Annotated in this window: 74 protein-coding genes (1 of these 74 only partly in view); 49 read left to right on the top strand and 25 right to left on the bottom strand. The window is 71.6% G+C overall.

Annotation, left to right across the window (positions count from 1 at the left end; all coding sequences use genetic code 11):
- Nucleotides 1-48: 48 nt before the first annotated feature.
- Nucleotides 49-450, bottom strand: a complete 402-nt coding sequence (locus QC385_RS11905) for a DUF2795 domain-containing protein (protein WP_059420087.1) — start codon at nt 448-450, stop codon at nt 49-51.
- 159 nt (nt 451-609) lie between these two features.
- Here QC385_RS11905 and QC385_RS11900 point away from each other — a divergent pair, with 159 nt between their 5' ends.
- The 10 genes from QC385_RS11900 to QC385_RS11855 all read left to right on the top strand — a co-directional run bounded on the left by QC385_RS11900 (nt 610) and on the right by QC385_RS11855 (nt 21,732).
- Nucleotides 610-765 carry a hypothetical protein gene (locus tag QC385_RS11900; protein ID WP_279541233.1) on the top strand — a complete coding sequence of 52 codons (156 nt, stop codon included), beginning with the start codon at nt 610-612 and terminating at the stop codon, nt 763-765.
- A 341-nt stretch (nt 766-1,106) separates the two neighbouring features.
- Nucleotides 1,107-2,057, top strand: a complete 951-nt coding sequence (locus tag QC385_RS11895; protein WP_443032887.1) for a 3-oxoacyl-ACP synthase — start codon at nt 1,107-1,109, stop codon at nt 2,055-2,057.
- Nucleotides 2,054-2,323, top strand: coding sequence for an acyl carrier protein (locus QC385_RS11890; protein WP_279541231.1), 270 nt, complete (start codon nt 2,054-2,056; stop codon nt 2,321-2,323). The genes QC385_RS11895 and QC385_RS11890 overlap by 4 nt, the downstream gene beginning before the upstream one ends.
- A 37-nt stretch (nt 2,324-2,360) precedes the next feature.
- The gene (locus QC385_RS11885) at nt 2,361-3,545 is read left to right on the top strand and encodes an acyl-CoA dehydrogenase family protein (protein WP_279541230.1); all 1,185 of its coding nucleotides are present in this window, start codon (nt 2,361-2,363) and stop codon (nt 3,543-3,545) included.
- The gene (locus tag QC385_RS11880) at nt 3,542-4,591 is read left to right on the top strand and encodes an HAD-IIIC family phosphatase (RefSeq protein WP_279541229.1); all 1,050 of its coding nucleotides are present in this window, start codon (nt 3,542-3,544) and stop codon (nt 4,589-4,591) included. The genes QC385_RS11885 and QC385_RS11880 overlap by 4 nt, the downstream gene beginning before the upstream one ends.
- Nucleotides 4,592-4,614: 23 nt before the next feature.
- Nucleotides 4,615-6,510 carry a non-ribosomal peptide synthetase gene (locus tag QC385_RS11875; protein ID WP_279541228.1) on the top strand — a complete coding sequence of 632 codons (1,896 nt, stop codon included), beginning with the start codon at nt 4,615-4,617 and terminating at the stop codon, nt 6,508-6,510.
- Between the two features lie 22 nt (nt 6,511-6,532).
- Complete coding sequence (locus tag QC385_RS11870) at nt 6,533-11,854, top strand: condensation domain-containing protein (protein ID WP_279541227.1); 5,322 nt, start codon at nt 6,533-6,535, stop codon at nt 11,852-11,854.
- Nucleotides 11,855-11,886: 32 nt separating this feature from the next.
- Nucleotides 11,887-12,834 (top strand): 3-hydroxyacyl-CoA dehydrogenase family protein, encoded by a 948-nt coding sequence (locus QC385_RS11865; protein WP_279541226.1) that lies wholly within the window; start codon nt 11,887-11,889, stop codon nt 12,832-12,834.
- Nucleotides 12,827-17,026 carry an amino acid adenylation domain-containing protein gene (locus tag QC385_RS11860; protein ID WP_279541225.1) on the top strand — a complete coding sequence of 1,400 codons (4,200 nt, stop codon included), beginning with the start codon at nt 12,827-12,829 and terminating at the stop codon, nt 17,024-17,026. Before QC385_RS11865 ends, QC385_RS11860 begins: the two co-directional genes overlap by 8 nt.
- Before the next feature lie 41 nt (nt 17,027-17,067).
- On the top strand, nt 17,068-21,732 hold the full coding sequence (locus tag QC385_RS11855; RefSeq protein WP_279541224.1) for a non-ribosomal peptide synthetase: 4,665 nt from the start codon (nt 17,068-17,070) through the stop codon (nt 21,730-21,732).
- A gap of 41 nt (nt 21,733-21,773) precedes the next feature.
- On the opposite strand, the gene QC385_RS11850 is transcribed toward QC385_RS11855, so the two are convergent.
- Complete coding sequence (locus QC385_RS11850) at nt 21,774-23,567, bottom strand: thiamine pyrophosphate-requiring protein (protein WP_279541223.1); 1,794 nt, start codon at nt 23,565-23,567, stop codon at nt 21,774-21,776.
- A gap of 242 nt (nt 23,568-23,809) precedes the next feature.
- Here QC385_RS11850 and QC385_RS11845 point away from each other — a divergent pair, with 242 nt between their 5' ends.
- From QC385_RS11845 to QC385_RS11830, 4 genes are all read left to right on the top strand, one after another.
- Nucleotides 23,810-24,604 carry an RNA polymerase sigma factor SigF gene (locus QC385_RS11845; protein WP_279541222.1) on the top strand — a complete coding sequence of 265 codons (795 nt, stop codon included), beginning with the start codon at nt 23,810-23,812 and terminating at the stop codon, nt 24,602-24,604.
- Between the two features lie 223 nt (nt 24,605-24,827).
- Nucleotides 24,828-25,520 (top strand): hypothetical protein, encoded by a 693-nt coding sequence (locus QC385_RS11840; protein WP_279541221.1) that lies wholly within the window; start codon nt 24,828-24,830, stop codon nt 25,518-25,520.
- 175 nt (nt 25,521-25,695) lie between these two features.
- A complete protein-coding gene (locus QC385_RS11835) occupies nt 25,696-26,943 on the top strand; it encodes an aminotransferase class I/II-fold pyridoxal phosphate-dependent enzyme (RefSeq protein WP_279541220.1) in 1,248 nt (415 codons plus the stop codon).
- Nucleotides 26,940-28,001 carry an MBL fold metallo-hydrolase gene (locus QC385_RS11830; protein ID WP_279541219.1) on the top strand — a complete coding sequence of 354 codons (1,062 nt, stop codon included), beginning with the start codon at nt 26,940-26,942 and terminating at the stop codon, nt 27,999-28,001. Before QC385_RS11835 ends, QC385_RS11830 begins: the two co-directional genes overlap by 4 nt.
- Here the strand turns inward: QC385_RS11830 and QC385_RS11825 are convergent.
- Both QC385_RS11825 and QC385_RS11820 read right to left on the bottom strand, forming a co-directional pair.
- Nucleotides 27,978-28,604 carry a DedA family protein gene (locus QC385_RS11825; protein WP_279541255.1) on the bottom strand — a complete coding sequence of 209 codons (627 nt, stop codon included), beginning with the start codon at nt 28,602-28,604 and terminating at the stop codon, nt 27,978-27,980. The two genes, QC385_RS11830 and QC385_RS11825, sit on opposite strands and share 24 nt — an antisense overlap.
- Before the next feature lie 50 nt (nt 28,605-28,654).
- A complete protein-coding gene (locus QC385_RS11820) occupies nt 28,655-29,428 on the bottom strand; it encodes an MBL fold metallo-hydrolase (protein ID WP_279541217.1) in 774 nt (257 codons plus the stop codon).
- Nucleotides 29,429-29,510: 82 nt separating this feature from the next.
- On the opposite strand from QC385_RS11820, the gene QC385_RS11815 reads away from it, so the two are divergent.
- The 7 genes from QC385_RS11815 to dnaK all read left to right on the top strand — a co-directional run bounded on the left by QC385_RS11815 (nt 29,511) and on the right by dnaK (nt 38,359).
- Entirely contained in the window at nt 29,511-29,912 is a 402-nt protein-coding gene (locus QC385_RS11815) for a hypothetical protein (RefSeq protein WP_279541216.1), read from the top strand.
- A 97-nt stretch (nt 29,913-30,009) separates the two neighbouring features.
- Nucleotides 30,010-32,082, top strand: coding sequence for a phage holin family protein (locus tag QC385_RS11810; RefSeq protein ID WP_279541215.1), 2,073 nt, complete (start codon nt 30,010-30,012; stop codon nt 32,080-32,082).
- An 80-nt stretch (nt 32,083-32,162) separates the two neighbouring features.
- Nucleotides 32,163-33,224: an ATP-binding protein gene (locus tag QC385_RS11805; RefSeq protein ID WP_279541214.1), complete on the top strand. Its 1,062-nt coding sequence runs from the start codon at nt 32,163-32,165 to the stop codon at nt 33,222-33,224.
- A gap of 68 nt (nt 33,225-33,292) precedes the next feature.
- Nucleotides 33,293-35,023, top strand: coding sequence for a vWA domain-containing protein (locus QC385_RS11800; RefSeq protein WP_443032886.1), 1,731 nt, complete (start codon nt 33,293-33,295; stop codon nt 35,021-35,023).
- 69 nt (nt 35,024-35,092) lie between these two features.
- Nucleotides 35,093-35,521: an OsmC family peroxiredoxin gene (locus tag QC385_RS11795; protein ID WP_037668927.1), complete on the top strand. Its 429-nt coding sequence runs from the start codon at nt 35,093-35,095 to the stop codon at nt 35,519-35,521.
- A 162-nt stretch (nt 35,522-35,683) separates the two neighbouring features.
- The gene (locus tag QC385_RS11790; protein ID WP_279541212.1) at nt 35,684-36,424 is read left to right on the top strand and encodes a glycerophosphodiester phosphodiesterase family protein; all 741 of its coding nucleotides are present in this window, start codon (nt 35,684-35,686) and stop codon (nt 36,422-36,424) included.
- Nucleotides 36,425-36,484: 60 nt separating this feature from the next.
- Nucleotides 36,485-38,359 carry a molecular chaperone DnaK gene (dnaK, locus tag QC385_RS11785; RefSeq protein ID WP_279541211.1) on the top strand — a complete coding sequence of 625 codons (1,875 nt, stop codon included), beginning with the start codon at nt 36,485-36,487 and terminating at the stop codon, nt 38,357-38,359.
- 6 nt (nt 38,360-38,365) lie between these two features.
- Here the strand turns inward: dnaK and QC385_RS11780 are convergent, their stop codons facing one another.
- The gene (locus QC385_RS11780) at nt 38,366-38,848 is read right to left on the bottom strand and encodes a nitrate reductase molybdenum cofactor assembly chaperone (protein WP_279541210.1); all 483 of its coding nucleotides are present in this window, start codon (nt 38,846-38,848) and stop codon (nt 38,366-38,368) included.
- 119 nt (nt 38,849-38,967) lie between these two features.
- Entirely contained in the window at nt 38,968-39,831 is an 864-nt protein-coding gene (locus QC385_RS11775) for a helix-turn-helix domain-containing protein (RefSeq protein WP_279541209.1), read from the bottom strand.
- 241 nt (nt 39,832-40,072) lie between these two features.
- Here QC385_RS11775 and QC385_RS11770 point away from each other — a divergent pair, with 241 nt between their 5' ends.
- Nucleotides 40,073-40,498: a hypothetical protein gene (locus QC385_RS11770; RefSeq protein ID WP_279541208.1), complete on the top strand. Its 426-nt coding sequence runs from the start codon at nt 40,073-40,075 to the stop codon at nt 40,496-40,498.
- Here the strand turns inward: QC385_RS11770 and QC385_RS11765 are convergent.
- The gene (locus tag QC385_RS11765) at nt 40,480-41,286 is read right to left on the bottom strand and encodes a helix-turn-helix domain-containing protein (RefSeq protein WP_279541207.1); all 807 of its coding nucleotides are present in this window, start codon (nt 41,284-41,286) and stop codon (nt 40,480-40,482) included. The two genes, QC385_RS11770 and QC385_RS11765, sit on opposite strands and share 19 nt — an antisense overlap.
- Before the next feature lie 128 nt (nt 41,287-41,414).
- Between QC385_RS11765 and QC385_RS11760 the strand changes: the two genes are divergently transcribed.
- Both QC385_RS11760 and QC385_RS11755 read left to right on the top strand, forming a co-directional pair.
- A complete protein-coding gene (locus QC385_RS11760; RefSeq protein ID WP_059421762.1) occupies nt 41,415-41,720 on the top strand; it encodes a 4a-hydroxytetrahydrobiopterin dehydratase in 306 nt (101 codons plus the stop codon).
- 4 nt (nt 41,721-41,724) lie between these two features.
- Nucleotides 41,725-42,486 (top strand): class I SAM-dependent methyltransferase, encoded by a 762-nt coding sequence (locus tag QC385_RS11755; protein ID WP_279541206.1) that lies wholly within the window; start codon nt 41,725-41,727, stop codon nt 42,484-42,486.
- On the opposite strand, the gene QC385_RS11750 is transcribed toward QC385_RS11755, so the two are convergent.
- Both QC385_RS11750 and QC385_RS11745 read right to left on the bottom strand, forming a co-directional pair.
- The gene (locus QC385_RS11750) at nt 42,437-42,931 is read right to left on the bottom strand and encodes a hypothetical protein (protein WP_279541205.1); all 495 of its coding nucleotides are present in this window, start codon (nt 42,929-42,931) and stop codon (nt 42,437-42,439) included. The genes QC385_RS11755 and QC385_RS11750 overlap by 50 nt on opposite strands.
- The gene (locus tag QC385_RS11745) at nt 42,928-43,407 is read right to left on the bottom strand and encodes a hypothetical protein (RefSeq protein WP_279541204.1); all 480 of its coding nucleotides are present in this window, start codon (nt 43,405-43,407) and stop codon (nt 42,928-42,930) included. The genes QC385_RS11750 and QC385_RS11745 overlap by 4 nt, the downstream gene beginning before the upstream one ends.
- Nucleotides 43,408-43,446: 39 nt before the next feature.
- Here QC385_RS11745 and QC385_RS11740 point away from each other — a divergent pair, with 39 nt between their 5' ends.
- Nucleotides 43,447-44,415, top strand: a complete 969-nt coding sequence (locus tag QC385_RS11740) for a helix-turn-helix transcriptional regulator (protein WP_279541203.1) — start codon at nt 43,447-43,449, stop codon at nt 44,413-44,415.
- 38 nt (nt 44,416-44,453) lie between these two features.
- Nucleotides 44,454-46,328, top strand: a complete 1,875-nt coding sequence (locus QC385_RS11735) for a rhamnogalacturonan lyase (RefSeq protein ID WP_279541202.1) — start codon at nt 44,454-44,456, stop codon at nt 46,326-46,328.
- 49 nt (nt 46,329-46,377) lie between these two features.
- Here QC385_RS11735 and QC385_RS11730 read toward each other — a convergent pair whose 3' ends face one another.
- Nucleotides 46,378-49,026: a cellulose binding domain-containing protein gene (locus QC385_RS11730; RefSeq protein WP_279541201.1), complete on the bottom strand. Its 2,649-nt coding sequence runs from the start codon at nt 49,024-49,026 to the stop codon at nt 46,378-46,380.
- A gap of 205 nt (nt 49,027-49,231) precedes the next feature.
- A complete protein-coding gene (locus QC385_RS11725; protein ID WP_279541200.1) occupies nt 49,232-52,150 on the bottom strand; it encodes a glycoside hydrolase family 48 protein in 2,919 nt (972 codons plus the stop codon).
- A gap of 401 nt (nt 52,151-52,551) precedes the next feature.
- On the opposite strand from QC385_RS11725, the gene QC385_RS11720 reads away from it, so the two are divergent.
- On the top strand, nt 52,552-54,273 hold the full coding sequence (locus tag QC385_RS11720) for a glycoside hydrolase family 6 protein (protein ID WP_279541199.1): 1,722 nt from the start codon (nt 52,552-52,554) through the stop codon (nt 54,271-54,273).
- Between the two features lie 137 nt (nt 54,274-54,410).
- On the top strand, nt 54,411-55,316 hold the full coding sequence (locus QC385_RS11715; protein ID WP_279541198.1) for a class I SAM-dependent methyltransferase: 906 nt from the start codon (nt 54,411-54,413) through the stop codon (nt 55,314-55,316).
- Between the two features lie 59 nt (nt 55,317-55,375).
- Here the strand turns inward: QC385_RS11715 and QC385_RS11710 are convergent, their stop codons facing one another.
- The 3 genes from QC385_RS11710 to QC385_RS11700 all read right to left on the bottom strand — a co-directional run bounded on the left by QC385_RS11710 (nt 55,376) and on the right by QC385_RS11700 (nt 59,309).
- Entirely contained in the window at nt 55,376-56,251 is an 876-nt protein-coding gene (locus QC385_RS11710) for an aldo/keto reductase (protein ID WP_279541197.1), read from the bottom strand.
- 74 nt (nt 56,252-56,325) lie between these two features.
- Nucleotides 56,326-58,152, bottom strand: coding sequence for an AMP-dependent synthetase/ligase (locus QC385_RS11705; protein WP_279541196.1), 1,827 nt, complete (start codon nt 58,150-58,152; stop codon nt 56,326-56,328).
- Nucleotides 58,153-58,376: 224 nt separating this feature from the next.
- The gene (locus QC385_RS11700) at nt 58,377-59,309 is read right to left on the bottom strand and encodes a LysR substrate-binding domain-containing protein (RefSeq protein WP_279541195.1); all 933 of its coding nucleotides are present in this window, start codon (nt 59,307-59,309) and stop codon (nt 58,377-58,379) included.
- 188 nt (nt 59,310-59,497) lie between these two features.
- Here QC385_RS11700 and QC385_RS11695 point away from each other — a divergent pair, with 188 nt between their 5' ends.
- Nucleotides 59,498-60,511, top strand: a complete 1,014-nt coding sequence (locus QC385_RS11695; protein ID WP_279541254.1) for a bile acid:sodium symporter family protein — start codon at nt 59,498-59,500, stop codon at nt 60,509-60,511.
- Here QC385_RS11695 and QC385_RS11690 read toward each other — a convergent pair.
- The 3 genes from QC385_RS11690 to QC385_RS11680 form a co-directional block, all read right to left on the bottom strand.
- Nucleotides 60,447-61,685 (bottom strand): DUF4185 domain-containing protein, encoded by a 1,239-nt coding sequence (locus tag QC385_RS11690; protein ID WP_279541194.1) that lies wholly within the window; start codon nt 61,683-61,685, stop codon nt 60,447-60,449. The two genes, QC385_RS11695 and QC385_RS11690, sit on opposite strands and share 65 nt — an antisense overlap.
- A gap of 11 nt (nt 61,686-61,696) precedes the next feature.
- On the bottom strand, nt 61,697-63,568 hold the full coding sequence (locus QC385_RS11685) for a sialidase family protein (RefSeq protein WP_279541193.1): 1,872 nt from the start codon (nt 63,566-63,568) through the stop codon (nt 61,697-61,699).
- Nucleotides 63,569-63,739: 171 nt separating this feature from the next.
- A complete protein-coding gene (locus tag QC385_RS11680) occupies nt 63,740-64,657 on the bottom strand; it encodes a quinone oxidoreductase family protein (RefSeq protein WP_279541192.1) in 918 nt (305 codons plus the stop codon).
- A gap of 104 nt (nt 64,658-64,761) precedes the next feature.
- Between QC385_RS11680 and QC385_RS11675 the strand changes: the two genes are divergently transcribed.
- Nucleotides 64,762-65,199 carry a MarR family winged helix-turn-helix transcriptional regulator gene (locus tag QC385_RS11675; RefSeq protein WP_279541191.1) on the top strand — a complete coding sequence of 146 codons (438 nt, stop codon included), beginning with the start codon at nt 64,762-64,764 and terminating at the stop codon, nt 65,197-65,199.
- Between the two features lie 99 nt (nt 65,200-65,298).
- Here QC385_RS11675 and fdhD read toward each other — a convergent pair whose 3' ends face one another.
- From fdhD to QC385_RS11650, 5 genes are read right to left on the bottom strand one after another with little or no spacing between them, the layout of a single operon-like run.
- Nucleotides 65,299-66,147 carry a formate dehydrogenase accessory sulfurtransferase FdhD gene (gene fdhD / locus QC385_RS11670; RefSeq protein WP_279541190.1) on the bottom strand — a complete coding sequence of 283 codons (849 nt, stop codon included), beginning with the start codon at nt 66,145-66,147 and terminating at the stop codon, nt 65,299-65,301.
- A 7-nt stretch (nt 66,148-66,154) separates the two neighbouring features.
- A complete protein-coding gene (locus QC385_RS11665; protein WP_279541189.1) occupies nt 66,155-67,015 on the bottom strand; it encodes a 2Fe-2S iron-sulfur cluster-binding protein in 861 nt (286 codons plus the stop codon).
- A complete protein-coding gene (locus tag QC385_RS11660; RefSeq protein ID WP_279541188.1) occupies nt 67,012-68,835 on the bottom strand; it encodes an NAD(P)H-dependent oxidoreductase subunit E in 1,824 nt (607 codons plus the stop codon). Before QC385_RS11660 ends, QC385_RS11665 begins: the two co-directional genes overlap by 4 nt.
- Nucleotides 68,836-68,840: 5 nt before the next feature.
- Nucleotides 68,841-70,766, bottom strand: coding sequence for a molybdopterin oxidoreductase family protein (locus QC385_RS11655; protein WP_279541187.1), 1,926 nt, complete (start codon nt 70,764-70,766; stop codon nt 68,841-68,843).
- The gene (locus QC385_RS11650; RefSeq protein ID WP_279541186.1) at nt 70,763-71,734 is read right to left on the bottom strand and encodes a 2-dehydropantoate 2-reductase; all 972 of its coding nucleotides are present in this window, start codon (nt 71,732-71,734) and stop codon (nt 70,763-70,765) included. Before QC385_RS11650 ends, QC385_RS11655 begins: the two co-directional genes overlap by 4 nt.
- Nucleotides 71,735-71,957: 223 nt before the next feature.
- Here QC385_RS11650 and QC385_RS11645 point away from each other — a divergent pair, with 223 nt between their 5' ends.
- The 19 genes from QC385_RS11645 (at nt 71,958) to QC385_RS11555 (ending at nt 95,876) form a co-directional block, all read left to right on the top strand.
- Nucleotides 71,958-73,289: an OFA family MFS transporter gene (locus QC385_RS11645; protein WP_279541185.1), complete on the top strand. Its 1,332-nt coding sequence runs from the start codon at nt 71,958-71,960 to the stop codon at nt 73,287-73,289.
- Nucleotides 73,258-73,398: an MFS transporter small subunit gene (locus tag QC385_RS11640; RefSeq protein ID WP_010045941.1), complete on the top strand. Its 141-nt coding sequence runs from the start codon at nt 73,258-73,260 to the stop codon at nt 73,396-73,398. Before QC385_RS11645 ends, QC385_RS11640 begins: the two co-directional genes overlap by 32 nt.
- 211 nt (nt 73,399-73,609) lie before the next feature.
- Nucleotides 73,610-74,548, top strand: coding sequence for a beta-ketoacyl-ACP synthase III (locus tag QC385_RS11635; RefSeq protein WP_279541184.1), 939 nt, complete (start codon nt 73,610-73,612; stop codon nt 74,546-74,548).
- Nucleotides 74,549-74,695: 147 nt separating this feature from the next.
- Nucleotides 74,696-75,373, top strand: a complete 678-nt coding sequence (locus QC385_RS11630; RefSeq protein ID WP_279541183.1) for a GntR family transcriptional regulator — start codon at nt 74,696-74,698, stop codon at nt 75,371-75,373.
- A gap of 396 nt (nt 75,374-75,769) precedes the next feature.
- On the top strand, nt 75,770-76,951 hold the full coding sequence (locus QC385_RS11625; RefSeq protein WP_279541182.1) for an ROK family transcriptional regulator: 1,182 nt from the start codon (nt 75,770-75,772) through the stop codon (nt 76,949-76,951).
- Nucleotides 76,952-77,090: 139 nt separating this feature from the next.
- Nucleotides 77,091-78,608, top strand: coding sequence for a sugar ABC transporter ATP-binding protein (locus QC385_RS11620; RefSeq protein WP_279541181.1), 1,518 nt, complete (start codon nt 77,091-77,093; stop codon nt 78,606-78,608).
- The gene (locus tag QC385_RS11615; protein WP_279541180.1) at nt 78,605-79,624 is read left to right on the top strand and encodes an ABC transporter permease; all 1,020 of its coding nucleotides are present in this window, start codon (nt 78,605-78,607) and stop codon (nt 79,622-79,624) included. Before QC385_RS11620 ends, QC385_RS11615 begins: the two co-directional genes overlap by 4 nt.
- Before the next feature lie 17 nt (nt 79,625-79,641).
- Nucleotides 79,642-80,688, top strand: a complete 1,047-nt coding sequence (locus QC385_RS11610; RefSeq protein WP_279541179.1) for a substrate-binding domain-containing protein — start codon at nt 79,642-79,644, stop codon at nt 80,686-80,688.
- 59 nt (nt 80,689-80,747) lie between these two features.
- Entirely contained in the window at nt 80,748-81,959 is a 1,212-nt protein-coding gene (locus QC385_RS11605) for a Gfo/Idh/MocA family protein (protein ID WP_279541253.1), read from the top strand.
- 14 nt (nt 81,960-81,973) lie between these two features.
- Nucleotides 81,974-82,972 (top strand): sugar phosphate isomerase/epimerase family protein, encoded by a 999-nt coding sequence (locus tag QC385_RS11600; RefSeq protein ID WP_279541178.1) that lies wholly within the window; start codon nt 81,974-81,976, stop codon nt 82,970-82,972.
- Between the two features lie 264 nt (nt 82,973-83,236).
- Entirely contained in the window at nt 83,237-86,959 is a 3,723-nt protein-coding gene (locus QC385_RS11595; RefSeq protein ID WP_279541177.1) for a ThuA domain-containing protein, read from the top strand.
- 80 nt (nt 86,960-87,039) lie between these two features.
- Entirely contained in the window at nt 87,040-88,293 is a 1,254-nt protein-coding gene (locus QC385_RS11590) for an inositol-3-phosphate synthase (protein WP_279541176.1), read from the top strand.
- An 89-nt stretch (nt 88,294-88,382) separates the two neighbouring features.
- Nucleotides 88,383-89,339 carry an SCO3242 family prenyltransferase gene (locus QC385_RS11585; protein WP_279541252.1) on the top strand — a complete coding sequence of 319 codons (957 nt, stop codon included), beginning with the start codon at nt 88,383-88,385 and terminating at the stop codon, nt 89,337-89,339.
- A complete protein-coding gene (locus QC385_RS11580; protein WP_279541175.1) occupies nt 89,336-90,331 on the top strand; it encodes a sugar phosphate isomerase/epimerase family protein in 996 nt (331 codons plus the stop codon). Before QC385_RS11585 ends, QC385_RS11580 begins: the two co-directional genes overlap by 4 nt.
- 176 nt (nt 90,332-90,507) lie before the next feature.
- On the top strand, nt 90,508-91,230 hold the full coding sequence (locus QC385_RS11575) for an EboA domain-containing protein (RefSeq protein ID WP_279541251.1): 723 nt from the start codon (nt 90,508-90,510) through the stop codon (nt 91,228-91,230).
- Nucleotides 91,230-92,150 (top strand): TatD family hydrolase, encoded by a 921-nt coding sequence (locus QC385_RS11570; RefSeq protein WP_279541174.1) that lies wholly within the window; start codon nt 91,230-91,232, stop codon nt 92,148-92,150. The genes QC385_RS11575 and QC385_RS11570 overlap by 1 nt, the downstream gene beginning before the upstream one ends.
- Nucleotides 92,151-92,153: 3 nt before the next feature.
- Entirely contained in the window at nt 92,154-93,323 is a 1,170-nt protein-coding gene (gene eboE, locus QC385_RS11565) for a metabolite traffic protein EboE (protein ID WP_279541173.1), read from the top strand.
- Nucleotides 93,320-94,771 carry a nucleotide pyrophosphatase/phosphodiesterase family protein gene (locus QC385_RS11560; protein ID WP_279541172.1) on the top strand — a complete coding sequence of 484 codons (1,452 nt, stop codon included), beginning with the start codon at nt 93,320-93,322 and terminating at the stop codon, nt 94,769-94,771. Before eboE ends, QC385_RS11560 begins: the two co-directional genes overlap by 4 nt.
- 46 nt (nt 94,772-94,817) lie before the next feature.
- A complete protein-coding gene (locus QC385_RS11555) occupies nt 94,818-95,876 on the top strand; it encodes a sugar phosphate isomerase/epimerase family protein (protein ID WP_279541171.1) in 1,059 nt (352 codons plus the stop codon).
- Nucleotides 95,877-96,024: 148 nt separating this feature from the next.
- Here the strand turns inward: QC385_RS11555 and QC385_RS11550 are convergent, their stop codons facing one another.
- The 3 genes from QC385_RS11550 to frc all read right to left on the bottom strand — a co-directional run.
- Nucleotides 96,025-97,413: an OFA family MFS transporter gene (locus QC385_RS11550; RefSeq protein WP_279541170.1), complete on the bottom strand. Its 1,389-nt coding sequence runs from the start codon at nt 97,411-97,413 to the stop codon at nt 96,025-96,027.
- A gap of 122 nt (nt 97,414-97,535) precedes the next feature.
- Entirely contained in the window at nt 97,536-99,680 is a 2,145-nt protein-coding gene (locus QC385_RS11545; RefSeq protein WP_279541169.1) for an acetate--CoA ligase family protein, read from the bottom strand.
- Nucleotides 99,681-99,684: 4 nt separating this feature from the next.
- Nucleotides 99,685-100,852: the 3' portion of a formyl-CoA transferase gene (gene frc / locus QC385_RS11540; protein WP_279541168.1), read on the bottom strand. The gene runs 74 nt beyond the window's last position; 1,168 of the gene's 1,242 nt are visible here — the last part of the coding sequence; its start codon lies beyond the right edge, outside the window; it ends in the stop codon at nt 99,685-99,687.

Genomic DNA, 100,852 nt, shown 5'->3' with positions numbered 1-100,852 from the left:
GGGCACCGCGGGCGGGCCGACCCGCCCGCGGTGCCCCCGGTGCGGTCCCTACGCGTACTCCTCCGGTCCGGTCTCCCGGGCCCGGATCAGGGCCTGGGCCAGCTCCTGGACATTGCCGTAGCGCTCCTGGCGCGGCAGCCGCTCCAGGGCCTCGACGAGGGCGTCGGGCGCCTGGTGGCCGCGCAGCTCGCGGGCCAGGTCGCGCGCGCTCGCGGGGAACACCCGGCGGCCCAGGATCCGGGCCAGCTCCAGACGCACCGACTCCAGGGACGTCGGCGCACGGCTCGGCGTCACCGGCCCGTACGCGACCTCGGGGTCGTCCTCGGCGGCCGGCTCGGGGTCGTGCCACTCCTCACTGCGGGTGGGGTGCCCGGACCTGAGCAGCCCCTGGAGTTCGTGCTTCATCTCGTCGTCCCGGTGGACGCTCAGCCGGTCGCTGCCTCGCTGCATGTCTCCCTCCAGACGGTCGGGGGTTCGCACCGCGTACCCGAACACCGGGAGCCGACACGGCTTCGCCGCCCCGGATCGGTGCCGTCCGTACTGGTTTGCGCCACGGCCTGCGGGAGACCCGGATCACACCCCCCACACCTCTCTGGGGAAGGACACGCCATGGCGATGCTCGCTGTGCTCATTCCGCTGCTCATGCTCGGAGTGGTGCTGGTGCTGGGCCGTTACGAGGAACTGCTGCTGCCGCAGGACGACACCGACCGGGGCGAACCGGCCGGCGTGCCCCACGCGGCCGCGACTGTCGGGCGAGGGAAATGAGTTCAGTCGGCGGGGCCGTGACTCAGTAGGCGGGGCCGTGACCTGAGGGCTGGACTCGTTTCCGCGCAGCTGTGGCCGGCGTCTTGCGCATCGATCTGTTTCCGTGCGCCAACGCCGCGCTACGGACCGTGACGCCGGGTGCTGTCAGCGGCGTGTCAGTTCGGCGTCAGTCGCTCTCGGGAGGATCACGGACGTCCCGGCGGATATGGCCAACGCGGTCGCTATCGCAGAGATCGGCTGACAGCCCGGACATCCGCCGTAGACGAGGGGGAACGACCGTGTCCCAGCAGGCCCTCCAGCATGGCGCAGCACCCGTCGCCATCCGCAGCGCCGCCTGGTATATGCCCGAGCACACTCTGCCGATCACCGATGTACGGACGCTCGACGAGACCGAGCGCGCCACACGCGACACTCTGGGCATCGACACGGTCCGGGCGGACGACCAGCTGAGTTCCGTCACTCTCTCAGAACGCGCCGCGCGCCTGGCGCTCGAACAAGCGGGGCTCGACGCCCGGGACCTCGGCGCCCTGGTGATGGTGGAGTCGCGGGTCCAGGAGACGTTCCTCAGCTCCGAGGCGACCAGGCTCCAGCACCGACTCGGCGCCGGCAACGCCACCACGTTCTCGATCGGCGGGCTCGGCTGTGTCTCGATCACCCCGGCCCTGCTGACGGCCCGCGGACTGCTGGCCGCGGACCCGGCCCTGGACCATGTCCTGGTCGTGCACGGCAGCAAGCCGGCCGCCGCCACGCGCTACCGCCACCCCGTCACAGTGAACGGCGACGGCGGGCAGGCACTGCTGCTGTCCCGCAGCGGGCCGATACGGGTACTCGACATCGCGCAGCTGACCAACGGGCGCTACTGGGACCTCTTCCACGTCGACTACCGGGACCGCCCCACCGCTCAGTGGCGCGAACAGTGCACGGAGCCCAGGACCTACTCCTTCCGCCTGGCCATGGAGACCCGCAACCGCCTCTCCGCGATGCTGGACGACCTGCTGCGGCGCAACGGAATCGGCCGGGGGGACGTCGCCGGCTTCGTCAGCCAGAACCTGTCCGCCGGGAGCTTCACCTTCCTCGAGGACTCCCTGGACATCGAACTGCTGCCGGCGTGCCGGGAGAACCTCCGGCAGTACGGACATCTCGGTCCCAATGACGTCTTCCTCAATCTCCGCACAGCACTCGATCGCAAAGAGCTGGCCCCCGGCGACCTTGCGGTCCTGATCAACGTGAGCCCGGTGGCTGCCTGGAGTCTGCTGCTGGTCGAGGCAGGTTCACAGGAGAAGACGGCATGAACGACATCACGTCGCAGATCACCGGCTTTCTGAGCGCGGCTCTTCGTCGGCAGGTGGAGCCGGACGACGACTACTTCGCACAGGGCCTCGCCGACTCACTGTTCGCACTGGAGCTGGTGACCTTCATCGAGAGCCGCTTCGCCCTCACCGTCCAGGTCGAGGACCTGGATCTGGACCGCTTCAGCACCGCCAACCGCATCACGGAGTTCGTCCGGTGCAAGACCGGAGCGCCCGAGCCGGGAGAGGCACATGCCGAGGGTTCCTGAAAGCGGCCCCGACGCTGCGACGACGGGGCCGCCGCCCGTGGAGCCCGTGGACCTGTCCCGGGTCGCGGCCGATCTGGCGGCCGGCGCACACGACCGCGCTGCTTGCTGGGACCAGAACGACGGACTGCCCGATTCGGTGCGCAAAGAGGTCGCCGCGTCGGGACTGCTCGCCGCGGACCTGCCCGAGCGGTACGGGGGCGCCGGTCTCCATCCGCTGAAACTCGGGGAGATCACCGCACGGATCGGTGCTGAGTGCAGCGCCCTGCGCGGACTGCTGACCGTACAAGGCATGGTCGCGGCGGCGTTGCTGCGCTGGGGCACCGAGGCACAGCGGGCCGACTGGCTGCCCAGGCTGGCCGGCGGCGAGCTGACCGCCGGCTTCGCCGCGACCGAGCAGGGCGCCGGCAGCGCGCTGGGGTCGGTGGAAACCCGTATCGAGGCGTCGGGGCGGTCGGACCAGCAGGAACTGGTCGTGAGCGGCCGCAAGAGGTGGGTCACCTTCGGTGCGGTCGCCGACGTGTTCCTGGTCCTCGGCAAGTACGAGGGAAAGCCGGCCGCCGTGCTCGTGGACGCGGACCGCGCCGGTGTCGAGCGGGAGCCCGTGAACGGCCAGCTCGGCATGCGGGGCGCCCGGATCGCCCATCTGTCCTTCGACGGCGTGCGGGTGCCCCGGCGGCAGCTCGTCGCCCCTCCCGGCCTGGGGCTCTCCCACGTCGCCGGCACCGCGCTCGACCACGGCCGGTTCACGGTCGCCTGGGGATGCGTGGGCATGGCGGAGGCGTGCGTCGAGGACGCTGCCACCCACGCCGCGGTCCGCCGGCAGGGCGACATCCCCCTGGGCGACCACCAGTCGGTCCGGTCACTGCTGGCCAGGGCGGCGGTGGACGCCGCCGGGGCCCGGCAACTCGCCCGTGCGGCTGCGGAGGCACGGGCCTCGGGCCCGGGTCACGGGGTGTCGGAGACGCTCATGGCCAAGTACGCAGCGGCTTCCGCGGCGGCGGCGGGCAGCCGCGCCGCCGTACAGGTGCTCGGCTCGGCCGGCTGCGCGCCCGACAGCAGGGCGGGCCGTCACTTCCGGGACGCCAAGGTCATGGAGATCATCGAAGGAGCGCAGGAAGTGTCCGAACTTCACATAGCCGAGCGGTTGTTGCGCCGCTTCGGTGATGCGGCGCGCGGCACGGACCGCCCCGTCGGGTCCCGCCTTCCCGGACAGTCGCCGTGACGGCGGCAGCGGGCGCGCCCACCGTCAAGTGCCTGGTGTGGGACCTGGACGACACCCTGTGGGACGGGGTGGTGCTGGAGGGCGACGATCCCGCCCCCTTCCCTTCGGCGCTGAAGACCCTGGCCGAGCTGGACCGTCGCGGCATCCTGCACGCCGCCGCCAGCCGGGGCGAACGCGGCGTCACGCAGCGCCATCTGGCTAAACGCCGACTGGCCGACTGGTTCTGCGCGACAGAGGTGGGCTGGGGCACCAAGTCCGCCGCGGTGCGCCGGATCGCGAAGGCCCTCAACATCGGTCTGGACACCGTCGCGTTCGTCGACAACGACCCGGTGGAACGGGCGGAGGTCGCGAGCGAACTCCCCATGGTCCGCTGCTATCCGGCGACGGAGGTCGAACAGCTCCCGAAGTACCGGGAGTTCCGGCCCGAGCACATCACCGCGGAGGCCGCCGGGCGACGCCGGCTCTACCAGGCCGAGTGGCAACGCCAGGAGGCCGAAGAGCAGTTCACCGAAGGACGCCAGGCGTTCCTCGACTCGCTCGACCTGGTCATGGAGCTGCGCCCGGCCACCGAGGAAGACCTGTCCCGGGCCAGCGAGCTGACCGTCCGCACGCACCAGCTCAACAGCACAGGACTGACTTACGGCATCGACGAACTGCGCCGGTTGAGCTCCTCACCGGACCATCGGGTGCTGCTGGCCACGCTCCGTGACCGCTTCGGTGACTACGGGATCATCGGCCTGGCCGTCACCGAACTCGCCGGGCGGGACTCGGTCCTGCGGCTGATGCTGATGTCCTGCCGAGTCGCCTCGCGCGGTGCGGGGAGCGTGCTGCTGCACCATCTGACCCGGCAGGCCCTGGCGGACGGCCGGCGCCCCGTCGCGCACTTCATCCCGACCGAGGCCAACCGGAACATGCTGGTCACGATGCGCTTCGCCGGCTATGAGGCGACGGTCACCGACGAAGACCACCTCGTGCTCACCGTGGACCCGGAGCGCCCGCTGCCCAAGGCCCCCGGCCACACGCGCGTGATCGCCGGTGCCGCGTGAACGGCACAGGAAGCGAGGCTGCGATGCCCCGACGTCCCGGTGGCACCGATGAGTTCGTCCCCGCAGGCGCCCCGGTGGAGGTACGGCCGGTGTGGGCCGCCTTCCGAAGCCAGGTGCTCAGGGCGCCCGAGGCGACCGCGCTCATCATCGGCGGGGTCTCGCTGACGTACCGCGAGCTGGACCATGCCTCGGCCGGTCTTGCGCGGCTGCTGTGGCGGCACGGGCTGCGGCCGGGGCGGGTCGTCTGCGTCCGGACGCAGCAGAGCGCCCTGTCCGTGGTCGCCATGCTCGCCGCACTCCGCACCGGTGCCACCTGGGCGGTCCTGGAACCGGACCTGCCCGTCGGCAGGTTCGAGGCGCTGTGCCGGGACGTCGACTGCGCAGTTGTGCTGAGCGAGGGCGGCGACGCCGTGCCGGCCTCCGCGCTCGCGGCGATGCCCGCCGCGCCGACGGTCGTGGACGCGGCGGACCTCCGCCTGACGCGGCTCGTCGAGGCGGGCCGGGAGCTGCCCACCGACCCGTACCCGCCGGTCCCTGAGCAGAGCCCCGCCTACGTCGCCTACACCTCGGGATCCACCGGTGTGCCCAAGGGCGTGATGGTCAGCCGGGGCCAGCTCGCGGCGTCCATCAGCTGCCGGGGGCCGGTGTACGGCACCGAGCACTCCGTCTTCCTGATCGCGCTGCGGCTGTCCTTCGACGGGATTCTCGGCGGAATGTTCTGGTCGCTCACCGACGGTCACACGCTGGTGCTTCCCGACCCCCGACAGCTCATGCGGGTAGCGGAGTTCACCCGGCTGGCCAGGGAACAGCGTGTGACACACCTGTTCAATATTCCCTCCTACTACCGGGCGGTGCTCCAGGATCCCGGCGGCCTGCCCGACACACTGCGGCTGGTGGTCGTGGGGGGTGAGGCGTGCACCCCCCAGCTGGTGGGCGCGCACAACGAGCGACTGCCACGGACCCGGTTCGTCAACGAGTACGGGCCCACCGAGACGACCATCGCCTGCACGGTGGAGATCGATCCGGACCCGACCCGGGACCGTGTCCCCATCGGGCGGCCCTGGCCGGGGGCGCAGACCCTGGTACTGGACGAGCGGCTGCGTGAAGTCCCGGCGGGGGAGCGGGGCGAGCTCTACGTCGGCGGCTCCCTGGTGGCACTCGGCTACGCGAACCAGCCGGCTCGTACGGCCGAACGATTCGTCGCGGACCCGTACGGGCGGCCGGGCGGGCGCCTCTACCGCACCGGGGACATCGCCAGCGTCGATGAGCGGGGCGCGCTGCACTACCACGGCAGAACGGACGACCAGGCCAAGATCCGCGGCACGAGGATCGAACTCGGCGAGATCGAAAGCGTGCTGGAGCGCCATGCGGGCGTGCAGCAGGCTGTGGTGCTCTGCGAGCCTGCCGGGCAGGACGAGCCGCAGGTGATCGCCTTCGTACTGCCGACGCCCGGCGGCGGGCCGCCGGACGCCTCGAAGCTGCGCGAACACTGCCGGGGCCGGCTGATGGAGCAGGCCACACCGACCCTGTTCGTACCGGTCGACCACATGCCGCTCGACCGGAGCACCAAGGTGGACCGGGCCGCGCTCCGCACGCTGATCCCGGCAGACCGGCAGGCATCCGGGGGCACCGCGGGCGGGGACTGGAGCGGGCACCGGCTCGCCGTCGGCCGGATCTGGGCGGAGGTCCTCGGGCACTCCGGCTCGGACCCGGACGACAACTTCTTCGCCGTCGGCGGGAGTTCGCTCAAGGTCATCGACCTGCACGACCGGCTGGACAAGCGATGGCCCGAGGCGCTGCGGGTGGGCGAGCTGTTCGACTACATCACCATCGCCACCCAGGCCCAGCTCATCGCCGAGCGCCTGGGCGAGCGCACGCAAGACGACGATCACGCCCCACCGGCCACATACGAGCTCTGACACACGTGAACGGAGAGGTGACATGAGCGGTACGGGCGTGACTCACGGCAGACCGGCCGTCGCGGTGATCGGCATCGCCACGAGATTCCCGCAGGCGGATTCCCTCGCCGCCTTCCGGGCGAACCTGCGGGCGGGGAGGGACTCGGTGCGTCCGATCCCTCCGGAGCGGATCCGGAGTACCGGGCTCGATCCCCGGCACGACTATCCGGAGCAGGGTTACCTCGAGCGGATCGACCTCTTCGACCACGAGCACTTCGGGATGTCCCGTCGCGAGGCGGAGGTGACAGACCCGCAGCACCGGCTGGCACTCCAGCTCACCCAGGAAGCGCTGGAGAACGCCGGATACGCCCCGTCCGGGCTCCGGGACAGCCGGACAGCGGTGATCTTCAGCTCGCCGAACAACGGCTACGCACCTCTGGTGCGCGAACAGGGCACGCTCAGCATGAGCGGAAACATCCCCTGTGCCCTGCCCGCCAGGATCTCGCACGTCTTCGGTTTCACCGGCCCCTGTTACGGCGTGGACACCGGCTGCAACGGCTCACTCGTCGCCGTCCACCAGGCATGCCGTGAACTCGGCGACGGCGACGCGGACCACGCCGTCGTGGGCGGCGTGAGCCTGCGCCACGTCGTGCCGCCGGCGGCCACGATGGCCGACTTTCCCGGTATCAGCTCGCCCACCGCCCGGTCCCGCGCGTTCGACCGGGCCGCGGACGGTGCGGGCGCCGGCGAGGGCGGCGGGGTAGTGCTCCTCACCACGCTGGAACGGGCGGTGGCGGAGGGCTCGTTCATCCACGCCGTGATCCGCGGCAGCGCCGTGGCGCACAACGGCCGGCACTCCGCGACCATCAGCACTCCGAGTGCCCGCTCGCAGGCCCAGGCCATCACCAAGGCGTGGCGCAACGCCTCGCTGGACCCGGCGACCGCCGGATACATCGAGACACACGGTTCGGGCACCCGGCTCGGCGACGCGGTCGAGGCCGAGGGCCTGGCCCTCGCCCGTCCCGACGGCGACCGTACGGTGAAGGTGGGCTCGGTCAAGACCAACATCGGGCACCTGGACCACGCCGCGGGAATCGCCGGGCTGGTCAAGGCGGTACTCAGCGTGCGCCACGGCGAGCTGTACCCTTCGCTGCACTTCGAGGAGCCCGCCGACGAGGTCGACCTCGAAGGTGCCCGCCTCGAGGTCGTCACCTCGCTCGAGCAGTGGGACGACGAGACGCGCCGGGCGGGCGTGAGCTCGTTCAGCCTCGGCGGCGTCAACGCGCACTGCGTGGTGGAGCAGCCCCCGGTGACCGCCCCGGTACGCCCCGCGGTCAGCGCCCCGCAGCTGATCGCGGTGTCCGCCCGCAGCCGGGCGGACCTGCTCGCACAGTGCGAGCTGCTGTCGCTCGAACTGCGTCACACCGCCCATTCGCTGGCCGACGTCGCGCGGACGCTGAACGAGGGAAGGGACCACGACCCCTACCGTGCGTCCGTGGTCGCCCGGGACACCTCCGAGCTCGCGGCACGCCTGGCCGCCGAGGTCACCTGGCGTCGGCTCGAGGAGGGGGAGGCGGACCAGGCGGCTGCCACCGGCTCACCGGCCGCACCTCGGGTGGTCTTCCTGCTCTCCGCGGACGCCACACCCTACGAGCCCCGCGATCAGCTGCCCGACCAGCTGCCGGACGAGTTGCCCGCACCGGCCGACCGCGCCGCGATGGTCGGCGGGCAGCTCGCGACGTACCACCGGCTGGTCCGGGCCGGCGTCTCGCCGGACGGGCTGATGAGTTCGGGGATCTCCCGCTACACCGCTCGGTACCTGCGGGGTGATCTCGGCGCAGAGGACACCGCCACGCTGCGGCGAGCGCACAGCGGGCAGGACCCGGCGGTGGCGGGGGACCCGCTGCGGGTGGAGCAGCTCCACGCGGCGGCGGACGAGCAGCTCTCCGACGGCCCCGTGGTGTTCGTGGAGCTGGCTTCCCGTGGCGAGATCAGCGACCGGTTGACGGTCCACCTCCACGACCGCGCGGACGCCCGCGTGCTCTGTCTCCAGCCCGGCGCCGTCGACGCCGACGCCGCCGTACTGGAGCTGCTGGGCAGGTTGTACGAGGAGGGCGTCGACCTGGACTGGCCGGTGCTTCGGGCCCATCCGTCGGCGCGCCGGGTTCCGCTGCCGGGACATCCGTTCACCGGCGTTCGCTGCTGGGCCAGGCCACTGGGTGAGGTGCTGCCCTTCGAGGAAGTACTCCGCCGGCCCACTGCTCCGGCACCCGTTCCTGCTCCGGTGCCTGCACCTGCACCTGCCGCCGCGGAACCGGTCCGCGCACTCGGCGAGCAAGGGACCGAAGAATCCCGGGCCGTAGTGGACTGGCTGCGGGACACACTCGTCGAGCTGCTGCACGCGGATGAGGTCCCGGCCGACGCGGACTACTTCTCCATCGGCGGCAACTCCGTCATCGCTCTCCAGCTCGTGGAGCGGGTGCGAGTGCGGCACGGGGTCCGGCTCAAGCTGGTGGACATCTACGACCACCCCGTCGTCGGCTCGCTCGCGCAGGCCATTCACGACCGGGCGCCGCACGCGCCCACGCCCGAATCGCCGAGCGCCGCCGACGCGCCGACGGCCCCCGTAGTCCCCGAGATGCCCGACTCCCAGTTGCCGCCGATCGTCCCGGGCGGCGAGCCGGTGCTGTCGTACGGGCAGGAGCGCATGTGGTTCCACCACCAGCTCGATCCGACGACCACGCTCTACAACCTCCCCGGAGCCACCCGCTACCGAGGCCCCTTGGACGTCGAGCGGTTCAGGCTCGCCTGGGAGGACCTGGCGCGGCGCCACGAGGTGCTGCGGTCCAATTTCGTCGAGGCCGACGGCAGGCCCGAGCTCGTGATCCGGCCCGAACTGGGCGACTTCTTCACGTACCTGGACCTCCGGGGCGAGGACGCCCCGGAGGCCGCGGCGGGTGCGGTCATCAGCGCCGCCACCCGCTTCGTCTTCGACCTCGCCGACGAACCGCTCATACGGGTGACCGTCGTGCGGCTCGGGGAAGACGACCACATCGTCTGCTGGTGCATGCACCATGCGGTGAACGATGGCTGGGCTCCGCAGATCCACATGCGGGATCTGCTGAAGTTCTACACGGCCCGCCTGGAGGACCGTGCCCCCGACGTCGAGCCGCTGCCGGTGCAATACGCGGACTACGCGCGTTGGCAGCGCGAGCTGATGGCCGACTCCCGCCTCGACGGTGAACTGAGCTACTGGCGTGAACGGCTCAGCGACCCGCCCACGCTGGAGCTCCCCACCGACCGGCCGCGCCCCAGCCGGAGAGACTTCGCGGGTGCGACCCACGGGTTCACCATTCCGGGCTCACTGGTGCATCGGCTGCGCGACGTGGGCGCCCAGGAGACGGCCACCCTGTTCATGGTGCTGCTCACCGCGCTCAACGTGCTGCTCGCACGCTGGTCCGGTCAGCGGGACATCGTCGTCGGCACCCCGACCATCGGTCGCAGCCGGCCCGAACTGTGGGATCTGCTCGGCTTCTTCAACAACACCGTCGCGCTGCGCTCGGACCTGTCGGGCGACCCGAGCTTCCGCGAGCTGCTGCGCCAGGTGCGCGGGGTGGTGCTCGGCGCCCTCGACCACCAGGAGATCCCGTTCGACAAGGTCGTGCGCGAGGTCGCGGTCGACCGTGATCCGAGCCGTAACCCGCTCTTCGACGTGATGTACGTGCACCAGACGCTGCCACCGGCCGCCGCCGTCGGCGAGATCGCCGTCGGACCGGCGCACGACCCGGAGATCCTCACGCATCTCCCCGGGCTTCCCCCCGGCACGGCCAAGTTCGACATCTCGATGGTCGTCGGCGAGCTGGCGGGCCAGGACGACATCGTGGTCATGATGGAGTACGCGACGCAGCTCTTCGACGCCGACACGATCTCCGCCATGTCCGAGGCGTTCCTGGAGCTCCTGCACGCCGTCGCGGACAACGAGAACACGACCTACGGCGACCTCCCCGCCGGTTCTCCTCCGGCGAGCGGACCGGTCGCGGACGTACCGGACACGCCGCCTGCCCCGTTGGTCCCGGTCGCCACCCCCGTCGTCAGCTGCCTCGAGCTGCGCGGCGAGGTGCGGCTCCCCGAGCTGCGCGCGGCGCTGGAGGAACTGGCGGAGCGGCACGAGGTGTTGCGTGCCAGGACCGCCGAAGCCGTGGGGCACGGCTCGTTGCTCGGCGACGGCTGCTTCACCACCGCGGACGTCTCCGGCGAGAGCGCGCCCCTGTTCGCGGCCAGGGAGATCGCGCAGGCCGAGGCCGCACTCGTACTCGATCCGGCATCGGGTCACCGGCTCCACGCGCTCCTCGCGACGACGGGCCCGGATGAGCACGTCCTGCTGGTGACCACCCACCGGCAGGCTTACGACGGTGGTCAGCCGGAGGTGTTCTTCCGGGACCTGCTCGCGCTGTACGGCGCCCGCGTGGACGGACGCCGGGCCGAGCTTCCCGCGCTGTCCGGCGAGCACACCGAGGCCTGGTCAGGCCCCCATAGGGAGGACCAACTCGCCTACTGGAGAGGGGCACTGACGGGACTGGCCGATGGCGCGCCGCCGCTGGACCGGGCCCGGCCTGCCCAGGGGACCCACGCCACCGGCACCCTCGGGTCCCGGATTCCCGACGACCTCGCCCACGCGGTGGGCCGTTCCGGGACCAGGGAGAGCGTGCTGGCGGCCCTCACCGCCCTGCTCGTCCGGCACACGGAGGCGGACGAGGCGCTCATCGGACTGACCGGCACGGCGCTTCCCCTCGCGGCGACCCGCACCCGGGTGGGCCCCTTCGCCCGGAGCCTGCCGCTGCGTCTGGACCTGTCCGACGACCCGTCCTTCGAGAAGCTCACCGACCGGGTACGGCGCGCCATCACCGGCGCGGAACAGCACCGGGATGTGCCGCTCGCCGACATCGCGCGCGCGGCCGGACTGCCCGACGAGCCCGGCAGGGCACCGCTGTTCGATGTGGCGTACTCCTACCAGGCGCTGCCGGCGGCACTCGGCTCGGCAGCCGGGGTGGAGGCGGCCCCCGTACGGTGGCCCGGCACGGACGCGGGACGGCTCACCCTGCCGCCCGGCCGCAGCGAGCCGGACCTGTCCTGGTCCGTCGTCGAAGGGCCGGCGCGGGACGAGCTGTCCGTCTCGTTGGACTACCGCACCGAGCTCTTCGACCGGTCGAGTGCCCGGGCCCTCGTCGAAGGACTGATCGCCATGCTGCGTGCGGCCACCCGCGCCCCCGGTGCACCGCTGTCCGGCCTGTGGCCCCTCCGCACGACGACCAGCGCGAGCACACCTGCGGAGCCGGCCGCGGCACGGCCCGCGCACACCGACTGACGCGGCCCGGCCGACGAAGGAGACCTGCAACAGTGGGCGATCAGACACACGTTCAACAGGCCGCGCAGACCGTTCCGGCCGGGTCACTGGTGGGCGTCGTCGGCGCGGGCACGATGGGGGTCGGTGTGGCGCAGTGCTTCGCCGAAGCCGGCCATCCCGTGGTCGTCGTCGACAACGACCCCGGGGCGCTGGCCTCGGGGCCGGCACGGCTGCGCGCCGGGATCAGGACGGCCACGCTGCTGCGCCGGAGGTCCCGGCAGGCGCAGACGGGCGCGACCGCATCCCGCACCGAGTCCCTCGTGACCTGGTCCGCCGAGCTCGCCGACATGGCGGCCGCGCCCCTGGTGGTGGAGTGCGCCCGGGAGGACGAGGACATCAAGGAGAAGATCCTCCGCGAGCTGGACCGGATCTGCGGGGCCGAGACGATCTTCGCTTCCAACACCTCATGCATCCCGGTCAGTCGCCTCGGGTCCTTCACCGCCCGCCCCGACCGGGTCATCGGCACCCACTTCATGAACCCGGCGCCGCTCAAGGACGCGGTGGAGGTCATCCGCGCGCCGGAGACCAGCGATCTCACCCTGGAGCGCACGGAAGGCTTCCTCGCCCGCGTCGGAAAGCACGCCCTCGTGGTGCGCGACGCCCCCGGCTTCGTGACGAACCGGGTGCTGATGCTGACGCTCAACGAAGCGGCAGCCGTACTGGGCGAGGGAACCGCCGACGCCGAGACCGTGGACCGCGTTTTCCAGGACTGCTTCGGTCACCCCATGGGGCCGTTGCGCACGGCCGACCTCATCGGTCTCGACACCATCGCCGACTCGCTGGAGGTGCTGCGCCGGCATACCGGCGAGGACCGCTTCCGGCCCTGCTCCCTGCTGGCCCGTCTCGTCGCCGAAGGCAACGTGGGACGCAAGTCGGGCCGTGGCTTCTACCCGTACTCGTCGCAGCACCTCGTCGCCCGGGGAGGCACCGACCATGGCTGACCGCCAGGGCCCGCCCACTGACATGCCCGCCGCCGGACAGGACGCCTGGCGTGCCGTACGACACTCCGGTTCGGTGCCCACCGCCCCCAGCAGCCACATCGCCCAGCTCGTGGAGATCCACGGCGACCTGGACCTCACCACGCTGGGCAAGGCGGTCGCCCAGGTCGTGGCCGAGACCACCGCACCGCCGGTGCGCTTCGCCGGAGAGGGACCGGACGGACCGCCCGCCCCGGAGATCCCGGACAACCTGCCGCTGCCCGTGGTGGACCTGAGCACGGAGGCGGACCCGCGGGGCGCGGCCGATGCGTGGACACGCGCGGCGCTCGAGCGGGAAGCGGAGCCCGCACGGGGCGGCGAGGAGACCGGGCAGCCCTGGTCCACCCAGGCGTTGCTGCGGCTCGGACCGGACCGCCACCACTGGTTCCACCGACACCACCGGGCCGTTGTCGACCGCTTCGGCTGTGCGCTGCTCACCCGTCGGGTCTCCGAGGTGTACACGGCGCTCGCCGAGGGCCGCTCGGCCGCTGACGGGGCCTTGGCCACCCGGGCCCAACTGGCCTCGGCGACGGCGGGTTACGCCGGGTCCGCCGCGCAGGAGGCCGATCGCGCCCACTGGCGCCGGCGGTTCCGCGACTTCCCCGAGCCGGTGACGTTCGCGTCAGCTCCGGCCCGGGACACCGACGGGCCGCGGGCCGCGGTGAACTCCAGCCCGGTGACGCTCGGCACCGCCGACACGGACCTGGTACGTGCCACCGCCCGTCACGCATGTGTGCCGGCACGGGTGGTGCTGTGCGCCGCCGTGGCCGCGTACGCCCACCGGCTGAGCGGCGCCACGGACCTGGTGATCGGCATGCCGATGGACGGCCGGCCGAGCCGGGTGAGCAAGCGCGTCCCGGACGCGAGCGAGTACATCGTGCCGCTCCGGCTGACGGTACGGCCCACTGCCACCTTCGCCGGGCTCGTCCAGGACGTCACCCGGGAGGTGCGCGAGGCGGTCAGACACCAGCGGCTGGGCCACCGGGAGTTGTGTCGCGAGGCCGGGGTGCCGGACGATCGGCCCCTGCCGTTCGGGCCGATCGCCGACGTCCGCACCCCCGGGGCCCTCGTGCGATTCGGTGAACTGTCCGCAGTGGTACACGACCTGGTGCCCGACCCCGTCCACGACATACGCGTCGTATTCGACGACGACCCCGCGGACCAGCGGCTGCGGATCGTCCTCAGCGGCGCGGCGGATCGCTGTTCCGCCGCCGAACTCGATGCACACGCCAGGCGTTTCGGGCGTCTGCTGTCCCTGGCCGTGGCCGGCCCGGGGGAGCCGCTGGGCACCTTCGACCTGTCGGCGGCGGACGAGTGGGCGGCCGTTCACTCCTGGACGAGCGGCGCGGCCTCCGGAGCTCCCCGCAGAACGCTCACCGACCTGCTGGAGAGCGCCGCCCGGAGCCACTCCGACGCGGTCGCCGTCATCGGCGCCGACGACAAGCTCACCTACGCGGAACTCCACGAGCGTGCCAACCGGCTGGCCCGGCTCCTGCTCGACCGGGGTGCCGGGCCGGAGTCGGTCGTCGGGCTGCTGCTCCCACGGTGCGCCGGGACACTCGTGGCGATGCTCGCGGTGCTCAAGACCGGCGCCGCGTACCTGCCGCTCGACCCCGGTTACCCCGCCGAGCGGCTCCGCTTCATGGTCGAGGACGCGGAACCGGTCTGTGTGCTGACCGACGCGGCCACCGACTCGTACGCCGCGGACGTCGTGAGCCGGTGGACCACGACGATCCGGCTCGACGACCCGGCGATCGAGGGGGAGTTGAGGCACTTCTCACCCACGGCACCGTCCGACGCCGACCGCCCCGAGCCGCTGCTGCCCTCACATCCCGCGTACGTCATCCACACCTCGGGCTCCACCGGTACGCCCAAGGGGGTCGTGGTGCCGCACTGTGGTGTGGTCGCGCTGGTGGACTGGGTGGCCGCCGAGTTCGGCGCCGAGTCGTTGGCACACGTGCTGGCGGCGAGCTCCTTCAGCTTCGACGCGTCGGTGGCCGAGATCTTCCCGGCGCTGGCGGGCGGCGGCAGCGTCGAGGTGGTCGGCAATCTCCTGTCGCTGATCGACGGTGACCCGCCGCGCTGGTCGGGCGGTCTGCTGTGCGCCATCCCTTCGGTGTTCTCGAAGCTGATCGAGACCGGCGGTCTCAAGGTGTCGGCCACGACGCTGTGGATGATCGGTGAGGCACTCCCGGCATCCCTCGCCGCTCGGATCGGGGAGATCATGCCCGGCACCCGGGCGCTCAACATGTACGGGCCCACCGAAGCCACCGTCTACGCCACCGCGGCCACCGTCCATGTCACCGCCTCGGCGGGCGACGGTCCTGTGCCGGAGGGCGCACCGCCCATCGGACGGCCGCTGGGCCACGTACGCGCCTACGTGCTCGACAGCTCACTCCGCCGCGTGGAGGCCGACCGCCAGGGCGAGTTGTACCTGGCGGGAGACGGCCTTGCCCGGGGATATCTGAACCGGCCCGGGCTGACCGCCGAGCGCTTCGTCGCCGACCCCTTCGGCCCGCCCGGCGAGCGGATGTACCGGACCGGTGATCTGGCCCGTTGGCGCCCCGACGGGCAGCTCGACTTCCTCGGCCGCGCGGACGCCCAGGTCAAGGTCAACGGCTTCCGCATCGAACTCGGCGAGGTGGAGGCGGTGATCGCCCGGCACCCCGCGGTCACCGAGGTCATGGCCTGTGTCCGGAAGGGGACGAGTGGCGACGCCCGGCTCGTGGCCTACCTGGTGCCCGCGGAGGGCGCCCGCATCCCCAGCCGCCACGCGCTGCGGGACTGGGCGGCCGAGCGCCTGCCGGCACATCTGGTCCCGGCCGAGCTGAAGGCCGCCTCGGTGCTGCCGCGTACGGGCAGTGGGAAGCTCGACCGCGAGAAGCCGCCGAGGGGGGTACGGCCGCTGGAGGCCGACCCGCCGACCGCCGACGGAGCGCGGCAGGAGCACATGGCGCGGGAGGAGCACGTGGCGCAGGTGTTCCGTGAGGTTCTCCGGCTCCCCGAAGTCGCCACGGACGTCAGCTTCTTCGACCTCGGCGGCGACAGCATGTTGTCGATCCAGCTGCTGAGCCGACTGCGCCGTGTGGGTCTCGTCCTCACACCGCAGGACATCTTCGAGCACAAGACGGTCACGGCCCTGGCCCGGGTCGTGCGCGAGACGAACCGTTCGAAGGGTCCGGAGGCCGTGGACACCGCGAAGGTGGAGGACACGGCCGCCGAGCCTGCCGGAAGCGTCGGTTCTCACCTCTCGCCCGAGGCGGGCGACGACACCGCGAGCAACAGGTGGCGGGGCATGCGGGGGAGGTTCGACGAAACCGGCAGCGGAGTCCTGCTGCCGCTCCGGGAGTCGGGCTCCGAGGCGCCTCTGTTCTGCGTGCACCCGGCGGCGGGATTCTCTTGGTGCTACGCGGGACTCACCTCGCCGCTCGGCTCGGATCGGCCGGTCTTCGGCCTGCAGGCCCGGGGCCTGGACGGATCCGACGTTCTGCCGGCGTCCCTGCGGGAGATGGCCGCGGACTACCTGGACCATGTCCGTTCCGTCCAGCCCACGGGCCCCTACCGCCTCCTCGGCTGGTCCTTCGGCGGGGTGGTCGCCCATGAGATGGCGGTTCAGCTGGAGGAGAGCGGCGAGTCGGTGGAGACGCTGGTGCTCCTGGACGCCTACCCCGCGGGCGCGAACGTCGCCGACGCCACCGCCTCGGCCGAGGCCGCGCCGGTTCCGGTCGCCGGCCGGGACGTCCTCTCGATGCTCCTGGAATTCTTCGGCTACGACCCCTGCCTCCGGACGGGCGATTCGCTGACGTATCCGCGGTTCGTGGAGATCATCCGTACGCAGGAGGGACGGCTGGCCTCGTTCGACGACCAGCAGATCGCCACGCTGGCCCGGACCTTCGCCAACAACGCGCGGGTCGCCGGCCTGCACGAGCCTCGCCCGTTCGGCGGGAACACCGTGATGTTCACCGCGCGGGACCACTCGCCGGAGACCGCGCTCGGCCTGTGGCGTCCGCTGATCAAGGGGTCGCTCGAAATCCTTCCGGTCGACTGCACGCACATGGAGATGGGACGCCCCGCCGCGCTCGCCGATGTCGGCCGCGTACTCGTCGGGAAGTGGGCCTCCAGGGCACCGCGGAAGGGGTCGGTGAACACTCCATGAGGAATGAGCCCGGGCATGGGCACTCGGCGCACCACCCGTCGATGCCGCTCACCACGACGCAGCACGGGATCTGGATGGCGCAGCAGCTGGCGTCTCCGGCCCGGTACCAACTGGCGAGTGCGTTCGAGATCGCCGGAGATCTCGAACCGGAGCTGTACGAGGCGGCCTTCCGGTTCGCCGTGGCGGAGACCGAGCCGTTCAGGTCCCGGTTCGCCGTCACTGCCTCCGGGGAGCCGAGGCAGTGGGTCGGCCCCCTCCCCACCTGGCGGATACCGGTCGTCGACCTCCGGCGGGAACCCGCACCGATGGCCGCCGCGCTGGACTGGATGCGGGCGGACATCCCCCGCCCGCTCGACCTGGAGAACGGTCCGGCGTTCAGGACGGCGTTCCTGCGTCTCGCGGAGGACCGGGTCTGCTGGTATCTGCTCGTCCACCATCTGGTGGTGGACGGCTTCGGCCTGGCGCTGTTCGCCCGACGGCTCGGCGAGGTCTACGCGGCGTTGGAGCGCGGCGAGTCCCCGATGCCCGGCCACCAGGTGCCGTTGGACACCCTGCTCAACGCAGAGCGGGCCTACCGCTCCACGCCCGACTTCGAAGCCGACCGTGCGTTCTGGATGGCGAAGATGGCCGGTTGGCCGGGAGCCGTCCGGCCGGGTATGTCCCGGCCCGCCGCACCTGGCCGGGACATACCCGGCCGGACGCGCGGGGCGCCGGTGCGCTGTGCGTCCCGGATGCCCGAGGACCGGGTGGCCGCCCTCCGCACACGTGCACGCGAACTCGGCGTCCCCTGGACGGTGGTGGCGACCGCCTCCGCCGTCCTGCTGGACCATGCCCGCACCGGCGGGGGCGATGAGGTCGTCGTGGGGTTCCCCGTCGCCGGCCGAACCCCCAAGACGGCGGGCGCCGTGACCGGTGCGGCGTCGAACGTGCTCCCGCTGCGGGTACCGGTCGACCTGCGTCGGCCGACCTCCGAACTGATCCGGACCGTCGACGAGGCGACCGCCCTCGCCCTCGACCACCAGCGCTATCGGTACGAGGACCTCCGCCGTGACCTCGGCTCCACCGGGTCCGCGCACGCGCCGTACCGACTGACCGCGAACATCGTCCCCTTCAGCTTCGGCCGCAGTTTCGCCGGGCGCCCGATGACCCTCAGACAGCTCAACACCGGCGCGGTGGAGGACCTCTCCGTCATGATCAGGCCGGAACGCGGCCGGGCCGGCCTGATGGTGGAGGTGTACGCCGAGGCCGGGCGGTACGAGCCCGAGGAAGTCGCCGCCGAGGCCGACCGCTGCGTACGTCTGCTCGACCAGCTGATCGACGAACCCGGGCGCCCCGTCGGAGAGCTGGATCTGCTGATACCGGAAGAGCGCCGGCTGCTCGTACCGGGCATCGGCACACCCTCATCCCCCTCCCCGCGTACGCTCCCCGAGCTGTTCGAACACTGGGCCGCACTTACTCCGCACGCCCCGGCGGTCGGCCACGGCGACCGGCAGCTCACCTACGCCGAGCTCAACACGCGCGCCAATCGGCTGGCCAGGACGCTGATCCGGCGCGGCGCGGGACCCGAACGCACCGTCGCCGTCCTGCTCCCCCGCTCCGAGGACCTGGTCATCGCGATCCTGGCGGTGTCCAAGACCGGCGCGGCCTACCTCCCGCTCGACACGGGATGGCCGCCGGAGCACACGGAGCGGATCCTCGCCGACGCCCAGCCGGTATGCGTTCTCTCCGAGGCGGACCCGACGGGAGCCGCCTCGGCCATGACCGCGTCGGCGACGAGCGACGCCGACGCGACGGACAGCGACGCCAACCCGACCGACGCGGACCGCACGGGGGCGCTGAGGCCCGACCATGCCGCATACGTCATCTACACCTCCGGATCCACCGGCCGCCCCAAGGGCGTGGTGGTCCCGCACCGCGGTCCGGTGACACTGTTGCGGGCGGGAGCCGCCGAGTTCGGCTTCGGCCCCGACGACACCTGGGCGATGTTCCACTCCTGTGCCTTCGACTTCTCCGTATGGGAGATGTGGGGCGCCCTCGCGCACGGTGGCCGACTGGTGCTCGTCCCCCACGAGGCGAGACGCTCCCCTGGCGCCCTTCTCGACCTGCTGGTGCGGGAACGTGTGACGGTGCTCAACCAGACGCCCTCCGCCTTCCGGTCGCTGGAGCAGGCCGACGCCGAAGAGCCGGAGCGGGGGCGGGGGTTGGCCCTGCGCTGGGTCATCTTCGGCGGTGAGGCGCTCTCCCCTGCCGTCGTGCGTTCCTGGTACGGGCGGCACCAGGACTCCTTGCCCGTCCTGGTCAACATGTACGGCATCACCGAGACCGCCGTCATCTCGACCTGGGTCGACCTGGACCACGACCACGGCACGGCGCCGGTTGTCCCGATCGGCAAGGCCATCGCCGGCACCCGGCTGTACGTTCTGGACAACCGGCTGCGCCCGGTGCCCCCCGGGGTGGCCGGTGAGCTGTACGTCGCGGGTTCCGGTGTGGCCAGGGGCTATCTGCACCGTTCCGCGTTGACGGCGCAACGCTTCGTGGCCGACCCCTTCGGACCCGCCGGGTCCCGGCTGTACCGCTCGGGCGACCTCGTACGCGCCCGTCAGGACGGCTCACTGGAGTATCTCGGCAGGGCGGACGACCAGGTCAAGATCCGTGGCTTCCGGATCGAACCGGCCGAGGCCGAGGCGGCGCTGCTGGCCGCCCCCGGCGTGGCGGGCGGCGCCGTGGTGGCGCGGTCCGGCACTCCGCACGGTCCGGCCCGCGCCGGGGCGGACGGCGATCAGGGAGCCGACGGGGCCACACGGTTGGTGGCCTACGTCGTCCCCACCCGGGAGGCGGCGGACGATCCCGGGCCGGCTCTCGCCCGGCTGCGGACATGGCTGCGCGAGCGACTTCCGGCGCATCTGGTCCCGTCCCTGTTCGTCCCGCTCGACAGGCTGCCGCTCACCCCCAACGGGAAGCTGGACCGGGCGGCGCTCCCTTCCCCCCACGCCCGCGCGCACACACCGTCACGCGCCCCGGACACGCCGCTGGAAGCCGAACTGGCCGGGCTGTACGCCGACCTGCTCGGCGTGGAACAGGTGTGCGCGGACGACGACTTCTTCGACCTCGGGGGCGACAGCCTGCGGGCGGCGCGGCTGGTCACCATGGTGCGCCGAGCCGGCCTCGGCGCCCGAGCGGAGCCGGATGTCAGGGACGTCTTCGTCCACCCGACCGTCGCCAGGCTCGCCGCTCATCTGGGCGACACGGATCATCCGGGCGACATCTCCCCGGCATCGGGGCCCCGGCCCGTCCCTCGGCTTCCACTGGCCGAGGACCGGGGCGCCGAGCCGGTCCCGCTCTCCTTCGGCCAACGGCGCTTCTGGTTCCTGCACAGGCTCGCAGGCCCCGACAACACCTACAACGTTCCCCTGGTGCTGCGCTGGGACGGCGAGCTGGACCAGGATGCGCTCCGGGCCGCCCTGGGCGACCTCACGGCCCGGCACGAAACCCTGCGCACCCTCATCCGGCAGCGGGACGGCCAGGCGGTCCAGCACATCCTGCCGGTCACGGCCGCGCGCCCGGCACTCACGGTCGAACCCGTCGCCCAGGACCAGCTGCCGGACGCGTTGAGCGCCGCGGCCGGACGCCCCTTCCGCCTGGAGAGCGAACTCCCCTTGCGCACGGTCCTTTTCACCACTGAGACCTCGCGAAGGCAGACGTTGCTCCTGCTGCTTCACCACATCGCCTGCGACCGCGCCTCGCTGCCGCGGCTGCTGGACGACCTCGGCACCGCGTACCGGGCCCGCGTCACAGGTGACGCCCCTGACTGGCCGCCGTTACCCACTCAGTACGCCGACTTCACCCTGTGGCAGCGTGAACTGCTCGGCACCGACGGCGAGCCCAGCGCCCTGCGGGCCGGTCAGCTCGCCTACTGGAACAAGACCTTGGCCGGTCTGCCGGAACGTATCCCGCTCCCCACCGACCGCACGGAGCAGGCGCCGTCAGGGCGTCCGGCGCACACCACCGGCGACACGGTCGCCTTCACCGTCCCCGCGGACGTACACGGGCGGCTCCTGGAGGTGGCCGCGGACGAGCAGGCCAGCCTCTTCCTGGTGGTGCACGCCGGACTGGCCGCGCTGCTCACCCGCCTCGGCGCCGGTACGGACATCCCGATCGGCACGGCGGTCTCCGACCGCGCGGACGCGGAGCTCGACGGCCTCGTCGGCTTCTTCGTGAATACGCTCGCCCTGCGCACCGACACCTCGGGCGAGCCGACCTTCCGTGAGCTGCTCGGCCGGGTCACGCGGGCCGATCTGGCGGCCTTCGCCCACCAGGATGTTCCCTTCGACCTGGTCGTGGAGGCGCAGGGCCCACGGCGGGCGGCGAGCGGGCAGGCCGTTTTCGGCCGATCCTTGTTCCAGGTGATGCTGGTTCTCACGCCTTCCCTCCCCGACAGGCTGGAGCTGCCGGGCGGGTCCGCCACGGTGGACCTGGTCGTCAGGGGTTCCGCCGGTTTCGACCTGACCTTCGGCCTGTTCGAGCGGCGGGACGCCGACGGCACCTGCCGCGGACTCGACGGCGTGGTCGAATACCGGACGGAGCTGTTCGACCGGGCCACCGTCGAGGCCCTCTGCACCCGCTTCACGCGGCTGCTGCGTTCGGCCGCCGACACCCCGGACATCCCGGTCCACGACATCGACCTGTCAGGGCCGAAGGAACGCTGACGGCTGCTGACCTGTTCAGCGCCGTTCAACGGCGACGACGGCTACTTCTTCTCGCGCCCCGGCAGGAACTCCTGCATCTTCGCCTTGAAGCCCTGCTTGACCACCGATCCCCGGTCCGAGTCGCCCTTCAGGATCGACGCGGCGGTCGCCTCCATCTGCTCCCAGGTGGCGTGCGGCGGGATCGGTGGGACGGCCGGATCGGTCAGGAACTCGACCACCGCGGGACCGTCCGCCTCCAGTGCGGCACGCCAGCCCGCCTCGACGTCCTCCGGCTTCTCCACACGGATGCCGGTCAGCCCCAGGGAACGCGCGAACGCGGCGTACTGCACGTCCGGGAGCGCTTGCGACGGCAGGAACTGCGGCGCGCCCTCCATGGCCCGCATCTCCCACGTGACCTGATTCAGGTCCTGGTTGTTCCACACGGCGACCACCAGCCGCGGGTCCTCCCACTGGTGGCGGTACTTCGCCGCGGTGATCAGTTCCGCCATCCCGTTCATCTGCATCGCCCCGTCGCCCACCAGCGCGATCGCGGGCCGGTCCGGGTGCGCGAACTTCGCGCCGATCACGTACGGCACCCCGCAGCCCATCGTCGCCAGCGTGCCGGAGAGCGAGCCCCGCATGCCCGGCCGCATGGTCAGGTGCCGCGCGTACCAGTTGGCCGTCGAACCCGAGTCGGAGGCGACGATCGCGTTGTCCGGAAGCAACGGGTCCAGGGCGCGGGCCACGTACTCCGGATTGATCGGGTCGGCGTCGAGTCCGGCCCGGCGCTCCATGACGTCACGCCAGCGCGTCACGTTGGCGCACACCGTGTCGTACCATTCGCGCCCACGGCCCTCCTGGATCAGCGGGATCAGCCGCTCCAGCGTGGCCTTCGCGTCGCCGACCAGGTTCACCTCGTAGGGGTAGCGCATCCCGACCATGTGCGGATCGATGTCGATCTGCACACCCCGCGCCTTGCCGAACTCCGGCATGAACTGGGTGTACGGGAACGACGACCCGATGGTCAGCAGCGTGTCGCAGTCCCGCATCAGCTCGTACGACGGACGCGTGCCCAGCAGGCCGATCGAGCCGGTGACGTACGGCAGTTCATCGCTGAGGACGTCCTTGCCGAGCAGCGCCTTGGCGACACCCGCGCCGAGCAGCTCGGCGATCGACTCCACCTCGGCCCGCGCCCCGGCCGCGCCCTGGCCTACCAGGATCGCCACCTTGTCGCCGGAGTTGAGGATCTCGGCGGCCCGGCGCACCGAGTCGTCGGAGGGAACCGCCGTCCACGAACTGCGGTCCAGGCTGGAGGGCACCATCTTGAACTCGTGCGTCGGCGGCGAGTAGTCGAGTTCCTGCACGTCACCGGGGATGATGATCGCGGTGGGGCAGCGACGCGCGTACGCGGTGCGGATCGCCCGGTCCAGCACGTTGGGCAGCTGCTCCGGCACCGTCACCGTCTCCACGAAATCGGAGGCGACGTCCTTGTACAGCGTGTGCAGATCCACTTCCTGCTGGTAGGAGCCGCCCATCGCGGTGCGGTGCGTCTGGCCGACGATCGCCAGCACCGGGACATGGTCCAGCTTGGCGTCGTACAGGCCGTTCAGGAGATGGATCGCGCCCGGTCCGGACGTGGCCGTGCACACCCCGAGACGGCCGCTGAACTTGGCGTACCCGACCGCCTGGAACGCCGACATCTCCTCGTGCCGCGACTGTATGAAACGGGGCTCGTTCTCGGCCCGGCCCCATGCGGCGAGCAGGCCGTTGATGCCGTCGCCCGGATAGCCGAAGACCTGCTCGACCCCCCATTCGCGCAACCGCTCGAGGACGTGGTCGGAGACCTTGGTGCTCATGTACGACCTCCCGGACGTATGCGGACAGAGCCATCGGTACGAGTCACCCTGCGCGACGGCGGAAAACCTCTCCGGGTTTGCGGGCGGGGGCCGGGGGCAGGCGCACCTCAGTGCTTCGGACAGGAGGCACGTCCGTGGGAGCGGCCGATCGCGCCGCCACCGGCGCTCCTGGTCCGTGCAGGTGATGCGCTCCCACGGTGACCGTCCAACCCAGAGCACCTTCAAGGGAATTGCGACGCATCATGCCGATCCACACCAGCGCGAAGCAGCACCCCCACGACGACGCCCCCGACACCGCCGACGCCTTCCGCAGGCTCGCCACACTCCCCGACGGACCCGAGCGCGACGCGCTCCGCGACGAGATCGTCGAGGCCTGGCTGCCCATGGCCGACCGCCTCGCCGGACGCTTCCGCAGCCGTGGCGAGAGCTTCGAGGACCTGCGCCAGGTCGCGGCCCTCGGCCTGGTCAAGGCCGTCGACCGGTACGACCCCGAGCTCGGCAACGCCTTCGAGAGCTACGCCGTGCCCACCATCACCGGCGAGATCAAGCGCCACTTCCGGGACCACATGTGGACCCTGCACGTACCCCGCCGGGTCCAGGACCTGCGCAACCGCGTCCGGTTCGCCTCCCAGGAGCTGTCCCAGACCATCTCCGGCCGGCGGCCCACCACGGCGGAGATCGCCGAGCACACGAAGCTGAGCGAGGAGGACGTCAAGACCGGCCTGGAGGCCCTGGAAAGCTTCACCGCCCTGTCCCTGGACGCTGAGCTGCCCGGCAGCGAGGACGGGTACTCCCTGAGCGACGCGCTCGGGTCGCCGGACCCGGCGCTGGACACGGTCGTGGACCGTGAGGCGGTGAAGTCGCGGCTGGCGGCGCTGCCGGAGCGCGAGCGGGCGATTCTGTACATGCGGTTCTTCGGCGACATGACGCAGAGCCGGATCGCCGAGGAGCTGGGGATCTCGCAGATGCACGTGTCCCGGCTGATCAGCCGGTGCTGCGGCCGGGTCCGGGAGCAGGTCATGCGGGATGTGGCGTAGCGCCGTGGGGGTGTGGTGGTTCGGCGTGTGCGGGCCGTGAGTGGCTGGTCGCGCCCACGCGGCGGAGCCGCATATGGATACAGCCCCGCGCCCCTGAGGGACATCGATTCACCCGGTTGAGTGGCACTGTCCCGCGAATGGGGCACGGCCGCGCGCGGCGTCGCAGCGGGCTGGCTGTGATGGCAGGAGGGCTTTTCTGCCGTCGCTCGAAGGAGCTCGCTCCATGCGCCGCACCCGCCACGCACTCTCCCTCGCTGTCCTGGCCGGCTCCGCCCTGGTGGCCTTCGCGCCGGTCGTGGCCGCCGAACCCGCCGCCGAGGTCAGCCCGGCCACCGTGGAGCCCGGGGGGACGCTCACCATCTCGGTCAGCTGTGATCCGACCGGGGGGCCGCCGCCCGACAGCATCGACGCGACGTCGCAGGCCTTCGACGAGGGCACGGTCCCGTTGCGCAAGGTGACCGGCAACGACGACGAGGTGTCCGGCCCGGCCTACCGGGGGACGGCCCGCATCGCTCCGGCGGAGAACTTCGAGGGCGACCCGGACGCCCTCGGCGAGGACTCGGCGTGGACCGTCGACGGCACCTGCCCGGCCGCTCCCGGCGGGGAGGGCAAGCAGTGGAGCGCGACGTTCACGGTGGCCCACGGCGGTGGCCACCACAAGCCCTCTCACAAGCCGACGCACAAGCCCTCCCACCGGCCCACCCACGAGCCCTGCCCCGAGGAGCCGCGCGACGAACCGCGCCACCACCACCGCGAGTGCGGCGAAGCGGTCGTACCGCGCGGGGTGCGCGCCGGCGACGGCGGTGCCTTCACCGACTCCGTGCCCGCACTGGTCGCGGGCGGGGTGCTGATCGCGGGCGCGTTCGGCGCCGCCGTGCACCGCTTGCGCAACCGGGAGAGCGACCCGTACCGCTGACGCCCGGCGCGCACCACCGCACCGGAAGCCCCGATGCTTCCCCGGCCCGGCCCGCTCATGCTGTGACCGTCACAACCGGCCGGGCGCCCATGGGGCGGCGGCACCGTGGGTACTCAGTGGCCGAGGGTACGGGCGAGGCCGACAGGACACGGCACCAGGCACTGCGGAGGTACGGATGCGGCGGACGGACCCGGAAGGCCACGGCCCCGTCCGGTTCGGGCCGCCGCTCCCCGACGACGGACTGCCCGTGCTGCCGGAGCTGTCCGCCGTGCTCGCCGCGGCGGCGTCCCGGGGCGACCACGAGCCGGTCGGCGGGGGACCGGCCCTGAGAGAGGCCGCCCGCGGCTACTGGGACCGTCGCGGACTGCACTGTGACCCGGGCCGGGTGGCCGCCGGGCCCGGCGCGCCCGCGCTGCTGCTCGCCCTGACCGCCGCCCTCGGCGGTGACGTCCTCGTGCCGAGACCCTGCGCCGCCTGGTGGGCGCCGTACGCCCGTCTGCTGGGACGCCCCGTCTTCCACGTGCCGACCCCGCCGGAGAGCGGCGGGGTGCCCGACCCGTACGCCCTGCTGGAGACCGTGCGCCGGGTCCGCGCCGAGGGCGGTGATCCCCGCCTGCTCGTCCTGTCCGTCGCCGACGACCCCACGGGCACCGTCGCCCCTCCCGAGCTGCTGCACGAGACCGTCGAGGCCGCCCAGGGGGAGGGCCTGCACCTGGTCAGCGACGAGACCTGGCGCGACACCCTGCACGACCCGCACGACACCGTGCTGCTCAGCCCCGCCGAGATGCTGCCCGACCGGGTCACCGTCGTGACCGACCTGGCCGGTGCCCTGCTCCCGCCCGGCTGGCCGGCCGCGGCGGTCCGCTTCCCGGCCGGCGAGGACGCCGACGGCCTCCACGCGCGCGTGCTCGACGTGCTCACCGCCCTCGACGCCCGGGTCGCCGCTCCCATCGCCGCGGCGGCCGCGTACGCCCTGAGGGAACCGGAAGCGGTCACGGCGCGCGTCGCCACCGCCGTGCGCCTGCACGCGCGCCTGGCCGCCGAGGTGCACGACGCCGTCGTCGCGGCCGGCGCCCTCGCCCGGCCGCCGCAGGCCGGCCGTCATCTGTACGTCGACCTCTCCCCGCTGCGGCCCGCGCTGACCGCGCACGATGTCGGCGACGCCCAGGAACTGGAGGACTTCCTCGCCGCCCGGCTCGGTATGCCCGCTCCGGGCGGCCACCGCTTCGGTGACGAGCTCGAAGCCCCGCGCGTGCGGCTTTCGACCGGCGCACTGCTGGCCGGCTCCGACACGGAACGCGCGGAATGCCTCACCTCACCCACGCCGTTGGAACTGCCGCACGTGCAACGCTCGTTGATCCAACTGAAGTCGGCCTTCGACGATCTCCGCGATGAAGCTCAGCGATGGGAGCCTCCTCGATGACGCAGCAGTCCGAGTCGACCGCGAGTACGACCACTCGGGAGGCCGGCGACACACCCCTCCCGTCCCCCCTCGCGCCCCCGTACCCGCCACAGGCCGAGCCGAGACCACTGGCCGAACGCCGGGTGTGGCCGCGCACCTTCCACGACCGGCTGACCGCCCCGCTCCCCGGCCTGAGGGCCATGGCCCGCTTCGCCCGCGAGGGCGCCGTGAGGCCGGGCCCGGAAGGCCTCGCCGACATCCCCCGGCTCCCTTTCGCACCCGGCCCGCTGCCCCGCGTCGACGCCCGCACGGTCGCCGTCACCTGGGCGGGCCACGCCAGTTGGATCCTGCGGATCGGCGGACTGACCGTCCTCACCGACCCGGTCTGGTCCCGCCGGATCCTCGGCACCCCGGCCCGCATCACCCCGGTGGGCGTCCCGTGGGAGGCGCTGCCGCGCGTCGACGCCGTCGTCATCAGCCACAACCACTACGACCACCTGGACGCCCCCACCCTGCGCAGGCTCCCGCGCCACACCCCCGTGTTCGTCCCGGCCGGTCTCGCCCGCTGGTTCCACCGCCGCCGCTTCACCCGCGTCACGGAGCTCGACTGGTGGGAGGCGGCCGAACTCGACGGTGTCCGCTTCGACTTCGTCCCGTCCCACCACTGGTCCAAGCGCACCCTCACCGACACCTGCCGCAGCCTGTGGGGCGGCTGGGTCCTCACCGACCAGGAGGGACAGCGCGTCTACTTCGCGGGCGACACCGGCTACGGCCACTGGTTCTCCCGTATCGGCCGCCGCTACCCGGGCATCGACCTCGCGCTCCTCCCGATCGGCGCCTACGACCCGCGCTGGTGGCTCAGCGACGTCCACTGCGACCCTGAGGAAGCGGTCCGCGCGGCCCAGGACCTGGGAGCGACGAGGATGGCCCCCATGCACTGGGCCACCTTCGTCCTGTCGGCGGAGCCGGTCCTGGAGCCCCTCACGCGGGTCCGGGCGGCCTGGGAGAAGACGGGCCTGCCCCGGGAGAACCTGTGGGACATGCCGGTCGGCGCCTCAAGGGTGCTGACCGGGAACTGACCTCCTGCGCACGCGCCGCACCAGACTCGGCACCACACTGATCAGCAAGGTCAGCGCGATCGCCGCGACCACGCCCTCCCACGGCTCATCGAACAGCGACCCGCCCAGGATCCCGATCAACTGGTACGTCACCGCCCAGGCCAGACAGGCCGGCAGGTTCCCGCGCCAGAAGCGCCGCATCGGCCACTTCGCCATCAGGCAGGCCAGCATCACCGGAATCCGCCCCGCCGGTACCAGCCGGGACAGCACCAGCACCGCCACGCCGTGCTCGGCGAGTTTCGTCTGCGCCTGCTCCAGCCGGTCCTCGGGGGCCCGCGCCCGGAGCGCCGCCAGCCAGCGCGAGCCGTTCTTCGACTTCATTCCGCGCCGCCCCAGCCAGTACAGCGCCGCGTCCCCGAGGAACGCCGCCAGCGACGCCGTCACGAACACCATCGCCAGCGAGAACGGCGCCGTCTGGTGGACGGCGACCACGGCCGCCGAACTCACCAGCGCACCCGTCGGGATCACCGGCACCAGCGCCCCGATCAGCACCAGCAGGAAGAGCGACGGATAGCCGACCGCCTGCTGCGTGGACTCCGGCACGACGGACGCCGGGGTGACCATCGACACCGCGAGCAGGGGTATCGCGGTCTGCGCCACGGGCGCGGTCGGGATCACCGCGCGACCTCGAGGCGCACGCTCTCCCCGTGCCCGAGCCGGTGCACCGCCACGCCGGGCGCGTGCCGCGCCGCGAGCCGCACGAACTCGTCGCCCGGCGCATGGAACTCGTGGGGGCGCACGGCGTCCATCCCGATCGGCCAGTACGTGCCGTAGTGCACCGGCACCGCACTGCGCGGCGCCAGCCGCGCCAGCGCCTGGGCCGCCCGGCCCGCGTCCAGATGGCCCTCGCCCAGATACGGCCCCCAGCCGCCCACCGGCAGCAGCGCCACCTCGACCGGCCCGACCTCCTCGGCCATGTCGTCGAACAGCCCGGTGTCCCCGGCGAAGTACGTCCGGGCCTCGCCGGCGACGACGTAGCCGAGCGCGGGGGAGCGGTGCGGTCCGAGCGGCAGCCGGCGTCCGTCGTGCCGCGCGGGCACGGCCCGTACGACGATGTCGCCGACCGGGGTCTCGTCCCCGGGCGCCACCTCGCTGACGTGCAGGTGTGCGAGCCGGCGCAGTCCCGGCACCGCCCGGTGTGCGCCCCGGGGCACGAGCAGGCGCGTGCCCGCAGCGAGCCGCATCAGCGACGGCACATGCAGGTGGTCGGCGTGCAGATGCGAGACCAGCGCGACATCCGCCTGGCGGGCGCCGGGAGGCGGCAGGTCCCCGCGCCGGCGGCGCAGGTGCGCGAGCCGGCGCGCGAACAGCGGATCGGTGAGCACGCGTACGTTCGAGTCCTCGACCGTGCAAGTGGCGTGACCCCACCAGGTGATCTCCACCGGCACTTCTTTGCCTCCTTCGCGCGACTCCCCGAAGCCTACGTGCAGGAGTAGGGTCGGCGGCGAAACCGGAGGTGAGGGGGACGCCATGGTGCCGGTCCGGGTCACGGCGATCGCGAGTCTGACGCCGCTGGAGGAGCTCGACGACGATCCGTTCCTGGTCGACTCCCGCAGCCAGCACGCGATGTGCGCCCGCTGGGCTGCCGAGCGGGGCTATGTGATCAGCCGGGAGTTACTGGTCCGGGGGCTGCGTCCCGACCACTGCGCGCTGTGGGACGGCGTCCGGCCCGGCCTCGACCTGTTCGTGGCGCCCAGCCGGAGAGTGCTGGAGAGCGCGCTCTCCTCCGTCGAGGAGTTCACCGCGGAGTGCGTGCGGCGCGGGGTGCGGGTCGAGATGGTGGGGCACGCGGAGCCGGCCTACGACGCGGCGATGAAGGCGTGCGTGCACCGCAGGCTGTCGATGCCGACCGCCGGTTACGACGGGCGCTGACGCGACGGTCCGGGGGACACCAGGCGTCCGCGGAGCGTTGTGGCACTGTGGGTGAGGGCCCGTGGTCGCGACGGGCCGGGACGTGAGGTGGCTGGGCGTGCGGGGCGTGCGATGGCGGCGGGTCGCCAGTCAGGTGGGGCGGAGCGTCGCCGTGTGGGCGGTCTCCACCCTCACCATGCTCGTGCTCGCCGGGATCCTGCCGGACTTCCGGCTCCGGTCGGCCGACGGTGACAGCGCGACCGACATCGCCGTCAAGGCGGCCTTCGGCGCCGGCGCCTTCGGTCTGCTGTCGGCCGTGGTGTGGCCGCTGCTCGTCCGGCTCCTGCTCCTCGTACCGGCGCTCGTGCTCGGGCTGCTGGTGTTCTTCCTCAACGGCGCGCTGCTGCTCCTCGCCCTGCGCCTCGACCCCGGGGAGCGCGGCACCGCCGCCCCGGAGACCGCCGTCGTGGTCGCCGCCGTGATGTCCGCCGTGGCGTCCGCGACCGGCGCCGCCCTGGCCGTGCGCGACGACGACGCCTACCGCCGCAGGCTGTACCGCCTCTCCGACCGCCGCCGCAGGTCCGGACCGCCCTGCCCGTCCACCCCCGGCACGGTCTTCCTGCAACTCGACGGCGTCGGCCACGACGTCCTGCTGGACGCGGTCGGCAAGGGCCTGATGCCCACCGTCGCCCGCTGGCTCGGCATCGGCGACGGCGCTCGCACCACCCACCGGCTCACCGCCTGGCGCACCGACTGGTCCAGCCAGACCGGCGCCAGCCAGCTCGGCATCCTGCACGGCAGCAACCACGACGTCCCCGCGTTCCGCTGGTACGAGAAGGACACCCGCGAGGTCGTCGTCTGCAACCGCCCGACCAGCGCCGCCGAACTCCAGCGCCGCGCCGTCGGATACGCGGGGCACGAGGGCCTGCTCGCCGTCGACGGCGCCAGCCGCGGCAACCTGTTTAGCGGGGGCGCCGAACAACAGGCCCTCGTGCTGTCCATCGCCGCCCGCCGCCGCAGCCGGGAGAACCGCTCCCGCGCGGGCTACTTCGCCTATTTCTCCGACCCGGCCAACGCCGTGCGCACGGCCCTGTCCTTCGTCGCCGAGGTGGGCCGGGAGATCGGCCAGTCCACCCGGACTCGCCTCGGCAAGCAACGCCCGCGCGTCTCCCGCGGCGGCCTCTACCCGCTCGTGAGGGCCTTCGCGACCGTCGTCGAGCGGGACGTCGTCGTGGCCGCCGTGACGGGCGACATGCTGGCCGGCCGCACCGCCGTCTACGCCGACCTCGTGGCCTACGACGAGGTCGCCCACCACTCCGGCCCGGCGAGCCGCGACGCGCAGAAGGTCCTCGAACGCCTCGACCGCTCCCTCGCCCTGATCGAGAACGTCGCCGAGCACGCCCCGCGCCCGTACCGGATCGTCGTGCTGTCCGACCACGGCCAGAGCCCCGGCGAGACCTTCCGCTCCCGCTACGGACTCACCCTCGGCGACCTGGTGCGGGCCGGCTGCGGGCTGCCTGTGCCGCGCCGCGCGGAGCGCACCCGCAGCGGGACGGAGGCCCGCGCGGCGGTGCGCGCCGCGCTGCGCATCCCCGTCGAGGAGCACGGCGAGGAGCACCGCCCCACGCGGCGCTCGGAACCGATCGTGCTGGCCTCCGGCAACCTCGGCCTGGTCTCCTTCCCGGACGTCACGCACCGTATGAGCAAGGAGGAGATCGACGCCCGCCACCCCGCGCTGCTGCCGACCCTCGCCAACCACCCCGGCATCGGCTTCCTGCTGGTGCGCAGCGACGAGCACGGCGGGGTCGTCCTCGGCGCGTACGGCGCCGAGATACCGCTGGCCGACCTCGACGACAACCCGGGCCCGCTCGCCCCGTTCGGCCCGGGCGCCGCCGACGCGGTACGCCGTACGCACTCCTTCCCGCACACGGCCGACATCATGGTCAACTCCTTCCACGACCCGGCCGACGGCGAAGTCCTCGCCTTCGAGGAGCAGATCGGCTCCCACGGCGGCCTCGGCGGCGAACAGGGCAAGCCCTTCCTGCTGTCGCCGCTCGGCTTCTCCCCGCCGGTCGACGAGGGCGACGAACTCGTCGGCGCCGAACACGTCCACCGCGTACTGCGCCGCTGGATGCGCGAGTCGGACGGCCCCCAGGTGCCGCTGGAGAGCAGCGAGGAACGCGCCGCCTGAAATTGGGCTGCGTCCTGCAAGCCGGGGGCACACACTGGTGCGGTTCGTCTTCCCCCATCCCTTTTCGAGGAGAACCTGCGTTGCAGGCCGCCGTCACCGTCACTCCCGCCCGCATCCCGGAGCTGCTGCTCGGTCTCGCCACCGTCCGGCCGGTCTTCATCTGGGGCGCACCCGGCATCGGGAAGTCCTCCCTGGTACGGGCGTTCGCCGAGTCGCTCGGCTTGGAGTGCGTGAGCCTGCTGGGCACCCAGCTGGCGCCCGAGGACCTCATCGGCGTACCGCAGATCCGCGACGGCCGCTCGGTGTTCTGCCCGCCGGAGGCGATCGCCCGGGACGAGCCGTACTGCCTGTTCCTCGACGAGCTCAACGCGGCCACGCCGGACGTGCAGAAGGCGTTCTACTCGCTGATCCTCGACCGCCGCATCGGCAGCTACGAACTGCCCAAGGGCTCGATCGTCATCGGCGCCGGAAACCGCGCCACCGACAACGCGCTCGCCCGGCCCATCGCCTCCGCGCTCGTCAACCGCCTCACCCACGTGCACCTGGAGGCCTCCGCCAAGGACTGGCTGACCTGGGCCGGCGGCAACGGCATCCACCCCTGGATCGTGGACCACCTCACCGACCGGCCCGACCACCTGTGGTCCAAGCCGCCGAAGACGGAGGAGCCGTTCTCCACGCCCCGTTCCTGGCACATGCTCTCCGACGCCCTGCACTCCTTCGGCCGCGACCTCGACGAGGAGACGCTGCGGGTGCTCGCGCACGGCACGCTGACGCCCGCGCACGCGCAGGCCTTCTGCGGCTACGTCAAGATCGTGCGCAGCCGGTTCGGCATCGAGGCGATCCTCAAGGGCGACGCCCGCTGGCCGAACCGCCCGGAGGACCGCGACCTGCTCTTCTACCTCGCCGACTCCTTCCGCGGCCGCCTGATCAAGGAACTGCCCGCGAGCAAGGACCACATTTCCGCGAACGGCCGCCAGACCGCCTACCGCGCCAAGTCGCTGCTGGTGCAGCTCGCCGAGATATCCGTCGAGGTCGCCCAGACCGTCATCGCCTCCGACAACGACGGCAACCCCGTGCTGCCCTCCTGGTTCCTCGTCGAGGCGGCGCGCGACATGCCCCGGCTGGTGGAGGCCCGCCGGTGAGCCGCGGCCGCGGCAAGGACCAGCGGAAGAAGAAGCGGGACCTCGCGGGCGAGGCCTTCGCCGAGGGAATGCGGCTGATGCGGACCAACCCCGCCCTCGCCGCCGTGGAGTTCGACGTCTGCCGCCAGGAGGAGTGCCGCTTCGCGCCCCGCCACGGACTCGTGGTCGTCGACTCCGACGGCGATCTGCACGTCCACCCGGACCGGCTCGCCGAGCCCGCCGCCTGGGCCTGGGCGCTCGCCCACGCCGTCCTCCACCTCGGTTTCGGGCACGTCCCGGCGGTGAAGGGCGACCGTGTCCAGCCCGATCGCTTCGACCTCGCCGCCCGCTGCGTCGTCGTCAACCGCTTCCTGCTCGGCTTCACCGTCGGCGAGACCCCGGAGGACCTGCCCGCCTCCTACCCGGACGGCGACGAGGAGCAGCTCGCCGCCCGCTGGCGGCGCGACGGACTGCCTCCCGTGTACGAGCGCTGCGGTACGGCGGGCGACGAGCCCGACCAGGTGCTGGTGCCCTGGGTGGGCTGGTCCCGGCCGCCCGACTGGCAGCTGGCCTTCGCCGGCGCCCTGACCCGGACCGTGTCCGCCGCGATGGACATGGCGGGCGGCCGCCGCGACAGCCTGGACGGCGAGGCGCCCCTGCTGCGTCCCTGGCAGCGTGCGCTGAGCTGGTTCATCTCCTCCTACCCGCTGCTCGGCGGCATCGCGTCCGGCATCAAGCTGGTCGCCGACGCCGAACTCGCCCGCGCCCACGGCATCGCGATCGCCGCCGTCAACGCCGAGGCCGGCGAGATCTACGTCAACCCGCTGCGGCAGTTCGACGACGAGGAGTGGCGGTTCGTCCTGGCCCACGAGATGCTGCACGCCGCCCTGCGCCACGGCGACCGCTGCGGCACCCGCGACCCCTACCTGTTCAACATCGCCTGCGACTACGTGATCAACGGCTGGCTGACCGAGATGCAGGTCGGCACCATGCCCGAGGGGCTGCTGCACGACCCGGGGCTCGCGGGCCTGTCCGCGGAGGAGGTGTACGACCGGATCGCCGGCGACCTGCGCCGCATGCGCCGCCTGGCCACCCTGCGCGGCAAGGGCGTCGGCGACGTGCTCGGCGCGCCGCTCGGACCGCCCCGCGACTACGTCGACCTGGACGGGTTCTACCGCCGCGGCCTCGCCCAGGGCCTCGACCTGCACCAGCGGCAGGAGCGCGGCTTCCTGCCGGGCGGCCTGGTCGAGGAGATCCGCACGCTCAGCCACCCGCCGCTGCCGTGGGACGCGCGACTGGCCCGCTGGTTCGACGAGTTCGTGCCCCGCCCCGAGCCCGTACGGTCCTTCGCCCGCCCCTCGCGGCGCCAGGCGGCCACGCCCGGCATCCCGCGCGCCGGGCGGTACTTCCCGCCCGAGGAGATCGCCCGCTGCACCTTCGGCGTGGTCCTGGACACCTCCGGCTCCATGGACCGCGTCCTGCTCGGCAAGGCACTGGGCGCCATCGCCTCCTACGCCGAGGCCCGGGACGTACCGGCCGCCCGGGTCGTGTTCTGCGACGCGGCCCCGCACGACGCCGGCTACCTGCCGGTCACCGAGATCGCCGGCCGGGTGCGCGTGCACGGCCGCGGCGGCACCGTCCTGCAACCCGGCATCGACCTGCTGCACCGCGCGGACGACTTCCCGCCCGGGGCGCCGATCCTGGTCATCACCGACGGCTGGTGCGACGTCCTGCGCGTGCGGCGCGAGCACGCGTACCTGATCCCCCGGGGAGCACGGCCGCCATTCAGCGCCAGAGGTCCGGTCTTCCGCGTGAGTTGAACCGGAGTGTGATCGGATAGTGGCCGGGAACCGGTCACGGTTTCCGGATACTCATCGAAAGGATGCGACATGGCAGCCACGCGCTCCGCACACACCGTTTGGGAAGGCAACCTCTTCAAGGGCAACGGTGTCGTCACCTTCGACTCCTCCGGCATCCTCGCCGAGCAGCCGGTGTCCTGGGCGGCCCGCACCGAGGAGCCGGGCGGGAAGACCAGCCCGGAGGAGCTGATCGCCGCCGCCCACTCCAGCTGCTTCTCGATGGCCTTCTCCAACATCCTCGACAAGGCCGGCACCCCGCCGACCAAGCTGGTGACCTCCGCCGACGTCACCTTCCAGCCCGGCGAGGGCATCACCGGCATCCACCTCACCGTCGAGGGCACCGTCCCCGGCATGGACGAGGCGGCCTTCCTCGCCGCCGCCGAGGAGGCCAAGGTCGGCTGCCCGGTCAGCCAGGCCCTCAAGGCCACGCCCATCACCCTGACCGCCAAGCTCGCCTGACCGGCCCCACCACGTCGCGCGGGCCCGCCCACCAGGGGCGCGGCCCGCGCGACGTCGTCGGTTCGCCCACCGCGCCCGGGGTATGAACCCAGACGCTGTGCCGCCGACGGTCCGGAAGGGATGCGATGCCGCCGGGAACGTCCACCGTGGGAGCCGACGACCATGACGCCCCGCCCCGCCGTCTCCGCCCACCGGGGCGGCTCCGAGCGCGCCGGACCCGCCACCTGGCAGGCGTACGAGGACGCGCTGGAGTCCGGCGCGGAGTACGTCGAGTTCGACATCCGCCGCACGAAGGACGGCGTCCTCGTCGTCTACCACGACCCCCGGGCCGGGCACACCGGGCCGCCGCTGGCCGCGCTCACACACGCCGAGCTGAGCGAGCGGGCCGGATACGCCGTGCCGGTCGTGGACGAGGTCATGGCGCTGATCGCCGGGAAGCTCGTGGCGCACCTGGACCTGAAGGAGGTGGGCTACGAGCGGGAGGTGATCGACCGCGCGGTGGCCCTGCTCGGCGTGGACGGGCTGGTCGTGACGACGCTGGAGGACTGTTCCGTGGCCGCCGTCGCGCAGGCCTTCCCCGGGGTGCGTACCGCGCTGTCCCTGGGGCGCGACCGCAGGGAGCTCGCCCTGGCCCGGCTGCCCGGGACCCGGCTGAGCGAGCTGTTCCCGGCCCGCCGCATCCGGGCCTGCGGGGCCCACGGCGTCGCCGTGCACCAGCGGCTGGCCAGGACCACCGTGCTGCGCGAGGCGACCCGGCGCGGCCTGTTCACCATGGTGTGGACCGTCAACGACGACACCCTGATGCGGGCCTTCCTCGCCCACCCGCGCGTGGACGTCCTCGTCACCGACCGGCCCAGGCGGGCCGTGGCGCTCCGCGGGCCCCTCACCCCCTCGCGCCATTGACAACAGCGCACTCAAGTTTTGTGCTGGATTGTGAGAGCGCCCTGGCGGAAGGGGACAGCGATGGGACGTGCGGTCGGGATCGACCTCGGAACCACGAACTCGGTGGTCGCCGTGCTGGAAGGCGGCGAGCCCACTGTCATCGCCAACGCGGAAGGAGCCAGAACCACACCCTCGGTCGTGGCGTTCGCCAAGAACGGAGAGGTGCTGGTCGGGGAGGTGGCCAAGCGGCAGGCCGTGACGAACGTGGACCGCACCGCCCGCTCGGTCAAGCGCCACATGGGTGACGCGCACTGGCGCTTCCCCGACCAGGGCGAAATCGACGGCACCCGCTACCGGGCGCAGGAGCTGTCCGCGCGCGTGCTCCAGAAACTGAAGCGGGACGCGGAGTCCTACCTCGGCGAGGACGTCACCGACGCGGTGATCACCGTCCCGGCGTACTTCGACGACAACCAGCGGCAGGCCACCAAGGAGGCCGGTGAGATCGCGGGCCTGAAGGTGCTGCGGATCATCAACGAGCCGACGGCGGCGGCGCTGGCGTACGGCCTGGACAAGGAGAACGACCAGACCGTCCTCGTCTTCGACCTCGGCGGCGGCACCTTCGACGTGTCGCTGCTGGAGATGGGCGAGGGCGTCATCGAGGTGAAGGCCACCAACGGCGACACCCACCTCGGCGGCGACGACTGGGACCAGCGGATCGTCGAGTACCTGGTCAAGCGCTTCAAGGGGCAGTACGGCGTCGACCTGGCGGGCGACAAGATGGCGGTGCAGCGGCTGCGCGAGGGCGCCGAGAAGGCCAAGATCGAGCTGTCCAGCTCCACCGAGACGACGATCAACCTGCCCTACATCACGGCCTCCGCCGAGGGGCCGCTGCACCTCGACGAGAAGCTGACCCGGGCCCAGTTCCAGGAGCTCACCGCCGACCTGCTGGACCGCTGCGAGGCGCCCTTCCACCAGGCGGTCGACGACGCGGGCGTGAAGCTCTCCGCGGTCGACCACGTGATCCTGGTCGGCGGCTCGACCCGGATGCCCGCGGTGACCGACCTGGTCAAGGAGCTCACCGGCAAGGAACCGCACAAGGGCGTCAACCCGGACGAGGTCGTGGCCCTCGGTGCCGCGCTCCAGGCCGGTGTCATGCGCGGCGACGTCAAGGACGTGCTGCTGCTCGACGTCACCCCGCTGTCCCTGGGCATCGAGACCAAGGGCGGCATCATGACGAAGCTCATCGAGCGCAACACGACGATTCCCACCCGGCGTTCGGAGATCTTCACCACCGCCGCCGACAACCAGCCCTCGGTCGGCATCCAGGTCTACCAGGGCGAGCGGGAGATCGCCGCGTACAACAAGAAACTCGGCGTCTTCGACCTGACGGGCCTGCCGCCGGCGCCGCGCGGTGTGCCGCAGATCGAGGTGGCCTTCGACATCGACGCCAACGGCATCATGCACGTCTCCGCCAAGGACCTGGCGACCGGCCGCGAGCAGAAGATGACCGTCACCGGCGGCTCGGCCCTGCCCAAGGACGACATCGACCGCATGATGCGCGAGGCGGAGCAGTACGCGGAGGAGGACCGCAAGCGCCGCGAGGCCGCCGAGACCCGCAACCAGGCCGAGCAACTCGTCTACCAGACCGAGAAGTTCCTCCGCGACAACGGCGACAAGATCCCGGCCGACACCAGGGGCGAGGTCGAGTCGGCCATCACGGAGGTGAAGGGACAGCTGGAACAGCAGGCGGACACCGCCGCCCTGCGCGCCGGCGTCGAGAAACTCGCCTCGGTCAGCCAGAAGATGGGCCAGGCCATGTACGCCCAGGCCCAGCAGACACCCACCGGCGAATCCTCCGGCGCCCGGCGCGAAGAAGGTGAGGAAGAGGGAGTCGTCGACGCGGAGATCGTGGACGAGGACAAGGAGCAGGGCGACCGGAAGGGCGGGGCGGCCTAGGTCGTCCTAGCTTCCCGCAGGAGCGGCCTGTTCTTGCGCGGGCGGCAGCGTCGCGTACACGGCGTCGACGACGGACGCGTACGGAGTGCCGGAGTCGGCCAGCCCGGAGCGCAGCCGCTCCAGTCCGGCCCGGTGCTCCGTCAGCAGAACCGTGTTGCCGGTGCGGGCGGTGAACTCCAGCACCGCGGGCAGGAAGTCGGGCAGCTCCTCGCCGGTGAGCTCCAGGCCGTGGGAGCTGTAGAGCTCCTGGAAGCGGTCCGGTGAGAACCCGCGCCAGCGGCTCAGGTACAGACTGTGGCCGTCCGCGCTCTCGAAGACCTGGAGGTAGTGGGCGGCCAGCTCCCGCGGCTCGGTGACGGCCGCGTGGTCGGCGAACTCCCGTAGTTGCGGGGCGGCTTCGCGCAGCAGCGGCAGCCGGGCGCGGAACTCGTCGCCGGGATACGTCAGGCACAGCGCGGCCGCCTGGTACAGCAGCTCGAAGCCGGGCATCTGACCTCCTTGGCGTGCGCTCTTTGCCGCGCCCCGTGCAGACGACGCTAGGGGCGGGCGGGGGAGCGCACCCGTCGGCGACGCCCGTACGGGTCACGGCCTGCGCGCGGGGGCCTCGCTCAGTAGGTCTCGCGGTACTCCCGCAGGAGCTTCTCGGTGCGCTGCGTGGAGGCGGCGCCCGCCGTCATGTGGTCGAGGACCTCCAGATGCGCGGAGACCTCCTTGCGGGAGTCGAGGTAGAGCGCGCCGGTCAGGTACTCGGTGAAGACCATGTCGGGCAGTTCGGGCTCGGCGAAGCGGAACAGGGAGAACGGCGCGTACGTCCCCGGGTGCGGGCCGTCCTTGAACTCGGCGATCTGGAGCGTGACGCGGTCCCGCTCGGAGTACTCCAGCAGCTTGTCCAACTGGTCCCGCATCACCTGGCCGTCGACGCTCACCGGGCGCCGCAGCACCGTCTCGTCCATGATCACCCACAGGTGCGGCGGGTTGGGCCGATCCAGCAGCCGCTGCCGCTCCATGCGCAGCGACACATGCCGCTCCACGGCCTCCGGCCCGGAGTTGCCGATGGTGCCGGCCTTCAGGACGGCACGCGCGTACCCCTCGGTCTGCAACAGCCCCGGCACGAAGTGCGGCTCGTAGGACCGGATGATCCGGGCGGCGCCCTCCAGGCTCACGTACAGGCTGAACCACTCCGGCAGCACGTCGTGGAACCGCTGCCACCAGCCCGGCCGGTTCGCCTCCTCGGCGAGCTCGACGAACGAGGTCACCTCGTCCTCGGGCACGCCGTAGGCGGTCAGCAGGATCTGCACGTACGGGATCTTGAGCGCGACGTCGGCCGTCTCCATCCGCCGGACCGTCGCGGGGGCGACGCGCAGCACCCGGGCGGCCTCGTCACGGCTGAGGCCCGCGGCTTCACGCAGCTCCTGCAACCTCTTGCCCAGCACCACCTGGCCCACGGTCGGTGCGGCCCGCCGTTCACTCACGCCACGCCTCCCCAACGTGCCCCAGCCTGCGATCAGTCTGTCACGTTCCGACGTCGGTCTCACAGGGCCGCGGGCGAGAAGATCGCGGGAAACGGACGTGACGCCGGGGCATTACCCCGCGGGTAATCGACCGGGCGGGCACGGGACGGGATCGTGAACGCACCGGGTCCCGGGCCGGCGCACTCCGGCCCGGGACCCGGGACCCGCTGCCACACCACGACCCGACGGAGGGTGACTCACCATGTCCGCGACCCAGCTCGCCGCACTCGCCCGGACCAGCGCGCCGCAGTCGATGCTGCGCCGCTTCCTCGCCCTGGACGCGGCCGTGACCGGCGCCAACGCGCTCGCCTACCTCGCGTTCTCCGGCCCGCTCGGCCGTTTCCTCGGCGTGGGCTCCACGCTGCTGCTCGCACTGGGCGCGTTCCTCACCGCCTACGCGGCGGGCGTGGGCCTGCTGGCCTCCCGCCGGCAGCCGCCGGCGCTCGGCGTGCGGGCCGTCGTGGAGGCCAACCTCGCCTGGACGGCCGTGAGCCTCGTGGCCCTGGCGCTGTGGCTCACGCCGAGCACGGCGGGCGCCGTGTGGACGGTGCTCCAGTCCCTGACCGTGGCCGGGTTCGCCGCCCTCCAGTACATGGCTCTGAGGGCCCGTCAGGACAGCAGTGACTGAAGGTACTTGACAGTCGCCGGGTCGGCCGGGAGCAGCGTCTCGATGGCCAGCTCGGCGACGGTCACGTCCATCGGTGTGTTGAACGTGGAGATCGAGGAGATGAACGACAGCGTCCGCCCCTCGTGTTCGATCCGCAGCGGCAGCGCGAAGTACGGCACCGGCTCCGAGGGCTCCTCCGCCGGATCCGCGTCGGGCACCGGATACGCCGCCACCTCCTCGTACAGCGCCCGCAGCGGCTCGGAGCGGTGCAGCGCGATCTGCCGCTCCATCTGCTCCAGCAGGTGCCCGCGCCAGGCGCGCAGGTTGCGGATGCGCGGCGCCAGGCCCCGCGGGTGCAGGGCGAGCCGCATCGCGTTCAGCGGTGGCTCGAGCAGCGTCTCGCAGACGCCGTCGATCAGCGTCATGATCCCCCGGTTGGCCGCCACGACGTTGTACAGCGCGTCCACCACCAGCGCCGGATACGGCTCATAGCCCCCGATCAGCCGTTCGATTCCCTCGCGCAGCGCGCCCAGCGACGGGTCGCCCAGGGGCGTCTCGGGATAGCGCGGGGCGTAACCGGCCGCCAGCAGCAGCGCGTTGCGCTCCCGCATGGGCACGTCCAGGTGCTCGGCCAGCCGCAGCACCATCTCCTCACTGGGCCGGGAGCGGCCCGTCTCGATGAAGCTGATGTGCCGGGCCGAGGAGTCCGCGCGCAGCGCCAGCTCCAGCTGGCTGACCCGGCGCTGCTCCCGCCAGGCCCGCAGCAGCGGCCCCACGCCCTGGTCGGTGGTGGACGGATGAGTGGTCATGCCGGGACCGTAATCGAGAACCGGTCGCGCCGGACAGGCACACCGCTCCGACCAGGGCCCCGCCCGCCCCGCTGTGGCAGTCTGAGGAGGGAGAAGAGCACCCCGGACCCAGGGAAGGAGCGCTGCCCATGCCCGTCGAACCGCTGTCGCAGAAGGAGGTCGAGGACCGGCTGGCCGAGCTGCCGGGCTGGTCGCTCGACGGGGACCGCCTCACCCGCTCCTACCGGCTCGGCTCGCACTTCGCGGCGACGGCGATGGTCGTGCACATCGCCCAGGTCCAGGAGGAGCTCGACCACCACTCCGACCTCACCCTCGGTTACAACTCGGTGTCCTTGTCCGTGCACACGCACAGCGCGGGCGGCGCCGTCACCGAGAAGGACTTCGAGCTCGCCCGCAGGGTGGAGGACCTGGCGCCCGGGCACGGGGCACACTGACCGGGTGCTCGACTACGACAAGGAAGCGGAGCGGTACGACGCCTCGCGCGGCGGCGAGCCCAGGGCGGCCGCCGCCGCGGCGGCGGTGCTGAGCCTCGTGCCGCCGGACACGCGCAGCCTGCTCGACGTCGCCTGCGGCACCGGCATCGTGACCCGCCGGCTCGCGGCCGCGCGCGAGGGCATGCGGGTGACCGGCGTGGACCTCGCCCAGGCGATGGCCCGGCGGGCCACCGCCCGGCTGCCGGGTGCCGTGGTGCTCGCGGACAGCCGCCGGCTGCCCTTCCGGGACGGCGAGTTCGACGCAGTGTGCAGCGTGTGGCTGCTGCACCTGGCCGCCGGGCCCGCCGACGTCCGGACCATCATCGGCGAGTGCGCAAGGGTGCTGCGCCCCGGTGGCGTCTACGTCACCACGGTCGACAAGGCCGCCTCCCACAACGTGGGCAGCGACATCGATGTCGTCCTGTCCTCCCGCCCGCCCAGCCCGGTCCGGGACGCGGCGGCGGACGTCGAGTCCTACGCCGCCGGCCACGGCCTGGCCCCGGCCGGGCAGGCCCGCTTCCGCGGCCACGGGCAGGGCCGCAGCCCGCGCCGTACGGTCGCGGACCTGCGCCGCGGCTGGTTCGTCACCCTGCCGCCCGGCCACCCGCTCGCCGACGGCTTCGCCACCCGGCTGGCGGAACTCCCCGACCAGGACAGACCCCGCCCCGACCCGTTCTTCACGCTCCGGGCATTCCGGAAGCCGCGAGAGGGTCTCGAGCCCGGGTGAACTCCATGATCCAGTTGGTCACCCAGGTCTCTCCGCCGTCCACGGAGAACGCCTGTTCCCACCGGGCGGTGGCCGGGGAGATCCCGGACCAGACGAATCGCACCCGCACGTCCTTGCCGTCGTAGGTGTCGTCGCCGTGGAACGCGCCCGTCTCGCCCTCGAAGCGGCCGAAGACCGGAGGGAACAGGGTTCCGCTGCGGCTGGACGCCCAGTTCAGCGACCACTCCTCGCGGACCGGGTCGAACAGCCGCAGCGTCAGCCCCTTCGCGCCCAGGTGCGGCATGTCGATCTCGTCGATGTTGGCGGCCCCGTCGAACAACGGCCGGCACTCGCTCCGGCCCGTGAACTCCTCCCACTCGCCGCCGGGGTCGAGGAAATCGGTGCGGCGGCGGTGCAGGACGTTCCAGGTGCCGTGGAAGAAGTCGAAGTCGTGCGGGCTGCTCATGAGCGGTCTCCAGTGGTTCCTTCGGGCATGCGGTCGGCCAGATAGGCGTCGAGGTCGGGGACGTCCGGGGCGAGCATGTGCCGCACCCAGGCGTCGCGTTCGTGCAGGATCGGCGGCAGCTCCCAGACGCAGCCGATCCACGGCATGCCGGGCCTGACGAAGTGGGTGGGGTCGCGGTCCGGGCAGCCGAGGACCGGCTGGCCCGCCGCCGCGCCCCCGAAGTGCAGCACGTTGTCCCACACCCAGCTGTACGCGTTCAGATAGGCACCGTCGTCGCCGCCCCGGTGCAGCACGACGAACGTCGCCGGCGGGGTGCCGTCCGGCTCCGGCAGCAGCTCTGGCAGGAGCGCGTACGCCGCCTTCTCCACCTCGGGCGCGATGCCGTCCGGGTCGGCGGTGACGTGGTAGCGCTTGATCCACCGGCCCGCCACCTCGATCGGCGGCGGCACGGTCAGCAGTTTCTCCGTGAAGGGCATGGCGGGACGTTAGAGCCGCTTCCCTGACATCCTGTGTCAGTGAAGTCCAGCCGACTCGTCTCGATCCTCCTGCTGCTCCAGACCCGCGGCCGGATGACCGCCGCGCAGCTCGCCGAGGAGCTGGAGGTCTCGGTCCGTACCGTCTACCGGGACGTGGAGGCCCTCGGGGCGGCCGGGGTGCCCCTGTACGGCGACGCGGGTCACGCGGGCGGATACCGCCTGCTCGACGGCTACCGCACGCGCCTGACGGGCCTCACCGCCGACGAGGCCGAGGCCCTCTTCCTCGCGGGCGCCCCCGGCCCCGCCGCCCAGCTCGGTCTCGGTTCCGTGCTCGCCGCCGCCCAGCTCAAGGTGCGCGCCGCCCTGCCGGCGGAGCTGCGCGCGCACGCCGACCGGATCAGCGGCCGCTTCCACCTGGACGCCCCCGGCTGGTACACGGACGCCGACGACGTCCCTCACCTCCCGGCCGTGGCGGACGCCGTCTGGAGCAGCCGAGTGCTGCACGTTATGTACCGCCGCTGGCGCGAGCCCACCGACGTGGAGCGCCGTCTGGAGCCCTACGGGCTGGTGCTGAAGGCGGGCCGCTGGTACGTCGTCGCCGGGCCCGGACCTCGTACCTACCGGGTCGACCAGATCCTCGAACTCACCACCTGCGACGAGGAGTTCACCCGACCCGCGGGCTTCGAGCTGGCCGCGTACTGGGCCGCGTACCAGCGAGGCTTCCATGACCGGCTGCACCGCGGGGAGGCGGTCGTGCGACTTGCCCCGGGGACGGCGCTCACGGGCCCGGCGGGGGAGGCCGTACGGCGCGACGGACGTACCGACGACGACGGCTGGACACGCGCCACGGTCCCCATCGAGTCCGTCGACCACGCCCACGCCGAGTTCCTGCGCCTGGGCACGGCCATCGAGGTGCTGGCCCCGGACGAACTGCGGTCGAGGATCGCCAGGACCGTGGCCGAACTGGCGCGGCGGTACGGCAACTCCCGCGCACCCGGCGGCGACTGAGAGGCGGAACCCGCCCGTCCCTCCAGGAGGTCCGTCCCGTGAAGCACCCGCACAGGCACCGCAGACGCCGTCTGCTCCTCCCCGTCGCCGCAGTCACGGCGGCGCTCGTCGGCGCCGGCCTGACCACGTTCGCCACCGACGACACCGCAGCGGCCGCCACCGCCCGGCAGGTCGAGAAGCTGGACCGGGGCGTGGTCAGCGTCCACACCGGCAGCGGCAACCTGGTCAGCTGGCGCTGGCTGGGAACCGACCCGAACGACGTGTCGTTCAACGTCTACCGGGCGGGTACGAAGGTCAACCCGACCCCGGTCACCGGCTCCACGAACTACTTCCACTCCGGCGCCCCCTCGCACGCCGACTACACCGTCCGCGCGATCGTGAACGGCGTGGAGCAGGGCGACTCGGTGCACGCCGTCCAGTTCCGCACCGGCTACAAGGACGTCCCCCTCTCCCCGCCGGCCGGTGGCACCGCCCCGGGCAACTCGGCGTACACCTATGAGGCCAACGACGCCTCCCTCGGCGACCTCGACGGTGACGGTGCCCTGGACATCGTGCTGAAGTGGCAGCCGACCAACGCCAAGGACAACTCCCAGTCGGGCTACACCGGCAACACCATCGTCGACGGCATCAAGCTCGACGGCACCCGGCTGTGGCGCATCGACCTGGGCCGCAACATCCGTTCCGGGGCGCACTACACGCAGTTCCAGGTGTACGACTACGACGGTGACGGCAAGGCCGAGGTCGCCATGAAGACGGCCGACGGCACCAGGGACGGCACCGGCGCCGTCATCGGCAGTTCCTCGGCCGACCACCGCAACTCCAGCGGCTATGTGCTCTCCGGCCCCGAGTTCCTGACGATGTTCAACGGGCAGACCGGCAAGGCGATGCAGAGCGTCGACTACGTCCCGGGCCGCGGCAACGTCTCCTCCTGGGGTGACAACTACGGCAACCGTGCCGACCGCTTCCTGGCGGGCACGGCGTACCTGGACGGCTCCCGCCCGTCGCTGATCATGGCGCGCGGCTACTACACCCGGACCGTCATCGCCGCCTGGGACTGGCGGAACGGCTCCTTCACCCGCCGCTGGACGTTCGACACCAACTCTTCGACCAACAGTGGCAAGGGCTACGACGGCCAGGGCAACCACAGCCTCTCCGTCGCGGACGTCGACGCCGACGGCAAGGACGAGATCGTCTACGGGGCGATGACGGTCGACGACAACGGCAACGGGCTGTGGACGACCAGGCTGGGCCACGGCGACGCCGGCCACGTCGGGGACCTCAATCCCTCCCGCGCGGGCCTGGAGTACTTCAAGGTCTCGGAGGACTCCAGCAAGCCCGGCTCCTGGATGGCCGACGCCCGCACCGGCCAGATCCTGTGGCAGACCGCGTCGGGCTCGGACAACGGCCGTGGCGTCGCCGCCGACATCCACGCCGGCAGCCCCGGCGCCGAGGCCTGGTCCGCGGCCGACACCACCCTGCGCTCGGCGACCGGTGCCTCCCTGGGCCGGGAGCCGTCCAGCATCAACTTCCTGTCCTGGTGGGACGGCGACGCCGTCCGCGAACTCCTCGACGGCACCCGCGTCGACAAGTACGGCACCTCCGGCGACACCCGCCTGCTGACCGGATCCGGCGTCTCCTCCAACAACGGCACGAAGTCCACCCCGGCGCTCTCCGGTGACATCCTCGGCGACTGGCGAGAGGAGGTCGTCTGGCGCACCAGCGACAACAAGGCCCTGCGCATCCACTCGACCCCGCACGAGACCAGCACGAAGATCACGACCCTGCTCCACGACACGCAGTACCGCACCGCCCTCGCCTGGCAGAACACGGCTTACAACCAGCCCCCGCACCCGAGCTTCTTCATCGGCAACAACATGCCGACGGCTCCCCGCCCCACCGTCTACACCCCTTGAGAAAGCCGAGGGCGTATGCCGTGTCCGGCATACGCCCTCGGAAGCGGGGTCAGGCCACCGTGCAGCTCTGGTCACCCAGCTTGAACGCGGTCGGTTTCGCGTTCGTCCCCGACGAGTTCGCCGTGAAGCCGAAGCTCACGGACGAGCCCGCCGCCACGTTGCCGTTCCAGCCGACGTTCTTCGCCGTCACCGTCGAACCCGACTGCGCGGCCTCGGCGTTCCACGCCTGGGTCAGCTTCTGGCCGTCGGTGAAGGACCAGGCCAGGGACCAGCCGTTCCACGGGCCGGTGCCGGTGTTGGTGACCTGCACGTCCGCCTGGAAGCCGCCCGACCACTGGCTGGTGACCTTGTACGTCACCTTGCAGGCACCGGCCGGGCCGGGTCCGGGCCCGGGGCCCGTGGTGCCGCCGTCGGAGCTGTCGCCGTAGATGACGCCACGGCCGTTGGTCGCCACGTACACCCTGCCGTACACCCTCGGGTCACCGGTGATGGCCGCGCCCGTCCAGCCCCACTGGTGGGCGTCGTCGTTGATGCGTGTCCAGCTCGCGCCCTTGTCCGTGGAGCGGAAGACGCCGCGCACGCCGCCGATCTTCGCGCTGGTGTAGAGCGTCTGGTGCGAGGCGCCGGGTGCCGCCTTGCCGAAGCCGATGGTGTCGGCCTCCTCGACGTTCGACAGCTTCGTGAAGCTCGTGCCGCCGTCCGTCGAGTGCCACAGGCCGTACGCCCCGTCGCTCGCGCCGCCCGCCAGCCAGACGTCGCCCTTCCCGCCGGGCAGTGCCTTGAAGCGGACACTGTCACCACCGGGCAGGCCCGTCGCAGGGGACTCCTTGAACGTCGCCCCGCCGTCCGTACTGACGTAGAACTTCCCCGACTTGAAGCCGTAGAACGTCTTCGGGTCGACGCGGTCCGACTCGACGATCGCCCCGGAGGGGATCCCGCCGGACGGCTGCCACGAGGTGCCGAAACCCGTCGCGTGGTGCACGCCGGCGCCCTGCGGGCTCCACACGAACCGGCTGCCGTCGGCCGCCGCCGCGACCGTGCCGCCGCCGCTCACGCCCGAGGGGTCGGTCCCCGCGAACCAGTTGGCGCCGTTGTCCGTCGAGAACGAGATGTGCGGACCGGAGTCGAGGTTGCCGACCCTCACGACCGTGTTCGGGTTCGACTCGGCGAAGTCCAGGCTCGTGGTCGTCGTGAAGTTCGGCTGTGTGAACATCATCGACGGGACCTTCGTCAGGTCGGTGTGGCGGAAGCCGCCGACGTCACCGAGCGCGCTGAGCAGCGGCGCGCCCGACGGCGGTGATGCCAGGTCGTTGACCGCCGTCTCCTCCAGCCCCTGCACCATCGGCTTGACGGCGAACTTCCCGCCGCTGTCCCAGTTCGTGAGGTTCTCGGTGCCGTAGATCGTCGCGCCCGTCCCGTACATCATGCGGTTCGAGTTGAACGGGTCGATCTCCAGGGCTTCCGTCATCCACCCCAGCTTCGGCGTCTGCTCGGGCGGCTGCGGGTTGGCGCCCCAGGTCAGCCACGGCGAGGACGAGACGTCCATCGTGTAGCGGTTCTCGCGGTTCGGGTACGACGTGTAGTCCCAGGCCTTGGTCCAGGTGGCGCCGCTGTCCGTGGAGCGGAAGATCTGCGTGTCCGGCCACCATGCGCTGTACGCGGTCGCCATCACCGTGCCCGGCTTCTGCCGGTCCACCGTCAGTCCGCTGAAGCCGTAGAACGTGTCGGCCTCCGCCACCGGGCTGATGTCCTTCCAGGTCCCCGTCCCGGTCGCATACCGCCACAGCTGTCCCTTGCCGCCGTCGTACGGACCGCCCTTGTCGCTGTAGGCGAGGTAGAGGTGGCCGTTCTTCGCGTCCAGGACGCCCTTGTGGGCGAGGTGGCCGGTGGGCTGCCCGGGCAGCCGCTGCCAGGTCGCGCCCGCGTCCGTCGAGCGGTACACCGCGTTGTCCTTGTCGGCGACCCCCACGTAGATCGTCTTCGTGGCGTTGCCCGAGGTGCCCGTGGACTCGTCGAAGGTGACCCAGACGATGCCCTGGTTGTCGGAGGCGTAGCCGCTGGTGTCACTCGGGTCCTGCGCGTAGTTGCCGACGTTGGGGAAGTTCGTCACCTGCGACCAGGTCACGCCCGAGTCCGTCGACCGCCAGAGCCCTTTGCCGCTGGGCGCGCCCAGATACAGCACGCTGTTGCGGTTCGGGTCGACGGCCAGCCGCTCGCCCATGCCCCGCCCCGGCATGTTGCCGCCCAGCTTGAACGGCAGGTTCGCCTTCTGCCAGCTCGCCCCACGGTTGGCGGAGCGCATGACCGCCCCGTTCTTCGGATCCCAGCTGTTGGTGTACGTACCGACCGCCGCGTACACCCTGTCCGGATCGACGGAGTCGGACGCGATGCTGACGACCCCCGTGTGCCCCCAGTCGTCCCAGCCGACGGAGTCCAGCAGCGGCGTCCAGGTCTTCGAGGCCTCCTGCCACCGGTAGGCACCGCCGATGTCGGTCCGGGCGTAGGCGAGGTTCTTCTCGGTCCGGTTGAAGACGATGCCGGGGACAAAACCGCCGCCGTCGATCCGGGCGTTCTTCCAGGAGTAGGTGTCGGCGGCGATCTTCACCGATGGCGGATCGGCGGCCAGGGCGGCGGGAGCGCCCGACAACAGCCCGGCCGCCAGCGCGAGCACGGCGGTGAGTATGCGGGTTCTTCGCACGGTGGGGTTCCTTCCGTGGGAGGGGGAACGTGCGAGGGCCGGGCGGCTCCCGTGCGGGGGAGCCGCCCGGCCGTGGCCCCGCGTCAGGTGCAGGGCCACGTACGCAGAGCTTCGGACGCTGTCAGGGGGCGCGGGGAACTGCGCGACCGGCCACAACGGACCGGCACCCGAAGTACCGCCCACCCCGCTAAGCGCCCGGCGGGGGCTATTCGAGAAGCTCCGCGTACGAGCCCATGGCCAGCGCGATGTCCGCCTGAGCCCAGAACCGGTGGTACGTGAACGACGGCACCGCACCGCCCGCGAGGTAACTCTCGATCTTCGACCAGGCGGGATCGTCCTCGTAGAAGGACCGGATCGATTCGAACGTCGACGACGAGTTGATCGCGTCACCGTTCGGCATCGTGCCCGTCCAGCCGCTCGGGACGGGCACCGGGTCGTCGAACCGGTTGTAGTCCGCGCGGTTCTCCGGGACGGCGACCCCGATGTCGTCCTGGTGGTTCGCCCACATACCGTCCAGCAGCTTCTTCGCCGCCGCCGCGGCCTCCGTGTCACCGGAGCGGTCGGCGTAGTACGTCAGGGTCTTGGCGTACGCGGCCGCCACACCGACGTCGTTGGTGTAGTCGGCGACGGTGACGTGCAGCCCGCTGTTGGAGCCGGGGCTGGAGGCGTTCCAGGTGTCGGGCTGGCCCGACCACTGGAGCGTCGACGGGACACGGAACGTGCCGTCCGGGTTGAACGTGGTCTCGGACAGTGCCCAGTCGACCCACTTGTCGAGGACCGTCTTGGCCTGCGCGTTCCCCGTCTGCTGGTACAGCTCGGCGACCCGCTCCATGGACCACGCCTGGAAGCCGAACCACTGGTTGGACGGCGGGTCGTGGTACACGGGCTTCTCGTCGTAGTACATGCCGTAGAACGTCGACTTCCCGGCGGGCGGGGTCGCGTACCGGCCCGCCCAGCTGTTGGTCGCGCCGCCGGCGATGGCGCCCTCGTCCGACTGGAGCCAGCGGTAGAACTCCAGCTGCCGGTCCATGGACTTGGCCCAGTCGGCCGCGCCCGTCGCCGACTTGGGCTTCAGCGGGGCGTAGTTGCCCAGCGCGTAAGCGGCGAGCGGGTTCTGGTAGCCGCCGTGGGCGTGGCTGGAGCCGATGCGCCAGGACCAGCCGGCCGAGGTGTCGGTGGCGCCGCCCCAGGCGTAGTACCAGGACATCAGGTACATCGAGGCGTCCTTGCCGGTGCCCGCCGGGCAGGTGGAGGGTCCGACGCAGTTGCCGATCTTCTTGAAGTACTTGTCGAACATGGAGTAGCGCAGGTAGTCGCCCATCTTGGCCGCCTTGGCGACCGTCGCGGAGACCTGCCCGCCCTTGCCCTGGTCCTTGGCCCACAGGTCCGCCCAGTAGGCGGCCTGCACGGCGCGCGCGTCGGCGTCCGGCGCGTTGGTGAACTTCCACTGCTTGGCATAGGAGGCGTCACCGGTGAACAGGTCCAGATAGCCGTTCTTGCCGCCGTACTTGAAGGCGTCGCAGGTCGGCTGCGGCACCGTCTCCCAGACCGACTCCTGCGAGCCGCGCTGGAAGGTGTTGATGTACGACGGGCCGGTGTCCGAGGGACCCGCCTCGCACTTGCCGGGCGAGTTGCCGTAGCCGTAGACGTTGTCGACGTCCTGGAGCCAGTGCATGCCGTAGACGTCGTCCGTGCCGTACGCGCTCTTCAGCTCGGCCGCGATCGGGTCCCGGCCCACCGAGACGCCGGTGTCGAGCTTGGCCGGGTACTCGTTCGGCGTGTCCAGCTCGGGCGCGTAGGTGGCCGGCTTGGAGGCGTTGTAGAAGGAGTTGGTCGGCTGGTCGGCCTTGGTGGGGATCATGTACTTCTCCATGAGATCCCACGCGCCGTTGAACTTGGACCAGTCACCCGTCACCTTGCCGTACATGGCCTGGAGCCACAGGAGGTAGCTGTACGCCTCCGAGGTGGTCTCGTGGCCGTGGTCCGGCGCCTCGACGATCAGCGTCTCGACCGAGTGGTAGGGAATGCCCTCGGGGGAGAAGTAGCCGTTCGCCGGGTTGGTGATCTTCCCGTAGAGCTCGAGGAAGCGGGCGTCGTACGCCTTGCTCGCTGCCAGCTGGGTGACGGTGACCGAGGCCTTGGCGTGGCCCGTCGCCGTCGACTCGAACACGGCCGAGCCGGTGCCGGAGCCGGCCGCGGTGACGGTCACCTTCTGCGCGGTGTTCCAGTTCTGCGGGGTGAAGGTGAGCGAGGCGCCGCCCGTGACCGACAGGCCCGAGTTGCCGCTCGCCCTGGCCGACGTCACCGTCACATTGGACGCCGGCTGCTTGGACAGCTTCACCTCGTACGTGCCCGACTTGCCCGACTGGACGCCCAGTTGGAGCGGCGAGGCGACGACGGTCGGACCCGAGGCGACCGTGATGCCGACCGGCGTGGAGTCGGCGGAGGCGCCCATGCTGTCGAACGCCTTCGCCACCAGGGAGTGACTGCCCACGGTCAAATCCGAGACGGACAGCGCGTAGGGCGCACTCGTGTCCGTGCCCAGGAGCTTGGTGTCGTCGTAGAACTCCACCTTGCTGATGGTGGCGTTGTCCGCGGCGGCCGCGGTGGCCGCAAGCGGGACCTCCTCGCCCTGGGTGTAGACGGCGCCGGCGGCCGGGCTGGTCAGCACGGCGATCGGCGGCTGGTGAGCGCCGGTGCAGGGGGTGCCGTTGACCGCGAAGGACGTGGGCGCCGTGTTGCTGCCGCTGTAGCTGAACTGGGCGCCGGTGGAGACGGCGGCGCCCGCGGCGACCCGCGCGTTGTGGGAGGCGTTCTTGACGGTGATGTTCTGGCCGGACTGCGACCACGTGCCGTTCCAGCCGTTCCCCAGCTTCTGGTTGCCGGAGTAGGCGTAGGTCAGCGTCCAGCCGTCGATGGCGTCCGTGCCGCGGTTGGTGAGGGTCAGGTCCGCGGTGAAGCCGGAGCCCCAGTCGTTCGTCTTGTAATCGACACTGCACTGAAGTGCGGCCGCCTGTGCGGTGGTCGACCCTGAGGAGAGCATCGTCAACGGAAGCGCGAGAGCTGCGAGCGCGGCGGTCCACAGACGCCGCACGGCTCTCCGCCTCCGGGGTGGGGGATGCATGGTGCTGGTTCCTCCTTGCGGCTCGGAGAAGTCAAGGCTTGAACCAGTGGGAGCGCTCCCATAGTGAGGACGGGTCAGGTATCGGTCAAGGTCCTTGAAGAGTCGAAAAGATTCGACGCCGTGTGTTGAGCGAAAGTCAGTGACTCCCCTGTTCTTTGCCGACACTTGGCGCTACCTTCCTTGACACCAGTGGGAGCGGTTCCATCAGTCGACGCGTCCGTCACGGCGGGCCCGACCTGCACGGAGTCGCTCATGCGACACCCCTCGCGTTCAGTACTTTTAGCCGCCGCCCTCGCGGTCGTCCCCGGCTGCGCGAGTGCCGGTGCCGGGTTCCTCATGTCCTTGTCGGAGCGCGCCCTGAACGGCTGACACCCCCACCACCGAAAGGGAAATCCGCACTCATGAGCCGTACGAGAACAGCGTTACTGGCCGCCATGGCCCTGGTCGCCGGAGCGACCGGCACGGCGTTCGCCGTCGACCCGGACGGCATCGGCACCGCAGCCGTCCCCTGCACCGTCGACTACAAGGTGCAGAACCAGTGGAACACCGGCTTCACCGCCGCCGTGACCATCACCAACAACAGCGCCGCGAAGTCGTCCTGGTCGCTGAAGTGGTCGTACGCCGGCAACCAGAAGGTCACCAGCGGCTGGAACGCCAAGATCAGTCAGAGCGGTGCCGACGTCACCGTGGCCAACGAGAGCTACAACGCCCAGCTCGCGACGGGCGGTTCGGTCAGCTTCGGCTTCCAGGGCTCCTACAGCGGCAGCAACGCGATCCCGGCCACCTTCATCCTCGACGGTGTGACCTGCAACGTCGACAGCGGCGGTCCCGGCGGCCCCACGGATCCGCCGGACCCGGGCGGCCCCGCCAACCGGGTGAACAACCCCTACGACGGCGCCAAGGTGTACGTGAACCCCGAGTGGTCCGCGAACGCCGCCGCCGAGCCGGGCGGCAGCCGCATTGCCAACCAGCCGACCGGTGTCTGGCTGGACCGGATCGCCGCGATCAACGGCGCCGGCGGCAAGATGGGCCTGCGCGCCCACCTCGACGAGGCGCTGCGGCAGAAGGGCTCGGGGGAACTCGTCGTCCAGCTCGTGATCTACAACCTGCCCGGCCGTGACTGCGCCGCCCTCGCCTCCAACGGTGAGCTGAAGGCCGACGAGATCGGCCGCTACAAGACGGAGTACATCGACCCGATCAAGGCGATCCTCGCCGACTCGAAGTACTCCTCGCTGCGGATCGTCACCACCGTCGAGATCGACTCGCTGCCGAACCTCGTCACCAACACCGGCAGCCGCCCGACGGCCACCCCGCAGTGCGACGTGATGAAGGCCAACGGCAACTACATCAAGGGCGTCGGCTACGCGCTGAACAAGCTCGGCGACGTGCCGAACGTCTACAACTACGTCGACGCCGGCCACCACGGCTGGATCGGCTGGGACGACAACTTCGCTCCCTCCGCGACCCTGTTCAAGGAAGCGGCGACCGCCGAGGGCGCCACCGTCAACGACGTCCACGGCTTCATCACCAACACGGCGAACTACAGCGCCCTGAAGGAGGACCACTTCTCCATCACCGACAACGTGGCCGGCAAGTCCGTCCGCGAGTCGAAGTGGGTCGACTGGAACCGCTACGTCGACGAGCTGTCCTTCGCCCAGGCGTTCCGCAACCAGTTGGTCTCGGTCGGCTTCAACTCCGGCATCGGCATGCTGATCGACACCTCCCGCAACGGCTGGGGCGGCGCGAACCGGCCCACCGGCCCCGGCGCCCAGACCTCCGTCGACACCTACGTCGACGGTGGCCGCTACGACCGCCGCATCAACCCCGGCAACTGGTGCAACCAGTCCGGAGCCGGCCTCGGCGAGCGCCCGAAGGCCAGCCCGGCCGCCGGGATCGACGCCTACGTGTGGATGAAGCCCCCGGGCGAGTCCGACGGGGCGAGCAAGGAGATCCCGAACCCCGACGGCAAGGGCTTCGACCGGATGTGCGACCCGACGTACGAGGGCAACCCGCGCAACGGCAACAACCCGTCCGGTGCCCTGCCGGACGCGCCGATATCCGGGCACTGGTTCTCCGCCCAGTTCCGGCAGCTGATGCAGAACGCCTACCCGCCGCTGTCCTGACCGGCTGACACCCCGTCCCCACGGATCCGCCGGGGCTCCGGCCCCGGCGGATCCCTTTTGCGGGAGCGGCAAGAGCAGTGGCCCTCTCCCGGTGCGTCGGCGCAGGCTGGCGGCATCCGAGGGAGAGGCTGACCACCATGGCGCACGACCACGACCACGATGACAACCACGCGCACGGCCACGGCCACCACCACGGCCATACGGACATCGACTGGGCCGAGATGGGCCCGAGGCTGGAGTCGCAGGCTGAGCTGTTCGCGTCCCTGTACGAGCGGGCCATGGCCTGGCTGGCGCAGGAGGTGACCGAGCCGGGCCTGATCGTCGACGCGGGCAGCGGGCCGGGCGTCGTGTCGTGTCTGTTCGCCGAGACGTTCCCGGGCGCGCGGATCGTCGCGGTGGACGGCTCCGAGCCGCTGCTGGAACGGGCGCGGGCACGGGCCGAGCGGCTGGGGGTCGCCGACCGTTTCAGCGCCATCGCCGGTGAACTCCCCGACGTACTGGACGAGTTGGACTACCCCGCCGACCTGCTGTGGGCGAGCCGCAGCCTGCACCACCTCGGCGACCAGCGGGCCGCGCTCACCGCCTTCGCGGCGCGGCTGGCGCCCGGCGGCACGCTGGCCCTGATGGAGGGCGGTCTGCCCTCGCGCTACCTGCCGCGCGACATCGGCATCGGCCGGCCCGGGCTCCAGGCGCGGATCGACGTGGTGGAGGCGCAGTGGTTCACGCGGATGCGTGCGGAGCTGCCGGGGCATGTCGCGGAGACGGAGGACTGGCCGGGTCTGCTCGCCGCCGCGGGACTGAAGCACACCAGGACGCACACGTTCCTGCTCGACCTGCCCGCACCCGCGTCGGAGCGGGCCCGGGCCTATGTCGTGGCGTCTCTGTCACACGTGCGCGAGAGGCTCACGGACGGGCTCGACGCGGAGGATCTCGCGACCCTCGACCGGCTGCTCGACCCCGATGACGAGGCGAGCCTGCACCGTCGGGCGGACGTGTTCGTACTGGAGGCCCATACGGTGCACACGGCGGTTCGGGCTGGGTAGGACCTGTCTGACACGACTGCCCGCAGCTCGGCGAGCTGCGGGCAGTCGGGGGGATACGCTCAGGCGCCGTCGAACGTCGCCGGGTCCGGGCCCAGGCGGCGGTCCTCGTTGAGGGCGCTGATGGCCGCCAGGTCCTCCGTGTCCAGGCTGAAGTCGAAGACCTCGATGTTCTCCTTGATCCGCGCCGGCGTCACGGACTTCGGGATGACCACGTTGCCCAGCTGGATGTGCCAGCGCAGGACGACCTGGGCCGGAGTGCGGTTGTGCTTGCGGGCGATGGCCACGATCGCCGGGACCTCCAGCAGGCCCTTGCCCTGGCCGAGCGGCGACCAGGCCTCCGTGGCGATGCCCTGCTCCGCGTGGTACTCACGGGCGGCGTTCTGCTGGAGGTGCGGGTGCAGCTCGATCTGGTTCACGGCCGGGACGACCGACGTCTCGCCGATCAGCCGCTCCAGGTGCTCGGGAAGGAAGTTGGAGACACCGATGGCCCGGATCCGGCCGTCGGCGTGCAGCTTCTCGAACGCCTTGTACGTGTCGACGTAGGTGTCCCGGGCCGGCAGCGGCCAGTGGATCAGGTACAGATCGACGAAGTCCAGGCCGAGCTTCTCCAGCGACGTGTCGAAGGCGCGCAGCGTGGAGTCGTACCCCTGGTCGGCGTTCCAGAGCTTCGTGGTGACGAAGAGCTCCTCGCGCGGAAGACCGGACGCGGCGATGGCCTTGCCCGTGCCCTCCTCGTTGCCGTAGATCGCCGCGGTGTCGATGCTGCGGTACCCGGCCTCCAGCGCCGTCGCGACGGCCGACGCGGCCTCGTCGTCCGGCACCTGCCAGACGCCGAAGCCCAGCTGGGGCATCTCGACGCCGTTGTTCAGGATGATCGGGGGGACCTTGCTCACGAGCTCTCGATCCTTCGGGTTGTGGTCAGGTGTACATCCCATCGTCAACGATCACGAGCCGCGATGCATTCCTGACGGGAGAATTCAGGCGCGCGATTCGTCTGTCACCTGGCAATTCACGCCCGGTACAGCGCCTCGACCTCTTTCTCGTACGCCTTTTCGATCGCTTTGCGCTTCAGCTTCAGGGACGGGGTCAGCAACCCGTGTTCCTCGGTGAACGGCTGGGCCAGGATGCGGAAGGTGCGGATCGACTCCGCCTGCGAGACAAGGGTGTTGGCCGCGACCACGGCGCGCCGTACCTCCGTCTCCAGATCCGCGTCCCGCACCAGCTCCGCCGCGGACATCTGCGGCTTGCCCCGCATCGTCAGCCAGTGCTCCACGGCCTCCGGGTCGAGGGTCACGAGGGCGGCGATGTACGGGCGGTCGTTGCCGACGAGGATGCACTGGTTGACCAGTGGGTGGTCACGGACGCGTTCCTCCAGCACGCCGGGCGAAACGCTCTTGCCGCCCGATGTGACCAGGATCTCCTTTTTGCGGCCGGTGATGGTGAGGTAGCCGTCCTCGTCGAGCGCGCCGAGGTCGCCGGTGGCGAGCCAGCCGTCGTGCAGGGTCTCGTCGGTGGCCTTGGGGTTGTTGAGGTAGCCCTGGAAGAGGTTCTGGCCGCGCAGCCAGATCTCGCCGTCGTCCGCGATGTGCACGGTCGTGCCCGGGATGGGCTGCCCGACCGTGCCGAACCGGGTGCGGTCGGGCGGGTTGGCGGTCGCCGCGGCCGTGGACTCGGTCAGGCCGTACCCCTCGTAGATGTGCACGCCCGCCCCGGCGAAGAACAGGCCGAGTCGCCGGTCCATGGCCGAACCGCCCGACATGGCGTGCTTGATGCGGCCGCCCATCGCGGCGCGGATCTTGGAGTAGACGAGCTTGTCGAACAGCTGGTGCTGCATGCGCAGGCCGGCGGAGGGGCCGGGGCCGATGCCCCAGGCCTTGGCCTCGATGGCGTCCGCGTACTTGATGGCGATGTCGACGGCCTTCTCGAACGGGCCGGAGCGCCCCTCCTTCTCGGCCTTGCGGCGGGCCGCGTTGAACACCTTCTCGAAGATGTACGGCACGGCCAGGAAGAACGTCGGCTTGAACGCGGCCAGGTCGGGCAGCAGGGCCGCCGCGTTGAGCTGCGGCTGATGGCCGAACTTCACCTTGCCGCGGATCCCGGCGACCTGGACCATCCGCCCGAAGACGTGGGCGAGGGGCAGGAACAGCAGGGTGGCGGCCTCGTCGCCCCGCTTGGAGTGGAACACCGGCTCCCAGCGCTCGATGACGGTGTCCGCCTCGTACATGAAGTTGCCGTGCGAGATGACACAGCCCTTGGGGCGGCCGGTGGTGCCCGAGGTGTAGATGATCGTGGCGACCGAGTCGGGGGTGACGGCCTGCCGGTGGCGGTGCACCACCTCGTCGTCGATGCTCGCGCCGGCGTCGTACAGCTCGTGCAGGGCGCCGGAGTCGAGCTGCCACAGGCGGCGCAGCTGCGGCAGCCGGTCGATGACGGTGGCGATCGTCATCGCGTGGTCCTCGTGCTCCACGACCGCGGCCGTCACCTCGGCGTCGTACAGCATCCAGAAGCACTGCTCGGCCGAGGACGTCGGGTAGACCGGCACGACCTGGGCGCCGATCGTCCACAGCGCGTAGTCGAACAGCGTCCACTCGTAGCGTGTACGGGACATGATCGCGACGCGGTCGCCGAACCGGATGCCGCTCGCCAGCAGGCCCTTGGCCAGGGCGAGCACCTCGTCGCGGAACTCGGCGCTGGTGACGTCCCGCCACTGCCCGGACTCGTCCTTGCGGCCCAGCGCGATGTGCAGCGGGTCCTCCTGGGCATGCTGGAAGACCACGTCGGCCAGACCGCCCACCGGAGGTGCCAACGCCAACGGAGGGTTGGTGAACTCGCGCAAACCCCGCTCCCCGCTCCTCAGCGCTTTTGTTGAGTGACGCTCCGCACAGCGCGGTGAAAGCTACCCCAACGGGGCAGAGGGCGGGAGGGGTGGCGAAGACGAGCAGCGCTCTTGTCCGCGCTGGTCAGGGAGGGAAAATGCGCTCACATGGGGAAGGGTCGGACAGAATCCTGACGGTTGAGTAAGTTTCGGAGCCGTAATCTCCACCGAATCTGTACGACCCGTTACGGCCCGAGGCTCCTCGTGCGTGGTGCCCGGCCGTCTCTTCTGTCAGCGCCCCGGGGGCGGATTTCGTCACTGCGGTTCAGCCGGTCACCGCCCGACAGGATCGCCGCGGCCAGGGCGTCCGCCGCGCCCTGGGCGGAGGGGCGGCGCCGGCCGTGGACCACGACGAAGTCGACCTGGCCGAGTTCCGGCAGCCCCGCCCGGTCCGGGACCCGGACCAGGCCCGGCGGGATGAGGCCGCGGGAGTGGGCCATCACCCCGAGCCCCGCCCGGGCCGCTGCGACGAGGCCGTTGAGAGAGCCGCTGGTGCACACCACGCGCCACTCGCGGCCCTGCCGCTCCAGCGCCTCCAGGGCGAGCGCGCGGGTGATGCCCGGCGGCGGATAGACGATCAGCGGCACGGGACGGTCCGGGTCGAGCCGGAGGCGCTCCGCGCCGATCCACACCAGCCTGTCGTGCCGGACCAGCTCGCCGCGCGGGTCCTCCGGCCGCCGCTTGGCCAGGACCAGGTCCAGCTTCCCGGCGGCGAGCTGCTCGTGCAGCGTGCCCGACAGCTCGACCGTGAGCTCCAGGTCGACCTCCGGGTGGTCGTGCCGGAAGCCCTCGAGGATCTCCGGCAGCCGGGTCAGCACGAAGTCCTCCGAGGCGCCGAAGCGCAGCCGGCCGCGCAGCCGGGTGCCCGTGAAGAACGCCGTCGCCTGCTCGTGCACCTCCAGGATGCGGCGCGCGAACCCGAGCATGGCCTCGCCGTCCTCCGTGAGCTCCACCGAGTGCGTGTCCCGGGTGAACAGCGTCCGGCCGGTGGCGTCCTCCAGCCGCCGCACGTGCTGGCTGACGGTGGACTGCCGCAGCCCGAGCCGCCGGGCGGCCTGCGTGAAGCTCAGCGTCTGCGCCACCGACAGGAAGGTGCGCAGATGGGAGGGGTCGTACATGCCCGCCAGGCTATCGCTGAACGTGATGACAGTGAGAGCGGTATGCGGGATTCCCGATCGCCGGGACGGGGAGCAGGATGGAAGGGGGCCGTACCGGCCCCGCACCGCAGATGAGTACCGCACGTATGTACCGCCCGTAAGTCCCGAGCAAGTGGAGCACCGTGAAACGCCTGCGCCGGCCGCGTCGGATGCCGATCGACCCGTACATCCTTCTCCTCCTCGCGACGGTGGGCGTCGCCGCCCTGTTCCCGGCGCGCGGGACGGTCGCCGACGTCGCGTCCGGTGCCTCCACGGCGGCGATCGCCCTGCTGTTCTTCCTCTACGGCGCCCGGCTGTCCACCCGCGAGGCGCTGGACGGGCTGCGCCACTGGAGGCTCCACGTCACCGTCCTGGCCTGCACCTTCGTCGTCTTCCCGTTGCTCGGCCTGGCGGCCCGCGGGCTGGTGCCGGTGATCCTGACGCATCCGCTCTATCAGGGCCTGCTCTTCCTCACGCTCGTCCCGTCGACCGTGCAGTCCTCGATCGCCTTCACCTCGATGGCCCGCGGCAACGTGCCCGCCGCGATCTGCGCGGGCTCCTTCTCCTCCCTCGTCGGCATCATCGCCACCCCGCTGCTCGCGGCCTCGCTGCTCGGCGGCAGCGGGGGCGGGTTCTCCGCCGACTCACTGCTGAAGATCGTGCTGCAACTGCTCGTGCCGTTCCTCGCCGGGCAGCTGCTGCGCCGCTGGATCGGCGGCTTCGTCACCCGGCACAAGAAGGTCCTCTCGCTGGTGGACCGCGGCTCGATCCTGCTCGTCGTCTACACCGCGTTCAGCCAGGGCATGGTCCAGGGCATCTGGCACCAGGTCAGCCCCCTCCGGCTGGGCGGGCTGCTCGTCGTCGAGGCCGTGATCCTCGCCGTGATGCTGGTGCTGACCTGGTACGGCGGCAAGGCACTGGGCTTCGTCCGGGAGGACCGGATCACCCTCCAGTTCGCCGGCTCGAAGAAGTCCCTGGCCGCCGGGCTGCCCATGGCGAGCGTCCTGTTCGGCCCGCAGGCCTCGCTGGCCGTGCTGCCGCTGATGCTCTTCCACCAGATGCAGCTGATGGTCTGCGCGGTGATCGCCAAGCGCCGCTCGCACGACCCCCGCCCGGAGGTCACCGGGCCGGAGCCAGCCGCAGCGTCACGAACCGGGGTCGGTACAGGGACACGTTCCGGCTGAGCTGGGCGGCGGCGCCCGTCGTCTCCAGCCAGTTGACGTCGTAGCTCAGCACGAGACGCCCGTCGCCGCTCAGCACCGGGTGCGCCTGCGGGTTGTAGGCGGCCACCTGGCCCTGCGGCAGCGACGGGCTGAACTCCTTCGCGGGCCCGTGCCACGGCCCGGCCGGGGAGCACGCCCAGTACGAGGCCACGGTGGTCAGGCCCTTCGTGCCCGCGGCCATCGTGAACAGCACGTACGTCCCGCCGTCCCGGACGACCGAGAACGCGCTGCCCACACCCCTGCGCTGCCCGTCCCCGAGCACCGGCCGGGGGCGGGCGGCGGCCGCCCAGGACGAGCCGGTCCAGTACCGCCAGGCCGCCGGGTCCCCGAGGCTGCCCTCCGGCACCCGCGCCACGTACGCGTGCGAGGCCGGGCGGGAGGCGGCCTGGCCGTCGTCGCCGCCGAAGACGTACGTCCAGCCGTCCTCCTCGACCAGCGTCGTGCCGAACAGCACCCGCCGGGACGGGTCCGGGACCAGTTGCTGGTCCAGCACCCTGACGACCGACTCCAGGCGCAGATCGGGCAGCGACAGCGTGGCGACCTCCGTCGCGGTGGGCACGCCGTAGATCCACGGGGCCTGGCCGGCCGTGCGCACCCACAGCAGCACCCGGACGACCTGCTCCGAAGAGCCGGGGGAGCGGGGTTCGACGCGGGCGGCGACCGGCCAGCGCCACTGGCCCGGCGCCGGGTCGGCGAAGAGCGGGGCGGGGAGGGTGGTCTCCAGCCGGCCGTCGCGCATCAGCACGGCCGAGTTGCGCACCAGCGGCGCGGTGGTGTCCCGCCAGGCGTGGGACTCGCCGGCCGGGTTGGGCGGGCCGTACACCCGGCCCAGATAGGTGTCGGAGAACAGCCACAGCACCCGGCCGTCCGGCAGCCGCACCGAGTGGGTGCCGTCACCGCCGGTCCAGTCGTCGGTGCGGGTCGCGTCGTCGCCGTAGCGGGCGAACTCGGCGGTGAGGCCGTCGTCCGCCTGCCAGGAGCGGACGGTGCGCGCCCGGCAGGCGGCGTCGCCGTCCGGACTCTCGTCCTCCGGCAGGGCGATGAGCAGCGCGGCCCCGAGAACCAGGACCAGCAGCAGGCCGATCCCGGTTCCCGTGCGCTGTCGTGCTCGTGCTGCTTCTGCGTCGTCGGGCACGTACCGTGACGTTAGTTGCTGCCGCTCACCCGGTCCATGGGGAGCCACAGGACCGTGCCCCTGGCGGCCGCGCCCTTGGTGCCGGCGCCCAACTCCCTGTCGGTGAGGGCCCGGTTCCAGACGCGGACGTCGTCGATCGCCCCCGTGAGGAACGCCCGGCTGTCCATGCGCTGGCCGATGTGCACGCCGAACGGGGAGTTACGGCTGACCGAGCCCGGCACGTCCGGGGTGCTGATCGGCGTGCCGTCGAGGAAGAGGGTCAGTTGCCCGCCGCCCCGGCGCAGGACCAGGTGGTGCCAGCGGCCGTCGTTGTGGGCGCCGGCGGTCCACACCGAGGCCGTCCTGACGGTCGCCGCGCCCGACCGGGTGGTGATGAGCGCCCGGACCCGGTCGCTCGCCGGCTCCCCGCGCAGCCAGATCTGCGGCTGGGTGCTGCCGATGCCGCCCATCCACAGGAAGGGCTGTTCGCCGGTCGTGGCCGTGTAGCGGAAGAACAGCGAGGCCGTGAAGTCCCCCTCGCCGAGCGGCAGCCGGGACCGGTACGGCAGGCGTACGGCGTCGTCGGTGCCGTCGAAGGACAGCGCGCTGCCGCGGACACCGGCCGTGCGCCCGGCATCGCCGAGCACGGCCGCGGGCCGCGCACCCGGCGCCGCGTCGCGGGTGGTCGGGTCGGCGCCACGACGCGGTTTCAGCCAGTCCTCGGTGAAGCGGGCGAAGCGGATCTCGTCGCGGGCGTCGACCGCGCCGCCCTCGTACAGCAGGCCCATCGTCGAGGAGTCGACCGCCGCCATGTCGGAGTAGCCGGACCAGTCCGTGGTGACGACCGTGCCCCGGTCCACGCTGTCCCAGGTGCGCCCGCCGTCGTAGGAGGAGCGGACCATCATCGTCCGGCGGCGGTCGGGATCGGCCGGGGCGGACAGCAGCAGCCGGTGGCCGAGGCGCAGCGTCGCGCCCTGCACCTGCGGGGTGTAGAGGTCCGGGAGAGCCCGGAACGGCGTGGCGAAGCTGTCGCCGCCGTCCAGACTGAGGGTCTGGGAGCGGTGCCCCAGGTCGGTGCCGTCCTGTTCCCGGCCGCTGACGAGGACGGCCCCGTCGGCCCGTTCGGTGAGCGTCACCTCGGACGGCTTCTGCCGGAACATGCCGTCCTGCGGTATCGGCCAGGAGTCGGTGGCGCCGATCCGCCAGTGGTCGCCGCCGTCGTCGCTGACGATGAGCGCGGCGTGGTTCGCGGTGACCCGGCTGCCGTCCCACGTCTCGGTGTTGACGCCGAACACCAGCCGCCCGGCGTGCTTGCCGCGGGTGAGCTGGATGCCGTGCACGGGCCCGGTGGCGTACCAGGAGTTCCAGTGCTCGGGCAGGATCTCGTCGCTCAGGTCGCGCGGCTCGGACCAGGTCCGGCCGTCGTCGTCGCTGTACTGGAGGTGCGGGGTGCGGTCGCAGGGAACGGTGCAGTTGCCGGCGTCCGTACGGCCCGTGTTGTACGTCTCGGCCAGCAGGATCCGGCCGGTCCTGCGGTCCACGACGGGCGCCGGGTTGCCGTGCGTGTCGCCCGCACCCTCGTTGACGACCTGGAGCGGTCCCCAGGTGCGGCCGCCGTCGGTGGAGCGTTTGAGGACGATGTCGATGTCGGCCGCGTCACCGCAGTTGAGGACGCGGCCCTCGGCGAAGGCGAGCAGCGTGCCGGCCGTGGTCCGCACGATCGCCGGGATCCGGAAGCACGCGTAACCGGGGTCCTGGGAGGCCTTGAAGAGGACCTGCTGGTCGAACTCCGGTAATTCTACGGAGGGTTGGGCATGGGCCGGGCCCGTGGGCGCGAACAGCGCCGCGGCGGTGAGGACGGCTGTCAGGGTGGATCTCAGACGTGCGCGAAGACTTGACGGCATGGTGCGACCTGCCCTTCATGCGTCTGTCGGCTGGACCACCGAGGCATGGGAACGGCAATCCGGGGACCAGAAGTCCGGGGAACGGACATTCGGTCAATCGGACATCCCACGTCCCATGTGTGGGGCCACAGACGGTACTTGGCTTCACAGACCCCCCACAAGGAGCGTGCGTCAGGGGATCAGGACGACCTTGCCGAGGTTGGCCCTCGCCTCGATCTCCCCGTGTGCCTTCGCCGCGTCCTGAAGGGCGAACTCCCCGTGCACGACGGGCCTGACCTCTCCGGCGGCGAACAGCCGCCACAGTTCCTCGCGCCACTGCTCGTACAACTCCGGTTTCCCGCGCGCGACACGGGCCATCTGGAACCCGATCACCGACTTGGCGCCGGCGAGCAGGTCGTACGCCTGGACGGTGCCGCCGCCCGAGCTGTACGCCACCAGCCGCCCCTCCGGGGCGAGCGCGGCGAGGGCCGGGGTGAGCAGCTCGCCGCCGACCGCGTCCAGGGCGTAGTCGACCGGGGCGCCCCAGGTGTCGTCGCCGTAGGTGACGACGTGGTCGGCGCCGAGGCCGCGGACGAAGCCGGCCTTGGCCGGGTCGGAGACGGCCCCCACCACCCGCCCGGCGCCCCGCGTCCTGGCCAATTGCACGGCCAGGTGTCCGACACCGCTCGCCGCGGCGGTGACCAGGGCCGCCTCGCCCGGCTCGGGCCGTGCGGCCTCCAGGGCGCCGAGGGCGACCAGGCCGCTGCGGACCAGGGCCACGGCCGTGACGGCGTCGGCGTCCGCCGGGACCGGGGAGGCCATGGCCTCGTGCAGGAGCGCGAAGTCGGCGTAGCCATGGCCGAAGCAGAGCCCTGTCACGCGGTCGCCGGTGCCGAAGCGGGTGACGCCCTCGCCGACGGCCGTGACCTCCCCGGCGATCTCGCCGCCGAGCGGGACCGGCTCCGCCGCCTCGGTGACCTTGCGGACGACCGGGAGCGTGACGCCGATCGCCTCCGCGCGTACGAGCAGTTCTCCGGGGCCGGGCTGGGGGACCGGTGCCTCCTCCAGGAGCAGGGGGGCGCCTCGGGATTCGTAGCGGACGCGGCGCATCGCACCTCCGGATGTCGTTGGTGGTCCCCGCGAACTCGTTGGGGTGCCCAACGGTATAGGAGGATCATAGGGAGAACCAACGATTTCTTGGTTAGGCTGCGGCCATGTCGGAAGCCCCCCTCCCCGCGATCCGCTCCCTGCCCAGCTGGCTGCTCGGCCGCGCCGCCGCCCGCGGCCGTGCCCTGGTGGCCGAGGCGCTGGCCGAGCAGGACATGCGGATGTGGCACCACGTGGTGCTGTCCGCCGTCCGCGACCTGGCCCCCGTCGCGCAGGCCGACCTCGGGCGCGGGGTCGGGCTGGACCCCAAGGACCTGGTCGGCGTCCTGAACGACCTCCAGGCCGCGGAACTGGTGGTGCGCGAGCCGGACCCGAAGGACCGGCGGAAGAACGCCGTGTCCCTCACCCCCCGGGGAGCCCGGCTGCTGACGCGCTGCGAGAAGGCGGCCCGCGCGGCCAACGACGAGCTGCTCGCCCCGCTCTCGGAGGCCGAACGCGAGCAGTTCACGGGCATGCTGCGGCGCATATCCGGCACAGGTCACTGACCGCCGCTCCGCCGGGGCCGGGCCGAGACGGGGCCCCTGCGGCGCAGGGGGCGCTCCCCGCCGGTCGGGGCCCCGCCGCCGTGTCGCGGGGGAACCTGCTCAGCCCTGGGCGGCCGCGGCCCGCAGGGCGATACGGTCCTCACCCGCGTACACGTTCATGGAGCTGCCCCTCAGGAAGCCCACCAGCGTCAGGCCCGTCTCGGCGGCCAGGTCCACCGCCAGCGAGGACGGGGCGGACACCGCCGCCAGGACCGGCATACCGGCCATCACGGCCTTCTGCGCCAGCTCGAAGGAGGCCCGGCCCGAGACGAGCAGGATCGTCCGGGACAGCGGCAGGTCCCCGTTCTGCAGGGCGCGGCCGACCAGCTTGTCGACCGCGTTGTGCCGGCCCACGTCCTCCCGGACGTCCAGCAGCTCGCCCTCCTCCGAGAAGAGTGCCGCCGCGTGCAGGCCCCCGGTCCGGTCGAAGACCCGCTGGGCCGCGCGCAGCCGGTCGGGCAGGCTCGCGAGCAGCTCGGGAGTGACCCGCACCGGGGGAGTGTCGGCGATGGGCCAGCGGGCCGTGGTGCGCACCGCGTCCAGCGAGGCCTTGCCGCACAGACCGCAGGAGGACGTCGTGTAGACGTTCCGTTCCAGCGTGATGTCGGGGATCACCACCCCGGGGGCCGTCTGCACGTCGACCACGTTGTACGTGTTCGAGCCGTCGACCGTGGCCCCTGCGCAGTAGACGATGTTCCGGAGGTCCTGCTGCACGCCCAGCACCCCCTCGCTCACGAGGAAGCCGGCCGCCAGCGCGAAGTCGTCGCCCGGCGTGCGCATGGTGATCGCCAGGGGCTTGCCGTTCAGCCGGATCTCCAGGGGCTCCTCGGCGACGAGCGTGTCCGGACGGCTGGAGACCGCCCCGTCGCGGATGCGGAGCACCTTGCGTCGTTCCGTGACTCGTCCCATGTCCTGATCAGCCCCGGTTCTGTACGTGCTGGTAGCCGAAGCGGCCCTTGATGCAGAGGTTGCCGTGGGTCACCGGGTTGTCGTGCGGTGACGTGACCTTCACGATCTCATTGTCCTGCACGTGCAGCGTGAGGTTGCAGCCCACTCCGCAGTACGCGCACACCGTGGTCGTCTCCGTCTGCCGCGACTCGTCCCACGTACCCGCCGCGCGCATGTCGAACTCGGACTTGAAGGACAGCGCGCCCGTCGGGCACACCTCGATGCAGTTCCCGCAGTACACGCACGCCGAGTCGGTCAGCGGGGCGTCGTGCTCCACGGCGATCCGGGCGTCGAAACCGCGCCCGGCGACCGAGATCGCGAAGGTGTTCTGCCACTGGTCGCCGCAGGCGTCGACGCACTTGTAGCAGAGGATGCACTTGTCGTAGTCGCGTACGTACAAGTCGTTGTCGATCTTCGGTTCCTCGTTGAGGCGGGCCGCGTCCGGGCCGAAGCGGTCCGGCTTGGCCTCGTACTCCTTGAGCCACTCGGCTACCCGCGGTGTCGTCGACAGGTCGACCGAGGACGCGAGCAGTTCGAGGACGACCTTCCGGCTGTGCCGGGCCCGCTCGGTGTCGGTGCGGACCTCCATGCCCGGCTCGGCCTTGCGGGAGCAGGCCGGGACGAGGGTGCGGGCCCCCTCGACCTCGACGACGCAGACCCGGCAGGCGTTCTTCGGCCGCAGGGTGTCGCCCTCGCACAGGGTCGGGATGTCCTTCCCGGCCGCCCGGCAGGCGTCGAGGATCGTCGAGCCCTCGGGGACCCTGGCCTCCTCGCCGTCGATCGTGAACTCCAGCACGCGGCGCGGGATCCCCAGCGGTGTGACGGTCATTCGTACGCCCCCAGACGGTCGATGGCGGATTCCACGGCGTTCCACGCGGTCTGCCCCAGACCGCAGATCGAGGCGTCCCGCATCGCGCGGCCGACCTCCCTGAGCAGGGCGATGTCCCCGGCCGCGGCGGCGCCGGTGCGCTCCACGATCCGGTGCAGCGCCTCCTCCTGCCGCACGGTCCCGACCCGGCAGGGCACGCACTGCCCGCACGACTCGTCGCGGAAGAACTCCGCGATGCGCAGCAGGAGCCGGGGGAGGGGCACGCTGTCGTCGAAGGCCATGACGACCCCCGAGCCGAGCGTCGTGCCCGCCTCCCGTGTCCCTTCGAAGGTGAGCGGGATGTCCAGCTCGTCGGCCCGTACGAAGCCGCCCGCCGCGCCGCCGAGCAGCACCGCCCGCAGCCCGTGCCGCACCCCGGCGAGGGCGAGCAGATCGCCCAGCGTCGCGCCGAACGGCAGCTCGTAGACGCCCGGCCGCTCCACACTCCCGGACACGCAGAACAGCTTCGGCCCGGTGGACCGGCCCGTGCCGATCGCCGCGTACGCCGGGGCGCCCCTCGTCAGGACCGGCAGCACGTTGACCAGCGTCTCGACGTTGTTCTCGACCGTCGGCTTGCCGAACAGGCCCTTCTCCACGGGGAACGGCGGCTTCGAGCGGGGCTCGCCCCGGTAGCCCTCGATGGAGTTGAACAGGGCCGTCTCCTCACCGCAGATGTAGGCGCCCGCACCGCGCCGGATCTCGATGTCGAAGGCGTAGCCCTGGCCGAGGACGTCGTCGCCGAGCAGGCCGCGCGCGCGTGCCTGCCCGATCGCGTGCTCCAGGACGTGCAGGGCGCGCGGGTACTCGCCGCGCAGGTAGAGGTAGCCCTTGTGGGCGCCCGTCGCGTACCCGGCGATCGTCATGGCCTCGACCAGCGCGTACGGGTCCCCTTCCATGAGCACGCGGTCCTTGAAGGTGCCCGGCTCGGACTCGTCGGCGTTGCAGACGAGGTAGTGCGGGTGGTCCGGCTGGGACGCCGTGGCCTGCCACTTGCGGCCGGTCGGGAAAGCCGCGCCGCCGCGCCCGGCCAGGCCCGAGTCGGTGACCTCGCGGATGACCCCGGCGGGGCCCAGCTCGAAGGCCCGGCGCAGGGCCGTGTAGCCGCCGTGGGCGCGGTAGTCGTCCAGGGACGCCGGGTCGACCACGCCGACGCGGTGCAGCAGCATCAGGCCCTCCTGCCCGGCCTGGGGCACCGCGAGCGCGGCCGGGGGCTCCTCCGGCGCCGAATCTGGGGCACTCGCGGCGAGGACGGCCCGTTCCACGGTCGCCGGTGCCGACACCGCCGTCCGCACCGGATCCCCGGCCCTGATCGCGAGCGTGGCCGGGGCGCGTTCGCACAGGCCGAGGCAGGGGCTGCGCTCGACCGCGACCCCGCTGCCCGGGCCCAGCCGCTCCTCGACCCCCGCGCACAGCTCCGGCGCCCCGGCCGCCGCGCACGCCAGGTCCGTGCACACGTGGAGCACGGTCGCCGGACGCGGCTTGACGGAGAACATGGCGTAGAAGGTGGCGACCCCGTACGCCTCCGCCGGCGGCACCGTCAGCCGCCGGCACAGGTAGTCCAGGGCGCCGTCGCTGATCCAGCCGACCCGGTCGTTGATCGCGTGCAGCCCCGGCAACAGCAGGTCGCGGCGGTCCCGGGCCTCACGTCCGCCGCGGGCCCACCTCAGGTCCGCGTCGGAGCGGTCGGCGCCCTCCCATGAGGACTCCGGAGGGCCCAGCAGGGCGTCGACGGCCGCCCGTTCGTCGTCCGTCGGTTTGCTGTCGCCGAAGTGCAGGTCCACTTACGTCACCTCACGATGGTCGCGACGGGCAGCTTCTCGATCCGGATCGCCGACGCCTTGAACTCCGCCGTCCCCGCGATCGGGCAGTTCGCCTCGATCGTCAGCGCGTTGGTGTCCACCTCGTCCGGGAAGTGCATGGTCATGAAGGCGAGCCCGGGCCGCAGCGCCGTGTCCACCCACACGGGCGCGGTCACCGACCCGCGCCGCGAGGTGACCTGGACCTGCTCGCCCACCACCACCCCGTAGCGCTCGGCGTCCTCCGGGCACAGTTCGATGTACTCGCCGCGCCGCAGGGGCGAGGCGTAACCGCCGCTCTGCACACCGGTGTTGTACGAGTCGAGCCGCCGACCGGTGGTGAGCCGGATCGGGTACTCCTCGTCGGTGAGGTCCACGGGCGGGTCGTGCTGCACGATCCCGAAGGGCGCGAGCGGGCCGCGTCGCGCGGGGTCGGGCTCCCACAACCGGCCGTGCAGATAGGTCGGTTCGAGCCCCTCGGTACTGGGGCAGGGCCACTGGATGCCCTGGTGCTCCGACAGACGCGCGTACGTCATGCCGTAGTGGTCGGGCGAGACCGACCTGAGCTCGTTCCACACGGTCTCGGCGTCGGCGTACTTCCAGTCGTGGCCCAGGCGGGCCGCGAGGTCGCAGATGATGTCGATGTCCTCCCGGGCCTCGCCGGGCGGGCTGACGGCCTTGCGGACACGCTGCACGCGCCGCTCGCTGTTGGTCGTCGTGCCGTCGGTCTCCGCCCAGCCGGCCGTGGCCGGCAGGACGACGTCCGCGAGCTCGGCCGTCTTCGTCAGGAAGATGTCCTGCACGACCAGGAAGTCGAGCGCCTTGAGCCGCCGTACGGCCTGCTCGCTGTCGGCCTCCGACTGGGCCGGGTTCTCGCCGACGCAGTAGACGGCCTTGAGGGTGCCGTCCTCCATGGCCTCGAACATCTCCGTGAGGTTCAGCCCGTAGTGGGGCTGGATGACGGTGTCCCAGGCGGACTCGAACTTCAGCCGGGTGTCCGGGTCGAGGATGTCCTGGAAGCCGGGCAGGCGGTTGGGGATCGCCCCCATGTCGCCGCCGCCCTGCACGTTGTTCTGCCCGCGCAGGGGTTGCAGGCCGGCGCCGTAGCGGCCGACGTGCCCGGTGAGCAGGGACAGGTTGATCAGGGCGCGGACGTTGTCGGTGCCGTTGTGGTGCTCGGTGATGCCGAGGGTCCAGCACAGCTGGGCGCGCTCGGCGCGGGCGTAGGCGTGCGCCAGCTCGCGGATGGCGGCCGCCGGTACGCCCGTCACCTTCTCGGCGAGCGACAGCGTCCACGGCTCGACCAGCGCCCTGTACTCCTCGAAGCCGGTGGTCGCCCGCGCGATGAACGCCTCGTTCGCGAGGCCCGCGTGGATGATCTCGCGGCCGATCGCGTGCGCCATCGGGATGTCGGTGCCGACGTTGAGGCCCAGCCAGCTCTCCGCCCACTCGGCGGTCGAGGTCCGGCGCGGATCGACCGCGTACATCCGGGCGCCGTTCCTGATCCCCTTCAGCACGTGCTGGAAGAAGATCGGGTGCGCGAAGCGGGCGTTGGAGCCCCACATCACGATGACGTCGGTGTGCTCGATCTCCTCGTACGACGATGTCCCGCCGCCCGAGCCGAACGCCGCCGACAGGCCCGCCACGCTCGGGGCGTGGCAGGTGCGGTTGCAGGAGTCGACGTTGTTGGTGCCCATGACGACCCGGGCGAACTTCTGGGCCACGTAGTTCATCTCGTTCGTCGCCCGGGCGCAGGAGAACATGCCGAAGGCGCCCCGGTTGCGCGCCAGTCCCCGGGCGGCCCGGTCCAGGGCCTCCTCCCAGGTGGCCCGGCGCAAGGGCTCGTCGCGCGAGTCCCTGACCAGGGGATGGGTGAGCCGGGTGTAGGTCTTCGGGCTTCGGTCGCGTTTGCTCATGCGGCGCTCCTCAGCGCGAGCAGGTCCGAGATGGCGTGCACGGTGCGCAGGGTGGGCACCTCCACGCCGGTGATGTCCGCCAACTCGACGACCGCCGCGAGGAGTACGTCGAGTTCGAGCGGTTTGCCGCGCTCCAGGTCCTGGAGCGTGGAGGTGCGGTGGTCGCCGACCCGCTCGGCGCCCGCGAGCCGGCGCTCGATGGAGACGCCGACCTCGCAGCCGAGGGCGTTCGCGACCGCGAGCGTCTCGGTCATCATGATCTCGATGACCCTGCGGGTGCCGCCGTGCAGGCACATCTGCCGCATGGTCGCGCGGGCCAGCGCGCTGATCGGGTTGAAGGAGATGTTGCCGAGCAGCTTGAGCCAGATGTCGTTGCGGAGGTCCGGTTCGACCGGGCACTTCATCCCGCCCGCCTGCATGGCCTCGCTGAGCGCCGCGCACCGCGTGGACACGCTGCGGTCGGGCTCGCCGATCGAGAACCGCGTGCCCTCCAAGTGCCTCACGACGCCCGGCCCTTCGAGCTCGGTCGCCGCGTAGACGACGCATCCGACGGCCCGTTCGGGCGCGAGCACCGCACTGACCGCGCCGTCCGGGTCCACGCTCTCGACGCGGTGGCCGTCGTAGGGGCCGCCGTGCCGGTGGAAGTACCACCAGGGGATGCCGTTCTGGGCGGCCACGACCGCCGTCGTGTCGCCCAGCAGCGGCGCGATCAGCGGCCCGCACGCCGCGTACGCGTTGGCCTTCAGGCCGAGGAAGACGTAGTCGGCCGGGCCGACTTCGGCCGGATCGTCGGTCGCGTGGGGGTGCGCGGTGAAGTCGCCGCGCGGGCTGCGCACCCGGACTCCGTGCCGCCTCATGGCCGCCAGATGCGGTCCACGGGCGATGAGATGCACGTCGGCGCCCGCGCGGTGGAGCGCGGCGCCGACGTAGGCGCCGATGGCACCGGCGCCGAGAACTGCGACTTTCACGGGAACACTCCGTTCGGTTTGAGGGATACCGCGGAGGTGACTGCCGAGTGGCCGGCTCATGGTCGGTGTCAGCTTGTGTCGACGGAATATTGTCTACAGTATGGATGTTGGGTCAGCAAGGGTCCGCGCCATGACCGTTCGGCGCATGCCGGATACCGCTCACCGCATACGGTCGACGCGCCGCCTTCTCAACTCCTCGGCGACTGCCTACCGTTCCGGATTCATGAGTCCCCCAGTCGCGCCCCCGGGCTGGAGCCGCTGGCTCGTCCCGCCCGCCGCTCTCTCCGTACATCTCTCCATCGGCCAGGCCTACGCCTGGAGCGTGTTCAAGCCGCCCCTGGAGTCCGCGCTCGGCCTCAGCGGCACGCAGAGCGCGCTGCCCTTCCAGCTGGGCATCGTCATGCTGGGCCTGTCCGCCGCGTTCGGCGGCACGCTCGTCGAGCGCAACGGGCCGCGCTGGGCGATGACCGTCGCCCTGGTCTGCTTCTCGTCCGGCTTCCTGCTCTCCGCGCTGGGCGCGGCCACCGAGCAGTACTGGCTGATCGTCCTCGGGTACGGCTTCGTCGGCGGTATCGGCCTCGGCATCGGCTACATCTCGCCCGTCTCCACCCTGATCAAGTGGTTCCCGGACCGGCCCGGCATGGCCACCGGCATCGCCATCATGGGCTTCGGCGGCGGCGCGCTCATCGCCTCGCCGTGGTCCGCGCAGATGCTGGAGTCGTTCGGCGCCGACAGCTCCGGGATCGCGCTGGCCTTCCTGGTGCACGGGCTGACGTACGCGGTCTTCATGCTGCTCGGCGTGCTGCTGGTGCGGGTGCCGCGCACGGCGAAGCCGGTGGACAGCGGGCCGAGCGTCCTCGCCGGCCCGCAGGTCTCCGCGAACCAGGCCATCCGCACCCCGCAGTTCTGGTGCCTGTGGGTCGTGCTCTGCATGAACGTCACCGCCGGCATCGGCATCCTGGAGAAGGCCGCCCCGATGATCACGGACTTCTTCGCGGACACCTCCACGCCCGTGTCGGTGACGGCCGCCGCCGGCTTCGTCGCGCTGCTGTCGGCGGCGAACATGGCGGGACGCATCGCCTGGTCCTCGACGTCCGACCTGATCGGCCGCAAGAACATCTACCGCGTCTACCTGGGCGTCGGCGCGCTGATGTACGCGCTCATCGCCCTGTTCGGTGACTCCTCCAAGCCGCTGTTCGTCCTGTGCGCACTGGTGATCCTGTCCTTCTACGGCGGCGGCTTCGCGACCGTTCCGGCGTATCTGAAGGACCTGTTCGGCACGTACCAGGTCGGCGCCATCCACGGGCGGCTGCTCACCGCCTGGTCCACGGCCGGGGTGCTCGGACCGCTGATCGTGAACTGGATCGCCGACCGGCAGGAGGAGGCCGGCCGGCACGGCGCGGCCCTGTACGGCATGTCGTTCGTCATCATGATCGGGCTGCTCCTCGTGGGCTTCGTCGCCAACGAACTCGTCCGGCCCGTCCACCCGCGTCATCATGTCCCGGCACCGAAGGAGGCCGCCCATGTCCAGCGACAGCAGTCAGAGTCCGCCTAGCCCGGACCGGCGGTGGCTGATCGCCTTCGCCTGGGTGTGGGTGGGCGTACCGCTCGCCTACGGGCTGTACGAACTGGTCCGGAAGGCTACGCAGCTCTTCACCGGCTAGGAGGTGTCCGTGAAGTCCCGTCGTCCGCCAGCAGGACAGGCGGGACTTTGCGGACATCCCCTGGCGACAGGTGCTCGGTCGTCCGAGGTCCTGACCGAAGCTGACAACGCGGGCACCTGTTTCCTGTCGTCTTGGCTGCCGCCGTACCCGCGAGTCACTGATCAGACTGGTGAATCCCGCTACCCAAGTTTCCACGAGGGGGACCGCCCACATGAACGGCTCGCGCATCGCCGCCGTCGGCCACTACCAGCCCGCCAAGGTACTCACCAACGAGGACCTGGCGGCCATGGTCGACACCAGTGACGAGTGGATCAGGAGCCGGGTGGGCATCAGCACGCGCCACATCGCCGGCCCCGACGAACCCGTCGACGAGCTGGCCGCCCACGCCGCCGCCAAGGCCCTCGCGGCGGCCGGGCTGACACCCGCCGACATCGACCTGGTGCTGGTCGCCACCTCCACCGCCGTCGACCGCTCGCCCAACACGGCCGCCCGGGTCGCCTCCCGCATCGGCATTCCGCAGGCCGCCACGATGGACCTCAACGTCGTGTGCGCCGGCTTCACCCACGCCCTGGCCACCGCCGACCACGCCGTCCGCGCCGGGGGTGCGAGCCGGGCCCTGGTCATCGGGGCCGACAAGATGTCCGAGGTGACCGACTGGAGCGACCGCACGACATGCGTGCTCGTCGGCGACGGGGCCGGGGCCGCGGTCGTGGAGGCCGCCGACGAACCCGGCATCGGGCCGGTGCTGTGGGGCTCGGTGCCCGAGATGGGGAACGCGGTGCGGATCGAGGGCACGCCGCCGCGTTTCGCGCAGGAGGGGCAGAGCGTCTACCGCTGGGCGACGACCCAGCTGCCGCCCATCGCGCGGCGGGCCTGCGAGCGGGCCGGACTGGAGCCGGCCGACCTCGCGGCGGTCGTGCTGCATCAGGCCAACCTGCGCATCATCGAACCCCTCGCGGAGAAGATCGGCGCCGTGAACGCGGTCGTCGCGCGCGATGTCACGGAGTCCGGCAACACATCGGCCGCGAGCATCCCGCTCGCTCTGTCGAAGCTGGTCGAGCAGGGTGCGGTCGCCGCGGGCGACCCGGTGCTGCTGTTCGGCTTCGGCGGGAACCTGTCGTACGCGGGGCAGGTCGTCCGCTGCCCGTGACCCCCCTTGCGGTGTGATGCGGTCAACTCCCCGAAGCCCTGGCTCTTGTGCGCCGTAGACTGTAGACGAAAGACAATCGATACTGACTCTGTGGCGACACCGGCTTCCGCCGCGCTGTGCACGGCCCTGCCGAGGAGGGGGACCGCGATGCTGTCGACAGGACTGCCCCAGGGGGCCGTGCCCAAGCTGGAACGCCCGGGTCCGCTGCGTGACCGCGTCTACGAGGCACTGCTCGAACTCATCACCACCCGTGCCCTCCAGCCCGGCCAGCACCTCGTGGAGAGCGAACTCGCGGGGCATCTGGGGGTCTCCCGGCAGCCGGTGCGCGAGGCGTTGCAGCGGCTCAACACCGAGGGGTGGGTCGATCTGCGGCCCGCCCAGGGCGCGTTCGTGCACGAGCCCACGGAGGAGGAGGCCGACCAGCTCCTCACGGTCCGTACGCTCCTGGAGGCCGAGGCGGCCCGGCTCGCCGCGGCGGGCGCGGGCAGCGCCGGCATCGCGGCGCTGGAAGCTCTGTGCACGGAGGGCGAGAAGGCCGTCGAGGCGGACGATGTGGACGGGGCCGTCGCCATGAACGCCCGCTTCCACGCGAAGATCATGGAGCTCGCCGGCAACGCCGTCCTCGCCGAACTGGCCGCCCAGGTCGACCGCCGCGTCCGCTGGTACTACACGCCGGTCGCCCGCCAGCGGGGCCACCAGTCCTGGATCGAGCACCGCGCGCTCATCGCCGCGATCACCGACCGCGACGAACAGCTGGCCACCCGCCTGATGCGCGAACACACTGAGCACACGAGGCGCTCGTACCACGCGCGGGCGCGTTCGTAGGCCTCGGCGGGCTGTCAGTACCGCCTGGGCCTGCGTCGTCCGACCCACCAGGGTGCCGTCCCCGTCGTGCAGGTCCGTCCGCAGGGCGATGCAGGAGCGTCGCACGTGCACGGGCCGTGCCTCGGCGTGGACGGTGCCCGACCGCACGGCGTGTCGGCGTGATGCCCAGCCCGTCGGCGAAGGGCACCACCCTCAGCAGTGCTTCGGGAGCAGGGGTGCCGGTCATGCGGTGCACGCGCCTTTGTCCTGTGAGTGGAAAAAGTAGAGGGCAATTCCTGCGCGACTTCTTCCCACCTCCGGCAGCCGCTGCTACGTTCCCTCCGAAAGCAAGCCACTGATGTGGCGGAAAACCGGCGCGCACAGGCCGATTGAGGCGGGGAGGGGCTCGTGAGACGCATGACCGCACGACCCGGAAACGCCCACCAGGCCCGACTGCTCAAGCTGCTGCGCGACGGCGGCCCCAACTCCCGTGCCCAGCTGGGCGACCAGGTCGACCTCTCGCGGTCCAAGCTCGCCGTGGAGGTGGACCGCCTGCTGGAGACGGGGCTGGTCGTGGCCGACGGACTCGCCGCCTCGCGCGGCGGCCGCCGCTCCCACAACATCCGGCTCAACCCCGGGCTGCGCCTCCTCGGCGTCGACATCGGCGCGACCTCGGTCGACGTCGCCGTCACCAACGCCGAACTGGAGACGCTCGGGCACATCAACCACCCCATGGACGTGCGCGAGGGCCCGGTCGCGGTCTTCGAGCAAGTCCTGGCCATGGCTGCCAAGTTGAGGGCCTCGGGGCTCGCGGAGGGTTTCGACGGCGCCGGCATCGGTGTCCCGGGCCCGGTCCGCTTCCCCGAGGGCGTCCCGGTGGCCCCACCGATCATGCCGGGCTGGGACGGCTTCCCCGTGCGGGAGGCGCTCAGCCAGGAACTCGGCTGCCCGGTCATGGTCGACAACGACGTGAACCTCATGGCGATGGGGGAGCAGCACGCGGGCGTCGCCCGCACCGTCGCCGACTTCCTCTGCGTCAAGATCGGCACGGGCATCGGCTGCGGCATCGTCGTCGGCGGTGAGGTCTACCGCGGTACGACGGGCAGCGCCGGCGACATCGGGCACATCCAGGCCGTGCCCGACGGCCGTCCCTGCGCCTGCGGCAACCGGGGCTGCCTGGAGGCCCACTTCAGCGGGGCGGCCCTCGCCCGTGACGCCACGGAGGCGGCCCAGCAGGGGCTCTCCGCCGAACTGGCCTCGCGGCTGGAGATCAACGGCGGGCTCACCGCCGTCGACGTCGCCGCCGCGGCCGCCGCCGGCGACGCCACCGCACTCGACCTGATCCGCGAGGGCGGCAACCGCACCGGCCAGGTCATCGCCGGCCTGGTCAGCTTCTTCAACCCGGGCCTGGTGGTGATCGGCGGCGGGGTGACCGGCCTCGGCCACACCCTGCTCGCCGCGATCCGCACCCAGGTCTACCGCCAGTCGCTGCCCCTCGCGACCGGCAACCTGCCCATCGTCCTGGGCGAGTTGGGACCCGCCGCCGGAGTCATCGGCGCGGCCCGGCTCATCAGCGACCACCTGTTCTCACCCGCGTAGTCCTTCTCGACAGCACGGTTCACCAGCACGGCTCACCAGCACAGCTCACCAGCACAGCTCCCTGCTCCGCCCTGCCTCGAACACGCCTGCCCGAACAGCGCCCTGCAACCGGCCCGCACGCCCGCCAAGGGGAATCCGCATGGCACCAGAACCACCGCTGCTCAGCATGTCCGGCATCACCAAGTCGTTCCCCGGAGTCCGGGCCCTCGACGGCGTCGACCTCGACGTCCTGGCCGGCGAGGTGCACTGCCTGCTCGGCCAGAACGGCGCCGGGAAGTCGACCCTCATCAAGGTCCTGGCCGGCGCCCACCAGCCCGACACCGGCGAGATCCGCTGGCGCGGCGAGGCGGTCACACTCCGCTCGCCGATCACCGCCATGCGCCTCGGCATCGCCACCATCTACCAGGAACTCGACCTGGTGGAGCACCTGTCGGTCGCCGAGAACGTCCACCTGGGCCACGAGCCGACCACCGCCGGATTCGTCGTCCGGGGGAAGGCCGCGAAAGAGTCAACAGCCGCTCTGCTCAAACGACTTGGACACGCGGAGATCGATCCGGCCCGGCTCGTCGGGGAGCTGTCCGCGGCGCAGCAGCAGATCGTGTCCATGGCCCGGGCGCTCTCCCACGACGTGCGGCTCATCGTGATGGACGAACCGTCCGCCGCCCTCGACCCGGACGAGGTCGACAACCTCTTCCGCATCGTCGGCGACCTGACCGCCACCGGTGTCGCCGTCGTCTACATCTCGCACCGCCTGGAGGAGATCCGCCGCATCGGCGACCGGGTGACCGTGCTCAAGGACGGGCGGGCCGTGGCGAACGGACTGCCCGCGAAAACGACCCCCACCCGCGAGGTCGTCGCGCTGATGACGGGCCGGAACGTCGAGTACGTCTTTCCCGACCGGCCCGTCTCCACGCCGCCCGGCGAACCGGTGCTCACCGTCCGGGGCCTGTCCCGCGCCGGGGAGTTCGAGCCCTTCGACCTGGAGATACGGCCGGGCGAGATCGTGGGCCTCGCCGGACTCGTCGGCTCGGGCCGCTCCGAGATCCTGGAGACCGTCTACGGGGCCAGGAAACCGACGTCCGGTCAGGTGCTGGTCGACGGCAAGCCCTTGAAGCCGGGCAGCGTCCGGGCCGCCGTCCTGGCCGGACTCGGGCTCGCCCCCGAGGAACGCAAGGCGCAGGCCCTGCTGATGCTGGAGTCCGTCACCCGCAACGTGTCGGTCTCCTCCATGTCCCGCTTCTCGCGCGGCGGCTGGATCGACCGGGGCGCCGAACTCGGCGCCGCCCGGGCCGCGACCCGCGAGTTGTCGCTCAGGCCCGACAACCCGTCGGTGCCCGTGCGCACCCTGTCCGGCGGCAACCAGCAGAAAGCCGTCCTGGCCCGCTGGCTGCTGCGCGGCTGCCGGGTGCTGCTGCTCGACGAACCCACGCGCGGCGTCGACGTCGGCGCCCGCGCCGAACTGTACGCGGTCGTCCGCCGGCTGGCCGACGAAGGCCTGGCCGTGCTGCTGGTCTCCAGCGAGGTGCCCGAGGTGCTCGGCCTGGCCGACCGCGTCCTGGTGCTGCGGGAGGGCCGTGTGGTCCACACGGCACCCGCGCGCGAACTCGACGAACACCGCGTACTCGACCTGGTCATGGAAGGAAGCCCGGCGTCATGACGCAGCCCGTCTCCCCGCCGCGGGACAGCAGCACCGACAAGGTGCCCCAGGCCCAGCCCCCCGCCTGGCGCGGCCTGATGGCCCGCGCCGACGTCCGCACCCTCTCCCTGCTCGGCGTGCTCGCCGTGCTGATCCTCGTCGGGGGCATCACCAAGCCCGACGAGTTCCTCGACACCCGCAACCTGCAACTGGTCCTCACCCAGGCCTCCGTGGTCGGCGTCGTCACCGTCGGCATGACCTTCGTCATCATCTCCGGCGGCATCGACCTGTCGGTCGGCGCGATCGTCGCCCTCGCCTCGGTGTGGGCGACCACGGTCGCCACCCAGGAGTACGGCTTCGCCGGCATCCTCTTCACGTCGCTGATCGTCGGCGTCGGCTGCGGCCTGGTCAACGGGGTGCTCATCGCCTACGGCGCGATGGTGCCGTTCATCGCCACCCTCGCCATGCTGGCCTCCGCCCGCGGCCTCGCGCTCCAGATCACCGACGGCAAGACGCAGATCGTGACGGTGCCGTCCGTCCTCGACCTGGGCGAACGCGACGCCTACGTCCTCGGCATCCCGCCCCTGGTCCTGGTCTTCGCGGTCGTGACCGTCATCGGCTGGCTGGTGCTCAACCGCACCACCTTCGGCCGCCGCACGGTCGCCGTCGGCGGCAACCCGGAGGCCGCCCGGCTCGCCGGCATCGACGTCCGCCGCCAGCGGCTCTACCTCTACCTGCTGTCCGGGCTGTGCTGCGGCATCGCCGCCTTCCTGCTGATCGTCCTGTCCGGCTCCGGACAGAACACCAACGGCAACCTCTACGAACTCGACGCCATCGCCGCCGCAATCATCGGAGGCACCCTGCTCACCGGCGGCCGCGGCACCATCACCGGCTCCGTCCTCGGCGTCCTGATCTTCTTCACGATCACCAACATCTTCGCCCTGAACAACCTGCAGAGCGACGTCCAGCAGATCGCCAAGGGCGCGATCATCGTCGCCGCCGTGCTGGTCCAGCGCCGTACCGCGAGCACGACCTGAGGAAAGGGTTCACCGCCATGACCGAGATCACGAGCCGCAGAGGACTGCTCTTCGGAGCCGCCGCCGTCTCCGCCGGTGCCCTCCTCACGGGGTGCACCAGCAACGAGCCGTCCGAATCGAAGGACGAGCCGGCGGGCGACAACCAGCCGGCCGCCGACGACAAGCCCGGCAAGCAGGTCACCATCGGCTTCGCCGGACCGCAGGCCGACCACGGCTGGCTGAACGCCATCAACGACAACGCCAAGAAGCGGGCCGAGAAGTACTCCGACGTCACCCTGGAGATCACCGAGGGCTCCAACGACACCGCGCAGCAGATCGGCCAGATCGAGACCCTCATCAACAAGAAGGTCGACGTCCTGGTCGTGCTCCCCGCCGACGGCAAGGCCCTCACCCAGGTCGGGCTGAAGGCGATGCGCGCGGGCATCCCGGTCGTCAACCTCGACCGGATCTTCAACACCCCGCAGGCGTACCGCTGCTGGATCGGCGGCGACAACTACGGGATGGGCCTCAACGCCGGCCACTACATCGGCGAGAAGCTCAAGGGGAAGTCCGACGCCCGTGTCATCGAACTGGCCGGCCTGGACAACCTGGAGCTGACCAAGCAGCGCACCCAGGGCTTCGACGACGCCCTGAAGAACTACCCCAACATCAAGAAGGTCGCCCGCCAGGCCGCCGAGTTCACCGTCGAGTCCGGGCAGGCCAAGATGGCCCAGCTGCTCCAGGCCCAGTCCAAGGTCGACGCGCTCTGGAACCACGACGACGACCAGGGCGTGGGCGCGCTGCGTGCCATCGAGCAGGCCGGGCGCGACGACTTCCTGATGGTCGGCGGCGCGGGCGCCCTGTCCGCCTTCCAGGCCATCAAGCAGGACAACGGCGTGCTGAAGGCGACCGTCCTCTACCCGCCGACCATGGCCGCCTCCGCGATCGACCTCGCCCGCGCCCTCGGCCAGGGCAAGGGCATCGGCGGCATGGCCGAGTTCGAGATCCCCGCGTCCATCACCCTCTACTCGGCCGTCGTCGACAAGACCAACGTCGACCAGTACATGCCCACCGGCTTCCGGTGACCGGTTCCGCCCGCACCCCCCACGTGCGCCACCCCGACCAGGACGAGGAGGACACCCGTATGGGACAGCCGCAGCAGCAGTCAGATGGGACCGAGGCAGGCAAGCCACCCCTGCGCGTGGGGATGGTGGGCTACGCCTTCATGGGCGCCGCCCACTCCCAGGGCTGGCGCACCGCGGGCCGTGTCTTCGACCTGCCGCTGAACCCCGTGCAGACCGCGATCTGCGGCCGGGACGCCACCGCCGTGCGGGCGGCGGCCGACCGCCACGGCTGGGCGTCCACCGAGACCGACTGGCGCGCGCTGGTCGAGCGCGACGACATCGACCTCGTCGACATCTGCACCCCCGGCGACAGCCACGCCGAGATCGCCCTCGCCGCCCTCGCGGCCGGCAAGCACGTCCTGTGCGAGAAGCCGCTGGCCAACACCGTCGAGGAAGCCACCACGATGGTGCGGGCCGCCGAAGAGGCCCACCGGCGCGGCCAGGTGGCGATGGTCGGCTTCAACTACCGCCGGGTGCCGGCCACCGCCCTGGCCCGCCGCATGGTCGCCGAGGGCCGCCTGGGCAGGCTCCGGCACGTCCGCGTGACCTACCTCCAGGACTGGCTGGTGGACCCCGAGTTCCCGCTGACCTGGCGGCTGCGCAAGGAGCAGGCCGGCTCCGGCTCACTCGGCGACCTGGGCGCGCACATCATCGACCTCGCGCAGTACCTGGTGGGGGAGCGGCTGGCGGGCGTCTCCGCGCTGACGGAGACCTTCGTACGTCAGCGGCCCCTGCCCACCGGCGCGACCAGCGGCCTGTCCGCCGTCTCGGCCGCGGGCACGGGGGAGGTCACCGTGGACGACGCCGCCCTGTTCACGGCCCGCTTCCCCTCCGGCGCCCTCGCCTCCTTCGAGGCCACCCGCTACGCCACCGGCCGCAAGAACGCCCTGCGCATCGAACTCAACGGGGAGCGCGGGTCGCTCGCCTTCGACCTGGAACGGCTCAACGAGCTGTCCTTCCACGACGGCACCGCACCCGGGGCGGAGGCGGGCTTCCGCCGCATCCTCGTCACCGAACCCGATCACCCCTACCTGGACGCCTGGTGGCCGCCGGGCCACGGTCTCGGCTATGAGCACACCTTCGTCCACCAGGCCCGCGACCTCGTCCACGCCATCGCCGAGGGCCGCCGCCCCGAACCCTCCTTCGCCGACGGGCTCCAGGTGCAGTGCGTGCTCGCGGCCGTGGAGGAGAGCGCCGAGAAGAACTCCGTCTACACGCCGATCGCGGTCTGAGGAGGCTGACGCGCATGCCGCGTACGTTCACGCTGTTCACCGGCCAGTGGGCCGACCTGCCGCTGGAAGAGGTCTGCCGGCTCGCCCGCGACTTCGGCTACGACGGGCTGGAACTCGCCTGCTGGGGCGACCACTTCGAAGTCGACAAGGCACTCTCCGACCCCGGGTATCTCGACGGCCGCAGGGCCCTGCTCGACAAGTACGGCCTCAAGTGCTGGGCCATCTCCAACCACCTGGTCGGACAGGCCGTCTGCGACGCCATCATCGACGAACGCCACCAGGCGATCCTGCCGGGGGAGGTGTGGGGCGACGGAGACCCGGAAGGGGTCCGGCGGCGGGCCGCGGACCGCATGAAGGACACCGCGCGCGCCGCGGCCGCGTTCGGCGTCGACACCGTCATCGGGTTCACCGGCTCCGCCATCTGGCACCTGGTCGCCATGTTCCCGCCCGCCCCCGACGCCATGATCGAACGCGGGTACCAGGACTTCGCCGACCGCTGGAACCCGATCCTGGACGTCTTCGACGCGGAGGGCGTGCGGTTCGCGCACGAGGTCCACCCCAGTGAGATCGCCTACGACTACTGGACGACGCAGCGGGCCCTGGAGGCCGTCGGGAACCGCCCCGCGTTCGGTCTGAACTTCGACCCTTCGCACTTCGTGTGGCAGGACCTCGACCCGGTCGGCTTCCTCTGGGACTTCCGCGACCGGATCTACCACGTCGACTGCAAGGAGGCCCGCAAGCGCCTCGACGGACGCAACGGCCGGCTCGGCTCCCACCTGCCCTGGGGCGACCCCCGGCGCGGCTGGGACTTCGTCTCCGCCGGGCACGGCGACGTCCCCTGGGAGGACGTCTTCCGGATGCTGCGCTCCATCGACTACCAGGGCCCCATCTCCGTCGAGTGGGAGGACGCCGGCATGGACCGGCTCCAGGGGGCGCCCGAGGCGCTGACCCGCCTCAAGGCCTTCGACTTCGAGCCGCCCAGCGCGTCCTTCGACGCCGCGTTCAACAGCTGAACCAGGCACCCGGCGCTGGTCGGGGACGGGGACCGGTCCCACCGGCCGGTCCCCCCTCCGACCTGCCCGGATCCTGCTTTGTCCTGTGCAGGGAGAAAGCTCAACCGATCCTGATACAAGGGGTGTTCGCCCCGGACGGACGCGGTTACCTTCCTTGAAGCGTTCAGGACACACGCACCTCCGGGGTGACGGCGCACCCCGGCGCCCGCACCGCACGTCTTCGCACCCATTCCGTACGGCCCACCCCGTTCCCGGAGGGACTTCGTGCACAGAACCAGACCAAGAAGCACCCGCACCCCCAAAGGCCCCAGGCTTCGCACCGCCGTCGCCCTGTTCACCGGCCTGCTCCTGGCCGTGGGCACCCCGGCCACCGTCGCCGTGGCCCAGCCCGGCCAAGCGGGACAGGATGAACCGGCAGCCGCCGAGGGCCAGTTCCAGCAGGTGCCGCTCGCCAAGGGCGAACCCGAGACGGGCGAGCCGATGTCGCTCGCCGTGCTCCCGGACCGCAGCGTCCTGCACACCTCGCGCGACGGCACGCTGCGCCTCACCGACCAGGGCGGTGTCACCAAGGTCGCCGGCAAGATCCCCGTCTACAGCCATGACGAGGAAGGCCTCCAGGGCGTCGGCATCGACCCGGACTTCAAGAACAACCGGGCGATCTACCTCTACTACGCCCCGCCGCTCGACACCCCCGCGGGCGACGCCCCGGAGACCGGCACCGCCGAGGACTTCAAGAAGTTCGACGGCGTCAACCGCCTCTCCCGCTTCGTCCTCAGGGCCAACGGCACGCTGGACATGGCCAGCGAGAAGAAGGTCCTGGACGTCGCCGCATCCCGGGGCACCTGCTGCCACGTCGGCGGCGACATCGACTTCGACGCGGACGGCAACCTCTACCTGTCGACCGGCGACGACACCAACCCCTTCGCCTCCGACGGCTACACGCCGATCGACGACCGGCCGAACCGCAACCCGGCCTTCGACGCCCGGCGCAGCTCCGCCAACACCAACGACCTGCGCGGCAAGATCCTCCGCATCAAGGTCGCCGAGGACGGCTCGTACACCGTCCCGGAGGGCAACCTCTTCGCCCCCGGCACCGAGAAGACCCGTCCCGAGATCTACGCGATGGGCTTCCGCAACCCGTTCCGGATGAGCGTCGACGACAAGACCGGCATCGTGTACGTCGGCGACTACGGCCCCGACGCGGGCGCCGCCGACCCCAAGCGCGGCCCGGCAGGACAGGTCGAGTTCGCCAAGGTGACCAAGGCGGCCAACTTCGGCTGGCCCTTCTGCACCGGCGACAACGACGCCTACGTCGACTACGACTTCGCCACCAAGGAATCCGGCGAGAAGTTCGACTGCAACGCCCCGAAGAACACCTCCCCGTACAACACGGGCCTGGTCGACCTGCCGCCCGCGCAGGCCGCCTGGATCCCGTACGACGACGGCTCCCTGCCCGAGTTCGGCACCGGCTCCGAGTCCCCGATGGCCGGCCCGGTCTACCGCTACGACCCCGAGCTCGACTCCAGTGTGAAGTTCCCCGAGGCGTACGACGGCGACTTCTTCGCGGGTGAGTTCGGCCGCCGCTGGATCAAGCGGATCGAGCAGAACGACGACGGGTCCGTCGCGAAGATCAACGACTTCCCGTGGACCGGCACACAGATCATGGACATGGAGTTCGGCCCCGACGGCGCGCTCTACGTCCTCGACTACGGCGTCTCCTGGTTCCAGGGCGACGAGAACTCCGCGCTGTACCGGATCGAGAACGCCGAGGACGGCTTCTCGCCGATCGCCGAGGTGAGCGCCGACAAGACGTCCGGCGCGGCCGGCCTGAAGGTCAAGTTCACCGGCTCCGCCAAGGATGCCGACTCCCAGAACCTCACCTACAGCTGGGACTTCGGCGACGGCACCAAGGGCGAGGGCCTCAACCCCACCCACAGGTACAAGAAGGTCGGCACCTACAGCGCCACCTTCACCGCGAAGGACCCCGAGGGCAACACCGGCAACGCCAGCGTCCGGATCGTGGTCGGCAACACCGAGCCCAAGGTGCGGATCGACGTCCCCGGCAACGGCACGCTGGCCGAGTTCGGCAAGCCCGTCCCGTTCAAGGTGACCGTCACCGACCCCGAGGAGACGGTCGACTGCTCCAAGGTCAAGGTCGTCTACAGCCTCGGCCATGACTCCCACGCCCACGAGCTGACCAGCGAGATGGGCTGCGAGGGCACCCTGAAGCCGCCCCCCGGTGACGGCGGCCACGACCCCAACGCCGACATCTACGGCGTCGTCGGCGCCAGCTACACCGACGGCGGGGCGAACGGGCAGGAGGCCCTGACCGGCACCGCCCGCACCGTGCTCCAGCCGCTGCACCGCCAGGGCGAGCACTTCACCACCCAGTCGGGCGTGTCGGTCATCGAGAAGACCGGCGCCAACGGCGGCAAGACCGTCGGCAATATCGACGACGGCGACTGGATCTCCTTCAGCCCCTACCGGTTCGACGGGCAGAAGAAGATGACCGTGCGGGCCTCCTCCGGCGGCGCGGGCGGCTTCATCGAGCTGCGCACCGGCTCGCCCGACGGTCCGCTGCACGGCTCGGCGTACATCCCGCCGACCGGCGGCTGGGAGACCTTCCAGAACGTCGACGTGCCGCTGCGGTCGCTCCCCAAGAAGACCACGGACATCTACCTGGTCTTCAAGGGCGGTGAGGGCGCGCTGTACGACGTGGACGACTTCGAGTTCTCCAAGGAGCCGTTCAAGGGCGGCAAGAAGGTCCTGGTCTTCTCCAAGACCGCGGGCTTCCGCCACGACTCCATCCCGGCCGGCATCGCCGCGCTGAAGGAGCTCGGCGGACCGGCCGGCATCACGGTCGACGCCACCGAGGAGGCGAAGCAGTTCACCACGGCCAACCTCGCCAAGTACGACGCGGTGGCCTTCCTGTCCACCACCGGTGACGTGCTCGACGCCGAGCAGCAGAAGGCGTTCGAGAACTACGTGAAGAACGGCGGCGGCTACATGGGCATCCACGCCGCCGCCGACACCGAGTACGACTGGGAGTTCTACGGCGGCCTCGTCGGCGCCTACTTCGACTCGCACCCGGCCATCCAGAAGGCCACCGTCCGCGTCGAGGACCACGACCACCCGTCGACCGCGCACCTGGGTGACACTTGGGAGCGCACCGACGAGTGGTACAACTACCGCACCAACCCGCGCGAGCAGGCCAAGGTCCTCGCCACCCTGGACGAGACCACCTACCAGGGCGGGAACATGAAGGGCGACCACCCGATCGCCTGGTGCCAGAGCTACGGCGGCGGCCGGTCCTTCTACACCGGCGGCGGCCACACCAAGGAGTCCTACGCCGACGAGGCCTTCCGCGCCCATCTGCTCGGCGGCCTGAAGTACGCCACCGGCCAGGTGAAGGCGGACTGCACGCCGAGCAAGGACTACCGGAAGATCTTCAACGGCCAGTCCCTGGACGGCTGGAAGCAGGCCGGCCCCGGCAAGTTCAACGTCAAGGACGGCACCCTGGAGTCCGAGGGCGGCATGGGCCTGCTCTGGTACCAGGCCAAGGAGCTGAAGTCGTACTCCCTCAAGCTCGACTGGAAGATGCGGGGCGACGACAACTCCGGGATCTTCGTGGGCTTCCCGGCCTCCGACGACCCCTGGTCCGCGGTGAACAAGGGCTACGAGATCCAGATCGACGCCACGGACGCGGCCGACCGCACCACGGGCTCCGTCTACTCGTTCAAGTCGGCCAACATCAAGGCCCGTGACCAGGTCCTGCGGCCGCCCGGCCAGTGGAACTCCTACGAGATCAAGGTCCAGGGCGAACGCCTCCAGGTGTTCCTCAACGGAGTCAAGATCAACGACTTCACCAACAAGGACCCCCAGCGGAGCCTGACCGACGGCTACATCGGCCTCCAGAACCATGGCGCCGACGACCAGGTCTCCTTCCGCAACATCCAGTTGAAGGAACTGCCCGTCAAGGGCGACTGAACGGCGGCGGGCGGGGGACGCCGGACCTCCGCCCGCCGTCTCCCTTCCCCCCGGGTTCGCGCACGATCAGGAGGCTGCACATGTCCGCGTCCCTCTCCCGACCGCGTGTGGGGGTGTGGCTGATCGGAGCCCGCGGCTCCGTCGCCACCACCGTCGTCACGGGGTGCGCCGCCGTCGCCGCGGGACTGCACCCGCCGACCGGCATGGTGACCGAGACACCGGCGTTCACCGACAGCGGTCTGCCCGCGCTGTCCGACCTCGTCTTCGGCGGTCACGACACCGTCGACTGCCCCCTGCCCAAACACGCCGAGACCCTGACCGCCGGCGGCGTCCTCCCGCCGGGAGTCGCCACCGCCGTCGCCGCCGAACTCACCGCCGCCGACCGGGAGATCAGGCCCGGTGGCCCCACCCCCGGGGACACCCGGAGCGAGACCGAACTGATCACGGCCTTCGCCGACGACATCCGCGACTTCATCCACCGCCATGAGCTGGAGCGGGCCGTGGTGGTGAATGTCGCTTCCACCGAACCCGCCTGCCAGGGGCTCGACGCCCCGCTGCCGGCCAGCTCCCTGTACGCGCTGGCGGCCCTGCGCGCGGGCTGCCCCTACGTCAACTTCACCCCCTCCGAGGGCATGCACCACCCCGTCGCCGCACGCGAGGCCGAACGCAGCGGCCTGCCGTACGCCGGCCGCGACGGCAAGACCGGCCAGACCCTCCTGCGCTCGGTGCTCGGCCCCATGTTCGCCCAGCGGGCGCTGACCGTCCGCGCCTGGTCCGGCACGAACCTGCTCGGCGGTGGCGACGGCGCCGCCCTGGCCGACCCGGCCGCCGCGGCGGCCAAGAACGCCGGCAAGGAACGGGTGCTGGCCGACACCCTCGGCACCACTCCCCAGGGCGAGACCCACATCGACGACGTCCCCGCCCTCGGCGACTGGAAGACCGCCTGGGACCACATCGCCTTCGACGGCTTCCTCGGCACCCGCATGATCCTTCAGACCACCTGGCAGGGCTGCGACTCCGCCCTGGCCGCGCCCCTCGTCCTCGACCTCGCCCGGCTGACCGCCCGTGCCCACGAGTCGGGCCTGTCCGGCCCGCTCGACGCCCTCGCCTTCTACTTCAAGGACCCGGTGGGGGACGCGCCCTCGGGCCTGGCCGAGCAGTACGAGGCACTGATCGGTTTCGCCGGGAGCCTCGGGAGCCTCGGGGGAGCGGGGGCGACGGAGCCGGCAGGCCCGGCGGGGCCGGGGGAGGGCACGGGCGCCCGGCAGGGCGCCGGAGAGGGCCACGAGCTCGGCCCGGAGGAGCGGACCAAGGGAACGGGAGACCTCCGGTGAAGCGGCGCGAGCGTTCCTGCGGAGGCTCGGGCAGGAGGGGTGACACCTCCCATGAAGGGGACGTCGGCGCCGCGACGCCCTGCGGCTGTGTGGGCCGCCCGTCGCGGGCACGCGCCTGGGCCGAACTCCTGCGACTCCCGGCCCTGTTCAGCGTGCCCGGTGACGCACTCGCCGGAACGGCCGCGGCCGGCGCACCGCCCAACGCCCGCACCCTGCTCGCCATCGGCTCCTCCCTCTGCCTGTACGAGGCCGGCATGGCCCTCAACGACTGGGCGGACCGTGAGGTGGACGCCGTCGAACGCCCGCACCGCCCCCTGCCCTCCGGCCGCATCGGCCCCGCCGCCGCGCTCACGGCGGCCTGTGCGCTCACCGGAGCCGGACTGGCCCTGGCCGCCCGCGCCGGCCGCCCGGCCCTGGCCGTCGCCGCGCCCCTGGCGGCGACCGTGTGGGCGTACGACCTCACCCTGAAGCACTCACCGGCCGGGCCCGTGGCCATGGGCGCGGCCCGCGGACTGGACCTGCTCCTGGGAGCCTCGGCCACCACCGGCCGCACCCGCCGGGCACTGCCCTCCGCCGCCCTCCTCGGCACCCACACCCTGGCCGTCACGACGGTCTCCCGCCAGGAGGCCCGGGGCGGCTCATCCCTGGCTCCGCTGGCGGCACTCGCGACGACGGCCCTGCTCACCCGCCTGGTCACGCACCGCCTAGCGAGCCTTCCGGAAGACCGCCGGGAAGCAGCCGCCCACGTCGCGCCGGGACCTCGGTCCGCCCATCCCCGACGCCCCGAGCCGGGTCGACAGCGCACGGCACACCTCACCACCGCCCTCGCGGCCGCCTACGCCGCGACCACCGCCCGGCCCTACTTCCACGCCGCTCTCAATCCCTCACCTCCTCTCACCCAGCGAGCGGTCGGCGCCGGCATCCGCGCGACCATCCCTCTCCAGGCCACGCTGACCGCCCGCTCCCGGGGCACGGCCACCGCCCTCCTCATCGCGGCCCTCGCCCCACTCGGAGCGAGGTTCGGGAAGAAGGTGAGCGTCACATGAGCTCCGACGCCCGAGCCTCCGCCAGTCGAGGAACGCCGGCGGAGCCGGCCGCCTCTTCCCTCCGCTTCGGCTACGGCACCAACGGTCTCGCCGACCTCCGGCTCGACGACGCGCTCTCCCTTCTCGCCGACCTCGGATACGACGGCGTCGGACTGACCCTCGACCACATGCACCTCGACCCGCTCGCCCCGGACCTCGACGCCCGCACCCGCCGGGTCGCGCACCGGCTGGACGCGCTCGGACTGGGTGTCACCGTGGAGACGGGCGCCCGCTATGTGCTCGACCCGCGCCGCAAACACGGCCCCTCCCTGCTGGACCCGGACCCCGGCGACCGGGCCCGACGTGCCGACCTCCTCCTCCGGGCCGTACGGGTCGCGGCCGACCTCGGCGCCCACGCGGTGCACTGCTTCAGCGGGATCGTCCCGGACGGCACCGACACGGACACCGCGTGGAAGCGCCTCGCCGAGACCCTCACGCCCGTCCTGGACGCCGCCGCGTCCGCCGGGGTTCCGCTCGCCGTCGAGCCCGAACCGGGTCACCTCCTCGCCACCCTGGCCGACTTCCACCACCTCCGCAGCATGCTCGGCGACCCCGAACCTCTCGGCCTCACTCTCGACATCGGCCACTGCCAGTGCCTCGAACCCTTCTCTCCCGCCGACTGCGTGCGCGCCGCCGCACCCTGGCTGCGCCACGTCCAGATCGAGGACATGCGACGCGGTGTCCATGAGCACCTCCCCTTCGGGGACGGGGAGATCGACTTCCCGCCGGTCCTGGCGGCCCTCGCCGCCACCGGCTACCGGGGCCTGACCGTCGTCGAGCTGCCTCGCCACTCCCACGCCGGTCCCCACTACGCCGGACACTCCCTCCCGTTCCTCCGCCACGCCGAGCAGACCGCGGCCACCGTCTCGTCGCCCCCTGCTCCGGCTCTCCAGCAGGCCGCGCCACCCCACGGCGCTCCCTCCACCACCCCTGAAGGGAGCAGCACCCCATGACCCACCCCCGCCCCACACCGGCGGCGAGAAACGACGGCCCCCAGGACGCCACCCCACTCCACGGGGACACCGCCGCGCGGGACGCCCAAGGCCCCGAGTCCGCCGCCGCGCGGGACGCCCAGGGTCCCGAGTCCGCCGTCGCACCGGACGCCCAGGCTCCCGAGGACGCCAACCCCCTGGCGACCGCGGACGCCCACAGCACTCCCAGCACTCCCAGCACCCACACCACCCAACCCACCCTCGACACCGCCCTCGTCTCCTCGCCGGCCGACCTCCGCCGCCACCTGACCACCCACCTCGATCCCGCCGCCCTCGCCTGGCTCGAGCGCGCCCTCGACGAGGCCGCCGCCCACCCCGGCATCCACGGGCCCATCTCCGCGTGGGAACTGCGCCTCGCCGAGGCCGGCCGTCGCTGCGGTGCCGCGTACGCCGACGCCGCACGCGTCCTCATTCTCGACGCGGCCCGTGCCGGGACCGACGCCCTGACGCGGGTGTACTTCCAGGGCACCGCCGACGAGCGCCGCGCCGTCCTGCACGCGCTGCCCCATCTCGTGTCCGGCCCCGGCGCCCTCCCGCTCGTCGAGGACGCCCTGCGCACCAACGACACCCGGCTCCTCACCGCCGCCGTCGGCCCGTACGCCGCCCGGCACCTGGCCCCTCACGACTGGCGCCACGCCGTACTGAAGTGCCTGTTCACCGGCGTCCCCGTCGACCGCGTGGCGGACCTGCCCCGGCGGGCCCGCGGCGACGGCGAACTCGCCCGCATGCTGGGCGACTACGCCGCCGAACGCACCGCCGCCGGCCGCACCGTCCCCGAGGACCTGTACCGCGTCCTGGACCTGACCGAGTCCGCCGGCCCGGCCCCCGGCACGGACCACCCCCACGGCAAGGAGTCCTGATGCGCATCTTCGACCCCCACATCCACATGACGTCCCGGACCACGGACGACTACGAGGCCATGTACGCCGCCGGTGTCCGCGCCGTCGTCGAGCCCTCCTTCTGGCTCGGCCAGCCCCGCACCTCGCCCGCCTCCTTCCTCGACTACTTCGACTCCCTCCTCGGCTGGGAGCCGTTCCGAGCCGCCCAGTACGGCATCGCCCACCACTGCACGCTGGCGCTCAACCCCAAGGAGGCGAACGACCCGCGCTGTGTGCCCGTCCTCGACGCACTGCCCCGGTATCTCGTCAAGGACAACGTCGTGGCCGTCGGCGAGATCGGCTACGACTCCATGACCCCCGCCGAGGACACCGCGCTCGCCGCTCAGCTCCAGCTCGCCGCCGACCACGGCTTGCCCGCCCTGGTGCACACCCCGCACCGGGACAAGCTCGCCGGGCTGCGCCGCACCCTCGACGTCGTCAGGGAGTCCGCACTGCCCCCGGAGCGCGTCCTGGTCGACCACCTCAACGAGACCACCGTCAAGGAGGCCAAGGACAGCGGCTGCTGGCTGGGCTTCTCCGTCTATCCGGACACCAAGATGGACGAGGAGCGGATGATCGCGATCCTGCGTGCCTACGGCACCGAGCAGGTCCTGGTGAACTCCGCCGCCGACTGGGGGAAGAGCGATCCCCTGAAGACCCGCAAGGTCGGTGACCTGATGCTGGCCGAGGGTTTCGGCGAGGACGACGTCGACCAGGTGCTGTGGCGCAACCCCGTCGCCTTCTACGGGCTCAGCGGCCGCCTGAACCTCGACGTCACCGGCACGGAGGCCACCCACGAGGGCAACTCCATCCTCCGCGGCGTACCGAAGGACCCGCACGAGCCGGACCCCGGCCCGGGCGACGGCGGCGATCCGGCCCGCGTCCCCGCCGCGGGGGCGTGAACCATGCGCTTCCGCCACCCCGACGGTTCCACCGTCCACCTCGCCTACTGCACCAACGTCCACCCCGCCGAAACCCTCGACGGAGTCCTGGCCCAGCTCCGCGACCACTGCGAACCCGTCCGCCGCCGCCTGGGCCGCGACCGGCTCGGCATCGGGCTGTGGCTCGCCAGGGACGCCGCCCTCGCCCTCGACACCGACCCGTCCGCACTGCGCGGCCTGCGCACCGAGCTCGACCGGCGCGGCCTCGAGGTCGTCACCCTCAACGGCTTCCCGTACGAGGGCTTCGGCGCCGAAGAGGTCAAGTACCGCGTCTACAAGCCGGACTGGGCCGACCCGGAACGCCTCGACCACACCACCGCCCTGGCCCGCGTCCTCGCCGGGCTCCTCCCCGACGACGTCGGCGACGGCACCATCTCCACCCTGCCCCTCGCCTGGCGCACCGCGTACGACGACGAACGCGCACAGGCCGCCCGCACCGCCCTGCTCACCCTCGCCGAACGCCTCGACGCCATCGAGGAACTGACCGGCCGATCGATCCGCGTGGGACTGGAACCGGAACCCGGCTGCGTCGTCGAAACCACCCGCGACGCCATCGCCCCGCTCACCGCGATCGGCCACGACCGCATCGGCATCTGCGTCGACACCTGTCACCTCGCCACCTCCTTCGAAGATCCGCACACCGCCTTGGACGCCCTCACCGAGGCCCGCGTCCCCGTCGTCAAATCCCAGCTCTCCGCCGCCCTGCACGCCGAGCACCCCCATCTGCCCGAGGTCCGCGAGGCCCTCACCGCCTTCGCCGAACCCCGCTTCCTGCACCAGACCCGCACGGCCACCGCCGCCGGCCTACGCGCCACCGACGACCTCGACGAGGCCCTCACGGGCCACGCCCTGCCCGACGGCGCACCCTGGCGCGCCCACTTCCACGTCCCCCTGCACGCGGCCCCCGCCGCACCCCTCACCTCCACGCTCCCGGTCCTGAAGACCGCCCTCACCCGGCTCGTCGGCGGCCCGGCCCCGCTCACCCGCCATCTGGAGGTCGAGACCTACACCTGGCAGGCCCTCCCGCCCGAGCTGCGCCCCCGCGGCCGGAGCCAGCTCGCCGAGGGCATCGCCGCCGAACTCACCCTCGCCCGCGACCTGTTGACGGACCTCGGACTGAAGGAGCTGCCGTGAGCACCCACCCGTCCGCCCCGGGCCCACACCCGGCCCCAACAGGACCCACACCGCTCCTCGTCCTCGACGTCGTCGGCCTCACCCCCCGTCTCCTCGACCACATGCCCCGTCTCAAGACGCTCGGCCAGTCGGGCTCCCGCGCCCCGCTGGGCACCGTGCTCCCCGCCGTCACCTGCGCCGCCCAGTCCACCTTCCTCACCGGCACCATGCCGTCCGAGCACGGCATCGTCGGCAACGGCTGGTACTTCCGCGAACTCGGCGACGTCCTTCTGTGGCGCCAGCACAACGGCCTCGTGTCCGGTGACAAATTCTGGGACGCCGCCCGCCGCGCCCACCCCGGCTACACCGTGGCCAACATCTGCTGGTGGTACGCCATGGGAGCCGACACCGACATCACCGTCACCCCCCGTCCGGTCTACTACGCCGACGGCCGCAAGGAACCCGACTGCTACACCAGGCCGGCCGCACTGCACGACGAACTCACCGACAAGCTCGGCACGTTCCCCCTCTTCCACTTCTGGGGCCCGGGAGCGGATCTCGTCTCCAGCCGCTGGATCATCGACGCGACCCGCCACATCATCCGCACCCGGCACCCCGACCTGGCGCTCTGCTACCTCCCTCACCTCGACTACGACCTCCAGCGCTTCGGCCCCGACGACCCGCGCTCCCTGAAGGCGGCCGCCGACCTGGACGCCGCCATGGCACCGCTCCTCGACGACGCCCGCGCCGAGGGCCGCACGGTCGTCGCGCTGTCCGAGTACGGCATCACCCGGGTGAGCCGCCCCGTCGACATCAACCGCGCCCTGCGCCGCGCCGGCCTGCTGGAGGTGCACACCCAGGACGGCATGGAGTACCTCGACCCGATGGCGTCCCGTGCCTTCGCGGTCGCCGACCACCAGATCGCCCACGTCTACGTGCGCCGCCCAGAGGACCTCGACGCCACCCGGGCCGCCCTCGACGGCCTGCCCGGCATCGAGCAACTCCTCGACGACGAGGGCAAGAAGGCCCACCACCTCGACCATCCGCGCGCCGGCGAACTCGTCGCCGTGGCGGAACCCGACGCCTGGTTCACGTACTACTACTGGCTCGACGACGCCCGCGCGCCCGACTTCGCGCAGCTCGTCGAGATCCACCGCAAACCCGGCTACGACCCGGTCGAGCTCTTCATGGATCCCCTCGACCCCTACGTCAAGGTCAAGGCGGCCACCGCCCTGGCGCGCAAGAAGCTCGGCATGCGTTACCGCATGGCGGTCGTGCCCCTGGACCCCTCACCTATTCGCGGCAGCCACGGCCGCCTCCCGGCGAGCGACGACGACGGTCCGCTCCTCATCTGCTCCACCCCCCGCGCTGTCGGCGACCGCCTCGCGGCCACCGATGTGAAGTCACTGCTGCTCCGACTCGCCGGTCTCACTGAGGACGGACCCTCAGTCCCGACTGGTCACAAGTGAAGCACTCACCACTGACAACGCCCCGAGATCACGAGGAGTTCCACGCATGAGCCGCTTCTCCCAGCCCGACCCCGAACTCACCCACCGCCTCAGCAGACGCGGCATGCTCGGCGTGGCCGCGGGCGCCACCGCAGCCGCCCTGCTCAGCGCCGCCGCCCCCGCGACCGCCGCCACCGGCAACGCGGCCGCGACCACCGGCACGGCCTCCGGCGCCAAGGGCCGTGGCCGTCCCGTCCTGCCGCCCGGCCGCCTCGGCATCCAGCTGTACAGCCTCCGCGACAAGGTCTCCACCCTCGGCTTCGGCCCCGTCTTCGCCGAACTGGAGAGGTACGGCTACGACGAGGTCGAGTTCGCCGGCTACACCCAGGGCTCGGCCGGCCCCATCACGCTCGCCCAGCTCAAGCGGCTGGCCCGGATCCACGGCCTGAACCCCATCGGCAGCCACGTCGGCTACTACTCCAGCGACCCGAACGCCTACACGTTCGCCCAGAACCTCACCAAGGTCCTCGACGACGCCCAGGCCCTCGGTCTGAAGCACATCGGCACGGCCGCCGGCCCGTTCCGCTACGGCTCGACCGTCGACGCCTGGAAGCGCGCCGCCGAGGACTTCAACACCTATGGCGCCGCGGCGAAGGCCAGGGGCATGAAGTTCTACCAGCACAACCACTCCGAGGAGTTCTCCTTCGCCACCGACAACCCCAAGGTCCGCCTCTACGACGTACTGCTCAAGGAGACCGACCCGGACCTCGTCTACCTGGAGATGGACATCTACTGGGCGTACGTCGGCCAGTTCCGCTTCTCCAAGCGGCCCGACGGCACGCCCGCGCCGTTCGAACCGCTCAACTACGTTCTCAGGCAGCCCGACCGCTACCCGCTGTTCCACGTCAAGGACGGCGAGAGCGACCCGTCGAACCCGTACGGCTACCGCATGACCGATGTCGGCGACGGCGACATCGACTACCAGCGGTTCATCTCCGCCGTGACCCGGCTGCGCGGCCACCGCATGGCCCACCACTGGCAGGCCGAGCACGACAACCCGGCCGAGTCCTTCACGTTCGCGCGCCGCTCCAGCGCGCACCTGCACTCCCTGAGGGAGAAGTGCTGACGCCGTAGGAATGTGAGGAGGCCCCTCCCCGGCCGGGGAGGGGCCTCCTCACGTGTGGGACGGTCAATCATCGTTGTCGCGGAGGGGACGGTGTGCGGCGCCGGACGGTGCGTGCGGGCTGCTTGCCGCGGACGGCTTTGGGGTCATGTCAGGTCGTGTCCTCGCCGAGCGGCTGCGGGTTGGGAGCGATACGGCGCGTTTCCTTGTCGCGTCCCGGCGGGCTGAGGAACATCGCCACGCAGCCGGCGAAGAGCGAGATGGAGCCGGCCAGGATGAACGCGCCGGAGTGTCCCCAGGCACCGACGACCACGGCCCCCATGCCCGCGCCCAGACCGGACACGAGCTTGGCGCTGTAGACCATGCCGTAGTTGGACGCGTTGTTGTTCTCACCGAAGTAGTCGGCGGTGAGGGCCGCGAACATCGGGAAGATGGCACCGCCGCCGAAGCCGGAGATCGAGGAGAAGATCAGGAACAGCGGAAGGTTCTCGGCCTCCGCCGACCACAGGATGCCGTACTGGGAGAGGCCCAGGATGACGCAGACCACCAGCAGGCACCGCTTGCGGCCGTACAGGTCGGAGAGCCAGCCGATGACACCGCGGCCGGTACCGTTGACGATCGCCTTCAGGGACATGGCCGTGGCGACGATCCCGCCCGCGAACCCGGCCTCCTCGCCGATCTCCACCTGGAAGGCGATACCGAAGATGTTCACGCCGGACGTGCACGCCAGGCAGAACCACATCAGGCCCACCCGGCCGGTCTTCCACGCCTCCTTGGGGGAGTACTGGCGCACCGCCGGCGGGTTCATGCGCAGGGAGCGGGCCGCGCGCGGGTCCTCCGGCGGGTTGAGCGGGTCGATCGAGGCGGGCCACCAGTTCTTCGGCGGGTCCTTGAAGAAGTAGCCGGAACACGCGACCACTCCGGCCAGGAACACACCCACCGAGACCAGCACCCAGCGGAAGTTGGTCAGGTCCATGTAGCCGTTGAAGAGGAAGACGAAGGGCACCGAGCCGTAGGCGAAACCGCCGTTGACGAAGCCGGTCTTGCCGCCCTTGCGCTCCGGGTACCACTTGCCGACCATGTTGACGCAGGTCGCGTACACCATGCCCGCGCCCATGCCGCTGAACATGCTGAAGCCGATGTAGGCGAAGACGACGTGCGGTGCGAAGGCCAGTGACAGGTAGCCCAGCAGCGTGCCCGCCGCGCCGCACATCATCGCCCAGCGGGCCGGAAGCCTTCCGCTCTCACGCAGCTTTCCCGCGGGGAAGGCCACCGCGGCCTGGAAGAAGACCCACACGGTCATCATCCAGAAGATGTGCATGCTGTCCCACGCGTGTGCCGTGTGCAGGGTCTCCTCGGCGGACGCGAACGCGTACTCGGCGGAGGAGATGCCCATCATGCCGATCCAGGGCAGGATCACCATCCACTTGCGCTTGCGCCCCATGATGTCGATGTCGGTCTCACCGAGGCGGTAGACGCGTCCGTTCGCGTCGGTGACCTCCCGGTAGGGAACCGTGGTGGGCAGATCGGTCGTTGTCATGTCGTGTCGCACCCCTTGCGTCGAAAGATCTGGCCAGCGCCCCCTGTCCCATGCCTTTCGTGCGCGTGCGGGTCCCGGGGCCGGCCGACGCGCACCGTCGGCCGGCCCCCCGCTGCCTCACCTCATGTACCGCCCCCCAGCAGCCCCGCCTCCCGCGCCCAGCGGTACTTCGCGCCGAGCACGGCCACCGGCTTCTCGGTCGTGTACGGGTACGCGACGACCCCGCGCTCGAAGAGGTACTGGCAGGCCTCCTCGACCTCCACGTCGCCCGCGAGCGACGCCACGACCGGCTTCTCGATCCCGCGCTCGCGGAACTCGGCCACCACGCGCGCGGTGAGCTCCGCGAAGACCATGGGAGGGGTGACGATGGTGTGCCAGTAGCCGAGGACGAGCGCGTGGATGCGCGGGTCCTCGAGACCCAGCCGGATCGTCGCCTCGTACGTCGACGGCGGCTCGCCCCCCGTGATGTCCACCGGGTTGCCCGCGGCTCCGAAGGGCGGGATGAATTTCCGGAACGCCTCGTCCAGGTCCGGCGGGATCTCCATCAGCGACAGGCCGTTGTCCGTCACCGCGTCCGACAGCAGCACACCGCTGCCGCCCGCACCTGTGATGATCACGACGTTGTCGCCCTTGGGAGCGGGGAGTACCGGCAACGCGCGCGCGTACTCCAGCATGTCGTTCAGTCCCGGCGCCCGGATGACCCCGGCCTGCCGCAGGATGTCGTCGTACACGGCGTCGTCGCCCGCCAGCGCGCCGGTGTGCGAACCGGCCGCCTTCGCGCCCGCCGCCGTACGGCCCGCCTTGAGCACCACCACCGGCTTCTTCGGCACGGTGGCGCGCGCCGCCTCCACGAAGGCGCGCCCGTCCTTGAGGTCCTCCAGGTGCATCGCGATGCACTCGGTGTGCGGGTCCTCCCCGAACCAGGTCAGCAGGTCGTCCTCGTCCAGGTCCGACTTGTTGCCGAGCCCGACGATCGCCGACACTCCCGTCTTGGTGGTGCGGGCGAACCCCAGGATGGCCATCCCGATGCCGCCCGACTGCGAGGTCAGCGCGACCCCGCCCTTGACGTCGTACGGCGTGCAGAATGTGGCGCACAGGTCGTGCCAGGTCGAGTAGTAGCCGTAGATGTTCGGCCCCAGCAGCCGGACGCCGTGCCGCTCGGCGATCGCGACGATCTCCGCCTGGAGTTCGTGTTCACCGGTCTCCGCGAACCCGGAGGGGATCAGTACGGCGTTCGGGATGCCCTTGCGTCCCACCTCCTCCAGGGCCGAGGCCACGAACTTGGCGGGGATCGCGAAGACCGCCACATCCACCTCACCGGGAACGTCGGTGACACTCTTGTACGCCTTGCGGCCCAGAATGTCATCGGCCTTGGGGTTCACCGGGTGGATGTCGCCCGCGAAGCCCCCGTCGACGAGGTTGCGCATCACGGAATTGCCGATCTTGCCCTGCTCGTTGGAGGCCCCGATGACGGCGACCGAACGCGGCTGCATCAGACGGCGCATCGACGTGAGGATCTCGTCCCGCGAGTACTTCCGGCGCGGCGCGGGCTGTGACTCGGCGAGAATGACCCGGATGTCGGCCGCCACCGCCCCCTCCGCGGTGGCGATCACCGGGTTGAGGTCGACCTCCGCGATCTCCGGGAAGTCCGCGACGAGTTCCGACACCCGGCGGATCTGCTCGGCGACGGCCCACCGGTCCACGCCCGCCTGACCGCGCACCCCGCGCAGGATCTCCGCCGACCGGATCGAGTCCAGCATCGACAGCGCCTCGTCGGCGTCCACCGGCGCGAGCCGGAAGGTGACGTCCTTCAGCACCTCGACCAGCACCCCGCCGAGCCCGAACGCGACCACCTTCCCGAACGTCGGGTCCGTGACCGCCCCGACGATGACCTCCTGCCCCTTGGGCAGCAGCTCCTGCACCTGCACACCCGAGATGCGGGCCTGCGGATCGTAGGCACGCGCGTTGTCGATGATCGTCCGGAACGCGGCACGTACGTCGGTCGCGCCCTCGACGCCGACGATCACCCCGCCGGCGTCGGTCTTGTGCAGGATGTCCGGCGAGACGATCTTCATCACGACGGGCCCGCCGAAGCGCGCCGCGAACGCCACGGCTTCCTCGACGTCGGTCGCCAGCTCCTCGCCGGGTACGGCGATCCCGTACGCGTCGGCGATCACCTTGCCCTCGGGCGCGGTGAGCGCGGTCCGCCCCTCGGCCCGCACGGAGTCGAGGAGGCCGCGCACCCGCAGGACCCGGTCTTCGGCCATCACGTCAGATCACTCCGTTCGACTTGAGCAGGCGCACTTCCTCGTCGCCGAGGCCGAGTTCGCCGACGTAGACCTCTTCGTTGTGCTCGCCGAGGAGAGGTGAGCTGGTCACCTCGACGGGGGAGTCGGACAGCTTGAGCGGGCTGCCGACCGTGACGAACTCGCCGCGCTGCGGGTGCGGGACGGTGACCACCATCTCGTTGGCGACCAGCGACCGGTCCTCGATGATCTCCCTGGTGGACAGGATCGGCCCGCACGGGATGTTGTGCGCGTTGAGCCGCTCCAGCACCTCCCACTTGGGCAGCGTCGAGGACCACTCCTCGATCAGCTGGAACATCTTGCCGAGCTTGGGAAGCCGCGCCTCCGGCGTCGCCCACTCGGGGTCGTCGGCCAGCTCCGGCCGGCCGATGAGCTCGCTGACCGGCCGCCAGCCGACGGGCTGCACGATGACGTACACGTAGTCGTTCGGGCCGCCCGGCGCGCACTTGACCGCCCAGCCGGGCTGGCCGCCGCCGGACGCGTTCCCGGACCTGGGAACCTCGTCGCCGAAGTCCTCGTTGGGATATTCAGCGAGCGGCCCGTGTGCCAGGCGCTGCTGGTCCCGCAGCTTCACCCGGCACAGGTTCAGTACAGCGTGCTGCATGGCCACGTTGACCCGCTGCCCGCGCCCGGTGCGCTCCCGTTGGTAGAGCGCGGCGAGGATGCCCGCCACGGCGTGCACGCCCGTCCCCGAGTCCCCGATCTGGGCCCCCGTCGCCAGCGGCGGCCCGTCCTCGAAACCGGTGGTCGACATCGACCCGCCCATGGCCTGCGCGACGACCTCGTACGCCTTGAAGTTGGTGTACGGGCCCTCGCCGAACCCCTTGATGGAGGCATAGACGATACGTGGATTGATCTCCTGGATGCGGTCCCAGGTGAAGCCCATCCGGTCGACCGCGCCCGGTCCGAAGTTCTCGACCATGACGTCCGAGCGCCGGATCAGCTCGGTGAGGATCTCCTTGCCGCGCTCGGTCTTGGTGTTGAGGGTGATGCTCCGCTTGTTGCAGTTGAGCATCGTGAAGTAGAGGGAGTCGACGTCCGGCAGGTCACGCAGCTGCTTGCGCGTGATGTCGCCGGTCGGCGCCTCCAGTTTGACGACGTCCGCGCCGAGCCAGGCGAGCAGCTGGGTCGCG

The sequence above is a fragment of the Streptomyces sp. DH10 genome (genome assembly GCF_029813805.1).
GTDB classification, from domain to species: Bacteria; Actinomycetota; Actinomycetes; order Streptomycetales; family Streptomycetaceae; genus Streptomyces; species Streptomyces coeruleofuscus.
Note: the sequence above shows the minus strand (reverse complement) of the source record. Positions and strands in the feature narration are given on the sequence as shown.

Coding starts and splice junctions, on each gene's coding strand:
- QC385_RS11860 (WP_279541225.1), top strand. CDS start 12,827: ATGGCTGACCGCCAGGGCCCGCCCACTGACATGCCCGCCGCCGGACAG.
- QC385_RS11610 (WP_279541179.1), top strand. CDS start 79,642: ATGACCGAGATCACGAGCCGCAGAGGACTGCTCTTCGGAGCCGCCGCC.
- QC385_RS11630 (WP_279541183.1), top strand. CDS start 74,696: ATGCTGTCGACAGGACTGCCCCAGGGGGCCGTGCCCAAGCTGGAACGC.
- QC385_RS11765 (WP_279541207.1), bottom strand. CDS start 41,286: ATGACCACTCATCCGTCCACCACCGACCAGGGCGTGGGGCCGCTGCTG.
- QC385_RS11715 (WP_279541198.1), top strand. CDS start 54,411: ATGGCGCACGACCACGACCACGATGACAACCACGCGCACGGCCACGGC.
- QC385_RS11815 (WP_279541216.1), top strand. CDS start 29,511: ATGGTGCCGGTCCGGGTCACGGCGATCGCGAGTCTGACGCCGCTGGAG.
- QC385_RS11840 (WP_279541221.1), top strand. CDS start 24,828: ATGCGCCGCACCCGCCACGCACTCTCCCTCGCTGTCCTGGCCGGCTCC.
- QC385_RS11675 (WP_279541191.1), top strand. CDS start 64,762: ATGTCGGAAGCCCCCCTCCCCGCGATCCGCTCCCTGCCCAGCTGGCTG.
- QC385_RS11640 (WP_010045941.1), top strand. CDS start 73,258: ATGTCCAGCGACAGCAGTCAGAGTCCGCCTAGCCCGGACCGGCGGTGG.
- QC385_RS11600 (WP_279541178.1), top strand. CDS start 81,974: ATGCCGCGTACGTTCACGCTGTTCACCGGCCAGTGGGCCGACCTGCCG.
- QC385_RS11615 (WP_279541180.1), top strand. CDS start 78,605: ATGACGCAGCCCGTCTCCCCGCCGCGGGACAGCAGCACCGACAAGGTG.
- QC385_RS11620 (WP_279541181.1), top strand. CDS start 77,091: ATGGCACCAGAACCACCGCTGCTCAGCATGTCCGGCATCACCAAGTCG.
- QC385_RS11750 (WP_279541205.1), bottom strand. CDS start 42,931: ATGAGCAGCCCGCACGACTTCGACTTCTTCCACGGCACCTGGAACGTC.
- QC385_RS11855 (WP_279541224.1), top strand. CDS start 17,068: ATGCCGCTCACCACGACGCAGCACGGGATCTGGATGGCGCAGCAGCTG.
- QC385_RS11875 (WP_279541228.1), top strand. CDS start 4,615: ATGCCCCGACGTCCCGGTGGCACCGATGAGTTCGTCCCCGCAGGCGCC.
- QC385_RS11900 (WP_279541233.1), top strand. CDS start 610: ATGGCGATGCTCGCTGTGCTCATTCCGCTGCTCATGCTCGGAGTGGTG.
- QC385_RS11695 (WP_279541254.1), top strand. CDS start 59,498: ATGCCGATCGACCCGTACATCCTTCTCCTCCTCGCGACGGTGGGCGTC.
- QC385_RS11665 (WP_279541189.1), bottom strand. CDS start 67,015: ATGACCGTCACACCGCTGGGGATCCCGCGCCGCGTGCTGGAGTTCACG.
- QC385_RS11905 (WP_059420087.1), bottom strand. CDS start 450: ATGCAGCGAGGCAGCGACCGGCTGAGCGTCCACCGGGACGACGAGATG.
- QC385_RS11835 (WP_279541220.1), top strand. CDS start 25,696: ATGCGGCGGACGGACCCGGAAGGCCACGGCCCCGTCCGGTTCGGGCCG.
- QC385_RS11655 (WP_279541187.1), bottom strand. CDS start 70,766: ATGAGCAAACGCGACCGAAGCCCGAAGACCTACACCCGGCTCACCCAT.
- QC385_RS11555 (WP_279541171.1), top strand. CDS start 94,818: ATGAGCCGCTTCTCCCAGCCCGACCCCGAACTCACCCACCGCCTCAGC.
- QC385_RS11550 (WP_279541170.1), bottom strand. CDS start 97,413: ATGACAACGACCGATCTGCCCACCACGGTTCCCTACCGGGAGGTCACC.
- QC385_RS11795 (WP_037668927.1), top strand. CDS start 35,093: ATGGCAGCCACGCGCTCCGCACACACCGTTTGGGAAGGCAACCTCTTC.
- QC385_RS11825 (WP_279541255.1), bottom strand. CDS start 28,604: ATGGTCACCCCGGCGTCCGTCGTGCCGGAGTCCACGCAGCAGGCGGTC.
- QC385_RS11570 (WP_279541174.1), top strand. CDS start 91,230: ATGCGCATCTTCGACCCCCACATCCACATGACGTCCCGGACCACGGAC.
- QC385_RS11685 (WP_279541193.1), bottom strand. CDS start 63,568: ATGCCGTCAAGTCTTCGCGCACGTCTGAGATCCACCCTGACAGCCGTC.
- QC385_RS11590 (WP_279541176.1), top strand. CDS start 87,040: ATGTCCGCGTCCCTCTCCCGACCGCGTGTGGGGGTGTGGCTGATCGGA.
- QC385_RS11680 (WP_279541192.1), bottom strand. CDS start 64,657: ATGCGCCGCGTCCGCTACGAATCCCGAGGCGCCCCCCTGCTCCTGGAG.
- QC385_RS11725 (WP_279541200.1), bottom strand. CDS start 52,150: ATGCATCCCCCACCCCGGAGGCGGAGAGCCGTGCGGCGTCTGTGGACC.
- QC385_RS11850 (WP_279541223.1), bottom strand. CDS start 23,567: ATGAGCACCAAGGTCTCCGACCACGTCCTCGAGCGGTTGCGCGAATGG.
- QC385_RS11700 (WP_279541195.1), bottom strand. CDS start 59,309: ATGTACGACCCCTCCCATCTGCGCACCTTCCTGTCGGTGGCGCAGACG.
- QC385_RS11830 (WP_279541219.1), top strand. CDS start 26,940: ATGACGCAGCAGTCCGAGTCGACCGCGAGTACGACCACTCGGGAGGCC.
- QC385_RS11635 (WP_279541184.1), top strand. CDS start 73,610: ATGAACGGCTCGCGCATCGCCGCCGTCGGCCACTACCAGCCCGCCAAG.
- QC385_RS11605 (WP_279541253.1), top strand. CDS start 80,748: ATGGGACAGCCGCAGCAGCAGTCAGATGGGACCGAGGCAGGCAAGCCA.
- QC385_RS11760 (WP_059421762.1), top strand. CDS start 41,415: ATGCCCGTCGAACCGCTGTCGCAGAAGGAGGTCGAGGACCGGCTGGCC.
- fdhD (WP_279541190.1), bottom strand. CDS start 66,147: ATGGGACGAGTCACGGAACGACGCAAGGTGCTCCGCATCCGCGACGGG.
- QC385_RS11710 (WP_279541197.1), bottom strand. CDS start 56,251: ATGGGATGTACACCTGACCACAACCCGAAGGATCGAGAGCTCGTGAGC.
- QC385_RS11545 (WP_279541169.1), bottom strand. CDS start 99,680: ATGGCCGAAGACCGGGTCCTGCGGGTGCGCGGCCTCCTCGACTCCGTG.
- QC385_RS11645 (WP_279541185.1), top strand. CDS start 71,958: ATGAGTCCCCCAGTCGCGCCCCCGGGCTGGAGCCGCTGGCTCGTCCCG.
- QC385_RS11720 (WP_279541199.1), top strand. CDS start 52,552: ATGAGCCGTACGAGAACAGCGTTACTGGCCGCCATGGCCCTGGTCGCC.
- QC385_RS11845 (WP_279541222.1), top strand. CDS start 23,810: ATGCCGATCCACACCAGCGCGAAGCAGCACCCCCACGACGACGCCCCC.
- dnaK (WP_279541211.1), top strand. CDS start 36,485: ATGGGACGTGCGGTCGGGATCGACCTCGGAACCACGAACTCGGTGGTC.
- eboE (WP_279541173.1), top strand. CDS start 92,154: ATGCGCTTCCGCCACCCCGACGGTTCCACCGTCCACCTCGCCTACTGC.
- QC385_RS11745 (WP_279541204.1), bottom strand. CDS start 43,407: ATGCCCTTCACGGAGAAACTGCTGACCGTGCCGCCGCCGATCGAGGTG.
- QC385_RS11770 (WP_279541208.1), top strand. CDS start 40,073: ATGTCCGCGACCCAGCTCGCCGCACTCGCCCGGACCAGCGCGCCGCAG.
- QC385_RS11790 (WP_279541212.1), top strand. CDS start 35,684: ATGACGCCCCGCCCCGCCGTCTCCGCCCACCGGGGCGGCTCCGAGCGC.
- QC385_RS11625 (WP_279541182.1), top strand. CDS start 75,770: ATGACCGCACGACCCGGAAACGCCCACCAGGCCCGACTGCTCAAGCTG.
- QC385_RS11780 (WP_279541210.1), bottom strand. CDS start 38,848: ATGCCCGGCTTCGAGCTGCTGTACCAGGCGGCCGCGCTGTGCCTGACG.
- QC385_RS11890 (WP_279541231.1), top strand. CDS start 2,054: ATGAACGACATCACGTCGCAGATCACCGGCTTTCTGAGCGCGGCTCTT.
- QC385_RS11580 (WP_279541175.1), top strand. CDS start 89,336: ATGAGCTCCGACGCCCGAGCCTCCGCCAGTCGAGGAACGCCGGCGGAG.
- QC385_RS11800 (WP_443032886.1), top strand. CDS start 33,293: ATGCGGCTGATGCGGACCAACCCCGCCCTCGCCGCCGTGGAGTTCGAC.
- QC385_RS11870 (WP_279541227.1), top strand. CDS start 6,533: ATGAGCGGTACGGGCGTGACTCACGGCAGACCGGCCGTCGCGGTGATC.
- QC385_RS11895 (WP_443032887.1), top strand. CDS start 1,107: ATGCCCGAGCACACTCTGCCGATCACCGATGTACGGACGCTCGACGAG.